Here is a 102439-nt window from a genome sequence, read left to right as displayed (position 1 = left end):
CTCGCACTCCATGCGAGCGGCGTACCGTGGCGCGGGGTGGAGCAGCCCGGTAGCTCGTCAGGCTCATAACCTGAAGGTCACAGGTTCAAATCCTGTCCCCGCAACCATCGGTATCCCGCTAGTCCAAAGACTTAGCGGGATTTTTTGCGTCTCCCGTAGACGACCTCAATTTCGCTGTAAGCACTGCGGAAGCAGGAGAGCGCGTGTTTATGCGTAGGCTGGCGCCTCCCCTAATAACCAATCGGAGCTGACCCGAGCACCAGGTCCATAGATTGCTCCCACTCGAGCGGTCGTCAACGGCACTCGGGGGTGCAGTATTTCCGCCCTTAGAAGCACACTAACTACCTCGGAATGTTTATTGCGGGTGGAAACTAGCCAGGCCGCTTTCGGGTGGCGTGCGCCGTAACCGGCCCTTCGTTCATACGGTTCGGCACGGGGCATGGTGCTCAGCAAGGATGGAGTGCGGTCTGGCCGCTTTCGGCGACCGGGGGCGGTAACCTGCCCTTCATTTAGCCTGGCAGGATCAGCGCGATGCGGTGCAGACAGCGCGAACCCTATGCAACGTTTCCAGCGCTCACAGCACTCAGGGATAGACCTGCGATATGCGAAGGGCCTTATTAACCCACTGTTATCCGATCGGGATTTACGTTCGCCGTAGGAGAACGAAACTGCATCTCGGTCGGACATCGTTAGCGTATACCCGGCAAACCGAGCTGATGCTGGCGGCGATCGCCGCTGTGTTGCTGACGGTGCTTTGCGTTTTTTCCGATGCGTTCGCGCGGATCGTGGCTTTCGGCGCTACCCATGAAGCTTGGCGGATCGACGAGGCGATCGTGCTTCTGCTGTTCTCGGGGATGGCGGCTGGCGCCCTGTTGCGCCGGCGCGCGCAGGCGCGTGGCCGCGAAATGGCGGCTTGCGGCGTTGCCGGACAAGCGAGCGCGGCGCTGGCGCACGACGCCGCGACCGACGGGCTGGCCGAACGCGAGCGGCTCGCAGAGGCGGCCCGCGCTAACGAGCAGCGGCTGGCGAGCATCCTTGCGACAGCGCACCAATCGATCGTCACGATCGACCGGCATGGCATCGTCACCGAATGGAACCGGCATGCCGAACTTACCTTCGGATGGTCGGCGCAGGAAGTGATCGGGCGGGTGCTGTGCGAGGTCATCGTGCCGCACGACGCGCGTGCCGCGCACGATGCGGGGCTCGCTCGCTTCATGGCCAGCAAGGCCGCGCGGATGATCGGCCGTCAAGTCGAAGTGCAGGCGCTTCGCCGCAACGGCACGCTTTTCCCGATCGAGATCGCGCTCAGCGCGACCAATGTCGGCGAGAACTGGCAGTTCACCGCGCTGATCCAGGACATATCCCAGCGGCGTGCGCAGACCGCGTTGTTCGAAAATGCTTTCGATCACGCGCCGATCGGCATGGCGCTCGTCGGGCTCGACGGGCGCTTCCTGAAGCTGAACACCGCCTTTTGCGATTTGATCGGCTATGCGCCCGCCGAAGCCGAGCAGCTCGATTTCCAGGCGATCACCCATCTCGATGATCGCGCACGCGGCGCCGAGGCGATGGCCGCCTTGCTCGCTGGCGAGATCACCCGCTTCCAGATGGAGAAGCGCTACGTCCGCAAGAGCGGGCGTATCGTCTGGGTGCGGCTGTCGGTGTCGGCGGTGCTGGGCGAAGACGGCGCCCCCAGGCATTTCATTTCGCAGTTCCAGGATCTGTCGGGCGAACGCGAGTCCGAGGATCGGTATCGGCTGCTCGCCGACAGCGCCAACGACATGGTCGGGCTGTATTCGATTGCCGGGCACTGCATCTATATGTCGCCGTCGAGCCATCGGATATTGGGCTATCAGCCGCACGAGCTGGTGGGGCAGCATGTGCTCGCCTTCGTGCCGCCCGAGGCACGTTTCGCGCTGCTCGAAGCGGTCGAGCGGCTGAAGGGCGCGCCCGACGACACCAGCGTAACGCATCTCACCCAGCTGCGGCACAGCGACGGCCATCTGGTGCATATCGAATTCGTCGGTCGTCTGGTGGCGAGCGACGACGATGAGTGGCGTATCGTCGCCGCGTGCCGCGACGTCACGACGCGGATCGAGGCGCAGAACGCGCTCGAGGAGCGCTCGCACGAACTCGTTCGCGCCAACGAAGCCGCCGAGCGCCTCGCCGCGATCGCGCGGCAGGCGCAGGCGCTGTTCGAGGGAATTTTCGACAATGCGTCGGATCTGAATTTCGTCCATGACGTCGTCGACGGCGCGTTTCCCGTCAATTTCATGAACGCCGCCGCCGAAGCTGCGGTCGCGACCTCTGTTGCCGATGCCCGGGGCAAGGACCTCTGCGACTTATTTCCCCAGGCACTGGCAGCCGCCACGCGGCTGGAAATGGAAGCAGTGGTCGCCACTGGCCAGGTTCGCCACATGATCGAGCAGGATCGAAGCGCCGGGGACGACACGACGTTCGATGTCCGGCTGGTACCGCTGCGCGACGATGCCGGACGCGTGGTGCGCATCTTCGTCAGCAAGCGCGACATCAGCGAACTCAAGCGCGCCGAGGAGGCCGCGGTGCAGGCCAATGACCTGATGCGCTCGGCCGAGAAGATCGCGCATATGGGTTATGTCGTGACCGACTTCGTGGCGAAGACCATGTCCTGGTCGGCCGAGGTATGGGCGATCCTCGACGTCGATCCCGCCAGCACCGCCGCGTCGACCGATATGTTGATGGCGCGCTGCCACCCCGACGATCGCGCACGCGTCATGGCGACGTTGGAGGCTGCAGTCACCGGCGCGTTCGACGAATATGACAATGACTATCGCCTGCTGCTGCCGAGCGGCGAAATCCGCTATGTGATGACCCGCGGGACCATCCGCTGCGAGGGCGGCGTGCCGGTGAGCGTGTTCAGCGTGCTGGTGGATATCTCCGAACTCAAGCGCGCCGAGGAAAAGGCGCGCGAGAGCGACCAGCGCTATCGCCTGATGGCCGAGAACGCGACCGACGTGATCGTCACCAGCGATCTGGAGGGGCGGACCACCTTCGTTTCGCCCGCGTCGGCGCTGGTGACTGGGCATGTGAGCGAGGACCGGATTGGTTGCCGCGCCGACGATATCGTCCATCCCGACGATATCGACGATCTGCGCGCGACCTTCCATGCGCTGAAGGACGGTGCGGTCGGCAAGCATGTGCGCTGGCGGGCATGGCACAAGACCGGGCATTGCTGGGTCTGGCTCGAATCGAGCCCTGCGCTGCTGCGCGATCCGGCGACGCAGGCGGTGACCGGCTATCTCGACGTGATACGCGATGTCACCGCGCAAAAGGCGCAGGAGGACGCGCTGGCGGCGGCGCAGCTCGAAGCCGAATATGCGATGCATTCGAAGGAGCGGTTCCTGGCGAACATGAGCCACGAACTCCGCACCCCGCTCAACAGCATCATCGGCTTTTCGCGCCTGTTGAACGAGCGCAACCGGCTCGACCCCGAAGACCAGCGCCGCGTCCGGCTGGTCCACAACGCCGGCCTCGCGCTCCACGCGGTGGTCGACAATGTGCTCGACTTCTCCAAGCTGCAGGCCGACAAGCTGGCGCTGCATTGCGGCCCGTTCGACGTGCGGGGTTTCTTCACCAGCACCGTCGCCTTGCTTGAGCCGCAAGCCGCGACGCGCGACGTCCGGCTGCTGGTCGATATCGCCCCCGATGTGCCCAAGCGGCTGGTGGGCGATGTCGGGCGGCTCCGCCAGGTCATGCTGAACCTGCTCTCCAACGCGGTGAAGTTCACGCAGGAGGGCTCGGTCGAAACGAACGTCGTGCTGATCTGCGAGGAGAATTGTGAAGCGCGGCTGCGGATCGAAGTCGTCGATACCGGCGGCGGCATTCCCGCCGATCGCATCTCCACGCTCTTCAACCGCTTTGCGCAGGCGAGCGCTTCGACCGCGGTGCAATATGGCGGAACCGGGCTGGGCCTTGCGATCTCGCGGCAATTGCTGACGCTGATGGGGGGCGAGATCGGCGTGGTCAGCGATCTGGGGAACGGATCGACCTTCTGGGTTGAACTCGCGCTGCCGGTCACCAACGATATCGAATGCGCCGAATATGAAACGCTGACCCCCGGCGTCCTGTCGCTTCCGGGCAAGCGCATTTTGGTGGTCGACGACGTCGACCTCAACCGCGAGCTGATGCTGGCGATGCTGTCGAAATATGGCTGCGCGGTCGAGTTGGCCGAGGACGGTGCGCAGGCGCTCGCCGCGCTCGATCGGACCCCCTTCGACCTCATTCTGATGGACTGCCAGATGCCAGTGATGGACGGGTTTGCCGCCACCCGCGCTATCCGCGCGCGCAGCGGATCGGCGGCGACGATGCCGATCGTGGCGCTGACCGCCAGCGCGCAGCCCGAACATCGCGCGCGCTGCCGCGAGGCGGGGATGGACGAGCATCTGACCAAGCCGCTCGATCCCGGCGCGCTTGAATCGGTACTCAGCCGCTGTCTGATCGGCGCCGACATCCCGACCATCTCGGTCGCGCTGCCGCTGCCCGCGGCGGGCTTGCCCGAACCCGGATGCGAGCCGCCGATTGCGGTGATCGTCCGCCCGGTGGACCCCACCGAGCCGGAAAAACCACCGCACAAATTGGCGCCGCCGCCCAAGCTTCAGGAACGCTACGCCGCGCGCAAGGTCCAGACGCTCGCCGCGCTCGACGCCATGATCCGCGCGGGGCGCTTTACCGAGCAGGAGATCGGCGAGGTCGCCGCAATGGCGCATAATCTGGCAGGGACTGCCGGCATGTTCGGCGAGGCCGATCTTGGCGACGCCGCCGCTGCGCTCGACGCCGGGCTCGAGCAATGGCGCCCCGATGAGCGGATCGCGCAGATCCGCGAATCGGCGGCGACGATACGACGGATAGCGATTCGTCATGTGTAGCGCGCTGCCGTGGCTGCGGGTTGCAGGGGTGGCCGTGCTGTTTCTGGTGCTTGCGCTGGCGGGGGTCGCACTGACGCGCGGGACCGGCCCGGTAGCTGCGCTGTGGTTGCCCAACGCCTTTCTGGTCGTCGCCTTGTTCAGCACCGACCTGCGCCGCTGCGCGACGCTCGCTGCCTGCTTCGTCGCCAGCTTGGCTGCCAATCTGCTGTCGGGCTATGCTTGGCCGCTGGCAACCGCGCTCGCGGGCTGCAACATCGTCGAGGTCGTGGCGATCGTCTGGGGTATGCGTCGCCTGGCGCCGGGCGCCGACCTCACCGAGCTTAAGCCCCTGCTCATCTTCACCGGCCTGGCGGGGGCGATCGTCCCCGCGGGGGTCGCATCGCTGGCGTCGGCGGCGTTCCAACTGGGCGGGGAAGCGACGGGTGGGGCGGTTTGGCTGACATACGCCAAGGCGCATGCGCTGGGGCCGATCGTGATCGTGCCGATCCTGCTTATCCTCATACGGACGCCGATCGCACCGGCGCGCTGGAGCCCGCGCAACGTTATCGAAGCGCTCGCCATCTTGGGGGCGGTGATCCTGGTTTGCTATGGCGTGTTCACTCAGGACCAGTACCCGTTGCTGTTCGTGGTCACGCCCTTCGTGCTGCTGGCGGCCTTCCGGCTCGGCGCCAAGGGCGCCGCCTGTGCGGTGATTGTCGTCGCGGTCGCCAGCGGGCTCGCGACCTTTCTCCACACCGGGCCGATGGCGCTGGTCGACGGGGTCGGCGCCAAGCTGACGATCCTGCAGCTGTTCGTCGCCGCCAGCTTCATGTCGGCGTTGCCCGTGGCGGCGGCGCTAAGCGAGCGCGAGCGGCTGGCCGCGGCGCTGGGGGATAGCGAAGCGCAGCTAGCGTCGATCACAGACAATATGCGTGAAGTGGTGTTCCGCGCCGACGGCCAGGGCCGCTGGTCGTTCCTAAATCCTGCCTGGGGGGAACTCACCGGCTACACCGTCGCCGAAAGCATCGGCCGCCCTGTGATCGAGCTGGTGCCGGAGGCGGACGCGCAGAAGATCCGCGAGCGCTGGACCGACCTGCTGAGCGGGGTGCGGAGCGAACTCGAAATTCGAACCCAGTTGCGGCGCTCCAATGGCGAGCTTCGATGGGTCGAGGCGACGATCCGCCGCCAGGGCGATCAAAAGGACGGGCGCCGCGATAGCGTCGGCAGCATTCGCGACATCACCGACCGGCACAAGCAGGCGATGGCGCTGGCGGCGCGCGAACGCGAGCTGCGACTGGTGACGACCCATTCGGCCGACATGATCGTGCGCACTGGCGTCGACCGAGTTCGCCGCTATGTTTCGCCGCGCAGCCTGTCGTTGCTTGGATATCATCCCGAAGAGATCACCAACCAGGCGCCGTTCTACGGTATCCACCCCGATGATCTCGCCGATGTCGAGGCGCGTTGTCTCGAGGCGATCGAGTCGAGCGGCCCGGCGCATTCGGTCTATCGCCAGCGTCATCGTGACGGCCATTATGTGTGGGTCGAGGCGAATTACAGCGTCGTGCGCGACGAGGCGACCGGCGAGGCGCTCGAGTTCATAGCCAGCGTTCGCGATTTCGGCGCGCGCGCGCAGTTGGAAGAGGAACTGCACGGCGCGCGCATTCGCGCCGAAGATGCCGCACGGCTGAAGGCTGCGTTCCTAGCGAATATGAGCCACGAGATCCGCACCCCAATGAACGGGGTGATCGGCTTCACGGAATTGCTCCTCGCCGGCGATCTCGATGCCGAACAGCGGCGCTATGCCAGCCTGATTCGCGATTCGGGCCGCACGATGATGGCGTTGCTCAACGATATTCTTGACCTGTCGAAGATCGACGCCGACCAGATCGAAATCGCCGACGAGCCGTTCGATCTGCTGCATACCATCAGCAGCAGCGTGCGCATGCTCGCGGCCGGCGCCGAGGCGAAGCACATATCGATCGAGCTGGCGCTCGATGGCGATCTGCCAAAATATGTGATGGGCGACGGCCACCGCATCCGCCAGATCCTGCTGAACCTGCTGTCAAACGCGATCAAGTTCACCGATGCCGGCCTTATACGCGTCGGCGGCGGCCGCCACGGCAACACGCTCGAGATACTGGTCGACGATAGCGGCAGCGGCATTCCGATCGATCGCCAGGCGTTGATCTTCGACCAGTTCGTCCAGGGCGATGCGTCGATCGCGCGGCGCTATGGCGGCACCGGGCTCGGCCTCGCGATCAGCCAGCGGCTGGCTCGATTGATGGGCGGTGATCTTTGTCTCGCGCGATCCGATGCCGCGGGAACGCGGATGCAGCTGAGCTTGCCGATGCGCATTGCCGATCCGGCGTCGGTGCCGCCGCCCAAGGTATCGATGATGCGACCCGCCAAGCTGAGTTCTGGCGCGCGGATTTTGGTGGCCGAGGACGCCGAGATCAACCAGCTGCTGATCGAGGCATTGCTAACGCGCCACGGCCATGCGGTCTGCATCGTCGCCGACGGCGCGCAGGCGATCGCGGCCTTCGGGACCGATCCGCAGGCTTACGACCTGATCCTGATGGATATGCAGATGCCCGTGGTCGACGGGGTCGAGGCGACGCGGCAAATCCGCGCGATGGGCGGGGCGGGGGCGACGGTGCCGATCGTCGCGTTCACAGCCAACGCCTTTGCCTCGGATGCCGAGCTGTGCCGCGCGGCGGGCATGAACGCGCATTTGTCCAAGCCGATCGACGTCGACGCCGTCATCGCGACGATTGCGCGGCTGCTCGGCGATCGCGTCCCCGCTGCTACACCGCCGCCGCAGCCGTCGGCTGCAGCCGAGAACCCTGCAGTGGCCGGGTTGCGCGGGCGCTACGAAGCCGCCAAGCGCGGCTACTCGGCCCAATTGCTGACGCTCGAGGGGACGCTGCGCGGCGCCAATGCCCACCACCAGCGCGAAGCGCGCGCCACTATTGCCGGCATCTGCCACAAGTTGTCGGGATCGGCGGGGATGTTCGGCGAAGCCGATCTGGGAGCGGTCGCGCGCACGCTCGAGGAAGCGGCAATGGCCGATGGCGACGCCGCTCCGCTTGCTGATCATACCCGCCACTTGGCCGAGGCGCTGGCCCATGCCGCGTGACATCGGCGCCTTCATCCATCCGCCGCCCCCCGCGGCATCTAAACCCGACCGCAAATAGGAGCGCTTCCCCGTGTCCCTGACTGCCGATGACGACGAACTCCGGACGCCAATTGACGTTCTCTTAGAGTCGCGGCAGCGCCCCGGTCAGCAGCGTGCTAAGACATAATTCTCCTCCCGAGTGGTGCTTTGCGGCTACTCGAAGGGGGCCGAATGGAAGTTGTTAAGGCTTTCCTGCTCACTTGCTCGGGGGCCTTTATCCTTTGCGCGCCTCGCAACCGACGTCAGGTCGAAAATTGTGTTAGAACTACAGAATACTATTTTAGAGATGATCGCGACCGGCAACACATTAGAGAGCACCGTCGCACGCATGTGCGTGGAAGCGGAAAAGCTCGCACCTGGCGCCCTGTGCTCGGTCCTCGCTGTTGACCGCAAGGGCTTTATCCACCCGCTTGCGGGACCAAGCCTCCCCCCTGGCTATTCGGCCGCGCTAGACGGATTACCCGTGGGCCCAAATACGGGGTCGTGCGGAACCGCCGCATACCTGCGTGAAGAGGTGACGGTCACCGACATTGCAAACGACCCGAAGTGGTCAGCCTTTAAGCATTTGGCTCTCCCGTTGGGATTGCGCGCATGCTGGTCCAAACCAATTCTTGATGCGGCCGGTTATGCCATCGGCACCTTTGCCTTTTACTACCGTGAATGCAGAGGCCCCACGCAGCTTGAGCGTCAAATCGTGGACCGCTGCGTACATTTGTCCATCATCGCGTTGGAGCGGCACCAGCGGGTGTCAGAACAGGAGCAGCGCGCGTTCACTGACGCACTCACGGGGCTCGCGAACCGGGCGGCTTTTGATGTCGCATTGGCAGCGCTGCATTGTGACAGTCCAGGGCGTTGGGGGCTGTTCATTCTTGATCTCGATAACCTCAAGGTCGTGAACGATACCTTTGGTCACCAGGCGGGTGATTGCCTGCTCCGTACGGTTGGCAGCAGACTCGCAGCGGCTTCATCTACCGGGCAGGCGTTCCGCGTCGGCGGCGACGAGTTCGCGATCATCTTACGCAACCGGGAGGAGTTGTATGATTTAAAGCGCCCTGCGGAACATATCTTGAACTTGCTGGTAGAGCCTGCGGATTGCGGCGGTCACGTCGTCATCCCGCGTGGCACAATCGGCGGCGCGGTGCTGTCGCCGGACGATCACTCACCAGAACGGGTCCGGCAACATGCAGATTTCGCCCTCTATCATGCAAAGGAAACCGAGCGCGGTGGCTTCGTACAGTATTGGCCAGAGCTCGGGACGAACATTACCCGCCGCCTAAACAATATCCGTGAGGTCGATACAGCGCTGCGCGAGGACCGGATTGAGGCCTTCTACCAGCCCGTCGTTCGATTAGACACTCGCGAAATCGTCGGCCTTGAGGCGTTGTGCCGGATGCGTGTCGGCGACCGAATTATATCCGCTTGGCATTTCCAGGAAGCGATGAAAGATGTCCATGTTGCAAAGGCGCTGACTGAGCGGATGATGATGCTCGTTGCAGCCGACGTTCGTACTTGGCTCGATTTGGGCATCCCCTTCCAGCATGTGGGCGTTAATGTATCTTCCGCCGATATGCATAGTGGTACCCTCGTCACCATGCTTGCGGATGCGTTCGGTCGTGAAGGAGTTCCTCTCAAGCATGTTATCATCGAAGTGACAGAGACCGTGTATATGGACGACCGTCGGCGCTTGGTGAGTGATGCGGTCGAGGCGTTGCGGGCTCAGGGGCTTCGCGTTGCGCTCGATGACTTCGGCACGGGGTACGCCTCGCTGACGCATTTGCTGACCGTGCCGGTCGACATCATCAAAATTGATAAGTGCTTCATCGAGCGACTTGCACCTGGCACCGCTAATATGGCCATAGTCGAGGGGTTACTTGACATTGCAAAAAAGCTAAAAATTCGGGTGATAGCGGAAGGGGTAGAGACGGAAGATCAGGCCGATCTTCTGCGGTCCGCAGGGTGCATCCTGGGGCAAGGATATTTATTTTCGCGTCCAGTTGATCGAACAGTGACCACGCGGCTGTTAGTCAAGCACGCACAGCGTGATGTGAGTTCTTCGGTTTTACAGCCCGCCCTGCTCCCGTCCTCGAGCTGACGCGCCGTCAAATCTTGATTTTCTCCAAAACTTGATACCGGTCATGGCGTGATAATTAAGATCCTAGGTCTTTGCTTTTACAGGGCTATTTGGCTCTGAGCATTCAACCATCCGGCGGCATGCTTGCGGGTCAGCAAACGCTGCTGCTTAAGGCTGGCAGCCGCGCAACCTTCAATCCGGCTGATCGGCCTACAGGTCGATCCCTTGAAACCCGCCGATCGGCCTACCAGGGAACGCGCCGCCTCAAGTCGCGCCGATTGATGCATTCCCGGAGCTTCGGATAGTCGATTGAAGACGCCCCCGAAATCGAGTTCATCGACTTGTTATTGCCCGGTTACCGTGCTTTCAATTCGGCTCGAAACCTGTAAGCAGATGTTTGATAGCCGCCGGGCGACTTTTTTCGAGAGGCGCCGTATGATCTCAGAGCAGCAAGCCGACACTCCGCACTGGGGACTTGTCGATCTACGCCGGGCCCATGAGGCGGCCGGCGTCGCGCTGTGGTCGTGGAACGTAGACAACGATCGCATCACAATGGACGAGCACGGCTTTCGTTTGTGGGATGTCGGCGTCCAGAGAGAAATAACGTTCGAGGACCTCTCGGAGAAAATTCATCCAGCCGACCGCGAGCGGGTGCGAAATGCGTTTTCGGCAACCCGAGCCGTGGATGGCGCTTATGACATAGACTTTCGCATCATGTGCAACGAATCCGTCCGCTGGATTTCCGCTCGTGGGCAGGGCGGTGATGCCGACATCGTCGGATTCGTCATGTTCGGAATCTTTCTGGACATCACGGCCCGCACGCAAGCCGAAGAAGCGCATGAGCTATTGGCTGGTGAAATGAGCCATCGCGTGAAAAACCTGCTCGCGATCGCGTCAAGCCTGACCACGATGGCGTCGAGATCTGCAGTGAACGCAGAAGATATGGCACACGACCTAACAACACGCTTGGCGGCGTTAGGGCGTGCGCACGACCTCGTCCGCCCGAAACCGAACGAGCGAAATGCGGCGCTCGTCGGCGATTTGATTTCTGTTGTCTTGGCGCCTACGACGAGATGGGCGCTTTCTCGGGCCGGGTGCGCGTATCTGTACCGAGGATTGCCACTGGCGACGGTGCAGCTACCCATCTTGCGCTAATTCTTCATGAATTGGCGACTAACTCGGTTAAATACGGAGCGCTCTCCGTTTGCGCCGGTACAATCGATGTTACCGCCACCGTTCATGAGAATGACGTGGCGTTGGTTTGGACAGAGCACGGCGGACCAACTGTGTCAGCGCCCGCCGAGGTGGGGTTCGGCAGCAAACTCGTCACCCGTATGGTCGCGCAGCTTGGCGGCTCCTTTACTTCGGACTGGTCGCCCTGCGGTCTCATCGTGACGTTGGACATTAAGATGGACCGCTTAGCGGCGTAATCAGGAGGGGATTGCTCGCACGAACAACGCAACGGTGGCGCACGATGGCCATTGGTTTGCCCCGTAAACCGCCGGCCGACCTGGACCGGACAGCGTTCTGGTTCGGATGACCTCCCCGCATGACGATGGAGCATATCTTGCGAAAGCCAGCTCCCAATCGCCAAATTATAGACAGCGCGACAGAGTTCGCCATCATCACCGAGAGTGAAGGAAGAGACACCGCCTAGGATGGGGGCGCCACGCCGTCCTCGGACGGCGGTAATATTCATTCCCGACGATAACGCGGTAGCCGTCTGTCAACCGAAATGCTCGCGGCGCTTGTTATCGGCTAGATAACGTCGAGCCTTGGCACCTACGCAAGAACGACAGACGATTTTTTGGACTGACGGACAAACGACGGTGCGTTGCAGTGATCCGGGCGGCCCCATCGGCTTGGTGGAGGTTCTTCGTAAGAGGGCAGAGCAAGAAATGGCGTCCGGGCTCGCGCGGAGATCAAGGCACATCCGGCTGCTCCTCGCTTCTATGATCGAGTGGTTCTACGCTGCCGGGGCCCGGGAGCCATCATTCAGATATCCCCGCTACCGTAGCATTACGGACAGCCCGCGAGGTTTTGTTAATCTTCAGCGTCCACGACGGAAGCTGCTGCAATCGCAATAATATCCGACACCGGTGTTACAGCTTACACCACTATCACGAGTATCTGTATGCGATCTTCCGGCAATATCGACGACTTGCACGCGCTGATCGATGTTATGTCCAACCCGGTTGTCGTTAAAACCCGGTCCCACCGTATGGTGCTGGCCAACCGCGCGGCCTGTACTTTTTTCGGGCGGTCGAGAGAGGCGTTACTCGGCCAAATACCTGCGCAGTTCAGGACCGAGCAAGCGCAAGAGCACGAGGCAGAGGCCGCTGTATTTGCAAGCGGCAAAGTCGATGAGCGCGAGGAGCAGGTGACGGATGCCGGCGGTACGACCCGGCACATTGCTACGCGGAAGCAGCTCGTAAATCTTAGTGGAACCCAATACCTAGTCGTTATCATGTCAGACTTAACTGCTCATCGTGAAGCCGAAGCGCAAATGCGCAATCTGGCGACCCATGACCAGCTCACCGGACTACCTAACGCAACCCTTATGCACGATAACATCGCTCAGAGCTTTCCGCATAGGAGCGGCAGCGGTGCGTTGCTAGTTATTGATCTCGACCATTTTGGACTAGTCAATGACAATTTTGGATTTTACGTCGGCAATGAAGTCCTAATCCAGTTTGGGCGGCGTCTCACCGACATTGTGCGCAACGATGGCACGGTCGCGCGCTTGGGAGGCGATGCGTTTGCAATTCTCCTGACGACCATTGGCATGGGGCTTACTAGCGAAGAGATTTGCCGACGGGTGCTCGCCGCCGCTTCGCAAATCTTTCACCTATCCGATGCCCGCGCAGTGATCGGTGCCTCTATTGGAGTCGTTGTTGCAGATCACCACCCCGTCGAGCCCACCGAAATGATGCGCCGTGCCGGCGTGGCGCTTCAAAAAGCCAAGGACGAGGGGCGCGGTCAGTGGCAGCTCTACTCGGATGAGCTCGATCGACAAAGCAAACACCGGCATTCAACCGAAACGGATTTGCGGAGGGCGCTGTCAAAAGGAGGGGAGCTCGAAATTCATTATCAGCCGCTCACCGCCGTTACTTCGGGTAACGTTGTGGCCTTCGAGGCACTGGTCCGCTGGAATCATCCGGAGCGCGGCATGGTGATGCCTGACGAATTCATAGCAGTTGCGGAGGCCAGTGGTCTCATCGTGGCACTCGGGGAATTGGTTCTCGCTCGGGCGTGCCAGGATGCTATGCTGTGGACCCGCCCCCTGCGACTTTCAATCAACGTATCGCCGGTCCAGTTCGTGCGGGGAGATTTGGTCGGTGCAATTCAAACGGCGCTTTCCGAAAGCGGTCTCGACCCGCATCGCCTCGAGATCGAAATTACTGAGGGTGTGCTGATCAACAATCCCACCAGCGCGCTCGACCAACTATCGCGCATTCAGTCGCTCGGCGTGCACATCGTGCTAGATGACTTTGGCTCTGGATTTTCCAGCCTCGCCTATTTGCGTTATTTTCCGTTCGACAAGGTCAAGATCGACAAGACGTTCATCGCCGACATGATCGACAACGGTGAATCGGCCGCGATCGTCGAGTCGATCCTGTTGCTGGCAAAGAACCTTAAGATCACGGTAGTTGCGGAAGGGGTGGAGAACGTTGATCAGCTCGATCTGCTTCGTAGCCTCGGGTGTGACCAAGCGCAGGGCTATCTCATAAGCCGACCAATGCCGATTGCCAATTTTGAAAAGACTGTATTTGGGGCCGACATTTAACCCTGAGCCAAACGCTGGATACTCACCTGCGACCTGGATGAGAAACCCGGGGCCCCTCAAACAATTGCCGGGACTAAACACCCAGATGAAAGGCGGGTGTTACGTCGCAATGGTCACCATTTGCATGAAAGATTCTGGTGAAATAGCAGGCAGAAACTTCTGCAGCACTCACATCTTTGTATAGCTCTCTCGCGCAATGCGATTGAGCCGCCCAAAAAGTATGAGTGACGACCAAGCTGGTCAAAAAGATCGGCTCGAATAATTAACCTAGGTTTATATTGCGCCTCTTCAACAGCGTATAATGGATCAATCGGAGGTCCTGGTGATCGAGCTCATCTTGAACATCATCCTCCGGATGGAGACCGGTTATGATCAACGTATGCCATCCGGATGAATATGAAGCGCGTGCAGCCAAGGCACGGCAATCAGCCGAGTCGGTCTTGGATGCCGAATGCTGCGAAATCTATCGCCGCACCGCGGCCAGTTATACCGAACTAGCTAAAATGACGGCGCGCATGGACCCAAGCATGCTCAAGACCAGCATGATCAGCCAATCGGAGATGTCTACGTCTGCCTCGACGTTCGACTTGCGCCGATAAACAGCAACTCATCGCCAGGGCTGTTACGCTGCACAGGCGCCGCGCCCGCGGCGCCGCGGCGCCCTGTTTGGCAATTTTGGCCCTCGTCGCTGCCCAGTAGTCGCACCGCCACACGGCCAGGCGCAGGTGCAGGCGCTGACGTCTAACCAAGGTCGCCTAATATCGTTGTCTGAAGAATGACGGCCGCAGCGGCACGCGCGAGCTGTGAACCTAACACAAATGGCTACGTCGGGAGTGCACGCTCCTCCTCCTGTCGAAAGCAGTGGATCGTCTTTAACAGTCGTGCGTTGATGGTAAGCATAATTCGTTTCAACAAAGCTATAGAGATTCAGCACTCATAGAACCAAGGAACTTGGTTTCATGCCCGATGACCTTCTTAAATCATTAATGTATGCGAGCACGAGCCAGCTTGTCTATTATGAAGGTGGAAATCATGTTCGTGACATTGTAGAATACTCAAGAGCTTGGAATGCCTCGGTCGGAATAACCGGAGCGTTGGTGTCTTCGGAGCAGCGTTTCGTCCAGTTCGTAGAGGGCCCGAGCAACGCGATAGACGAATTGCTTTCAAAATTGAGGGCAGACCGGCGGCACTCCGGCGTAACGGTAATCGAGGAAAGGATTGTTACTAAACGCAGGTTCGCGCAATGGAACCTCGCCTATTCGGGCCCCGACATTTTCATGGATCGAGACCTCGCCGAACTCCTGCATTCCGGCAGGAATGCGTCAAATCTCGCTATCGCAGCGCGGCTCAAACCCTTGCTGTCGACTGTCGCCAGCTGCAGTTGGCCCTGACCTACCATTCCGCCCCGGGAAGGCCGGCGGCGACGCACGGCTTGTCCGCGTGTCTTGCGGGAGGCTCGCCGAGCCAGAGACAGCCGGCGGAACGCTGAACCGTACCACCCCGTTGTCGCTGTCTACGGTATCCCTTGCGCCGAACAACCATTGCGCCTTGCCGCGTCGGCAATTTGAAGCATGTTGGCCGAACAAAGCATTTCGTGATCGCACCATCGTCGGCCAGCCCTTGCCACGCTGAGCTTTGCACGCGCCAGTGGGTCGTCTGGAGGGCAGTCCGATCAAGATGTGATGCCTTGGCGCCATCTACGTCAGACCCAATCGCACAGCTTTCCCATCGCGTTTCTAGGCAAACCGTTTCCGAACCGGAAGCTCTTCGGTCGCTCGTGGCCGGGCAATAGTGTAGCGATGTGCTCGAGCCGGGCGGTGAGCTTGGCAGGGTCCCCGTCCGGGCCTGGCACGATGAATGCCTAGCGATGCGCGCCATCACTCCGTAGTCCTCCTTGAGGCGGAGTCGTTCGCGGTAAGGACGGAACGGCAGTTTCGGCTTCCGCTCGACGTCTCGGCAGACAGGCGCTCGCCCAAGCGCGGCCTTGTGGACTTGTTGGCTTTTGCCCGCCAGGTGCAAGCAATCGTCTACCAGGAGCGGCAATTGGTAGAGGAGATAGCGCGGCGATTCTCCCGCCGCCCGAAGTTCATCACCCTCGCGCTGCGGCTGAACTATCTGGCACCCGACATCCTCTCCGCGATCGTGGACGGCCGACTGCCGTCAGATCCCACTCGGCGAAAGTTGCTGAACTCGAGCATTCCCATGGATTGCGCTCTGCAGCGGGCGCTTTTCGGTTTTGCGACAACACGATCCGCGACCGAACGACGAACATTTCTAACGGTTCGCTCTTAGTTTTGTATGAACCGATGTCTGCTCTTGGGTCACGAGAAATCAGCGGCGAACTTCCGGATGTGGGTCATTGCTGCCTCTAGCTGACGATTAGGCCCGCCGAGAGCGCCTGCGATGGGCTCCAATAGCCTTGCACGTACTGCGCGGCGAGCCGCATCAGGCAACCGCCGACAACTCATTTTCCAAAAATCATTCTACCATCCTTACCGCCGGATTGCGCAGACCTGCGTCCCGACGCTATGTTCCTTATATGTTCCGGTCCATTCAGCTATACGAGGCCTTCGCGCTGGTGGCGGTTCACGATGAGTGGACCACTTTTTCGGTGATGGAGACGCCCTACAATTCTGACCTCCCGCAATGCGATGAAGCAGGCTGGCCCACGATCTCTGTGGAAGAGGACCAGTGCTACCGGGCGCTGTGGGCGAGGTTCGCCTGCCGGGTCGAACGTAGGCTCTGGGCAGGAGATTGGACGGCAGAAGGAATGAATACGACACTTGGTCCGCGCTACGTTGAGATTGACACCCGATTGTGGGAATTTTTGCGACTTGAGCCGATGACAGATGTGGCAAGCGGCGAAGGTGTTCGCTTCACCCATCTGCGACTTTCTGCGACAGCGCCCGTCCTGGTCCCGAAATCGGTCGTACCACAAAGCCAAACGGCATCACTACGGGCACAACTGACCGCGTGGATTCGTAACGATGCCCGGGCCGCGAGCGGTCCGGTTCGGCGTGATGATCAAAAAGCGGCTGCCCGAGCTGCGTTTGTGGGCTGCGTCATCACTGACAACATGTTTCGAGATTGTCGGCGTGACGCCAACTTGGGCGAGGTATCCGTCCAGAGGGGCAGGCCAAAAGTGAAAGGGTTAGGGAAATGAACCGGGCGGCCGGTTTCCCCCCAATATAATTACGCGGCCGACACCTTCATCTTCGCTCCATCGCCAACTGGTTCGAGGAGCTACGTCATGACCATTACCCATTTGCACCAGGTTGAGCTTGCTCGCCGCTGGAAACTGAGCCCGCGTACGCTGGAGCGTTGGCGCTGGTTGGGGCAGGGGCCGCGCCATCTCAAAATCGGCGGCCGCGTTGTCTATACGCTGGAGGACGTTGAGGCGTTTGAAGCTGACAGCGTGCGTTCGAGCACCAGCTCGGGGCATCGCGCGTGATGCCGTTGGCTGCGATTGAACGGCCTGGCAACATTCGTAAGGCGCTGCGCTGTTTGGCGCTCAACCCGGCCGCAGTTTGGCCGGCAACGAGCAGTGCATGAGCCTGCAGCTGATGCGCGCAGCCTGGTCTTCCGGTCTGCCGCCGATCGACCGGCTGGTGCTGGTGGCATTGGCGGATTGGGCGAACGAGCGCGGCAGCTGCTGGCCGTCGATGCCAACGATCGCGAATAAGACCGGGGTCGACGTTCGTACTGCTCGCCGGGTGATGAAGCGGCTCGAAGAGGGCGGACACATCACCACCAACCGCCGCACTGGGAAGGTCATCCTTTATACCATCCACCCCGGACACAGTGACCCCGGACATACTGTCCCCGGACAGCGTGACCCCGGACAGCCTGCCCCCCGGACAGAGAATGCCCTGACCCCGGACACGGTGTCCCCCAATACATCAAGAACCACCATTAAGAGGAAGAAGACTTCGTCTTCTCCCTCTGGCGAGAGCTCGGTTTACCCGATGCCTGAGGGCGTCGATCGGCAAGCCTGGACGGACTTTCTCGCCAACCGAAAGCGCAAGCGGCTCTCGAATACCGTCAGCGCTCACAAAACCTTGATGGACGATCTGGCTCGCCATGCTTCCGCGGCATGGCCGGTGGCGCGCTTGATCGCGCACGCCGCCGGCAAAGGCTGGGCCAGCGTCCGTAACCCGGATGGAGACAATCGTGACAGCTTCATGGAACGCACTGGCCCGTCGGGCACTGGATTACGAGGAGCGCGGCCAGACCCCGCCCTCGACCTATACCTCGCAGGCGAAGCCGAACTCGCCGCAGAACGTGCCTGCCTCGATCAAGAGGCTGACAGGCGAGCTTGGCCTGCGTTATCGGCCCTCGGCGGCAGCTGACCTGGTCGCGCACAGCGCGATGCTTGCGCTGCTGGCGCGTGATTTGGCCGACGTTCCGGCGGACAGGCTCGAACGGGCGATCACCGAGTGGGTCCGCACCGAGCGCTGGATGCCGAAGGCGGCGGATCTGGTTGACATCTGCCAGCGCCACCAACGCGACGACCTTAACCTGCAACCAGAGGTGCGCGGCGTAACTGACGAGGTCGCAGCCTTTGTCGACGCGCGTAACGCCCTATTGGCTCACGCGCCGAAAGGGCGAAAAGACATCGAATGGTTCGTTGACGCGTCGGGTCAGGCAAAGTTGCGGTACAAGGGCTTTGAGTCCATCTCGCCCGACAGGGTGCCGGTCGAAGATGTTGACCGGTACAACAGCGCGCTGAGCAAGTTCGGCGCCGATTTTCGCTGGGACTGCGACGGCAGGATGAGGTTGCTCAAAGAAGACCCCGAGCCTGACGGGCGCGATAACGCCGGTCCTGCGTCCTAGCTCCAGAAGGCCAACGCCGCGGGGGACCGGGGGGGAGGGTGAAAGCTAGGATCGCTTCCCCGGGACACCGATGCCGATCTGAAAATTCCGCACCCGCGAAATTGCATAGGGGGTGGTCAACCCTCCAGCCTCGTGTCGAAAGGTGCCACAGCGCAGTCCCACGCAGAGCGGTGTCGACCGCAACGCGCTACTTCAGACCTGATCTGGAGGAAGTAATGACGGCACAAAACTGGCCCGCGGACAGCGTTGAGCGGTGGTCTCTCGAACGGCTGGTGCCATTTGCGCGCAACGCGCGGACGCATAGTCCGCAGCAGGTCGAGCAGATCGCCGCATCAATGCGCGAATGGGGCTGGACCAACCCGGTACTGGTCGATGACGCTGGCATGATCATCGCCGGCCACGGCCGGGTCGAGGCGGCAAGGAAGCTGGGGCTGACCGAAGCCCCGGTGATGGTCGCGCGCGGCTGGTCCGAGCCGAAGAAGCGCGCGTACGTCATCGCCGACAACAAGCTCGCGCTCAACGCTGGCTGGGACGAGGCCATGCTCGCGGCCGAGCTTTCCGAACTCGAAGCGGCATCGTTCGATCTCGACCTGCTTGGGTTCGATGACGGCGAGCTCGGTAAGCTGCTCGGTAGCGAAGACGGCGTCGATGGCGAGGACGATGTGCCCGACGTCCCAGACCTGCCAGTGAGCCGCGTAGGGGACCTTTGGGTGCTCGGCGCCCACCGCCTGCTTTGCGGAGACGCGACAGCGGCGGCCGATGTTGAGCGGTTACTAGCGGGCGTGAAGCCGCACCTGATGGTCACTGACCCGCCTTACGGCGTCGAGTACGATCCCAGCTGGCGCAACGACGCTGGCGTGTCGCAGAGCCGCCGTACCGGCAAGGTCTTGAACGACGACCGTGCCGACTGGAGCGGGGCATGGGCGCTGTTCCCTGGGGATGTGGCCTATGTCTGGCACGGCGCGCTCCATGCCGGCACGGTGGCCGACAGCCTTGCCGCGTCCGGGTTCGATATCCGCAGCCAGATCATTTGGACCAAGGAACGCCTGGTGCTCAGCCGCGGGCATTATCACTGGCAGCACGAACCCTGCTGGTACGCGGTAAGGAAAGGCGGCCGCGGCGAGTGGGCTGGCGGCCGCAAGCAGACCACAGTTTGGGCGATCGCCAGCAAGGATCAGGACGCCGCGACCGTGCATGGGACTCAGAAGCCCGTCGAATGTATGCGCCGCCCGATTCTCAACAACAGCAGTATTGGCCAAGCGGTCTACGAGCCGTTCATGGGGTCAGGCACCACGCTCATCGCCGCACAGACCAGCGGCAGGGCCTGCTACGGGATGGAGCTGAACCCGGCCTATGTCGATGTTGCAGTCAGCCGCTGGCAGCAACTGACCGGCGAAACTGCTACCCTTGATGTCGGAGGCGGCAGCTTCGTCGAGACAGCGGCGACAAGGCTCGGATCGTGCTGAGCCTAGCCCGTGATGCGGTAGACGCGACCGCGCACGTCATCCTTCGCGCTCGCTACCGTGTAACCCAGTTTCTTTGCGATTACGCCCGAGATCGCTCCGCGCACGCTGTGAGGCAGCCAGCCGGTTGCGTCCGTCATCTCGGCGATGCTGGCGCCGTCTGCCCGATGCAGCAGTTTGATGAGCAAGTCGCGCGCGCGCCCATTCTCTCGCGCCGGCAACTGTTCGACGAGCGGCTCGACGTTGCGCTCGTATCGCTTAGCCGAGTGTACGACATCGCCGCTGAGAGCCTGCGCGCCGGCATCAGTGATCCGCAAAGTGAGCGGCTCACCGTCATCGTCGCACCGCCACACTGTTGCATGGTCGTCAGCACGCCCTTCCTCGAGCAGCCCGCGTTTCAGCAGGCTCTTGGCGATGTTACCGACGGCGCCCCCTTTGAGCGGGGCGGTGATCGGGTAGATGGAGCGGTCGGCGCGGGGCAGAGCAGGGGCCAGCACTGCGCGTTGGGCGTCGGTCAGGTCGGGCATCGGTCAATCTCCTCGATAGAGCCGGTAGCGGCTCACGAGGACGAGCCCCGACAAAGGGGCCGCCGCGCTACTGCGCACTGCATCGAAACTCTGCGCGCGCGTACGAACCCATGCTCGGATCGTGGGGCGTATCAACTCCTATCTGCATCCATCCACCGTGCAGGGCCGTAAGCCCAAGCCATCCGCGTTGAAGGCAGTGACCGGCAATGCGGGAAAGCGGCGCATCAATAAGGCGGAACCACAGCCCGGGGGAGACCTGTTTGCGGCGCCGGACTGGTTGAGCGACAGCCAGCGCGAGGGCTGGGCATATGCGATCACCCATGCGCCCTACGGCCTCCTCAAGCAGCTCGACCGCTCGGTGCTGGCCATCTGGGTCGTGGCTGAGGACCTGCACCGCGAGGCCGCCATGAAGATCGCGCAATACGGACTGCTGACGAAGTCGCCGAATGCGGGCCTGCCCTTACAGTCGCCGTATCTAGCGATCCTCAACAAACAGGCGCAGATCATGTTGAAGGCCGGCGCCGAGCTCGGCTTTTCGCCATCAAGCCGCTCGCGGGTTCAGGTTGGCAGCAGCATCGATGGTGCCGCACGCCGCGGGGGCGGTTCCGAAAGCGTCAGGCACCCTAACTCCCATTGGGACTTTGATCGGTGGTGAACAGGTCGGTAGGGAGGACACAGTTCGCCGTTTGCAGACCTGCCACTTGCGGAGGCCGCGGGGGAAGGGGGCATCGTTCATTTGGCTTCGGCGGCCTTAAAGACCAAACCCGGCCGCTCACGGCGTGATTGCGCCGCTCGAAGCGGACCTCGGTTCGTGTGCGACGTGCTCGCCTTCTGCGGCCCAGCGCTATCGCCATCAAGGACGAGGTTTGGGACGTTGCTGTCGTTTCCAGGTGGAGCTTTAAACGGCAGGCTTTGTCAGGAGCAGACACACGACGTTTGTCCATCTGGCACAGCAGATCGACAGAGTGTGAGCCGTCAGCGGAATGACGGGATTGATGTTTAAGGACTCCGAGGGCTGCCCGCCAGCCGCCTTCCGCGCGGCAAGGAGCGTTATGTTGCTTGCCGGGCCTCACCACCCGCCAGCGGCCTTGACTTCGAGAGGGTCGTCCCGCCATGAACGATAAACCGAACTGTGCCTTTCTACGGATCGAAAATGACGCTGGACATCCGTGGAAGCCTAAAGAACACGAAGATAAGTTCAGATGGATACGTCGTCCTCGAAGAACTCATCTCGAACTCCATCGACGCCTTCCTAATTAGACAGCACGCCGATCCGCAGTCGCGCAGCCTTACAGTTTCTGTTGAGGTCGATTTCACTTCGACTGGACTCCTCGGAGACGGCACGGACATATCGATAACCTGCACCGACAACGGCTGTGGCTTCGGTGACGACCAGGCCGATGCATTCGTAACGAAGGACACTTCGTACAAGGATGACCTGTCGATCGCCGGCATTGGGAAGTGCAGGGGCTCAGGCCGAATCCAGTACTTCCACCACTTCGAACGCGTCGGGGTCCGGAGCACCTTCCGCACCGATGATGGGGCCGTCACCCGCACCCTCCTGCCCGACGCTGGGCGCAGGAAGATCGACGTCGCCGACTTCGGCATTTCCGACGGCGACGAGCGCGCGATCGGCACCTCGATCAGGCTCGAGGCCATGAGGGAGGCGACCCGCGCCAAGCTCTACAAGGCTGAATCCCTCGCCGACGTCTTCTCGGCGGCGAACATGCGCCGCAACATGCTCATCGCCTTCCTTCAGCGACTGGTAAGCCTCACGGCGCAGCTCGGCGAATTCGTCATCGCGTTTGAGACGCGCAATTCTAAAGGCGGCATCGAAAGCAGCAGCCTGACCGCATCCGACCTGCCCGAGGTCACAGTGGTGCGGTCGACCGAAGTCGTCGAGCGGGATGCCCGCTCCGGCGACCCGCTCGGCAGTACGGAGACATTCACCCTCTCCCACTACCGGCTCGACGCCCAGACGTACGACCTGCCGCGTAACGCCATCTCGTTCTGCGCGCGCTCGTCGCCGGTCGAGGACATCACCCGGCGCTACCTGAAGACGGTCGCCGAGCAGAACCGTCCGGTCGAGGGTTTCCATCACATCGTGCTGATCGAGGCCGATCTGCTCGACCGCCGCGTCAACGAGCAGCGGGACGGCTTCGACGGAATCCCGGAGGAGATGCCGGTCTACGACCTGTTCACCGACGCGACGATCGCCTACTCAGACGTTTACGACCGGATCGACCCGATCATCGCGGAGATGGTCACACCGTCCGGTTGGAGCAAGGACGACGTCATCAGGGACGTCGCCGACAGGTTCGGCGTCATCCAGGCGATGCTCACCGACACCGACACGCGCGTCATCTACGGCGACAGCGCCAAGTCCGTCGCCGAGCGCGTACTGAAGAAGTACCAAGAGCGCATCGTCGCCGACACCGCCGAGATCTTCGATCTGCGCGCCGAGATTGAGACGGCTGAGCCTCACACCGCCGACTTCCGGCACAAAATCAACGAGCTTTCCTGGAAGTATACGTCGTCGCTCAAGACATTTGACATGGCCAACCTCTCCCAGCTCGTCGTCCGCCGGGCCGCCATCGTCGAGATTCTGAAGCTCGCCTGTGGCTGGGGTCTTGCCGTGCAGGCAATCGACGACGGCCAGCGCCGCAAGGACGAGCAGATCATCCACAGCATCTTCTTTCCGATGCGCAAGGATAGCCACGAGACGTCCGACCACGACATCTGGCTCCTGAGTGAGGAGTACCAGTACTACGACTACATCGCGTCGGATAAGCCGCTCTCCCAGATCGAGTGGGACGATGGCGGCAAACTGTTCGACCCAGCCATCGACGAGGAACTGGCAGCCACTCTGCGCCGGCGGTCCCAGGACCACGCGGCAAAGCGGCCCGACATCGCGATCTTCGGCAAGGAGGGGGCCGCGATAATCATTGAGTTCAAGGCGCCCGGCGTGCCCATGGACGAACATATCGGCGACCTGTCGCGATACGCGCACCTGCTAGCCGCCAAGTCCAACGGCCGCCTGAAGAAGTTCTACGGCTATCTCGTTGGCGACACCCTCGATCCGCTGGGGATGATCGGCTGGAAGAAGTTCGCATCTGGACGCAGCTACTTCCACACCAGCGATCTGCAGGATCCGGACACCGGGCGCATGCTGGGCGAGCTTTACGCGGAGACCCTGCTTTACGAGGACATCGTGAACCGGGCGAGCAAGCGCATTGGGGTGTACCGGGAGAAGCTGCAGATCGACTTCTCGAAGAAGTCGTAGACGTCCATCGGGGCCCCGGCCCTGGACCCTCCGTCAACGCAGGTCAGCCGTAGAGAGCCGCTGCTATCTGATCCTCACCCCAGTACGGATCGACGAAGGGACATTCGTAGCTCGGCCCGATGTTCTCGATCTTCGCCGAATGGAAGAAGTCCCCCGCGGCCTCGTGAAGGCTCTCCGGAATAATCAGGAAAGCAGGGTCGGTCACCGAGAAGTCGAGGTCGCCGACATGCCGCCATTCCCTCTCCCATTCGTACAGGTACGTCGACGAGCCGTAGGTGCCCGACAGATCCACGAACGGCGCCACGCGCCAGACGGGCGAGTTCGGGTCGTGTGCCGCCGCCTGCACCATCGCGTTGACGGCCTGCGCCTGCGGTGTGTCCTTGTAGGCGTAGAGGATGGGCCCACCACCGCGCTCAACGATAAACTCCTTCCGGAAGCCGATGCCATGGAGGCCTCGAACGTCCGCCAGCCGCTTCAGGTGATGGAGCGGCACCTCGCTGAAGCAGACCGACCTGCGCGCCGGAGCCAGCTTGCGTCCGGCGCCGAAGGCGTTCGCCGCGACGATCCGTCGCTGAGCGAGGATGGAGATCGCGTTGTCATAGGCGGTCTCCGGCGGATGCTCCTTCGCGAAGTGCACCACGAACTTCGACATGTCCTTCCACGATGGGTCGATGCTGCCGATCAGCATCGCTCCGCTCCTGCCGGACGGGACGGACATTTGGGGAGTATGCGCATAGGTCTTCACCACGCTCCACGGGCGAACGTGTTCGGCAGCCGCAGCTCGCGTACAATCCCGTCGTTACTTCCGATGGTCATCGACGGCCTCTGCCTTCCGCGTCGCGATCCAAACCACTGATCGGCGATCTGGATGATGTCCGTGTTCAACGGACGGTTCAGGATGCTGTCGACCAGCCTCTCGCTCAGGCCGGGATCAGCCATGGCATAAAAGTCGCCCGAATTCTTGAGATCGTCCAGGCTCGCGGCTTCTCGGTCCAGCCGCTTTTGAAACATCCGCCGAGGGATCGTCACCTCCTGCTGCGCGTCCCTGAATGCCTCTTCATATAACGGCGACATGAAGTCGATGACGTGCGTCTTCGTCTGCACCCACATGTGGAAGCCGTCCTCGTCGATCTCGACCGTACCGCCGCCGTCACGACCGAAGAGCATATTCTGCTCGGGCGCAACGCACATCGCGAAGCCCCCCGCCACCGCGCTTGCCTTGATCCCGTAGTGCTTGTTCAAGATCAAGGCGCCGATGCATGCGAAAAGGGTGCACGCCTTCCCCGAGTTTCCTTCGGCCTCGATGGTGCCGTGGATGACCTGGTGGATGCGGTTGAACTCGGACATCGGGAAGAGAAAGTTGCTCATGGCGCTCGCACTGTGGCTCGGTCAGTTTACCGCAGTCGATATGATCGGGCGCGAATCCGAAAAGCAACGCTTACATCGGTCCGGGCCAAACCATACATTGCTGACATGACGACGATATACATAGATGAATCGGGTTACACAGGTGACGACCTTTACAATTCCGACCAGCCGTACTTCACCATCGCCTCGTCCCTGATCGGTGACGACGAGGCGGCCGAGATCCTGCGGCGCTGCTTCCCGCGGTATCAGGGCGCAGAGTACAAGTTCGGCAACATCTGGAAGCGGGATACCCACCGTGCCGGTCTACGCACCCTCGCTGCCGACATCCCGCCGCTCGCCGACCGCCTCTTCTTCTACGTGATCGACAAGCGCTTCTCGCTGATCGTCAAAATGTTCGAGTATCTCCTCGAACCGACCTTCACCGCCAACGGCTACGACTACTATGGCAACGGATACGCTCGCCGCTACATGAACACTATTCATCGGGATCTTCTTCGGTTCGGCGGCGAGGCGCTGTACGAGGAGACCGCGAAGCGGTGGGACGCCTTCGCCCGCACGCCCAGCCGCGAGACCATGGACGCGTTACGCGAGCATCTTGTCACCACCGCGGCCGCTTCCGACCATCCGATCTCGACGATTTTCGCCATGCTAGCGCACGGTGCCAGGCGCTTCGAAATCGACAACCCGAACCTGGAGTCGTTCACCGACAGCAGCGAGATCCAACTCACCGCAGTGTTCGCAACCGTCGTCCACTGGCGTCAGCGCCGGTCTGAGGACCTCGATGTCGTCCACGACGAGTCCAGCAACTTCCTGCGGCAGCGCGACGTCTGGGACACGATCCTGCGCGACGACTGCGAACCCGGTCCGGCCGAGATGGGCGACGGTACCACTGTCGACTTCCCGCTGCGCGTCCGCAGCACGACCGCCGTCCGCTCCCATGAGTCCGCCGCCGTGCAGCTCTGCGACGTCATCGCCGGCCTTGGCGCCAAGGCGTCCCTCTTCTTCGACGGACGCGAGAGGGATCCCTTCATGGTCGAACTGATCGCCCTAGGGGCAGGCGAACTCACGTTCAACGGCGTCAGGCCGCACGAGGACTATGCCGACGAGCAGATGCCTCGCAAGACTGGGCCGGACATGCTCGACCACATGGTCGGCGTGCTCGAACCGCACTTCAGTCGCCGGCCGAAGTGACCGCCGCAGGCAATAAAGCAGCGCACGGCCGTCTTCGGCGTTAGCTGACGTTCCCAGCGCATTATCGCAATGGCGTATGTTGGTCGACATCGGTTGAACTTGTTTTCAACGTCAATGCTCGCTCGTCTGATGCTTGAGCCTGTGAACTAATACCGAAATATCGCCCGTTCTGAGCTGGTTTGCGGATATGCATCCGCGCTCCCCATTCGATCGATGGGCTGTAAGCAATCACTGCTGAGATGTAAGCACCACTTGAGGTTCGTATTTTGCCCAATCGAGATTTTCAGCGACTTTCGCGCCGTAACGAATCAAGCAACGCATGTAACGGGGATGGAACTCGTGGGGTCTTGGCTTCTCCAGTTTCTCGTCTTCGCGGGACCAATCAGCGCAAGTCCGGGCAACGTCCTCGAACGGCCGGTCGGAATCAATCGGTGTTCGCAGCCCGTTCACCCTGAACATGCCGCCATCCATCTCGTCCGGCAAAATACGCACAAAATGCACGTTCATCGCGTCCAAAGCATCGTCTTTCACACAGTCCTGTCCATCGCCCGCCAGTGGCTCACGCTGGCACCATGCGGCGTCCCGCCGAGCAAGCTCGACCGACGAGACATAGGACTGGTTGATGAGGATCGACAGGGACCTAAATGCAAGGGCCGGGAAGCTCCAGTCGCCATGTGCGCGACTTTTCAGTGCGGTCGGCGGAATTGGGTCTCCCGCAATCCCACCCTTGCAGTCGGCCAAGTCACATTTGGCGGTTGTCTGTAATGTGCCGTTGACCACGACGAACAAATTGGGCCGCTCCCCGGCCGCAATGCGCTGCTTCATCATGCGTCGACCCAGCTCAAGCATCTGGGCAGGCAGCACACCAAACCGCGCACCGCCATCTATGAACATCTTGCCTTCGATGAAGCTGGGCTGTGCCGCAATGGGCACCGAGGATGAGGCTACCAATGCTTCGGCATAGCACTTGCGGAGGGTTTCTTGCCGCAACGGACTCCTCTCTGCCACATAGTCTTCGGCCATCTTGGTGAGATCGAAGGCAACCGCCAACCCGGTATCGAGCTCAACCGCGCCGGCGAACAGCTTGCGGCCGTCGCCAGCCTCCTGCGCAACGCGGCCCAGCCTTTGGGCGGTCAGAATGCCTCGCGGGTCGTCAGGCCCTGTGCCAAGGAGTTGGCCGCGCAAAGGGACCAGCTCGGCAAGCGCACCCTTCTTCACGATTGTCACTGCGGCCTTGATAGCCTCGACCCCGCCGCCGTCTATCTGAGCGGCCGTGTTGGCCTGAAGCAGTTCGCCTTCCGCAACCACGGCGTAGCGGTTCACGATCTCCCCGGGTTCGCCGATGAAGACTAGAGTGGACTGGAGCGCGCCGGTGCTGATTCCGGTGACGACGCGAAAGCGCGGCAGGCTTCCCCCGCGCATCTCGGACCAGCGCTGCATGAACCCGGCACCGAACGCGCCATGCTGGCTGCCACCGGATAGAAAGAGCATGGAGTCGCTGACGGGTTCAGTCTTCGAAGCGGCCCGCTCGGTTCGGGCCGCGGCCGTGACGCGATCAAGAAAAGGGTCACCAACCAGCCCGTTCGGCGGCGGAGAAATGCCCACAGCGATGGCGTAGTTCAAGCAGGTGTAGGGCTGGCCCGGCACGCCGGCGTACTGTTTAGGCTTCACAGAAAGCGAGCAAGCCGAAACGGCGATAGCCACAACAATCGCTGCAAAAGATCGAAATAGCATCCTGCCCCCTTACTTTCTGAACAAATAGTGACACAGTAGATGTTGGGGCTCAAGACCGTATCCGCAGTGTTTACTGCGGGAGTGCGGTGCGGCCTGGCAGGGGAATATGTCATGGCAGATCAGCTGGGGCTTCATGTATGGACCAGAAGAACCCTGCTTCACGTGCTGTCACTACTCCCCTTTGTCGGCACATCAGCCTGTCGGGCCGGCGAGGACGGTGGACTGCCAGGTCCTAGCGCTCCTGCCCTGAAACCACTCATCGACGTGCATTGCCACCTGTTCAATGTCACTGACCTTCCGGCAGCACGTTTCACGCAGACCGTAATGCTGAAAAATTATGCCCATCGCGGGCCACTGCGGCCGTGGGAATTAGCGCTAACTAAGGCGCTCAATACCATTGAACGTCTTCTGCAGACCGGTGTGGTCCGCGCCCAGGCCGAAGCCGCGGCGGCCCCCGGTCTCGCAGATCAGACCATGGAACTTACGCCGACGGAGGAAACCAGCCTCGCGAAGGCCCAGGCCGACGCACAACAGGCTCTTGCTGAGGGCCACGCGGAAGGGCTGGGCACCGTCACCAGGTCCGACTGTGAACGGTCGAGCGGCCTGTCCCCCAACCTGAAGAGTGTCGTCGGCTGGCTGCGAAGCCTTCGCTCGTCGCGAAGAGCGCTGGCCCGGGAGCTTGTCGCGGCGAACCATGCCAGCGGGTTTGAAGCAAAGCTGCTTTGTCCGGCCCTGGTCGACTACTCTCATTGGCTAGACGCGCCGCTTACCTCACCGATTCCGGACCAGATGGTTGCCGCGGCGCGCCTGTCGAGAGACCCCGTCCTGCCCGCCGTCCACGGCTACATGGCCTATGATCCCCTGCGCCGGGCGCTCTTTCGGGCTGGCAAGTTGCGCCCGGGGGACGACTGGGATCCGCTTGCAATCGTGAAAGATGCCTTGGTTGATCACGGCTTCCTCGGCGTAAAGGTCTATCCTCCGATGGGTTTTCGGGCGAGCGGCAACGCCGGGGCGGGACAAACCTACCCCCCCAAGGTCGAGGACGCGTTCGGCGGCTCGGACCCGACCGGGCGCGCTATCGACGAAGCGCTGGACGAACTCTGGCAGCTATGCGTGGACCTTGATGCGCCGGTCCTCGCCCATGCGGCCAACTCCAACATGGCCGGGTTCAACTTTGGTCGCCGTGCCGATCCTTCCTATTGGTTGCCTGTCGCTGATCATCATCCTCATTTGCGGATCGTGCTCGGTCACTTCGGCCGGTTTGGCACTTATGCGGACGGTCAAGCCCCGGGCGGCAGCTGCTCGGGCGATGTCCCCTTTGCAAAGACCTGGGAAGCAGCCTTTGGTCGGTACATCCGGGCTCGCCCCGAGTGCCGGCTCTATGCCGATATCAGCTTTCTCTCGGATATCTTTCGCCCCCAAGAAAGGAAGCGGGCCCAAGGTGGGCTTCGCGCCTATCTGGCGGCATTCGACCCCGCTGGCCGGCATCTGGTTTATGGAAGCGATTGGGTAATGCTCGGGATCGAAAAGGAATATCCCCGCCGTGGCGGCTATCCGCACCGCGTCGCTGACTTCCTCACAGAATGCGGTCTTAATGACGAAGCCGTCGCCGGCGTGATGCAAAACAATGCTCTTCGTTGCCTAGGACTGGATGGTCCAACCGGGTTACGTCGACGGCTCGAAGCCTTTCTGTCGAGAAACGGGCTGCCGGCATCGCGCCTGCCTGGATAAGCAAAAAAAGGGGAAGAGTTATGCGTGCATTTGCCGTAGCAGCCGCCTGCAGCCTGGTGCTGGCTACCGCCAATCCGGTCGCTGCCTACTACGTTCGGATCAAGGGGAAACCCCATGAGCGGATGACAGCGGCAGCAATCGACTGTTTGGCCCGCGGTCAGGTCTATCCGATCAAGTGCACCCTGCCGACCGCAGCGACGCCCTTGCGCAAGCAGCCTCTGCACGGGCGCAAATACCTGCGTGAGACACGCTGGCCCGACGATCCCACTCGCCAGTCTTCGACCACAGGTCTTCTCAAGTTTCTCGCGAATGTCGGTGCCGACCGGTGCCTGAACTATGTTGGACGCGAGTTTTTCGCCGGGCTGATGTGCAACAGCCACTACGGGACCCTGCAGTTCTTCCACGCAATGTCGCCCAGCGCGGGATCGGAAGCCTTTGAGCCGACGCGCACCATGATGCTGGAATGGACCGCCTTGGCGTTCAGGGTGTCAACAGGCGAGGTAAAGAGCAGCGCGCCCTTCTGTACCACGGCGCGTCAGTACGGTGCAGCCGGAGACGCTCTGGCCCCCGCAGCCTTCCCCTTCTGCGATCGGTGGACCGTCGCTTCGCTATTTGGGCAGACATGCAGTTTTATCTTCAACTCCACGAGCTGCACACAAAACAATAGCGAGGACAGGATCCGCCGGGCGGCGCTGGGCGCCCTGCTGCACATGATACAGGACAGCTTTTCCCGCTCCCATGTTGGTCGCGGCGAGTCCATGCCCAACGGGCCGTTCGATCAGGCAGTCGTACGCTGTCAGCCGGTCAAGGTATTCTATCACTATTCACTGGAACAGAAAACAAATCACCCCAACGCGGACCTCGAACCCGCATTTGATCAGAGCTGCGATTCAGAGGGCTCGGTTGATCCGATCACGGCGTCCGCTCGCATGATCTGGCTGGCGGAACATCGCTGTGACGCATATTGGGCTGTTGATCTGATGAGTGTCGGGGTAGTCGATAGCCGGCCGACCAGGGCGCCTGATGTTAGACAGTGCCGAACACCGATCACGTCCTAGCTTTGTCACGCTAGAGACGTAGCTGGCGCGTTCAGTCGGCCTGATGTGAAGCCAGTATAGCACGGACTCAGGTCGCCGAACTAAGGTATCCATCAACTTCAGGGCGACCGGCAACCTCCGCGCCGCTCCCATCCGCTTAGGCATCGGCCGGAGATGTCGGCTTTGACCACTGAAGCTGCCGTTCCGGCGCGAGCATAGAAGGGCGTGAGTTGGTCGAGAGCTGCCGACCGCCTCGCCGCCGCGTTGACCCAGAAACGGCCACGCAGCAGCCTGTTTACAATTCCTTGAACCAGACACTCGTTCATTCTCATAATACGACCACGCTCGAGCTTTTGGGTTGACGGATGACCAAGGCGGCGTTGAAAAATCCACCTATCTATGGGCGCCACGGCGATATCATTAACCCAATAGTCCCTGACACTTTGCCAAATACTGGTGACCGGATGGGCTCCTGCTACCTCTGCTATAATGGGCAATATCGCCATTTGACCCGGGACCGCCTTTGACAAGCGCGCCTATGTAATGCGGCGGTCCACCCGCCCAGCAGGTTTCAGCGTCGACCAAATCGGTCCTCTTGACTATTACTTCGGAGGCCTCGGCGACCAATGGTACGTGTTGCTACGGTGGTATCCTTCCGGCTTGTCATGTTGAAATAATGCCCAAGATCAACCGCCCACAGAGCCTCAAAGCCCCATTTACAATTACCAACGGAGGAGCGACAGCCGATATAATGTCATGTCCAGAAATTTGGATTCTTATGCAAAAATATAACAAGGACGTAAAATATGTCATCACCTTCACCAAGTAATGCTATTCTGATATGCGTCATACATAGCTTGCGTAAATAGGCCTTTGATTGGGAAGTCATATGCAAGAAGACGCAAAGCCCCCACCTGCTAAGTCTCTGGAAACAACAACCCATTTCGTTGTCGAAATTGTAGCAGGGGACGCGACTCATTATGCTGTCTGCGAACGCATCCTGCTGGTTGGTCCCGGTACCGACACCGGCTTGACACCCCAAATTCTCAACGGCCTCTTCGGTGCTCGGCCTCTGCGCGCGCTGCCGCTGCCGACCAGCGGCGAGCACGGCCTTGGCGCTTTCGGCGGCTTGCTGGCGCGTGGGCAATCTTCGCGGGGCGCTTTGGTGTCCGTCACGATCAACAATAACTCCGGCAGCGACGACAATATTCACTGAACAATCCGAACACTGGACCGCTCCTGCCGGCCAGTATCGGACGCGACCGCTATCGCAGACCCTTGCGGATGCGCGGATAGCCGCAGTGCGTGCTGGCGTAACCCGGCTGGCCGATCTGACCGGGCTGACCCCACTGGGTATTCCAGTATTTCAAGCAGTTCGTCCCCAGTCGCGATCGCTGTCAGTGTCGCAGGGCAAGGGCCTCACTCCTATGGCAGCACAAGTTTCGGCGCTACTCGAAGCGGTCGAGCACGACTTGGCCGAACGGCTCGTTCCCGAAGGCCCGTTTCAGCCGCTCAAAAAGCTGGCCGGCGAAGATATCTGCATCTGGCGCACCGCGCCGCGCGAAGCCGGCGCAATCCTTCTCGATCCTGACGTCGATCGTCACTGGATAACGGCCACCGGGCTGTGCAACGGCCGCCGGTATCTGGCGCCGTGGGATCTAGTTTCGCTCGATTTTATGCGTTCGTCCGCGACCGACGTGGTGCCCGTGTCGAGCGGGCTGGCGACGGGCAACACCCGCGCTGAAGCAGTAGCCAACGCGGTCGCTGAACTAGTCGAACGCGACATGAGCGTGCTGTTCAACCGAAGCTCGCCGCAAGAACGCCGCCGGTTGGAGCTGGATCTCGACAGCGTCGACGAACCCGTCGTGTGCGCGATCCTCCGCCGCTTTCGCGCTGCGAGTTGCGACCTGCGCGTCTGGAGTACCGGCCAATTACACAGCATCGCGGCGTTCGAATGCGCATTGGTGTGGCGGGCCAACGCTTCGCTGGCACCGGTCGGGGGCTCGGGCTGCCATACCGATCGCACGACCGCGTTGCTGCGCGCGCTGTTAGAGGCGGCGCAAGCACTAGCGACAGCGGTGGCCGGGGCGCGCGACGATCTCAGCGCGGCCGATTATGGCAATACCGATGCACGGTGGTTCGGCATCGTGTTCGGCAGCCTCAGTTTTGGGCCGGGACCGGTAGCTTGGTGTGACGTCCAGCACCACGGCGAAACCGATGCAACCGCCCAGATCGACATTCTGCTTAGCGTTGCAGGAAGGCGTTCGTCATTACCGTTAATGGTGATTGACCACGAGCCGCCGATGCCGACGATCGCGGTCGTACGGGTGCTTGCTCCGGGACTGCTGGATTGTGCGCGGGCCGAGACGTCCTTGTCACCGCCGCGCTCCGTACCTCCGCCCACCGTTGTCCGAAAGACCGCTGGTAACCGTCCAGTCATATTCATCGGCCCCAGCCTTCCCGCCGATCAGGTGCCGACGGCGTTCGAAGTGCTGCCGCCCGCAATCTGCGGCGATCTGGCGCGGCTATTGTGCAAACCGCCACCTGCCGTCGCGCTGGTCGATGGGTGTTTTGCCGCCGCGCCCAGCGTGTGGCATCACGAGATACTGGATCTTATCGCGCAAGGAGTGACCGTATACGGCGCTGCCAGCCTGGGAGCACTCCGTGCCGCCGAACTCTGGGCCCATGGCATGATCGGTGTAGGCGTCATTTTCGAACTTTATCGTCATGGACTGGTCACGCGCGACGATGCGGTCATGCTTTCGCATGCGCCGGCTGCGTTGGGAAACCGTCCGCTCACGATCGCGCTGGTGGATGCCGAAGCGGCCTTATTGCAGGCCGGACTGCCCGCGCACGAACGCCGGATGCTGCAACGGATCGCTCGGACAATGCCTTATGATTGCCGTACGTGGCGCGCATGCTTGGCCGAATACCGCAAGCGAACAGCCACGCTCGCATCAGTCGATCCCGCAAAACTTGCCGACATTCCCTCGTTCAAGGCCGCCGACGTGCACATGCTGTTGGAAACGATGGCAGCGGCAAAGCCCATTCTCGCGCCATTATCCTAAGCGCGATAGGTACCCCCAAGCGCCGTCTGGACCCCATCGCGCAGGAACGCCGCATGCTCAGGCAGCTTCATTGGCAAAGTGTAAGAGAGCCATTCGACTATATCGCCCAGGCGCGCCACGCGCGCGGGTTGCCAGGCCGCATCGAAGGCCGTGGAGAACGCCGTCGCCAGCGTACGGCGGCGATTGTCCTCGCCCTTCAGCCGCGTGATATTGGCAAGGCGGATCGCGAGATATTGTGAGCCTTGTTCGCCCGACACTTCGAAATGATCCTCAGCCTCTAACGCCTCGCCGCGTAGAGCGAGGATTGCGGCGAAATCGGCGTGATAGTCCGTCGGTGGAAACGGGTTGAGTAGGAAGGCACGCTGCATCAGTTGTTCGGCAAGCGCCAGCTTGCCCAAATGGAAGAATCCGAACGCGCATTCGTTAATGCCGTCGGCGTCATATGGCAGGCCTTCGACCGCTGCGTGAAGCCCCCGCTCGGCGAGCCTCCACTCTCCAGCGCGGAGGTGGCACCAAGCCAGCTTGATGCCGATTTGGGCGTCGCCGGGCTGGATTGCCGCCGCCTCCCGCACCAGCCGAAATGCCTCAGCGCGATGCCCGCGGACGTCGTGGCCGGCCATGCGCTGCCAGAAATCAGTGTTGTAGAGTTGCGCCAGTAGCATCCGCGCGCCAATGTGTCGCGCGTCGCATGAGATAATTTCCTGTAGCACCATTGCGCCCGCCTGCGCATTGGCTAGCGTGCGAGCTGTTTTAACCTGTCCGCGCGCCTTTGCATAACGCCGTACCAGGTCGCCTGCGTCGACGTCGGCGTCGACCATCCGTTCCGCCAAGTCGCGATCGACTGATGGCAAGACCGCGCCCACTGCTTTCGCCACGATATGATCAATCGCCTCGGCGATGGTATCGGCCGGTAGGCGAAGCTGCTGCGACCAGATAATGACATTGCTGCCAATATTGCCAATTTGTAAGTTGATGCGCAGCTCGTCGTCAAGGCGCGATATGCGGCCGGACAGCATGTACGCGGCGAGGGCATTAGCGCACACGCTGACGACCCGATCCGCCTCCAATGCCTCGAGCGCGACGACGCGGATCGACGGATACCGGCTGAGCGCCGCGCGGACATCGTCGGTACACATGCCTGCTACATCGCGACAAACGTCGTCGTCAGCGCGGTATCCCAGTGAACTCACCAAAATCATGGGCGGCATCGTCGGCGCCCTCCGCGTTGGCAAGCCAGCGATTTGCGGCGACGGCACCTGCGCTGCGATCGAAGTTAGCTCGTGGAACAAGTCGCGCGTTTCGGTCGACGGCTGCGTTCCAAACTCGGCAGCTAGGCCCTCGATCAATCGCCGGTATTGGCGATGCAATGACGCAGAATCGCCTGATGCATGCGCAGCGCGAAGGCCCAACCGCGCTACCGCTTCGTTGAGCGGATCGAACCGATCAAGTACGCGAAGGATCTTGAGCAGGTCTGCCGTATTGCGCGCGCCGTTCATGCCCGCCGCTTCGAGCGTGACTGACACCAGCCTGTCATACTGACGCACGCGCTCAAGGGCGCGCCAGTCATCAAATGCTGGCGCGACGCCCGACAAGTCATCCAGGAAGCCCCCAGCCAAATATTCCAAACGGCTTGCCAGCCGCGGAATGTCTCGAACGGCGGCCAAATGAAGAATTTCCTCGATATCGGTTGTAATGGCGGCAGGCTCGAGCCCCACGGAATCGCGTGATACGACAATCGTCGAGTTATCTCCGAAACTAGACCGAATTTCCGCGACGGCTTGGCGGAGGCTGCCGCGCGCCTGCTCCTCGCCGCGATCTCCCCAAAACAACTCGGCGATGCATTCACGCGTCGCGCTCCGCGACTGCGCGGCCGCCAGATAAGCAAGGATTCCTCGCGCCTTTCGGCCACGCGGACAAACATCGCGCCCCCCGCTGACGATCGCGAACTTGCCGAGCAACTGTATCTCAATCTTCGAGCCGATTTCGGACATCGAACGACACCGCAATGCGAGGGGTGTGCAATATCGGTGATACTGATGACTTGCGTCATGCTAACCTTACTTCGTCAATAGCAGACCGTAACAACGAATGGGAGCGGGACGTGGCCGTCCCGCTCCTATCCCCGCCTACTCCCCAGCGGCAGACCTCGATCATCGCATCGACCGCCAGCTCAGCGGCGGCTGCCAATCGACGCGACAGCAACATTAGACACGCGTGCCGCCAGCTTCGCGTTGGCGGCTTTGGCGCTGGCTACCATCTTTGCATTCTCGCGCTCGAAGTCGTACTGGTTCGTTGCGTCGCCAACCAGCAAGTGCATGGTGATCCGCTGGTCGGGCGTAAAGCCTGAGGGTAACGGCGGCAGATTACGCATCCGCGACACGCTCCGCCGCGCCGCCGACGCTATATGACCGCCACGGGTCAGTACAACGATATCGGTTGGCCGCCCATCGGCACCTCGGCGGAAGGTAACGGTGCTCTTGCCGCCGCTTCCGTCGCGCGGAGGCACCATCGATCGCTTCAATTCTTTATTGGCATGCTGAACCCATTCGTCGAGCGTATCGACCTGATGGGCCGAAGATGCGACCGCCTGTGTGGCGGACAATGTCAGCGCCAGTGCGGCGCAATTGAGAAAGCAGCGGCTCATCGCGGTATTCCTTCTGCCGTCGGCCCGATTGCCGACGCCCCGCTTGTGCACTGGCCCGCGTCAAGCCATCAGCGATCGGGCGTGAAACTTTCGTGAAAACCGCAGGAAAAGGAATCGCCCGTTAAGTGGTAAGCCTCGCTCGGGACGAACGACGTCTCTCGTAATTGCCATCCGGCGGATCGAGCAACCGCGACTAAGCGCGATGCTGCTAGAACCAACTCCTGAACAAACGTCCGCTATTGCCATTTGAGCGCCTAATCCGTCGGTTCTCAATCCCGCCTTGTTGAGCACTACGCCCACGCCCACCCGCATGAACGAAGGGCCGGTTACGGCGAAAGGCGCCCGGAAGCGGCCGGCCGGTTTCCACCCAAAAAAAACAGCCTCGTGCTCAGTGAGCCGGACACATTCGCGCTCGCATCGAGCAAGAGCTGGAGGGACCCGCATCAACTTTGGTTAGCCGAAGCTTGCAGCGATCGCGCTGCTAACATCATTTGCTGCGGCTTGGACCGGATCGCCGGCCAGATGAGCATAACGGGCGGTGGTTTGCACCTGCGTATGCCCAAGAAGCTTGCCGATCATCGGCAGGCTCTGTCCGGCAGCCACGGCAATCGATGCATAAGTATGGCGCAGGTCATGGATGCGCACATCCTTGAGACCAGCACGAGCGCGAACACGTCGCCAGAACGGCTGCAGATCCGACAGCGGCTTGCCGGGGAGGGTGCCCGGGATCACGTGGGGATTGAAGGGGTCGCGGCTGAGTGCGGCAAGAGCATCAACTGCGGCCTGTCCGAGATGTACGGCTTTCGCGCCGGTCTTGGAATCCGGTAATCTCAGCATGCCAGCAGGCAGATCGACGTATTCCCAACGTAACTTCATGATCTCGTTCAGGCGGCAGCCCGTCAGCACCAGCAGGCGAACCGCCGCAATGGCCGAGGCCGATTCGACGCGCTCGGCTCCCATCTCGCCGAGAACTTCGCCCAGCCGTTGCAGCTCTGCGCCGCCCAAGAACCGTTCGCGCTTGTGCTCGACGTACTTGCGGATGTGGCGCCGGGGATTGCTACCATCCGGCCGCAGTCCCCACATCTCGGCCAGACTGAACATTTTGGAGATGATCTCAATGTTCCGGTTCGCCTGGTAGGGGATGTGCCGCAGATCGTGATGGAACTTGGCGATATCAGCACGGGTGACCTCCTCGACGCGCAGCCGGCCAAGGGCGGGGAGAATGAAGCGTTGCAGGTTGCGCCGATACTCCTTTGCGGTGCTTTCCTTCACTCGTACCGATATGTGCTCGCGATCGAAGCGTTCGGACAGTTCGCGCACGGTAATCGCCTCCCGCCGGTGCTTGCGGTCTTCAGCAGGGTCATTGCCCGCTCTCACGGCGGCGAGCGCCTGGACCGCAAGATTGCGCGCCTGTTCAGGGGTCAGGATGCCGTGTGCGCCGAGCGTCACCCGACGAGATCGCGTGCCGACGCGGTATTGTATTAGGTAACTTCGCCGCCCTGACGGCAGGATTCTGATGCCGAACCCAGCTATATCGCCATCCCAGATCATGTACTCGGTCGCACGAACGTCCGCGCTCTCCACCAGCCGCTTCGACAATTTAGCCATCGTGATCTCCTGCTACCGTGCATCGCAGCCCCCCCGCTGCGGCAGCATGGCGGAAGCAAGAGGGCGCGCGTGGCAGCGAAATGCTGCGCGGATCAGTCAGGCCCTGATCGCGCCGACAGTCAACTAAGTCCCTGAAAACGCGAGAAACAAGGAACGTCTGCGTAGTTGAGCGTACGCGCCGCAACAGCACTCATAACCTGAAGGTCACAGGTTCAAATCCTGTCCCCGCAACCATCGGATACCATATACCAAACCGTCTCAGGATCCCCTGCGGCGGCTTTTTTGTGCCCTTTTTACAAGCAGCGCACGGCAGGTGACGTGACCCCCGTTTTTTCCTCCAGTTGGAGCTAGAGTCCGACCCCGGAAGAAGGGACGGACAGATGAAGCGGAAGCAGTTTTCGGAAGAGCAGATCATCGGCATCCTGAAGGAGGCCGAGGCGGGTGCGGTGGTGACGGATCTGTGCCGACGGCACGGCATGTCGAGCGCGACCTATTATGCGTGGAAGGCCAAGTTCGGCGGCCTGGAGGTGTCCGATGCGAAGCGGCTGCGGGCGCTCGAGGAGGAGAACGCGCGGCTCAAGCGGCTGTTGGCGGACACGATGCTCGACAACGCAGGTCTGAAGGACCTGCTGTCAAAAAAATGGTGACGCCTGCCGCGAAGCGGGAAGCGGTCGCGCATCTCCAGACGACGCTGGGGATGAGCGAGCGGCGGGCGTGTGCTGTCGTCGGGGCAGATCGCAAGAGCATGCGGTATCGGTCGTGCCGGGGAGATGATGGCGACCTGCGGTCGCGGCTGCGCGAGTTGGCGCAGCAGCGTCGGCGGTTCGGCTATCGACGGCTGCACATCCTGCTGCGCCGGGACGGCATCACGATCAACCGCAAGAAGACCCAGCGGCTCTACCGCGAGGAAGGTCTGATGGTGCGTCGCCGGAAGGGACGCAAGCGCGCCGTCGGCGCGCGAGCACCCGCACCGGTGCTGGCGCTGCCCAACCAGCGCTGGAGCCTGGACTTCGTGCATGACCAGATGGCCACCGGCCGGCGGTTCCGCATCCTCAACATCGTCGATGATGTGACGCGCGAGTGTTTGCGAGCGCTGGTCGACACGTCGATCTCGGGCAAGCGGGTGGTGCGCGAACCGGCCGATTTGATTGCCGAGCGCGGTGCGCCAAAGATGATCGTTAGCGACAACTGGACCGAGCTGACCTCGAACGCGGTGCTGGTTTGGTCGGGCGAGACGCGCGTCGAGTGGCACTATATCGCGCCGGGCAAGCCGACGCAGAACGGGTTCGTCGAGAGCTTCAATGGTCGCATGCGCGACGAGCTGCTCAACGAGACGCTGTTCTTTACCGTTCGCCAGGCGCGCTCGATCCTCGCGCGCTGGGTCGATGACTACAACACCGAGCGGCCGCATTCCTCGCTCGGCTACGCCCCACCGGCGGCCTTCGTCGCCGAACTCGAAAAGCAACGGGCGGGTTTAAACCCGCCCGTTGTTTCGCCTGCGTTCCTGCGCGACAACAGCAGTCGGTCTCTGGTTGCCTGGATGAAAGACGGCGGTCACGTCATATCATTGTGCTTCGTTCAAATATACTGAAGGAGGCTTCTAAGGTCGAGCTTCTCGGCTTGATAGTCGATGCCTCTCGCCTTGACAATTACAACGGTCAACGCAGTGCCTAATGACTGCAATGCCGAAGAAATGATTCTGGTAAGTGAGTACGGTATTGAAGTCTAAGTATGTCTCGCCGGCACTGATAGATATCTGTCAGCGTATCAGGCCGCCCATTAGGTCAGCGGCTGAAAGCCGTTCGCCGAATCACCCAGGCCTGCCTGGCCGGCGAGGAACAGAATGCGGAGACGGGAGGAAATCAAGGCTCCAGCATGGCATGCCATATGGTGCTGTCCGTTTTCTTCGGAAACGAAAGAGCCGCAACCAATACCATGTCGCCTAAAGCCTGCCGTGATGGCACCTACGTAATTGCCCAGGTTACGGAATGCATTTGCATGCAGACGCATGCACGCCCCCAAGGTCAGCAGCCCCTTCTGATTTATAGATCTAGGACGGATGTCTCATTACATCATAACTCTAACCGATAAATGTTGAGCGCCGGATCGCTATCGAGCAGAAAGGCTACCCGGCCAAGCATTTGCGAGCGGTTGGAACAGCCGAGCGTCTCAGCGCAGTTGATCAAATGCGCGACGATGGTGCGCTCTGTGATGCCGAGAATAACTGAGGTTTCCCATGCGGTCTTGCCTGCGGACGCCCAGAACAACACCTGTCTCTCGCGTAGCGTGAGTTTGTCATAGTCGAGCCGTTCATCTTCCACGAGCAAAAGCCGGGTGAGCATGTCCGACAGGCCTGCAGCAAAAATAATCGCAGAATGTCTGACCGTCTGGTGTGATGGTGCCGTGTCGGCTGTATGTAAGTTGAGAAAGCCGGCGAGATGCGCGGTCCGCAGCGGCACGGTGATGCCTTGGATGAGTTTGGCGGTGCGGATGTCATCAGAGAATTGCTTCAGTTTGCGTGATCGCGAAGGTTTGTCGAGCAAGCCCTGCAAGCAGGCGGCACCCGCCTGGTCTCGCGCGTGGCTGACTGCAGGATCGACCATCGCATACCCTGCCTCCTGATAGTGTGAAAGCCAGCCCGGCGCATAGTTCGTCACGCGTAGCTTCCGGCTTGGCCCGCCGCGTGAGCGCATACTGATACGTAATAGATAGCGGTCGAAGCCGAAGCTGCTGCCGAATTGATCCAGCACGGTTGGGATCGCTGCGGGCGACGCCGCACCGGTACATAATTCAACCGAATGGCTGATATTGTCGAGTACGATGCTCATCGCTCTCCTCGTTCACAATGGATACGGTGGCCGATAGTACTCATACTTCTATTTTACCGTCAATGACTCGATGTCCGCGATGCGGGTCGCAGTATTACACGTCACCAGAGAATCAATAGTCACGATAAAGCTATAAAGTCGTTAGATTCAGTGGAAAGTTATGGATCGCTACGGCTAAACGACGCCGATTATGCTAATATATGGCCCGCGTTGCGAGCCCGGCAAGCCGGTACCGGCACTGTAAAAACTAGCAATAACCCTCCGCCCCACTTCCGTTCAAAATTCCTGCATCAGTCGCTGTTGACTGCATTGAGGAACGAATCGGCATGACACAATATGATCAGGTCGTTGCGGCGACCAGCGAAGAATTCGGACATTACATCGGCACCCACCCGATGCTTCTCCACCTTACGGGGGGTAGCCTGACTCGCGGCGAATATATCGCCTACCTGCGCGAGACCTATCACATGGTGCGTCACACGCCGCGGATGCTAGCCTTGGCTGGCGCCCGTTGCGAGGATGATCGACGCGGCCTGCGCAACTGGTTCATCGAGCAGACTGAAGAGGAGAACAATCACGACTTGTTCTGCATTAAGGATCTGCGCAATTTCGGCGAGAACCCAGAGACCGTGCTCGCGGGGCAGCCGCTACCAGGCGCTTGGGCGTTGGTATGCCAAAATTACTTTATGGCCACCTACGGCAATCCTGCTGGCATCCTAGGCGTCGCGTCGATCACCGAAGGACTGGGCGCGTCCACCGCGGGCAGCATGGCCGATCTCCTTACTTCGCATTACGGCTACGGATCGGACGCGGTCACATTTCTGCGCAGCCATAGCGGTTTCGACGCCAAGCATCTCGACGAGACGCGCCGCGCGATCAATGAGCTAGTCCATAGCCGTGAAGATCTCAACGCGGTGATTCAGGGCCGTCATATGACGATCTATTATTACGCGCAGATGTTCAACGACTGTTTGGCCCATCCGTATCCTGCCGCAGCCAAGGACGACGACACCGCAGAGATGATTCTAGCGGTCGCCGCAGAATAGACCATCGGCAAGCGAGCGGAGGTAGAACGATGTTTCAGGAAAAGTCGGCTCCGCCGAGCCATATGGTGATTGGCGGCGCGCTCGTCGCAGAAAATTACAGCTTCACGGCGGCGAACGCGCCGCAACTGCGCGCCTATCACGATCTCATCCGGACGACCTACGAGCCGCTCGGCTTCCTAAACGATCACGCTGACGCCTTCATGCCACGCGATGGCACACAGTGCTACGTCCTTTGCTACCTCGACGAGGTCGTCGGCTCCTGCTCGCTTACCCCGGTGCAGGACGAGCAGTCGGTGTTCAACCGGTTTATCCCTGGCCAAACAGGAGAACAACGCGCACGGATGATAGAGCTCAACAACATCATCTTGGTGCCTGAACTGCGCGGCGGTATCGGCCTGTCACTGATCCTCTATCACGCAACGTTGCGCGCAATGGAGGACGGCGCCGAACTCGTCGTCGGCATCACGCGATACCAGACGTTGCGCCATTTCGTCGAGGCAGGCGCGATTCCTGTCAATCATGAGCCTCTACACCTACTTGGCCGGGAGGATCTGCACGATTTCGTCATCTATTACGACGTCCGTTCGCCCGATGCGCTGACCTATCTGCGCGAACGGGCGCGCCGGCTGTTTGGCCAGGCTCTGACGCTCAAGGACATCAAGGTGCAGGTCGCTGCAAGGGAGCGTGGTGTTCGGGTGCAGCAGCATCCGAGCGCAAATGCGCAGGCGGCGTGAGGGCCGGGTGATGCGATCGTCCGATCTTCGTCTTGGCGCCTGGTTACTTTACGTCCTGATCGTCGCCGTCGGCGCTTGGTGGGGCGGGCTCGCTGCTTGGGCAAGCTTCTTGCTCGGGGGAACTGTATACCCAGTGCTCGATGCGCTGCCGCTAGGGCCAGTCGGGCATAGCGCGCGCGGCGACGCGCCGACGTCGAACCGGCTGCTGGTCCTGTACGCGGCGGCGCAGACTGCGGTGGTCGGTTGGGTGTTGTTTCTAGTGTTCACGCGGCATTACGGAGTCGGCGAACTGATCGGGATTGCGCTGTCGCTCGGCACGCTAACGGGCGGAATCGGCATCCCTGCGGCGCATGAGCTGATCCACAGCCGCAACCAGCGGCTGCGGGGCGTGGGCCTCTATCTGCTCGCCTTTGTGCTCTACATGCACTTTCGTATCGAACATATTCATGGTCATCACCACGCGGTCGCGACGCCCGACGATCCAGCTACCGCGCACCGCGGCGAAGGATTATGGCGCTTCGTCGCCCGCTCTGTGCCGCAGCAGTTCGCCAGCGCGTGGCGTATAGAGCAACGGCTGCGGACCGGGCCGAAGGGCGAGGTCAAGCGGACCAATCGCTTGATCGCCTACGTTGCAATCCAGGTGTCGCTGTTACTGGCGGTCGGGCTAGCCCTCGGCGTTAGCGCGTTGCTGGTTTTGATTGGCCAAGCTGCGATGGCGATCCTGTTCCTTGAAGCGACCAATTACATCGAGCATTATGGGCTAGAGCGCCTTCGCACAACGCGCGGTTACGAACCAGTCGCGCCGCAGCATTCGTGGAACACCACCAGTCTGCTAACCAACTCGCTGGCGTTCAACCTCGGGCTTCACGCCGACCATCACGCTCACCCGCAACGCGGCTTCCTAACCCTGCGGCATCGCGAAGAGGCGCCGCAACTGCCCGCCGGCTACCTGGCAATGCTTGCGGTCGCGGCAGTGCCACCGCTGTGGCGCCGGATTATGCATCCCCGGCTCGATGCATTCCACCGTCAGGCCGTCAACCTCTCCGCCCTCGACCCACTACAGGAGGAACATGATGTCCATCATGCTTAACCAAGCCGATCGTCTCGCCGTCGATGACGACATCTGCTACACCGCCGTATCGCCTAACCGTGCAACGCTGATCGATATTGCATGCCAGCTCGCCAGGCAATTCGCGACTCGGGCGGAAACACTCGACGCGAGCGGTGAATTCCCCACCGAGAACGTCGCGGAGTTTCGGGCCAGCGATCTGCTTCTGATGGCGCTGCCGCCCGAACTTGGCGGGCGCAACGCATCGATGCTCGACATGGCGCAGGTGCTGCATGCACTGTCCAAAGGCTGCCCATCGACAGCGTTGATCTTCAATATGCATTTTGCGTTGTCGGGGCAACTGGCGCACATGGCACAGGTCGAGCCGGAGGGCGTGTGGCGCGACTGGCTGCAGCGGATCGCCGCACGGCGGATGCTGCTTGGCGGTGCGCTGTCCGAATCAGGCAGCTGGAACGCGGTGATGTTTCCGCTCGCCACCGCCGAGCGCGTCGAGGGGGGCTACCGCGTCAACGCTAATCGCAGCTTCTGCACCGGCAGCGCCGGTCTTGACCTGATTCAGGGCACAGCTGCAGAAACTCTACCTGACGGAAGTCGGCGGTCGATCTATTTCCTTTTCACGCCCGATCAGCCCGGCGTCCGCTTCAAGGACGACTGGCAGACACTTGGCATGCGCGGCAGTCATTCGCAGGGAGTGATGCTGCAGGACGTGTTGGTGCCCGACGATGCATTGCTGTTCCACTATGGCTACGGCCAACTCGACTTCTCGCAGGTCTGGCTGTCTTTCCTCGCCTGGAGTTTCGCCGGCTTTGCTTCGGTCTATGCCGGCATCGCCGAGGCGGCACGGGATGTCACCGTACAGACCTTGGTCGGCCGCAGCCGCCTGCCTGGCACGCACGCGATGGCACACAAGCCGACCAACCAGTTGAATATCGCGAAGATGGACGTCCTCAACGCGACAATGACTGCGATCCGCGAGGATACCGCGCGACGCTATCCGCAAGGCGCGTTCGTCACCCCGCAAGCGATCCTGGACACTGCGATCGCGAAATACGTCTGCGTGACCAGCGCGCCGGAAGTGGTCAACCATGCAATGTCGGTGATCGGCGGCCAATCTTATTTCCGCAAACTGCCGCTGGAGCGTATGCTGCGTGACGTGCGTGCCGGACCGTTCCATCCGTTTAGCGCCGACGACACACTTGAGATGCTGGGAAAGTTCGCGTTCGGCCTTCCCTTTCTGGAAGCTGGCGGCTGGGCGCTCTGAAGGAAGTCGTGGTGATGACGGTTTACTATCAATCAGGCAGAATCCCCCCGGCAGCCGCGCTGCTCGGCTGGCGCTACCTTGGGACAGTCAACGATCCGAGCCGGGTCCGGATCGCGCTTACCGGCAGCGACGCGTTTTGCGATCTGGCCGGCAACGTGCATGGCGGGCTGCTCGCAGCGATGTTGGAAGAGGTCATTACCACAACCATCGCCATCGCAACCGGCGGCTTGTCACTCGGCGTCACGATCTCGATCAACGTGCAGATCTTGCGCAGCGTGGCGCCGGGGCCGCTGGTCGGAGAAGGCTCGATCACGCTGATGGGGCGCAATATCAGCTTCTCGGAGGCGCAATTGCTGGCCGATGGCAGCCCCGTCGCGCGCGCCAACGGTTGCTGCCGCCTGGTTCCCGTCGACCCTAAGTGGGGCAGTGCGACAGTAGACTAACCATTTGCATCAACTGTAAGTTCGCGACCAGAGGTCCGGGTTAACGGACGTGTTCGTGAAAAACTTCGGGGTCTATGGCGTTCGCAAGCTCTGGCAGCAGCTCCGGGGTGATTAGCGCTGGGTTGCCCGTTCCACTTTGAGCGGCTGCTGCGCGAGTTTGGCTTGGCGTCTATCCCCTTCGCATACGTGATTGACGTAACAGGTTGCAACTGCGACCTTTGCCCCTTCACGATAAGAGGGGGGATGTGAACAAGGTCTTCGAGCATTTTCATCTAAATCTCGTGCAGAAGCCGCAACAAGATTTGCTGTCGAAGCCGCAGAACCGAGAGACTTCCATACGCTTCATATTCTCGGAGCGTTTCCAATTTCAGCACCTGAATAAAGCCTTCCACTGGGTTCCGCATGGCGACCAGTCTGGGATGATTTTGGGGACGGTCGAGCGGGAAAAGGCCCGCACTCAGCGTCGCGCACCGGAGGAAGGCGCAGGAGAGTTTCAGGGAGTTGAGTGGCAAGGGTCGATCGTTATCATAGACCCCGTCCATCAACCGGATGGCCAGAAACTGGCATTCGAGCGCGATCGCGACGTTGGCCAGCCAAATGCGATACTCGATTCCTTGGTGTCGCATTTCAACGAGCAGCAGGAGCCGCCCTATACAATCGTCATCCGGTCTCTGTTTGACGCAGAGACTTTTAGGGCATTTGCCAAAAGACACGGAGAACTTGTTGAGTATGTAAATTTTAGCTTTGTCGTTCCGAACATGTTCTTCGGAACAACTACTGGAGTTGATCAGGGGCTTAGACGAATTGGAGATAGCACCGGGGCGCAAACCGTAGACCTAAGGCTTCAGAGCGAGGAGGGTGTTAAAACTAATTCTGAAGACGTTCAGGACACTATACTTTACGCAGAGTCGGGAAATGCTTCCGTCACTTCAAAAGCGATGAATTGAGACCTTTATTCCTCGACAAGTCGAATATTAACTGTTAAGGTTGAGAGTATTTTAAATCTTGCGAAAGATAGCAAAGGCGCGGTTCAAGATTGGCTAAGTCAGGCGCTGGGACGTGAAACAGACAAGAGCTTGGGGGATATTGATAGCTCTGACGGCGATGCTGGCAGCGGCTAGCGCTTATCAACCATATTACATCACAGACAAGGGTAACACGTTCTTTGCGGGGTTCGTCACCTGGGAATTGCTATCGTTCTTGGGCGTAATCGTCACGATCACGCTAGCATCGGCAGCAAGCCTTCACTTGGAACTAAATAAGCTCCAGGAGGCTACCCGGGAGTCTTTCGGGGAAGCCCGGGCTGCTGTCCGAATGTGCGCGTACTCACTGCTGATACTTTTCGCGATCGCCTTTGTTGTCGTGATGGTAAAGCCGACTGTCGAGGGGCCCCACTGGAACGCCGCGTTAAACTCGGTGGCGGTCTTGATCGTGATTTTCAATCTCGCGATATTAGCCGATCTCACGATGGCAGTGTTTTGCATTCCAGCACTGGAGAAACCTATGACCAACCTCAAAAAGGCCCGTGACGAGGGTAAGCTCGAGGAGTTTATCGCTGAGCGCGAAGCCTCGCCACAACCAAGCGATGGCGACGAAGCCGCGTTCAATCGCGCTTTGTCGTCAATGGCTGGAAAGTCGAAAGAAGCTCCGGCGGCATAGAAGCCGCCTCCGTCCGACGATTGAAGCGGTACTCGAACTCCTTTGCGTAGCGCTCAAGGTACTTGGGGCTCACGCTGATATGCGTCCCGGCGATCGACGCCTTCAGGTGCCGCCAGAAGCCTTCGATGCCGTTCACGGTCGTGCCGATAGCCGAGACGTACTGGCCTTGAGCGTGGTTCACCGTCTTGCGCCATTAACCCATGGTGCCAAGGCCGCCGTAGCCGTTGTGCTCATCGGTATGGATTTCGGTGTGCGGCTTCACATGATCGCGGATCACCGGAAGCAATGTGCCGCTGCGACGGTTAGGCAGGACTTCGACCACGATATCGCCACCGCGCTCTAGCATACCGAACACCACGCTCTTGCCCTTGCCGCCCTGTCCGCCAGCGCGGTAGCCCCCGACGAACGTCTCATCGGCCTCTACGCGCTTTGAAAAGCCGCCGATCGGCGCATCGCCGTCAACGTCTGCCATGTGCCGGCGGATCAAGCCGGCCATGCGCCATGCAGTCTTGTAGGTAACGCCAAGCTGGCGCTCCAATTCCTTGGCGCTGACACCGTGGCGCGTCGTGGTGAACAGGTGGATCGCATAAAACCAAAGCTGCAGCGGAGTCCGGGTCTGCTCAAAGGGGGTCCCCACGGTCGGGTGCAGGTGATGGCCGCACCACTGGCACGAATAGGCGCGCTCAGCCTTGATCCGATACCAGTTCGACGGACGCTCGCACGATGGGCAGGCGAAGCCCTGTCCGAAACGGACATTGAACAGGTGAGACAGGCAGGTTTCGTCATCCGGAAACTGCTTGAAAAACTGCGTGGTGGTGAGCTGCTTTGCCATGCCCCATTCTATAGAACAAAACGCTTACGTATGCAAGGGGGATAGATGCTCAAATAACGGCGTTCCACTCTTGTTCTGTAAGAACAAATGCGATACGAAACGCATCACGCATTGAACGCACTTGGCGTTCGGTCTAGCGATGGAGGCTCCAGTGGCGGCATCTCTCAAGGTTATCGACAGCAAAATGGCAGCAGCATCAGACAAGGCCGGCGAGAAGGCCGCAGGCGAACGCGCCAAGGCGCTCGAAGCCGCGCTCGCGCAGATCGATCGCGCGTTCGGCAAGGGCAGCGCGATGAAACTGGGCGCCAAGGAAACCATGCAGGTCGAGGTGATTTCGACCGGCTCGCTCGGGCTCGATATCGCGCTTGGCGTCGGCGGCTTGCCGCGTGGCCGCGTGATCGAGATTTATGGTCCGGAAAGCTCGGGCAAGACGACGCTCGCACTGCATGTCATTGCCGAAGCGCAGAAGACCGGTGGCACCGCCGCGTTCGTCGATGCCGAGCATGCGCTCGATCCGGTCTATGCCAAGAAACTGGGCGTCAATATCGATGAACTGATCGTGTCGCAGCCCGATACCGGCGAGCAGGCGCTTGAGATCGTCGATACTTTGGTGCGCTCCAACGCGATCGATGTGCTGGTGGTCGATTCGGTCGCCGCGCTCGTGCCGCGTGCGGAAATCGAGGGCGAGATGGGCGATAGCCATGTCGGTCTGCAGGCGCGTCTGATGTCGCAGTCGCTGCGCAAATTGACCGGTTCGATCAGCCGGTCGCGCTGCATGGTGATCTTCATCAATCAGCTGCGCATGAAGATCGGCGTGATGTACGGCAATCCGGAAACCACGACGGGCGGCAACGCGCTCAAATTCTACGCGAGCGTGCGGCTCGACATCCGTCGCACCGGGCAGATCAAGGATCGCGACGAGATCATCGGCAACGCCACCCGCGTGAAGGTGGTCAAGAACAAGGTTGCGCCGCCGTTCAAGCAGGTCGAATTCGATATCATGTACGGGCAGGGCGTGTCCAAGATCGGCGAAATCCTCGATCTCGGCGTCAAGGCCGGTTTGGTCGAGAAATCGGGCGCGTGGTTCAGCTATGATAGCGTGCGCATCGGCCAGGGGCGCGAGAATTCGAAGACCTTTCTCAAGGAACATCCGGAAATTTGCGATCGCCTCGAATTGGCGATTCGCACGCGCACCGACAAGGTCGCCGAGGAAATGATGGTCGGCTCCGAGCCTGACGAGGATGGCGACGACGAGATGTAGGATTGTCGCGATGTCGCAAGCCGTCGCACGACTGGAAAGGCCCGCCCGCAACGGCGGGCCTTTCGCGTTGTTGGAGACTCAAAGGTGGCGATGAGGCGGGCCCGCGTGCCGCAACGGTGACCTTAGTCTCCAACCTTGCTAGTACGGGTAACGGGAGAGAATAATGACCATCATCGTCCACCATCTGGAAAACTCGCGGTCGCAGCGCATCCTGTGGATGCTCGAGGAACTCGGCCTGCCGTACGAGATCAAACGCTACGAGCGGAACAAGCAGACGATGCTCGCCCCGCCCGAGCTCAAGCAGGTTCATCCGCTGGGCAAATCGCCGATGATCGAGGATGCCGGCAAGGTCATCGTCGAAACCGGCGCGATCGTCGAATATCTGGTCGAAAAGGCCGATGGAAAATTGGGCCCGCTCGCGCACCGTGATTCGGTGCTGCGCTATCGCCAGTTCCTGCATTACGCCGAAGGCTCGATGATGCCGCCGCTGCTGCTGATGCTCGTCGTCGCGCGCATCCCGCTGTTTGGCAAAAAGGCACTGAAGCGGATTCAGCCGATGATCGATGTGCATCTCGATTTCGTCGAATCCGAACTCGCCAGCCGCCCGTGGTTCGCGGGCGACGCGATCACCGCGGCGGATATTATGATGAGCTTCCCGCTCGAAGCCGCGCGCGGCCGCGCCGGGCTTGATGCGTCGCGGCCAGCGACGATCGCCTGGCTGGCCAAGATCCATGCCCGCCCGGCCTATCAAGCCGCGCTCGCGAAGGGCGGGCCGTACGCCTACGCGTAACCGCCGTGTCCCGGTTTTGGCTGGGGCCGGGCGGTTACGTGCACCGCGTCACCCCAGAAAGTGATCGCGATCCACCGCCGGGCCGTGTCCCGAAGGCGCCGGCAACGGATCGATCTCGGCGGGTTCCAGCACGTCGAGCTGGCCTTCCCATTTGGCGATCACCACGCTCGCCACGGCGTTGCCGACCACATTGGTCGCGCTGCGCCCCATGTCGAGGAAGTGATCCACCGCCAGTATCAGCAGCAACCCCGCCTCCGGAATATCGAAGAAGGCGAGCGTTGCCGCGATCACGACCAGGCTCGCGCGCGGCACACCGGCCACGCCTTTCGACGTCACCATCAACACGAGCAGCATGATGAGCTGTTGCCCGACCGTCATGTCGATGCCGTAAGCCTGCGCGATGAACACCGTCGCGAAGGTCATGTAGATCATCGAGCCATCGAGATTGAACGAATAGCCCAGCGGCAGCACGAAGCTGGCGATGCGCGGCGGCACGCCGAAGCGGTCGAGTGCTTCCAAGGTGCGCGGATAGGCGGCTTCGGACGAGGCGGTCGAGAAAGCGAGCAGCAACGGCTCACGGATATAGCGCACCAACAAGCGCGTGCGCGAGCCGACGATCAGGAAGCATGCACCGATCAACAGGCACCACAACACCGCCATGCCAAGATAGAAGGTGCCCATGAAATAGGCCAGGCTGCCGATGATCGACGGCCCCCGTTCGGCCAGCGTTCCCGCCACCGCAGCGAACACCGCAAACGGCGCGAAGCGCATGACGTAATTGGTCACCTGCAGCATGACCTGCGCCAGCGCGTCGATCCCGCGCACCAGCGGCGCAGCAGTTTCCCCCACCGCGGTAATGCCAACGCCGACGAAGATCGAGAACACCACGATCTGCAGGATCTCGTTCTTGGCCATCGCGTCGATCATCGATGATGGCACGATATGCGAGATGAAGTCCTTGATGTTGAAGGCCGCCTTGTCGACGCCGCTCGCCGCATCAACCGGTGGAATCGGGATGGCGAGTCCCACGCCCGGCTGGAAGAAATTGACCAGCAACAGACCCAGCACGAGCGAGACCAGGCTGCAGCACAGGAACCAGGCGACCGAGCGAAAGCCGATCCGCCCCAGCGCCTGCGTATCGCCCATATGCGCGATGCCGACGACCAAAGTCGAGAAGACCAGCGGCGCGATGATCATCTTGATCAGCCGCAGGAAAAGCGCCGTGACGATCGAGAAATAGCCGGCAATGTCCGCCGCCGTCTTGGTGCCGGCGCCGCCATTGTCGTCGAAATAGGCGTTGACGGCGAGGCCGACGACGCCGCCCAGCACGAGGCCGATCAGGATATAGTAGGTGAGGCGCTTGCCCATGAATGCTCCGACATTGATCTTTGCCGGCCAGCGAAGGGGATTGCGGCGCTCGGGTCAAGCGCCGTATCGATCGCGACCATGTCGATGCTCTTTTCCAGCCGCCGCCAATTGCTCGGCGTCGCCACCGCGCTCCCGCTGCTCTCGCTGCCAACGGTGTTGCGTGCCGCCGAACCCGATCTGTCCGCGCTGAGCGATCTGACCGAGCATACCGTGCCGATCGGCGCACCCGAACGGCGCGCGCGTCTGGCGCGTGCGAAAGCGCTGATGCGGGCGCAGGGCATCGGCGCGGTGCTGATCGAGCCCGGCTCGTCGCTGATCTATTTCACCGGCGTACGCTGGAGCCGCAGCGAACGGCTGACCTGCGCCATCCTCCCCGTGGAGGGCGATCCGTGCATCGTCACGCCATTCTTCGAAGAGCCTTCGGTTCGCGAATCGCTCGGCATCGCCGCCGAGGTCCGCGTGTGGCAGGAGGATCAGGATCCGCTGGCCATCGTCGCCGGCTTTCTGCGCGGGCGCAACCTGTCCGCGCGCGCGATCGGCATCGAAGAAACCTTGCGCTATTTCGCGGTCGATGGGCTCGCCCGCGCGTTACCAGCGGCCAAGATCGTGTCCGCCAACCCGGTGGTGCGCGGCTGCCGCATGATCAAGACCGCGCCCGAGATCGCCCTGATGCAGGCCGCCACGGAGGTGACGCTCGCCGCCTATCGCTGGACGTTGCCGCGGATCGAGCAGGGCATGAGCAACCGCGAGATCGGTGCGCTGATGAACGCCGCCACGCGCAAGCTCGGCGGCGAACCCGAATTCTCGCTGGTGCTGATCGGTGAAGCCGCCGCCTATCCGCACGGCAGCCGCAAGCCGCAGATCGTGTCCGACGGGCAAATCGTGCTGATGGATTGCGGTTGCACCGTGCAGGGCTATCAATCGGACGTCTCGCGCACCTTCGTGCACGGCCGCGCGAGCGCCGAACAGCGCAAGGTGTGGGATCAGGTCGCACGCGGGCAGCAGATCGCCTTCGCCGCCGCCAAACTCGGCGCCGCGGCTGGCAGCGTCGATGATGCGGTCCGCCGCTATTACGCCACGCTTGGCTACGGCCCGGATTACAGACTGCCCGGCCTGTCGCATCGCACCGGCCACGGCATCGGCATGGACGGCCACGAGCCGGTCAACCTCGTCCGCGGCGAGGCGACCAAGCTTGCCCCGGGCATGTGCTTTTCCAACGAACCGGGCATTTACATCCCCGGCAGCTTCGGCGTGCGGCAGGAGGATTGCTTTTACATGACCGACGCCGGCCCCCGGTGGTTTTCCCAGCCGCCGATCTCGATCGATGCACCGCTCGGATAAAGGCGTTCGCCAGTCGATGCCAGCGCTTGGCAGTTCGGTCCAGGCGCGGCACAGTAGCGCCATGCTCTCGATGCTCCTGATGCTGGCCGCGCAAGCCGCCGCCGCTCCCGCCCAGCAACCGCCGCTCGCTGCGGCCACGCCCCAACCCGCGGCAGAACAGCGTTGGCCGACCAGAGATGGCGATTTCACGATCAAGGATTTTCGCTTCGCCTCTGGCGAAACGCTGGCGGCGTTGCGGTTGCACTACACCACGTTGGGTGAGCCGCACCGCAATGCGCGCGGCGAGATCGACAATGCAGTGATGGTGTTGCACGGCACCGGTGGCAGCGGCCGCCAATTCCTCGTGCCGCAATTCGCCGATGAACTATATGGCCCCGGTCAGCCGCTCGATATCCGCCGGTATTGGATCATCCTGCCGGACGGGATCGGACACGGCAAATCGTCGAAACCGTCGGATGGCCTGCGCATGCGCTTTCCGCGGTACGATTATGCCGACATGGTCGAGGCGCAATATCGCTTGGTGCGCGAGGGGCTTGGCATCCGTCGCATGCGGCTGATCATGGGCACATCGATGGGCTGCATGCACGGCCTGATGTGGGGCGGGACGCATCCCGATTTTGCCCGCGCGCTGATGCCGCTGGGCTGCGAGCCGGTGCCGATCGCTGGGCTCAACCGGATGTGGCGGCAATTGCTGATCGACGGGATCAAGGCCGATCCGGCCTGGGCAGGGGGCGCGTATAAGACGCAGCCGTTGCAAGGTTTGCGCACCGCGCAGACCGCGTTGTTCATCGCCGGCGCCGCGCCGCTAAATTTGCAGGCGCAGTTCCCCGATCGCGACCGCGCGGCGGCCTTTGCGCGGGATCGCGTGGCCAGGGCATTGCCGCAGCTCGACGCCAATGATCTGATCTACCAGGTCGATGCTTCGCGCACCTACGATCCATGGCCCAGGATCGGCGCGATCACCGCACCGCTCGTGTGGATCAATTCCGCCGATGATTTCATCAATCCGCGCAATTTCGATTATCCCGTCAAAGCAGTGCAGCAGATGAAGAATGCGCGTTTCCGCCTGATCCCCGAGACGGCCGACACGCATGGCCACGGCACGCATACCTGGGCGGTGAACTGGAAAGCGGATCTCGCCGACCTGCTGACACGCACCGCTACGCAGGCGGAATAGGCGTCCGCGCGCGGCGGACGCCTATTGTGGTCATTGTGGGTTGCCGGGCGGGTAGGGGAAGGTCTGAGCCTTGTACCAGGCGAGGTCGTGCGCCGGCGGGGCGCTACCCCCAGGCAAAGCTAGGCCGTTGATCGACATCCAATAGGCCAGGCTGGCGTCACGCCACCAGCGTGCCTCGCGTTCCTGCACCGCAAGCTGACTGGCGGCTTTCTCCCAGCGCTTGGCATCGATGCGCGGCTTCAGCGCTTCCCACTGGCGGCGCATGTCAACTACCGTAGCGATCCCGCGATCATACCGGTGGACCAGCTCCCCCCACACGGTCCGTCCGGTCGACAATTGGTGATCCCATGGCAGGTGATGGAACCAGAGCAATTCCTCGAGCGGCGTCTTGGCCGGATCGGCATATACCTTCGCGACGCGCGGGGCATATTGCGCGACCGCATTGCTGCCCGTCCTGGTGCGATCGAACCCGATCCCGCCGCGATCGGCGCGATGATAGTAAACCGGGTTCCATTCCGGGCGGGCGAGCTCCGACACCCATGGGCCCGGGCCGTAATGATGTCCCGTCGCCATCAGATGTGCGAGCCCCAGCGGGCCGGTATAATCGACTGCCGCCTCGCGCGATCCCGCCATGATCGCAACCACGGCGTCGATCACCGCAGGATCTTGGCCAAACGTTTGCGCCGCCCATTCGCGCGCGATGGTCTGCGACGACAAGGTCGGATCCCAGGCGAGCCGGCCGAAGGCGTACCAATTGGCCTGGTTGAAGGTCGATCCGGACCAGTCGCGCGAGTCGCCGATATTGGCCACGCCGGCCATGCCGCTGATGCCGTGCCGGTCGTCCGCACCATCGACCACGCTGGCCACCGTCTCTCCACGTCGCACGCCGGTGTCGGCATCCAGCACTTCCTCGAACAGCGGCCCGAGGTAAGCGAGGTGGCTGGCGAAACCGAGATATTCCTTGGTGATCTGGAATTCGATCATCAGCGGCGTCTTGGGCATTGCCCCGAACAAGGGATGAAAGGGCTCGCGCGGCTGGAAATCGATCGCGCCATTCTTGACCTGCACGATGACATTGTCGGCGAACTTGCCGTCGAGCGGTTTGAATTCGGTATAGGCCTGCTTGGCGCGATCATCGGGATCGGTTTCGGCATAGACGAAGGCACGCCACATGATGATGCCGTGATGCGGCTTGACCGCCGCGGCGAGCATATTGGCGCCGTCGGCATGGCTCGCGCCGTAATCGCGAGGCCCCGGCTGGCCTTCGCTATTGGCCTTGACCAGGAAGCCACCGAAATCGGGGATGGCGCGGTAGATCTCGTCTGCCTTGGCCTTCCACCACGCGGCGACGGCCGGATCACGCGGGTCTGCGGTCTTTATTCCGCCGAGCTCGATAGGCGCCGAAAAGCGCGCCGAGAGATAGACCCTGATCCCGTAAGGGCGGAAAACGTCCGCCAGGGCGGCAGCCTTGGCGATGTAGGGGGCGGTGAGGCTGACGGCCTTGGCATTGACATTGTTGAGCACCGTGCCGTTGATCCCGAGCGAGGCATTGGCGCGGGCATAATCGGTATAGCGCGGATCCTTCACATCGGGCAGCGACCACCAATCCCAGAGCGAACGGCCGGCATAGCCCCGCTCGACCACGCCATCCAGATTGTCCCAATGATTGAGCACGCGCAGCGTGACTGCGGGCGCCGCGGTGAGCGCGACAGTATCGATCGCGCCACCGGTGTCGAGATGCCGCAGCAGAGCAAATGCACCGTACAGCAGCCCGCGATCGCTGTTGCCGGTGATCAGCGTCACGGTGCGGCCGTCGATCGTGATGCGCTGGACGCTATAGCCCTCGTCGCCGAGCTTCGCGGTGGCCAAGCGCAGCCCCTGAAGCCGCGGATCGCGGGCCAAAGCCAACAGCACGGGGCCGGCGCCGGTCGGCAGACCGCGGCGCACTTCGGCGGCCGCTGCGCGCGTCATCGGCGTGTCCCGTGCAACCTCGATGGCGGGCTGCGAGGCGCTGGCCGGATAGCGCATCCATAGCTGATAGCCGTCCTCGGCAGCAGCGGGGCCGGTCGCGGCAAGGCTTGCGATCATCGCCACAAGCAGAGGCATCGCCCCAAGTTTCGACAGCGTTTTCGGTCGCATCCTCATCCTCTCCATCGCCACGCTGGGCATTGACAAGCCTTTCCCGGCTTGTGCATGTTATCGCTATCACAACGACGGCATCGCAAGCAATGTCGCGTCTTGGCCAGAGGATGACGATATGAGCCGCCACCAAATCAGCCTCTCGCGGCGTAACCTGCTGCGGTGGAGCGGAGCCGCGTCGGTGCTTGCCTTTACCCCGGCGGCGGTGCGCGCTGCCGCACCGGCCATCTATAAAGATCCTCGTGCGCCGGTCGATCTGCGCGTCCGCGATCTGATGGCGCGGATGACGCTGGACGAGAAAGTCGCGCAGTTGATCACCTTGTCGCGCCGCAAGGCGGATGTGATGAACACCACGCTTGCCTTTGATCCCGCCAAGGCCAGCGTCGCCTATCCCGACGGCATTGGCCAGGTCGCGCGCCCATCGGATCGCGGTGGCGCAGCGACCGCTGCCAATACCGGCACCGACGTCACCGGGCGCTGGCGCAAGCCCGCCGATACGATCGCCTTCGTCAATGCCGGTCAGGCCTGGGCGCGGTCCACCCGGTTGGGCATCCCGATCCTGTTCCACGAGGAAGCGCTGCACGGCTATATGGCGCCCGAGGCGACGAGCTTCCCGCAAGCGATCGCGATGGCCGGATCGTTCGATCGCGATCTGATCGAGCGCGTCAATGCGGTGATCGGGCGTGAGGTGCGCGCACACGGCACCGTGCTGGCATTGTCGCCGGTGGTGGATATCGCGCGCGATCCGCGCTGGGGCCGGATTGAGGAAACATTTGGCGAGGATAGCTATCTGTGCGGCGAGATGGGCGTCGCCGCGGTGCGCGGGCTGCAGGGCGAGGGCAACACGCTGGCGCCGGGCAAGGTACTCGCCACGCTGAAGCATATGACCGGGCACGGCCAGCCCGAGAGCGGCGAGAATGTCGCGCCCGCCCCGATCGCCGAGCGCGAATTGCGCGAGCGCTTCTTCCCGCCGTTCCGCAAGGTCGTGGCGCAGACCGGGATCGGCGCGGTGATGCCGTCGTATAACGAGATCGACGGCGTGCCCAGCCATGCCAATCGTTGGCTGCTGGGCGATGTGTTGCGCGGGGAATGGGGCTTCGATGGCGCGATCGTCAGCGATTATGCCGCAATCGGCGAACTCGCCTCGCTGCATCACATCGCCGCCGATCTCGACGGTGCCGCGCGGCTCGCGCTCCACGCGGGGGTGGATAGCGATCTGCCCGATGGCGAGGCCTATCGCGGGCTCGCCGATCAGGTCCGCGCGGGCAAGGTGGCGCAAGCCGCAGTGGATGCGGCCTGCCGCCGTATGCTGACGATGAAGTTCCGCGCCGGACTGTTCGAGGAAAAGCCGATCGATCCGCGTGCGGCGGCGCGGCTCACCGCCAATGCCGAGGCGCTGGCCCTGGCGCGCGAGGCGGCGCACAAGTCGATCGCTTTGCTCACCAATGACGGCATCTTGCCGCTGACCCCGGGCGCGCATAAGCGCGTGGCGGTGATCGGCCCCAATGCGGCGGTGGCGCGGCTTGGTGGCTATTCGTCGCTGCCGCGCAATCCCGTCTCGCTGCTGGACGGTGTGCGCGCGCAGCTCGCGGGCAAGGCTGAAGTGCTCCACGCGCAGGGCGTGTTCATCACGCAAAGCGAGGATCGATCCGCCAACGAGGTGTTGCTCGCCGACCCTGCGAAGAACCGGGCGCTGATCGCCGAAGCGGTGGCGCTGGCCAACACGGCCGACGTCATCCTGCTGGCAATTGGCGACACCGAGCAGACCAGCCGCGAAGGCTATGCCAAAACACATCTCGGCGACCGTACGGGTCTCGATCTATTGGGCGAGCAGAACGAGCTGTTTCTGGCCATGAAGGCGACCGGCAAGCCCGTCGTGGTGGTGGCGATCAACGGCCGTCCGCCTTCCTGGCCGACCGTAGCGGCCGGCGCCAATGCCCTGCTCGAATGCTGGTATGCGGGGCAGGAGGGCGGCCATGCCATCGCCGACGTGGTGTTCGGCGCGGTCAATCCGGGGGCCAAGCTGCCCGTGACGGTGGCGCGGCATGTCGGGCAATTGCCGGTATTCTACGATGCCAAGCCATCGGCACGGCGCGGCTATCTGTTCGACACGACCGATCCGTTATTCCCGTTCGGCTTCGGGCTGAGTTATACGAGCTTCACACTGTCTCCACCACGGTTATCGGCACCGCGGATCGGCGTCGGCGGCTCGGTGACGGTCGAGGTCGATGTCACCAACACCGGCAATCGCCCCGGTGACGAGGTCGTGCAGCTCTACGTTCATGATAAAGTTGCGTCGGTCACACAGCCGGTCAAGGCGCTAAAGGGCTTCCAGCGGGTAACGCTGCAGCCGGGCGAACGACGCACCGTGCGGCTAAAGCTCGGTCCCGATGCCTTTGCCCTGTGGAATCTCGAGATGAAGGAAGTGGTTGAGCCCGGCCAGTTCGATATCATGACCGGCCCCAACAGCCGCGACCTGCAGACGGTGCCCCTCGAAATCGCCTGACCGTCCTATGGAACGAGCCCCGCCCGCGCCGGCCGTAGCGCGGGGCGCCCCCGCCGTCACGCGGCCGGCGCGATGGCGTTCAATTCCCCGCTTTCGCGCGCCTTCTTGCCATAAAATGCTTCGAACAGCGGCCCTGCCATCATCGTCGTAACGATCGCCATCAGCACCAGCATCGAAAACAGCGTCGGGCCAATAATGCCCTTTTGGAGCCCGATATTGATGATGATCAGCTCCATCAGTCCGCGCGAATTCATCAGTGCGCCAACGCCCAGTGCAGTGCGGTTATCTTCGCCGGCTAATCGCGCTGCGAGATAGCAGGCGCCGCCCTTGGCCAGGATCGAGGCAATCAGGATGCCCAGCGCGATGAGCAACAGCGCGGGCGAATTGACCATGTCCATGCGCGTATTGAGCCCCGAATAGGTAAAGAACATCGGCAGCAGCAGCACAACGGCGAGCGGCTCGATCTGTCGCTTGATCTCGTCGGTAAACAAACCCCGCGGCATGACCGCGCCGAGAATGAACCCGCCGAAAATGGCGTGGATGCCGATTGTGTCCATCAGAAACGCAGAGACGCAGAAGGCGGTAAGCGTGATGGCGAGCACGCCGTGACTCATGCGGCCCTCGCGCTCGACGCGCGCGGCCAACGGCGCGAACAACCGCGGGCCGATCAGGATCACGATCGCGATCCAGATCATCCCGCCGCCGATCGCCAGGATCGCCACACCGGCGCCGCCCCCGAAGGTCGCCAGTACGATCGCCAGCACGCACCACGAACACACGTCATCGAACGCGCCGGCCGCGAGCGACAGCGTGCCTACCGCCGATCCGGCCAGCCCCCGTTCGTTGATGATCCGCGCCAGCATCGGAAAGGCAGTCAACGCGATACAGGCGCCCATGAACAATGTCGCATTCAGCGTCGAAATTTGCGGTGCGAACAAGCCCGGCACGTTCAGCAGCAAGGGCGTAATCAGCATTGCGACCGCAAAGGGGGCGGCGATACCTGCGAGCGACACGCCGGCGGCGCTTTTGACCTTGGTCTTGACCTGGTCGATCCGCAGCGTCGTGCCGACCAGGAACATGTACAAACCGACGCCAAGCTGCGCGCCGGCATAAAGCACGTTCTTGGTTTCGGCGGGGAAGATCGCGGCCTGCGCATCGGGCCAGAACAAGCCCAGCAACGACGGACCAAGCACGACGCCGGCGATCATTTCCCCCACGACTTGCGGCTGCGCGAGCAACTTCTGGCCGAGCCAGCCGACAACGCGGCATGCCACCAGGATAACGGCTAGTTGCAGAAAAAAATGGATGGAGAAATCGCCGGGCGTGTAGCTTTTTGCCGTCGTTACTGCTGGCCCATGCGGCGAAAGCGCCGTTGCGATCGTCGACCACAAGCTATTCATTACAATGGTTCCCCGGACGCCTCGCCCTTCCCGGGAGTGACCGTCTTGCGTCACGTAAAACCGAAAGTGCGCGGATGGCGCAACCATAAACTAACGATGCACTCAGGTGGGCACGATCCCGGCTGTAAAGGCGACGCGAAGCATTTCGGAAAGGTTGCGGACGTGAAGCTTGACCATCAAGTTAGCGCGATATATCTCCACCGTCCGTGGGCTGATCGTCAGATGATGCGCGATAACCTTGTTGCTATGGCCTTCGATCAGATCGCTGAGCACGGCATATTCACGCGGCGACAATGCCGCGATGCGATCTTGCGCATCCCGTACATGTGCCGCCGCAGCGTTATCCTCGATGATTTCGCAGAACGCATCGTCCACAATGCTCAGCAGTGTGGCGATCGGGCAGGGCTTTTCGATAAAGTCCAACGCGCCAGCCTTGATGGCCTGAACAGCCAAGGGAATGTTGCCGCCGCTGGCCATGATGATTGGCGCAAAGCGAGCCTCGGCCAAGGAACGAATATGGTGGAGTATATTTGGGTCTTCAGCGCCAAACATTGCGCACCCGATCAAAACCACGCCAAGCGGAACATCGCGCGCCGTGGCGAGAAAGGCTTCGCCACTTGGAAAGGCGCGCACTGCAAAGCTGCTTCGCTTCGACAACGAGCTGGCCAGCCTGACGCGCGTGCTGTCATCCTTATCAATCAGATAGACGTGCTTCAGGCCAAGTTGGGCGCGGGGCGCAAGAGACGGCTCAATAGCCGCAGGCCTGCGGTGCGGGCGAATATCTAGGGCAGAGCGCGAACTGCGATGGGCTGAGGGTGGATCAAGCATTGCCGCCATGTCCCTTGAGAACCCCTCGACGGTCGACCAAACGCAGAGCGAACTTTGGACGACGCAACAGCAAGGGATATACCCGCGGCCAGTTATCGCCGCAGTACAGGATAGCTTTAACTAACGCGGGACCGCAAGCAGCATTGCTATTCTCAGCTTCACGCTCGCCCCGGCACGAGCGGCGGAGCAGCTAGTGGCCGCAAGTGTCACCGATCGGATCATGTCGCGGTTGCAGCGCCGGCATTGACTGAACATGGGTTCCCAGCCCCGCACCGAGGCCCAAGTCGCGTCGCGATCGGTATGGCGACAGCGCCGAAACTTGAAGCACCTCGTTGGCAATATGGGTTAGCCGGTGGTGGGTTGCGAGTTGCACCAGTTCGGTCGGTCCGTCGCGCAGCACGGCTTCAAAATCCCAGATTTCGAAGCGCTCGCCGATGGCGACAAGTAGTGCCGTGCTGCCAATGCCCCCGCGGTCTCGCATCAAAGGAGGCAGCACGATCATGCCGTCGGGGGCCACGATAGTCTGTTCGACAAAGCCGTAGCTGCGACGCAATCGCTGTGGATCGTCGTTCAACGGGTCCGCGGTGTCGTAGTGACGCTGCGTTGCATAATGCCGATCATAAACGACGAGGCACGGCGACGTTTCATGCAATCCGATAAACAGTCGGCCAGCGGCGGACCGACGCTGAACAGTTTCGTGAAAGTATCGTGGAAGCAGCAAATCTCCTCCACTTGTCACCTCCGATAACGCGCTACCAAGAAATATTTCGTCCATCTATCGTTTCCTCAAGGTCGAGGAAATAGTTAACGTAAATTGACATGATCGTAAAATCAGGTCTAATACCTACACATAATCATTATATTTTTGAGATGAATGTTAAATATCAAAACCGTTATAGTTGATATATCAAAATCAAGAGGAGGAATAATATACAGGAAGTAGGACTACTAAAACTGATGTTTTATGCATTATTTCAAAAATAATATCTATTCGTGCGGCATTAAATCTGCTATTTTACTGTAATATTGTAAGAGGTTGTAAGGATCATTCTTCCGTTCAGGATCCATAGTGATGGCTAAAAAGCGGTATCTGACGGCAATGTTGCCGGATGGTTATGTTAAAACGATTGGACCCACTACGGCGCCGTTTACGCATTACTGGCGCATCGTGGCGGTGCTCCAGAATGGGAAAAGCGAAGTCTTTTGGGGGCACGTCAAATCGCTCGTCGAAGCAAAAAAGAAGCGCAACGCGCTTGGCGAAGCCGCGATGCAACGCGGATGGCGCCGCCATACCTTCGAGATCGTCGAACTCGTTGCGACGGATGCCCCGGGTTAGGGGCAGCAATTGGGCATCGCCGTGCTCCGCGTGTACAGCGCTGCAATGTTGAACACCCCGCCCACGCCGCCCGCCGCACAGCTCGATTTCGTGGTGATCGATGTCGAGACGGCGTGCGCGCGATCCAGCAGCATCTGCCAGATCGGTATTGTCGGCTTTGCCGGCGGCCGGGAGGTGTTCGCATACGAAACACTTGTCGATCCGCGCGACGACTTCCACGCTTTCAACACGCAGATACACGGGATTGCCGCGCATCACGTGGTCGGGCAGCCATGTTTCGGCGAGGTGCACGCATTGGTCGATCGCCATCTCGCCGGGCAGACGACCGTGGCGCACTCGTATTTTGACAAGGGCGCGCTGGCGGCCGCGTGTCGTGTGTACGATCGGCCCGCCATTGCCACGACCTGGCTGGATAGCGTGCGCGTGGCCAAGCGCGCCTGGCCTGATCTACCCAATCACAAGCTTGGCAATCTCGCGCGCTATCTCGGCATCTCGCATCAGCATCACGATGCATTGAGCGATGCGCGCGCCGCCGGCTGGGTGGTGGTAAAAGCGATCGATCATACCGGCCTGTCGCTGCAGGAGTGGCTGGCGCCACCGCGCAAGGCCGGCGTTGCGCCACGCGCCGCTGGGCATGGGGCGCTATCCGGCGAGCGCGTGGTGATAGTCGGTGAGCCGCGCGATGGGCCACTCGCCCACCGTCTTGCTGCGATCGGGGCGCGCATCATGACCGCGGTGGGCAGCACCACGACGCTATTAGTGATCGCGGGCGATCCCGATCCGCGCGCGCTGGCGCGCGACCCGCAATGGCAGAAGGCACAGGCGGGCAGGGCGGTGCGGATCGTTTCCGCCGCCGCCCTGCTCGCTGCGTCGCCGATTTAGACTGTGCCGGTGCCCCCGGTGGAGCCAAACACGCTGCCGCTGGTGAAGCTGGTGCCGGGATCGGCCAGCGTAACGTAAAGCGAGGCCAGTTCGGCCGGCTGACCGGCACGGCCCAGCGGCGTGTCCTGCCCGAATTCACCCAGCTTGCCGGGCAATTGCCCGCCGGCGACCTGCAGCGGCGTCCATACCGGCCCAGGGGCCACGGCGTTGACACGGATGCCCTTCTTGGCCAGCTGCTTGGCGAGCCCTTTGGTGAAGATCTCGATGGCGCCCTTGGTGGTGGCGTAATCGAGCAACTCCTCGCCCGGATCGAACGAGTTGACCGAGGCGGTGTTGATGATCGACGAGCCGGGCTTCATCAGTGGCGCGGCAGCTTTGCTTAGCCAGAACGTGGCATAGACATTGGTCTTCATCGTGCGATCGAACTGTTCCGAACTGATCTCGGCGATCGACGCCTTGGATTGCTGATAGGCGGCATTGTTGACGAGGATATCGAGCCCGCCCAACTCCTTGTTAGCCTTGGCGATTAACTGCGTGCAGAATTTCTCGTCCGTCAGATCGCCGGGGATCAGCACAACCTTGCGACCTTCGCCGCGCAGCAGCTTGGCGACATCCTGCGCATCGGGCTCCTCGGTCGGATAGTAATTGATCGCCACATCGGCGCCCTCGCGCGAGAAGGCGATCACCGCGGCGCGGCCGATGCCCGAATCACCGCCGGTGACAAGCGCCTTCATGCCCTGCAATTTGCCCGAGCCGCGATAGCTCGCCTCGCCCGAATCGGGCACCGGCTTCATCTCGCGTTGCAGCGCCGGCCATTTCTGCGGCTGTTCCTTGAATGGTTCTGTCGTATATTTGGTTTGCGGGTCGGTCATCATCGGGCGTGTTCCTTGAGCGAGGACGGGGGCGGCGGCGAGGCCGGCGCCGGCGATGGCGCTGCCCTTGAGGACATCGCGGCGGCTGGTGGAATCGGTCATGTCGTTTCTCCTGAGGATGGGCGACGCCGCGCGACGGCGACCGCCGCGAGCGTGGTGATGGCGAGCAGGGCAACCCCGACGCCCGGCTTCCGCGCCACGGCGTACAGGCTGAAGCGCCGGCCAAGCTGGTTGTCCGACCGCTCGACGCCGTCGTTGAGGGGATGATCGAGATTCGAGCCCGGCGTCTTGGCCTGTTGCGGATCCGACAGCATCGGCATCATCAACCCGCCGAACCTCGCCAGCAGCCCGGGAAAATGCGTGCCGAGTAACACCTGCGCGCGGCCGGTCCCCCCCACGGTGATCGACAGCCGAGGCGTCACCGCCGCCTCCAGGATCGCATCGGCCACCAGATCGGGGGCATAAAGCGGCGCCGGGATCAGCGCCTCGCCTTCCACGTGATTGGCGGCATGGCCCGCGATCGGCGTATCGATCCCGGCCGGCTTGATCAGCGTGACCGAGATGGGCAGCTGATCGGCGTTGATTTCGATCCGCAGCGATTCTGTATAGCCCTTCACTGCATGTTTCGAGGCGGCATAAGCGCCCATGATCGGCGCGGGGATGTCGCCCGCGATCGAGCCGATGGTGATCAGCGCCCCGCCGGCATTCCGCAGATGCTCGACGGCAACGAGCGAGCCATGCACCATGCCGAAATAATTGGTCTGGAACAGCTGCTGATGCTCGTCCTCCGGCGTATCGGCGAGCGTGGCGTACAGCGCGACACCCGCGCAATTGATCCAGCTATCGATCCGCCCGAAGCGCGCGACCGCCGCCGCCGCAGCGTCGCGCAGCTGATCGATCGAGCGCACATCGGCCACGGCAAAAGCGGCTTCATGTCCTTCGTTCACGATCCCCGCCGTTGCTTCCAGCAACGCGGCTTCGTTACGCGCCACCAGCATGACGCGCGCGCCTTTGCGCGCCGCCGCGCGCGCCGTGACCAGGCCGATGCCGGAGCTGGCGCCGGTGATCAGCATGACCTGGCTGGCCAGCGGCTTCAAGGTCAACGCCATCAGGCGACCGTGACCGGTGGGATCGAGTTCATGATATGCTCCGAGAATGGTTCGGCAGTGCAACGCGCCGGCCGCCGGAAACGGCTTGGTTGCTCAGGCATTTAATTGTTTGATCTATGATAGCGTCGCTACTCGGTCAGCCAGCCTTTCAGGAAATATCGCGCAAGTCTTGATATTGCGCGTTAGATTGCCAGCATGATCGCTGCTCGCATTGCTCCGCTTTTCGTTATCGCCCTGGGCGTTTCTGCGTGTAACCGGGACAAGGGCAGTGTCGCACCGCCACGGATCGACACTGCGGCGGAACTGCCCTCGCAATCGTCCACCATCGTCGTACCCGTCTCCGTCTCGCTCAGTGCGCTCGAACAGCAGCTCGACGCACGCACGCCGACCGAATTGTGGCGCATCGACAAGGCCGAGCCGCGCTGCGTACCCGGCAAGCAGGTCAAACTGTTCGGCAAAGCGGTGAAAGTCACCCCGACGCTGGCCTGCCGCATCGTGGGGCACGTGCGGCGCGGGCGGATACGGCTCGGCGGCAGCGGCGATACGCTGACCATCGCCATGCCGATCACGGCCGAGATCAGCGCGCGCGATGTCGGTGGTATCATCAAGCAGGAAACCGCCACTGGTGCAGCGATCGTGCGCGCGACGGCAAAGCTATCGCTCGATGGCAATTGGTCGCCGGTGGCCAAGGTCGATCTCGCCTATGACTGGACCGAGCCGCCGGGCATCGACTTTCTCGGGCAGCGCATCCGCTTCGCAGAAAAGGCCGATGCCAAGCTCAAGGGTGTAATCGCGGGGCTGGAGCGTGATCTGCCGCGTGAACTGGCCAAGCTGCGCGCGCGCGATCATCTCGCGCAGGCATGGCGTCAGGGCTTTACCGCGATCCAGCTCAACCGCGAACGCCCGCCGGCCTGGATGCGCATCACGCCGCGCCGGCTGGGCTTTGGCGGTTATCGTATCGCCGGCGACCGCATCGAGCTGCAACTCGCCGCCGAGGCATTGACCGAGACGTTCGTCGGCAATCGCCCGACCGATCCCGTGCCCACGCCATTGCCGCCGCCCGCGCCGCAGATCGGCCCTCGCGCGCTGCGCTTCTTCATCCCGGTGCTGGCCGATTATGCGCAGCTCGAACCGGTCGTGCAGCGCGCGCTGCGCAAGCTTGCCGCCAAGGGCATCGATCTGGCGGGGATCGGCCCGGTCGATGCGCAGTTCGGCAAGGTCACGATCTATGCCACGGAGAATGGCTATATCGCTGTCGGCGTGCAGACCAAGGTCAAGGCGCGGAGCGGCGTGCTGCCGGCGACCAGCGGCGAAATCTGGCTCTCCGCCTTGCCGTATAATGCCGAAAATTCTCAGATCGTGCGCGCGCGCGACGTGCGCATCGCCGGGCGTAGCGACAGCCAGGCGGTCAATCTGCTGATCTCGCTGTTCGACGATGTCGGCGTGCAGGCCAATATCCGCGATGCGCTGACGCACGATTTCGCGCGCGATTACAACAAGGTGCTGATCGCCGCGCGGCGCGCCATCGCCGGGCATCGCGAAGGCGATTTCGTGCTGTCCGCCGATATCACCGATGTCCGCAACGGCCCGATCAGGGTCACCGGGCAGGGCTTGTTCCTGCCCGTCCAGGTGGCCGGCACCGCCAATATCCGCTTCGCGCCGAAACGCTGAGCCCGCCGCTCAGGTTGCCAGCGGCCCCGGCGTGCCCAGCGCAGGGGCATGCCGGTCGACCAGCACCGCGCTGGCCGCGTTGAGCCCGATCAGGTCGACCGCGATGCCGTGGCGGCGCATGCGCGACACGACATCCTCCAGCGCGCCGACCGCGGTCACGTCCCACAAATGCGCCGCCGTGAGATCGATGCGCACGTTGGCGGCGCTGTCGCGCAGGTCGAAGCGGTCGGCGAAGATCTCCGCGCTGGCGAAGAAGATCTGCCCGCTGACCGTGTAGATGCGGGTATCCGTCGCCGCCTCATAAGCGTCGCGCACATCCATCAGGCGCGTGACCTTGAAGGCGAAGAACACGCCGCTGAGCAGCACGCCGACGCAGACGCCGGCGGAAAGATCATGCGTTGCCACGGTGACGGCGACCGTCGCAAGCATCACCGCGCCCGAAACTTTGGGATGGCGCGCAAGATCCCCGAGCGACGACCAGGAGAAGGTGCTGATCGACACCATGATCATCACCGCGACCAACGCCGCGACGGGAATTTGCGCAACCCATGGCCTGAGCGGCACCATCACCACCAGCAGGAACACGCCGGCGACCAGGGTCGAGAGGCGACCACGCCCGCCATAGCGCACATTGCCCACCGTCTGGCCGACCATGCCGCAGCCGGCGATCCCGCCGAACAGCCCGGCGGCGATGTTGGCGAGGCCCAGCCCGGTGCATTCGCGCGCCTGGGAACTGGTCGTTTCGGTCAGATCGTCGACGACGCGCGCGGTCATCATCGATTCGAGCAGCCCGACCGCCGCCATGGCCAGCGCATAGGGCGCGATGATGCGCAGCGTCTCCCACGCCAGCGCGACGCCGGGCAGCGCAAAGCTGGGCAGGCTGGCAGGGAGGCGGCCGAGATCGGCAATCGTGTGAACCGGCATGGGGAAGGCGATGCTCACCGCGGTCAGCACCAGGATGCAGATCAGGGGTGAGGGGATTGCCGTCGTCAGTCTCGGCAGCAGATAGATGATCGCCAGTCCGCCGGCGATCATGGCGTAGGTGTGCCACGTCACGCCGATCATTTGCGGCACCTGCGCCGAGAAGATCAGGATGGCCAGCGCATTGACGAAGCCGGTGCGCACCGAGCGGGAGACAAAGCGCATCAATATATCGAGCTTGAGCAACCCGAAGATGATCTGGAACACCCCTGCGAGGATCGTGGCCGCGAGCAGATAGGACAGGCCATGGCTGTGGACCAAAGCGGCGGCGACCAAAGCGACCGATCCGGCCGCGCCTGAAATCATCGCCGGGCGACCACCGGCAAAGGCGATGACGATGCCGATGACGAACGAGGCGAACAGGCCGACCTCGGGGTCGATCCCGGCAACCACCGAAAAGGCGATGACTTCGGGGATGAGAGCGAACGTGCCGACCATGCCGGCGAGAATGTCGCGGCGCGCGGCGCCGACGCTGCTGAACCATTCGTGCGTGTAGCGCGAGAGTGTGGGAGTCATGATGATGATGGTATCCGCAGATGTCGCTGCAATGCCGGCGCCAGGGCATGGCGGTAGTAGGGCAAGGCGACGTGCGTTGTCCGGCGGATCGGCGGCCGGAAGAGCCACCCGGAATTGCACCGGGTCCAGGCGAATGCGGGCCCCCTAACGCGTCGCGCGCCAGCGCACAAGGGCGTGGCGGCGCGACCGCTGGCGCTATCGAGCGATCATGGGTCCGCCGGTCGCAAACGTTCGGTCAGTCCGGGCGCACGACGAGCCGGGTGTACAAATGCCATGTCGCATATCCGAGCCATGGCAGCACCACGGCCAAGCCGATCGCCAGCGGCAGAAGGCCGAGAAAGAGCAGCCCGGCGACGCGCAAACCCCAGCCGAATACCTCGCGCGGATTTTTTCGCGCTGCCGCCAGCGAGGTTCGCACCGCGAGTCCGGCATCGACCGGTCGATCGACCACCATCGGAAATGAGACGAGCGCAAAGACCAAAGTCGCGATTGCGAATGGCGCACCGGCGAGATTGCCGAGGATGATCAGCGTCCAGCCGGCTTCGGTGGTAAACAAGCGACCGAACACGTCGCCGATGCGCAGTGGCTGGTCCGCCCCGAACGTCAGATCATAGATGGCATAAGCGGTGACCAGCCAGCCGACCATTAACGCGGCCAACCCAGCGGTCAGCATCGCCAGCGGCAGGCGGCTGCGGCCGTTGAGCGGATCGAGGAAATGCCACCAACTCGAGTCGCGGTTCTCTTCACGGCGGCGCGCCAGTTCGTAGAAACCGGAAGCAGCGGCGGGGCCGAGGATCGACAGCCCGGCGACCAAGGGAAAGAATAGCGGCAGCAGGGGATCGTTGAACGTAACGACGGCGGCAACCAGGCAGATGACGGGATAGAGCAAGCCAATAACAATCAGATCGCCGCGCTTGGCCAGGAAATCCTTCCATCCTTCCGCGAGCGCCCAGTTCAGGTCGCTGACCGTGATCTTGCGGACTTCCGTAAGCTCGCTCGCTGGAAAGGCGGCGGTGTGCTGCAGCGTGGCCATGATTACTCTCCGATTATTGTCTCGCCATGTTTCTTGTGATGTCGCCGCATCATACGCCGATCTTGCCGTGCGGCCAAATGATCTTAGGTAAACGGACGATTGAGCCGCACGATCGCACTATTGAGCCACGCGGCAAAGCTGACCCATAACAGGTAGGGCAGGATCAACAGGCTGGCGCTGTGCGAGATCGGCCATAAGCCAAGCACCAGCGCGACCAGCGAGGCCCACAGAAACACCACCTCGATCAGCGCCCAATCGGGCCGCCGCGCGCGGAAGAACAGCGGGCTCCACAACAGATGGAATAATGCGTTGACCGCGAACAGGATGATCACGCGCGTGCGCGTCGCATCATCAGTGGCGGCGTTCCACGCGATCACCGCGGACCAGGCGGCAAGCCCCAGGATGATTGTCCAGGCCGGGCCGAACAGCCAGTTGGGCGGCTGCAGCCGCGGCTTGCGGAGATCGCGATACCACGGCCCGATCGGCGTCATCAGCCCGCCGACCACGCCCAGCAGCACGGCCCCGCCTGCGGCAACGGCAATCGGTATCCACATTGCATTGTCCATCTTGCCCAGTGTCCAGTGCGTGTTACACATTGGTGGTGCGTGTGTCCTTCCCCTTTTCCGCGATCGTCGGCCAGGACGACATGAAACGCGCGTTGCTGATCGCCGCAGTTGATGCGCGGATCGGCGGGGTGATGGTGTTCGGCGATCGCGGCACAGGCAAATCGACCGCCGTGCGCGCGCTTGCCGCGTTGTTGCCGAGCATCTCCGCAACAGACGCGGGCTATCAGGACGGCACGCCGCGCAAAGGCAAAGTGCCCGTGCCGTTCGTGGATCTGCCGTTGGGCGCGACGGAAGACCGCGTCGTTGGCGCGCTTGATCTGGAGCGCGCCTTGGGGGCAGGGGTCAAGGCGTTCGAACCGGGGCTTCTCGCGCGCGCCAATGGCGGTTTCCTCTATATCGACGAGGTCAATCTGCTCGAGGACCATATCGTCGATTTGCTCCTTGATGTCGCCGCATCGGGCGAGAATGTGGTCGAACGCGAAGGGCTTAGCGTGCGTCATCCGGCGCGCTTCGTGCTCATCGGCAGCGGCAATCCGGAAGAAGGCGAACTGCGCCCGCAATTGCTCGATCGCTTCGGCCTGTCGGTCGAGGTGCGCACGCCCCAGGAGCTTGCGCAGCGGGTGGAAATCCTCAAGCGGTGTGATGCGTTCGAACGTGAGCCGGACGCGTTTGGCGCGGTTTGGGCACGACATGAGCGCCGCACGCTCAAGACAATCGCGCGCGGCCGCGCGGCCTTGGCGGATGTCGAGTTGCCGGAGGCGGTACTGATCTTCGCCTCGCGGTTGTGCATCGCGGTCGGCGCGGACGGGCTCCGCGGCGAATTGACGCTGATGCGCGCCGCGCGCGCGCTGGCCGCACTCGACGGGGCGGCGGTGGTGACACAGCAGCATATCGCGACGGTGGCGCCGATGGCGCTGCGCCACCGCCTGCGCCGCAACGTGCTCGACGAGACGGGCTCGACCGTCCGTATCGAGCGGGCGCTGGAAGAGCTGGCGGCATGACACCGGCGGGCGACGAGCCGCCCGATCCCTTGGGCGACGCGCTGACCGCGGCGCGCCTCTGCGCCGTCGACCCGGCCCTGGGCGGGATGATCCTGCGCGGCGGCGGCGAACTGCGTGACTCCGTCATCGCGGCGCTGCGGGGCGCAATGCGTGGCGCCGCGCCGCTGCGCCGCATGCCGGCGCATATCGATGACGAGCGGCTACTCGGTGGGATCGATCTGACCGCCACGCTGGCGCGCGGCAGCGCCGTGTCCCGCACGGGACTGCTGGCCGAGGCGAATGCCGGCGTCGTGGTGGTGCCGATGGCCGAGCGCTTGTCCGATGCCGTCGCGGGGCGGCTGGCGGCGGTAATCGATAGCGGCGCGGTTTTGGTCGAGCGGGATGGGATGACGCTGCGGAGTGAGGCGCGCTTCGTCACCGTGGCGTTGGACGACGGGATCGAGCCCGACGAGCGCGCGCCCGCCGCGCTGGCGGAGCGACTGGCCTTCTGGCTTGATCTTACCGACTGCCATCATTCCGGACTCGATCCGCAATCACACGCTCCCCAAGCGCCAACGGGGACGGAAGAAGGGGCGCACGCGGACCCTATCCCGGATGACGCGGCGGTGGCGCGTGCCTTGGTCGCTACTGCGGCGGTGCTGGGCGTCGGTTCGGCGCGGGCATCGCTGTTTGCCCTGCGCGCGGCGCGGGCGGCGGCGCGGCTGGCGGGGCGCGACGTGGTGATCGATGCGGATATCGTGCTGGCGGCACGGCTGGTGCTGGCCCCGCGCGCGACGCGCGTGCCCGCCACCGAGGAAGCGCCCGCCGAGCAGCAGCCGCCGCCGCCGCCGCCCGAGGGCGACGCTGGTGAGGAAGAACGCGGCGAGCCCGGGCCGATCGACGATATCGTATTGGCGGCGGCGTTGGCGGCCTTGCCCAGGGATCTGCTCGCCAAGATCGCCTCCGGGGGTGCCGGACGCCGCCGCGCCAGCAACACGCAGGGCGCGGGCGAGCGGCGCAAATCCGGCGCGCGCGGTCGGCCGCAGGGCGCGCGCGCAGGGCTGCCGGGCGGGGGGCGGCGGCTGAGCCTGATCGATACGCTGCGCGCCGCGGCGCCGTGGCAGCGGCTGCGCAACGTCGGGGATCTGGGCGCGGCCGGGCGTGTGGCGGTGCGGCGCGACGATCTGCGCATCCGCCGGTTCGAAACGCGCGCGGAAGCGGTGACGATCTTCGCCGTCGATGCCTCGGGCTCGTCGGCTTTGGCACGGCTGGCCGAGGCGAAAGGTGCGGTCGAGCTGTTGCTCGGCGAGGCCTACGTAAAGCGCGCGCAAGTGGCCCTGATCGCGTTTCGCGGCACCACCGCCGAGGTGCTGCTGCCCCCGACGCGCTCGCTGGTGCGTGCACGGCGATCGCTCGCCGAACTGCCCGGCGGCGGCGGCACGCCGCTCGCGGCGGGCCTGCGCGCGGCGTATGATCTGGCGGAGGCGGCACGATCGCGGGGGCGCACGCCGTTTCTCGTCGTGCTGACTGATGGCCGCGCCAATATCGCCGCCGATGGCAGCGCGGTGCGCGCTACGGCAACCGCCGATGCCACCGCTGCGGCCAAGGTGATCGGCGCGGCGGGGATCGCCGCCGCGTTCCTCGATATTTCCGCGCGGCCGGGGCCCGAAGGCGCCGCGCTGGCCGCGGCGATGCGCGCACGCTATCTGCCGCTGCCGCGCGCCGATGCCGCCAGGATGCACGCCGCGGTGCGCGCGGTGCAGCCGGCATGAGCGCGCCGCACTGGTCGGTCGAGGGGCGTGATTGGCCGCATCGCGCCGCCAGCCGCTTCGTCGCCGCCGGGCGGCTGCGCTGGCATGTCCAGCTGTTCGGCGCGGCAGACGCGCCCGTTTTGTTGCTGCTCCACGGCACCGGCGCGGCGACGCACAGCTGGCGCGCGCTGGCGCCACTGCTCGCCACGCAGTTTCGCGTCGTGGCGCTCGATCTGCCCGGCCATGGCTTTACTGGCGGTCGCCCGGTGGGCGGCCTGTCAATGCCGGCCATGGCGCGGGCGGTGGCCGATCTGCTGCGCACGCTTGAGCTTGCGCCGGCGGTGATCGTCGGCCATTCCGCCGGCGCGGCGATTGCCGCGCGCATGGCGATCGACGGGCTGGCCAATCCACGCGCGCTGGTCGGGCTGAGCGCCGCGCTGCTCCCTTTCCCGGGGCTGGCTGCTAAGCTGTTCCCCACGCTGGCGCGCGCCTTGTTCGTCAACCCGCTGGCGCCGCATCTGTTCGCACGGATGGCGCGCACCCCCGGCGAAACCGCGCGCTTCCTGCAGCGCAGCACGGGGTCGCGGATCGATGCCGCAGGCGTGCGCTGCTACGAACGGCTGTTCGCCACCGCTGGGCATTGCGCCGGCGCGATCGGAATGATGGCGGCTTGGGACCTTTCCGCCCTGCGGCGCGATCTCTCGCGGCTGCAGACGCCGATGCTGCTGGTGCATGGCGCGGCGGATGCGGCGATCCCGCTGGCCAGCGCGCGTGCCGCGGCGGCACTCGTTGGCAACGGCCGGCTGGAGACGATCGCCGCGCTGGGGCATCTGGCGCATGAGGAACGCCCCGCGCCGATCGCCACGATGATCCACGACTTTGTGAGGGAACGCTGATGCGCGATTATTTCAGCCTGTTCGATCTGGCCATTGCCGGCGTGCCGGTCGTCCTGTTCTGCCTGTGGCAGTTGGTGTCGGTCAATCGCGAGATCGCGAAGGACAAGAAAGCGGCCAAGACAGCAGAAAGCGCGTCACCACAACGCGCGCGGCATCCGGTAGGGGAGCATCGACTGGACGATCGGTGAGCGGAAACGCCCCAGCGCTAGGCTTTCGTGCACCGCGCGGACGTCCTCGCCGAACAGGCGCGTCGACAGCGCCGAGCGCGCGTAGAACGGCGCGTCGATCCATGTCTTGATCACGCGGGGATCGTATCCCGCATCGGCACGGGTCGCGCGCTTGACCAGCCAGCCGGTGCGCGGCAACGCCGCGGCGGCGGGCTGGACGACATCGTGCCAGCGCCCCTGCGCATCGAACTTGAGCGCGAGATCGAACGGCGTGCCATCGCGCCGTCGCCCCTCATACAGCACCGCGACATCGTTTTTCAGATGCGCGCGCGACCAATGCCAATCATCGAACCCGTCCTCCAGCGGCTCATCGCCGAAGTTGGAATCGAAATAGCCCGGCCCCGACCAGCGCAGGTCCGGATGCGTCATCTCGACCTCGACCAGCGCGCGCGGCGCCACCGGATGCCAGCGGTGCCGCCCCAGGGGATCGAGCGCGAACGCGGTGGTGCCGATCATCCCGGGCCGCACGCGCACTGTGCCGCGCACTCTATAGGGCAGGGGTGCGGAGATCTCCGCAATATCGATCACCATCGTATCGCCGTCCCAGCGCATCGCGCTGGGGCCGACGGCGAAATAATCCGCATCGCGGTGCACGCGGTGCGCGGGGCGCTCGGTCATCGCCCAGGCGCTGCCGCGCGGGCCGGTCAGCGCTATGTTGATCGCGCAATGGTTGTCGGGGCGCCTGCGCCCGCTGAGCTTGTAATAAGGCGAGAACACGCTGCCGACAAAGGCGATGATGGTCAGGCCGTGGGCGCCGTCTTCGCTGGTCGCGTCGATATACCACCAGGCATAGCCGCCGGGATCGACACGGACATCGAAGCGCGGTCCTTGAGCAGGCATTCGACGGCTAGTTGGCCGGAAAGCGCCGCCATCGGGACGCCCGCGCCGGGGTGCGTGCTCCCGCCCGCGCAATAAAGCCCAGCGATCCGTGTCCGGCTGCCCTGCCGGCGGAAGGAGGCCGCCCACCCGTGCGAGGCCGGTCCATAAAGGGCTCCACCCGTCGACGGACACAGGGTGTCGAAGTCGCTCGGTGTCGTCAGCACCGTCGAGGGCGCCAGATCGAGCGAAAGCCCCGCCCGCGAAACGCCGTCCAGCATCCGTTCCGTGCATGTCTCGATCTCCTGTGGCGTGAATGCGGCGCTGTCGCCGGTGGCGGGGGCGTTGACGATGACTTGGATGCGCTCTGCGCCCGGCGGGGGCGCGGCTGCATCGGCGCGGTCCTGCGCGCAGACATAGATGCTGGGCGCGTCCGCGAGCCGCCCGGCGGCGAGCGCGGCAAATTCCGCCGGGTAATCGTCGGAGAAAAACACGTTGTGCCGTGCGAGCGGGAAGCCGGATATGGTGGCCTGCCCGGTCCACACCATCGCGCTGAGCGAGCGGCGGGCGCGGGGCGTCGCGGTGACCGCGTGGCGCACCGCGGCGCCGAAGCGGCCAGCGGCGAGCGCGGCGGGGTCGGCGTTGCAGATGATCGTGCTTGCGGGGATGTGCTCGCCGCTGGCCAGCATCACGCCAGCGGCGCGGCCGCGTGCCACCAGGATCTCGTGCACTGGCGAGGCGTAACGATAGCGTGCGCCTTGTTGCCGGCCCAGCGCCTCGAGTGCGCCGGCCAGTCGATGCATCCCGCCTTCAATCAGCCACACGCCGCGTGCCTCGACATGCGCGATCAGCATCAGCGTAGCCGGGCAGGCGAAGGGCGATGAGCCGGCATAAGTGGCATAACGGCCGAATAACTGACGCAGCCGGGGGTCGGCGAAATAGTCGCCCAACGTGCGCCACAGCGCGGTGTAAGGCCGGAGCGTACAATAATCGGCGAAGCCGCGCGCGCCCATGCGCCAGCCAAGCGTGAGCGGATCAGGCTTGGATTGGCGTAGCAACGGCGCGTCGAGCGCGTCGTATAATCGCTGCGCTTCGGCGCAGAACGCGCGGTAGCCCTGCGCCGCGCGCGCGCCGGCAAAGTCGCCGATCGCGGCCTCGCTGGCCACACGATCGGCGAACAGATCGAGCCGCGCATCGCCCCAGGCGTGACGCGCCAGCGTGCGCGCAGGGCGCATCGTCAGATGGCGATCGAGGCTGTCACCGCAGGCCGCAAAGATGTCTTCGAATATGTGGCGCAGCGTGAAGACGGTGGGGCCGGCGTCGATTGCGGCGCCCTCGGCGGTGAGCGTGCGCAGCTTGCCGCCGGGCGTCGCTTGCGCCTCGACCACCGTCACCGCGTGGCCACGCGCAGCCAGCAGCGCGGCGCTGACCAGTCCGCCGACCCCCGCTCCGATCACCACCACGTTCTCGCTCGCCATCGGCATTCCTCCGATTGACGCGATGCTAACACGTGTCCACAAATGTGGACACATGAATCCGGCTATTTTGAAATATTGGGGATTGCGGGGTCGATGGATCGGCTGGCGCAACCATGTGCTGGCGTCACCACGGTTCCAGCGTTTCGCGCAGCGCTGCTGGTTGACGCGCCCGATCGCGCGCCGTCGGGCGACGGCGCTGTTCGATCTGGTGGCCGGTTTTAGCTATTCGCAGATCCTGGCGGCATGCGTGGAAAGCGGCGTGTTGCGGTTGCTGGCCGAGCGGCCACACGCCAGCGCCGAGCTTGCCGTGCGGATCGATGTGCCGCTGGCGGGTGCCGAGCGGCTGTTGCGCGCGGCTGCGGCGCTCGGGCTGGTCGAGCCGCTGGGGGCGGGCTGGGCGCTGGGCAGCGCGGGTGCGGCGCTGCTCGGCAATGGCGGGATCAGTGAGATGATCGCGCATCATCATCTGCTCTATGCCGATCTCGCCGATCCGCTTGGCCTGTTGCGGCGCGGCGGGGGTGGAGGCGCGCTGTCAGGGCTGTGGCATTATGCCGAGTCGGCGGGGCAAAGCGGGTCGGATGTCGCTGCTTATTCGGCGCTGATGGCGGCGTCGCAACCGCTGGTCGCGGGGCAGGCGATCGATGCGTATCGCTTTGATCGGCATCGGCGGCTGCTCGATGTCGGAGGAGGCGAAGGGGCGTTTCTGCGAGCAGTGGCCGCGCGCGTGCCGTGTTTGCAACTGGGGTTGTTCGATCTGCCCCCGGTCATCGCGCGCGCGCGCGCGCGCTTCGAGTCGATGGGGCTGGCGGACCGCACCACGTTTGTGGGCGGCGATTTTCTGCGAGATCCGTTGCCTGAGGGGTATGACATCGTCTCGTTGGTGCGCGTGCTGCATGATCATGATGACACGCTGGCGCTGGCGTTGCTACGCGCCATCCACGCGGCGCTCCCGTCCGGCGGCGTGCTGATCATCATCGAACCGATGGCGCAGGCGCCGGGCGCGGTGCGCGTCGGCGATGCCTATTTCGGCTTCTATCTGCTTGCCATGGGGTCAGGACGGCCGCGCAGCGCGAGCGAGATCCGCGCCATGCTGATAGCGGCGGGCTTCCGCTCAGCGCGGCAGCGCCGGACCGCGATGCCGATCACCACCAGTCTGGTTGTCGCAATTAAATGAACTGTCCAATCTAGTTGACAATAGGTAATGTCTAGATCACTCTACAGCTTATGAGGTTCATATAGAACCCGCGAGGAGACGATCTTATGGACGCAGTGGCGGTCATTCTGGAAGCACCGGAACGGCTGGCATTGCGCGCCTTGGCGCTCACTGCGATGGCCCCGGCGGACGTCTGCGTTGAGATCGACTGGAGCGGGATCAGCTCGGGCACCGAGAAATTGCTGTGGACCGGGCGCATGCCCGATTTCCCCGGCATGGGCTATCCGCTCGTCCCCGGATACGAATCGGTCGGGCGCATCGTGGACGCCGGCGTCGGTGCGCGCGGGCGGATTGGCGAGTGGGTGTTCGTGCCGGGGGCCAATTGTTACGAACAGGCGCGCGGGCTGTTCGGTGGCACCGCGCGGCGGGTCGTGCTGCCCGCGGCACGCGCTATTCCGATCCGCGAGTCGCTCGGTGCTGACGGGATCCTGCTGGCGCTGGCGGCGACGGCGCACCACGCCATTGCCGTAGGCGGCGTGCCGGAACTGGTGATCGGGCATGGTATTCTCGGCAGCCTGATCGCGCGCATCGCCGTGGCGTGTGGCGGCGATGCGCCGTTGGTTTGGGAAACCAACCCGCAGCGTCGCGCGGCGCTTGGTTATGACGTGGTCGATCCAACCGATGACAGCCGGCGCGATTATGCTTCGATATGCGATGCCAGCGGCGCGACGGACGTGCTCGATCTGGCCATCGGCCGGCTCGCTAAGGGCGGCGAGATCGTGCTGGCCGGGTTTTACGATCGCCTGTCGTTCGCCTTTCCGGCGGCGTTCATGCGGGAAGCAAAGCTGCGCATCGCTGCCGAATTCACCTCGGCCGATATTGCCGCGACGCTGGCGCTGATCGATACCGGGCTGCTCGAGCTCGACGGGCTGATCAGCCATGCCCGCCCCGCGTCGCAGGCGCTGGACGCATATCCGCAGGCCTTTACCGACCCCGAATGCCGCAAGATGGTGCTCGATTGGAGAGCGATATGAGCATGTTCGATCCGGCGCGGCTGCGCGACGAGGCGGCGCACGAGCCCGATCCGGTGCATACCGGCCCGATCACCAAGGAAACCCAGATCATCGCGATCTATGGCAAAGGTGGCTCGGGCAAGTCGTTCGCGCTGGCCAATCTCAGCTACATGATGGCGCAGCAGGGCAAGCGCGTGCTGCTGATCGGCTGCGACCCCAAGAGCGATACGACCAGCCTGCTGTTCGGCGGCAAATCGACCCCCACGATCATCGAGACAAGCTCGCGCAAGAAGCTGGCGGGCGAAGAGATTGGCATCGAGGATGTGTGCTTCCAGCGGGACGGCGTGTTCGCGATGGAACTGGGCGGGCCCGAGGTCGGGCGCGGTTGCGGCGGGCGCGGCATCATCCACGGGTTCGAGACGCTCGAGAAATTGGGCTTCCACGAATGGGGCTTCGATTACGTTCTGCTTGATTTCCTGGGCGATGTGGTGTGCGGCGGCTTTGGTCTGCCGATCGCGCGCGACATGTGCCAGAAGGTCATCGTCGTCGCCTCGAACGATCTGCAATCGCTCTACGTTGCGAACAACGTGTGCAAGGCGGTCGAATATTTCCGCAAGATGGGCGGCAATGTCGGCGTCGCCGGCATGATCCTCAACAAGGACGACGGCACCGGCGAGGCGAACGCGTTTGCCGCGGCGGTCGGCATCCCGGTGCTCACCGCAATCCCGGCCAACGAGGATATTCGCAAGAAGAGCGCCAATTACCAGATTATCGGCAAGCCTGGCGGGCAATGGGCATCGCTGTTCGAGCAACTCGCCGAGAATGTCGCGAGTGCGCCGCCGCTGCGGCCGACGCCGCTGGATCAGGATGGGCTGCTCGGGCTGTTCTCGGCGGATGTGACGGGCGCCGATTATACGCTGAAGCCGGCGAACCAGGCGGATATGCGCGGCGTGGCCTATGTGCCCAAGCCGACGCTCGAAGTCGTGTACGACGCGGTCTGATCGTGGCGACGGACACCCCCACCCGCGATCGCGACCGGATCGATCTGACGCCGTCCGGCGCCGCAGCCGGGACAGGCGGTTGCTCGAATGGCGGAGTGCTCCGCGACGCCGCTGAACTGGCCGGTAAGTCCGATGTCCTCGCTCGCTATGACGCCGATTACCCGGTCGATCGCGCCCGGGGCCCGCACGATCAGCCGCAATCGATGTGCCCCGCCTTCGGATCCTTGCGCGTCGGGCTGCGCATGCGGCGCACCGCGACGATCCTGTCCGGTTCCGCCTGCTGCGTGTACGGCCTGACCTTCACGTCGCATTTCTACGGCGCCAAGCGCAGCGTCGGCTATGTGCCCTTCTCGTCCGAGACGCTCGTCACCGGCAAACTGTTCGAAGATATTCGCGATGCGGTGCATCAGCTCGCCGACCCCGCTTTGTACGACACGATCATCGTCACCAACCTGTGCGTGCCGACCGCGTCGGGCGTGCCGCTGCAATTGCTGCCCGACCAGATCAACGGCGTTCGCGTGATCGGCATCGACGTGCCCGGTTTCGGCGTGCCGACGCATGCCGAGGCGAAGGACGTGCTTGCCGGCGCGATGCTGAGCTATGCGCGCAAGGAGGCGGAGCAGGGGCCCGTCGCCGCGCCCAAGCAGCGCCCGGATCGCCCGACGATCACGCTGCTCGGCGAGATGTTCCCGGCCGACCCGCCGGGCATCGGGCTGTTGCTCGAGCCGCTGGGGCTCGCCGCCGGCCCGGTTGTTCCGACGCGCGAATGGCGCGAGCTGTACGGCGCGCTCGATTGCGCCGCAGTCGCGGCGATCCATCCGTTCTATACTGCCAGCGTCCGCGAATTCGAAGCGGCGGGGCGCACGGTGGTGGGTTCGGCGCCGGTCGGCGCGGAGGGGACGGCGGCGTGGCTCGACGCGATCGGCGCGGCATGCGGTATCGCTCAGGGGAAGGTCGATGCGGCCAAGGACCGCTTCGTCCCTGCCATTCGTGGTGCGCTCGCCGCCAGACCCATAGCGGGCCGCATCACCGTTTCGGGCTATGAGGGCTCCGAACTGCTCGTCGCACGGCTGCTGATCGAGAGCGGTGCGGACGTGCCCTATGTCGGCACCGCCTGTCCGCGGACAATCTGGTCCGAGCCGGACCGCGACTGGCTCGCGGCACGCGGCGTGCGCATCCAGTACCGCGCGAGCCTCGAACAGGATCTGGCGGCGGTCGACGAATTCGGCCCCGATCTGGCGATCGGCACCACGCCGGTGGTGCAGCATGCCAAGCAGCGCGCGATCCCGGCGCTGTATTTCACCAACCTCATCTCGGCGCGGCCGCTGATGGGGCCGGCGGGGGCGGGGAGCCTGGCGCTGGTGGTCAATGCCGCGCTCGCCAATCAGGCGCGGTTCGATCGGATGAGCGCCTTTTTCGAGGGCGTCGGATCCGGCGCGGCGGCCGGCGTGTGGGATCACACGCCCGTCGAGCGGCCCGAATTCAAGGCCAAATACGCCGCCAAACGCATCGCCGCCGCCAAGGCGGAAGAGAGCGTGGGGTCATGAGCGGCCTCCTTCTCCCCCGTCACCCTGAACTTGTTTCAGGGTCCACCGCGCAACACGGGCGGACTGCCGTTGTTGCGCGGTGGATGCTGAAACGAGTTCAGCATGACGGCGTGTTCGGGCGGGAGGGCAGGGTATGACGCTGATCCTCGATCATGATCGCGCCGGCGGCTATTGGGGCGCGGTCTACGCGTTCACCGCGATCAAGGGGCTGCAGGTCATCATCGACGGCCCCGTCGGCTGCGAGAACCTGCCGGTCACCTCGGTGCTGCATTATACCGACGCGCTACCACCGCACGAACTTCCGATCGTCGTCACGGGTCTCGGCGAACAGGAGCTCGGCCGCGACGGCACCGAAGGCGCGATGAAGCGCGCCTGGGCGACGCTCGACCCCGATCTGCCCGCGGTGGTCGTCACCGGCTCGATCGCCGAGATGATCGGTGGCGGCGTGACCCCCGAGGGCACCAATATCCAGCGCTTCCTGCCGCGGACGATCGACGAGGATCAATGGCAGTCGGGCGACCGTGCGTTGACCTGGCTGTGGACCCAGTTCGGCCCGAAAAAGGTCCCTGCGCTGCGCCCGCTCAAGGACGGCGAGCGGCCGAAAGTCAACATCATCGGCCCGATGTACGGCAGCTTCAACATGCCGTCCGACCTCGCCGAGATCCGCCGGCTGATCGAGGGCATCGGCGCCGAAATCGGCATGGTCTTTCCGCTCGGCAGTCACCTCGCCGATGTCCGAAAACTCGCTGATGCGCGCGTCAACGTCTGCCTGTACCGCGAGTTCGGGCGCGGGCTGTGCGAGGCGCTGGAGCGGCCGTATTTGCAGGCGCCGATCGGGCTGGAATCGACCACCCTGTTCCTGCGCAAGCTCGGCGAACTGCTCGATCTCGACCCCGAACCGTTCATCGCGCGCGAGAAGCACACGACGATCAAGCCGCTCTGGGATCTGTGGCGCTCGGTCACGCAGGATTTCTTCGGCACGGCAAGCTTCGGCATCGTCGCCACCGACACGTACGCGCGGGGCATCCGCAATTTCCTCGAAACCGACATGGGCCTGCCCTGTCATTTCGCGTTCAGCCGATCGGCGGGGGTCAAGCCCGACAACCATGCGGTGATCGAGGCGATCCGGACCAACCCGCCCTTGATCGTGTTCGGCAGCTTCAACGAGCGCATGTACATGGCCGAAGCCGGCGCGCGCGGCGTGTACATCCCGGCGAGCTTCCCGGGCGCGATCATCCGCCGCCACACCGGCACGCCGTTCATGGGCTATGCCGGCGCGACCTATCTGATCCAGGAAGTGTGCAACGCGCTGTTCGATGCGCTCTTCCACATCCTGCCGCTCGCCGGGCAGCTCGACCAGGCCGAGGCGACGCCCGCACGGATCGAGCGCGAGGTTGCGTGGGACGATGCCGCCAAGAGCGACTTCGACGCCGAGGTCGAGCGTGCGCCCGTGCTGGTGCGCATCTCGATGGCCAAGCGCATCCGCGACGCCGCCGAGCGCGCCGCGCGCCGCGCCGGCGAGCCTAGCGTCACGCCCGAGCGGCTCGCGCGCGCCATCCTCGAAAGCCGCGCATCATGAGCGCGATCCGCCATTCCCGCCTGATCCACCACGGATCGCTGCGGGCCATCCAATCCCTGCGGGCATCCGGCCCGCGCGGATGCAGGGAGCGCAGTTTCACGCTCCTGTCCTCGTCAAGAGTAACGGAGACGTAACATGAGCGATCTGAGAGAAAGAGACGAAAGGATGGGGCCGGGAACCTACCTGACCCAGGAAGAGGCCAAGGAATTTCACAAGCTTTTCATCATGAGCTTCCTGATCTTCACGGTGGTGGCGATCATCGCGCACGTGCTGGTGTGGAACTGGCGGCCGTGGCTGTGATCCAGCCCTGACCCCTTCAACTTAACGAGAGGAACCACATCATGTGGAGAATCTGGCTGATCTTCGATCCGCGGCGTTCGCTCGTCGCCTTGTTTGTCTTCCTGTTGGTGCTGGCGCTGCTGATCCACTTCATCTTGCTTAGCACTGATCGCTTCAACTGGCTGGACGGTCCGCAGCGGGCCGGGGCGAATAGCGCGGTCACGTCCACCACGGGCGGCGCCGCGATGGGTACGTCCACGACCCCCTGACCGGGGCGTCCGCGGATTTGGGTGGGCGGGGCTGATCGCCTCGCCGCCCAAGGAAGACCTAACACGAACGATCTCGCGGCATCTGCGGCGAGGCGGAGAGATGTCATGGCGCTGCTGAGCTTCGAGCGGAAATATCGGGTGCGGGGGGGCACGCTGCTGGGCGGCGACCTGTTCGATTTCTGGGTCGGCCCCTTTTACGTCGGCTTTTTCGGGGTCATCACCGCGATCTGCGCGTCGCTTGGCACCTTGCTGATCTTTTATGCGGCATCGCTCGGGCCAACGTGGAATCCGTGGCTGATCAACATCGCCCCGCCGGACATTTCCTATGGCCTCTCGCTCGCGCCGCTGCGCGAAGGCGGTTTTTGGCAGATCATCACGCTCTTCGCGATCGGCGCGTTCGTATCCTGGGCGCTGCGCCAGGCCGAGATCTGCCGCAAGCTCGGCATGGGCTATCATGTGCCGATCGCTTACGGCTTTGCGATCTTTGCCTATGTTTCGCTAGTGGTCATCCGGCCGTGGATGCTGGGCGCCTGGGGCTTTGGCTTCCCTTACGGCATCTTCAGTCATCTCGATTGGGTGTCCAACACCGGCTACCAATATCTCCACTTCCACTACAATCCGGCGCACATGCTCGCGGTGAGCTTCTTCTTCGTCACAGGCGGGGCGCTCGCCTTTCACGGGGCGCTGGTGTTGTCGGCCGTCAATGTAGGGCCTGGGGAAACGATCAAGTCGCCCGAATATGAGGACGCATTCTTCCGCGATACTATCGGCTATTCGATCGGCACGCTCGGCATCCACCGGCTGGGCCTGTTCCTCGCGCTGAGCGCGGGTTTCTGGAGTGCGATCTGCATCATCATCTCGGGGCCGTTGTGGACACGCGGCTGGCCCGAATGGTGGACGTGGTGGCTCAATCTGCCGATCTGGTCCTGAGGGGGGTATGATGGCGCGCTATCAGAATATTTTTACGCAGGTGCAGCTGCGCGGTCCGCTTGAGGCGGGGCCGCTGCTGCCGCCAGGCAGCTTCCGACGATTGGGGCAGGGCAGCTACAATTATTGGGCCGGCAAATTGGGCGCGGCGCAGATCGGGCCGATCTATCTCGGCAAGCTCGGCATCGCCTCGCTGGTCTGCGCCTTTACCGCGTTCGAAATCATCGGGCTCAATATGTTTGCCAGCGTCGGCTGGGATCCGATCCAGTTCGCCCGCCAATTGCCTTGGTTGGCGCTGGAGCCACCGGGGCCGCAATGGGGGTTTCAGATGATGGTGCCGCTGGCCGAAGGCGGCTGGTGGCAGATGGCGGGCTTTTTCATGAGCGCTGCACTGATCCTGTGGTGGGTGCGCACGTTTGCGCGCGCGCGCGCGCTGGGCATGGGCACGCATGTCGCCTGGGCCTTTGGCGCCGGTATACTGCTGATCCTGACGCTGGGGTTCATCCGCCCGCTGCTCATGCAAAGCTGGGCGGAGGCGGTTCCGTTCGGCATCTTCCCGCATCTCGACTGGACCGCGGCGTTCTCGATCCGCTACGGCAATCTGTTCTACAATCCGTTCCACTGCCTCTCGATCGTGTTTCTCTACGGGTCGACCATGTTGTTCGCGATGCATGGCGGCACGGTGCTGGCCACCGGCCGCTATGGCAGCGAGCGCGAGATCGAGCAGATCGTCGATCGCGGGACGGCGTTCGAACGCGGCGCGCTGTTCTGGCGCTGGACGATGGGCTTCAACGCGACCGCTGAATCGATCCACCGCTGGGCTTGGTGGTTTGCCGTGCTCACCCCGTTAACCGGAGCAATCGGCATTTTGCTGACCGGCACGGTGGTCGACAATTGGTATCTATGGGCAGTGCTGCACGGTTATGCGCCCGGCTATCCAAGCACCGGTGTACTTGATCCTGCAACTCTGCCGGGAGCGCCGCAATGACCCGCATGATCGCGCCGATCGCGGCGGGCGCCGCGCTTGTGCTGCTTGGTGGCTGCGAGTTAGGCGCCAAGCAAGCGACGCAGACCGGGTTTCGCGGCACCGGACTGGAGCAGATCGTCGATGTCAGCCAGATCAAGGAACAGGCGGCTATTCCGCCGGCGCCTTATCCGTTGCCGCCCGATGGCGGGCCGACCGCGGGGCAAAGCTACCAGAACGTCAAGGTGCTGAGCGGGTTGAGCAAGGAACGGTTCGACCATCTGATGGCGGAGATGAACCAGTGGATCGCCCCGCCGGAGCAGGGCTGCAGCTATTGCCATAATCCTGAAAACATGGCGTCGGACGAGAAATACACCAAGATCGTGGCGCGGCGCATGGTGCAGATGACGCAGACGATCAACGCGCGCTGGGCCAATCATGTCAAGCAGACCGGCGTGACCTGTTATACCTGCCACGGCGGCAATGCCGTCCCACAGAATATGTGGGCGCTGGCTGAGGGGACTCCGGAGCCAGGCAAGATTCTCCGCAACAAGCATGGGCAAAACTCGCCCAACGGCAATGTCGGCTATTCTTCGCTGCCTTATGATCCGTTCGCGCAATATTTGCTGGGGCGCAGCCAGATACGGGTGGCGAGCAGCAGCGCGTTTCCCAGCGCCAAGCATATCGTGTCGATCAAGGAGGCCGAAAAATCCTACGGCATAATGATGCATGTCAGCTCCGCGCTGGGCGTCAACTGCACCTACTGCCACAATAGCCAGTCCTTCCGCTCATGGAACCTGAGCAGCGCGCAGCGTGGCACGGCCTATTATGGCATTCGCATGGTGCGCGACATCAACACGAATTATATCGCCTCGTTGCAATCGGTCTTCCCCGCTTATCGCAAGGGGCCGCATGGCGACGTCTACAAGGTCAATTGCACGACGTGCCACCAGGGTTTGCCCAAACCGTTGGGCGGGGTGAGCATGATGGCGCAAGCACCGATCCTGTGGGGGACGGCCAAGCCGAGCGCGACGCCCGAAGGCGGGCCGGGCGCCGCGACGGCGGTGCCGGCTGCGTTCGCGCAGCCGGCGGCAATGACCGGGCAGCGGTGAGCAGCGCCGCGCCGAGCAGTGGCGTGGCGACGATGATCGGGGGCTGAGCGGATGGTGCGCGACCACCAATTGCGCGCTGCGCTCTCCGAGGAAATGCACCTCCGGCGATTGCCGCGCTTTGCCGCGCCGTGCCGTTTGATCCAGATCGTAACCGTGCTGGACGAGGCCACGGCAGATGCGGCGCGAGAGCATATCGAGGCGCTCAGTGCGAGCGCACGAACCATCGTGCCGCTGGCGAGCAAATATGGCGTCGTATTCATCGCCGGGCTGATCCTGGTGTGGGAACGCCACACCGAGTTCGCGACTTACACGTTGATCCGGTCCGGATCATTCGACGCGCCATTCGATCCCGCGCAGTTCGAGCCTGCCTTGTCCACCGTGTCGGCCAGCATGCCGGGCGCGGTCATTCGCGCTACGCAGATCGCGCTGACCCACGGCGCGGCAGCCGATCCGCAAGCGGGCGATCTTGACACATGGTTTGCGCCCGAAGCGACGATAGTGTGCGATGTAGCGGACGGCACCGCGCGGATCGTATCGGATTTCCGCCTTAACGATGATGGCTATGGCCGCCTGTTGGTGCTCGATCGCGGGCTCGAGCGGGACGAACCGGCACAGCTCGTCATGCGCATGCAGGAACTGGGCAATTATCGCAACATGGCGCTGCTTGGCCTGCCGTTGGCGCAGCGCCTGACGCCCAGCGTGTCCCAGCTCGAGGCCCGGCTCGCCGAGCTTACCCAGGCGGTCTCCGAGCGTACGTCGCAGGACGATCAGCTGCTCGACGAGTTGACCTATCTCTCGGCCGAGCTCGCCAGGCTGGTGGCGGAAACGCGCTACCGCATGAGCGCGACCCGCGCCTATGCTCAACTCAGCACGGATCGCCTGGCCAGTCTGCGTATCGGCGCGGTGCGCGGCTTCCAAACCTTGGCCGATTTTACCGAGCGGCGATTGGTGCCGGCGGTTCGCACCTGCGCGTCCTTCTCCGCCCGGCTCGAGGATCTGTCGCAGCGCGCGGCCTGGACGAGCGAGTTGCTGCGCACGCGAATCGACATCGCGCTGAGCAAGCAAAATCGCGATCTGCTTTTGTCGATGGATCGCCGGGCCAAATTGCAATTGCGGCTGCAACAGACGGTCGAGGGGCTGTCGGTGGTGGCGATCAGCTATTATCTCGTCGCCCTGGTCGGGTATCTGCTGTCCGCCGTACCCGGTTTACGGCACGATGTTGCGTTGGCGGTCACCGTCCCGCTGGTGATGATGGCGGTCGCGCTGGGGCGCTGGCGGCTCCATCGCCAACTGGGCGAAGAGCCGCCCCGCTGAGGCGGTCAGGCGGCCAGCGCGCGCCGCGCCAGTTCGCATTGTGACCAGATTTCGCTGAGCGCACTGACCAATATATCGATATCGCTGTCCGTGTGAACCGGCGACGGCGTCAGCCGCAGCCGCTCGGTGCCGACGGGGACGGTGGGGTAGTTGATCGGCTGCACATAGATGCCGTGATGTTCGAGCAGCCAATCGCTGATCCGTTTGCACTTGTGCGCGTCGCCGACCATCACCGGGATGATATGGCTAGGATTGTCGAGCGTCGGGATGCCGATCGCGTCGAGCCGGCGGCGCACCCTGGCGACACGATCGCGATGCTTGGTGCGTTCGATCTCGCTGCTCTTGAGATGTCGGATGCTGGCGGCGGCGCCGGCGGCGAGCGCGGGGGGCAGCGCCGTCGTGAAGATGAAGCCGCTGGCGAAGCTGCGCACAAAATCGCACAAAGCGGCCGACGCCGCGATATAGCCGCCCATCACGCCGAATGCCTTGCCCAACGTCCCCTCGATCACGGTGACGCGGTCCATCAGCCCCTCGCGCTCGGCAATGCCGCCGCCGCGCGCGCCGTATAGCCCGACGCCGTGCACTTCATCGAGATACGACATCGCGCCGTGCGCGTCGCAAACGTCGAGGATTTCGGCGATCGGCGCGATGTCGCCATCCATCGAATAGACGCTTTCGAACGCGACGAGCTTGGGCCGCGACGGATCAAGCGCTGCCAACCGCCGATCGAGATCGTCCGGAGAATTATGAACAAACTTCTGCACCTCGGCGCGGCTGTGCCGGATGCCCTCGATCATCGAAGCATGGTTGAGCGCGTCCGACAGGATCACGCAGCCGGGCAGTCGTGCCCCCAGCGTACCCAATGCCGCCCAGTTCGAGACATAGCCGCTCGTGAACAACAGCGCCGCTTCCTTGCCATGAAGATCGGCGAGCTCCGCCTCGAGCAGCACATGGCTGTGCGTGGTTCCGGAGATATTGCGCGTGCCGCCCGCGCCGGCGCCGCAGCGATCGAGCGTTTCGTGCATCGCCGCCAGCACCTTCGGATGCTGGCCCATGCCGAGATAATCGTTGGAACACCACACCGTCACGGGGCGCCGCAGGTCATCAACGAACTGTTCGGCCGCGGGGAACGCCCCTGCCTGGCGCTCGAGCTCGGCGAAGATGCGATAATTGCCATCGTCCTTGAGCGTGGCCAGCTCGGCCTCGAAAAATGCTTCGTAATTCATGCGATCCCCCCTCGGTCGGTAATGGCGGCTTCCGCCGCTCGGGTGTTCGAGGCCCAGCGCCACATTTTCGCGTCGCGCAGCGGCAGTACCAGAAAAAGATGCTCGACCACGCCGAGCACGGCGAGCCCGGCCAGCAAGGTCGCGCTGGCCGAGGCGCCGCTCCCCGCGGGCGCCGCTTCCGCACTGATCCACGCCCACCCGGCGGTGCCGCTGCCGAACAGGATCGACAACGGAAACAGCGCATTCAACCGGCGCTTGCGGAAATAGCTTTTGAGATAGGCAAGATGGGCCGGAAACACTTCGTCGCTGAGATTGGGCACGCCGAGGTACAAATTGAACTTGGCCGACAACCTGAGCGCGAAGAGCAGCAGGAAGGTGAGCGGTGCGGCCTGATTGGGTGCGCCCCAGGTCAGCGCGACGAGCAGGATCGCGGTGGCCGCGATGGCCAGTTCGTGATGGATCACGGTCATCGTCGCGGCGCTGAACCGCGCCCAGCCGGTCGCGCCCGGCGGACATTCGGCGCGGTTCGGGCCGGCGATATGCCCCATCAGGAAGCTCATTTCGTGCCAGCCCCAGATCACGATCGCTGCGCCGAACCCGATATAGGCGCCGCTCGTGCTGGCATCATCGGCCTTGGCCCAGACCAGAGCGAGCGCGGCGATCGCCACCAGCCCGGCAAGCGTCAGGCTGGTGCGGAAGGTGTGCGCCGGGCGGCTGTCGAGCCACACCACCGCGCCGGTGCCGATAAACCACATGAGCAGCGCAAAGAGGAGTGGCGGGATGCTCACCACGCCGGGACCAGCCGCACCACGGCGGGCGCCACATTGCGCTTGACCGGCGTGAGATACAGCCAGGCGAAGCTGGCCGCGGCGGCGCCGATCAGGCCGAAGCGCTTGATCCCGCCGATCACGCCGCCCTGCGCCTTGGCGGCATCGATCGCGCCGGCGATGCGGCGCATCCGCTCCAGCCCGCCGCGGAACCGCGGGCCGTCACTATCCAGCACGACGGGGAAGACCTGGCGGGTGATCTCCGAGCAGATCGTGTACACCCGCAAGTCATAGTCGGTCGGATCGATGCCAAGCGCCTTGTGAAACGCCGGGCGGTTGTGATCGCGCACATACATCGTGGCATAGACCGCGACGAGGAAGAAGCGGATCCACCATTTGTTGATGCCACCAAGCAAGGTGGGATCGGTACGCATCAGGATGGCAAACGCGTCGCCGTGGCGGAACTCGTCATTGCACCACAATTCGAACCAGTCGAAGATCGGGTGGAAACGCAATTCCGGGTGCGCGGCCAGATGGCGGTAAATGGTGATGTAGCGCGCGTAACCGATCTTTTCGCTCAGATAGGTGGCGTAGAAAATGAATTTCGGGCGGAAATAGGTGTATTTCTTTACTCGCGTGAGGAAGCCGAGATCGACGCCAATACCGGCATCCTTCAACGTATCGTTGATGAAGCCGGCATGGCGGCTTTCGTCGCGGCTCATCAGCCTGAACAGCTGCTTGATATCGGGGTTGGTCACGCGCTTGGCGATTTCGGCATAGAGGATGCAGCCGGAGAATTCGGCGGTGAGCGAGCTGACGAGGAAATCGGTGAATTCGGCGCGCAGCGCTTCGGGCAGGCTCTCGATCACCCCGTCGAATTGGTCGGTGCGTTTGAAATGTAGCCGGTTGGGATCCGCGACCATCTCGGCGATCAACGCATCCCACTCGGCGCGCACCGGGGAAATGTCGATCCGGTCCATCGCGGCGAAATCGGTGGTGTAAAAACGCGGCGACAACATCGTATCGCGGCGCGCGATGGCCAGCGTATCGGTGTCCAGGGAGGCAATGGCGTTCATCATATGCTCCGATCGGAAAAGCTGACCTCGTACAATTCGGTCATCTCGAAATGGCCGGCAAATTTGGTCCACCAGCGCTCGATCGTGCTGGCGCGCTCGACCGTCGCGATGCGCTCGATGCTGCAGCGCTCGCCAAAGCCGATGCTGATCGGCGCGCCATGCACGCGGACGCGATCCCCCGGACCGATCGGGATATTGTCCGCTAGCTCGACATGCGCGCAGAGGAATTCATCGCTATGCTCCAGCTGGATGCGGCACGGCGTGTCGAACTGGATACGGCGCAGCGCGCTCATGTGGTTGGCCCTTTTGCATCGAGTAGCGCGGCGAAGGTCGCGCGATTGGTCGAGCCAAATGCGGTCAGTTCGATCGCGCGGCCGGTGGCGGTGTCAGTCAGCGACAATTCGCCATTGCGCCACAGCGTCAGCGTGAAGGGCGGTCGATCACCGATGCCGTGTGCGCGCCGCTCGCGTGCGAGCCCGCGCATCACGCCGCGGATGAAGCCGGTTTTTTCGCCGGGCGCGATCACCGCCGCAGTGCCGCCCCGCACATCGGCAATGACCACCGCGCCATCCGCGCGATCGGTAAAGCGCAGCGTGCGGGTCTTGACCGGCATGATGTGCGCCTGTTCGCGCAGCAGCACGGGCGAGGCGGCGGGGGCAATATGCGCGAGGCGCACGATGCCCGTGGCGGCGAGTGTGAACAACACGAGCACACCGGCGGCGATCAACGTGCTGCGCGGGAGCATGCTGGAGGTGAGCGTCTGGCTCATGCCGCCTGCGCCTCGGCGAAGGCGGGCGCCTGCTGCGTGGCGCTTTCCGGAACGGCGAGCTGCCCGTCGGGATGGGCGGCGAGGCAGTGGCGCCCGATCAGAGCGGCGACGGTGGCGGCCTCCGGCAGCGCGCGCAGCATCGGTTGCGGAGCGACGATCTTCCATGGCCGGGCATGCGGCCATAAGGCGACGAAACCAAGGCTTTGCGTGCCCGTCAGCGTCAGCGGCACGTCGCCAAAGCCATCGCGCCGCTGGGCGAGATCGACCGCGCCGATCAGCTTCAGCGGTAGATTGATACATTTGGGCAGCGCCATGCCGATGCGCAGCACGACGCGGCGATTGGTCAACGTATACAGGGTCGTGCGGGCTGTGCCCCAGGCAAGCAGGTGCAGCAAGGCGACCCCGACAATCCCCGCAATCACTGTCATCGCCGCGCCAATCAGGTCGCCCGGTGATCGGATGCCCTGCAAGCCGGCACTGGCCACTGCCCATAGCGCCAGCAGCGCGAAATAGCCGGCGACCAAGCGCGTGTGGAATGCCGTGCGCGCCAGCACGCGCCAGTCGGGCGCGCCTTGCCACAGGATGCGTTCGCCCGGCGGCGGCACGCCGGGCAGGCCGGGGATCGGCTCGTTGTCATACTCGATCATATCAGCGGCTCCTGCCGGTCTGCCGACGCATAGAGATAGCCGCCGCCGAAATAAGCCTGCACGCGCTCCTCCTCGTACAGCGTGATCTGGTCGGTTGCGTCGATCCGCGGCGCATCAGCGAACTGATCGGCGCGGATCGCATCGATCACCACGCGCCCGCGGCGACGATCCACGCTGGCCATCATCATCGGCGCGAGTACCGATCGCTCGCCGATGTCGACCTGGAGATAGCGGATCAGGCGATCCGCACGATCGACCCACAGTTCTGCGATCGTACCGGCGATCGCGCCATCGGCGCCGACCACCGGCCAGCCCAGCATCGTCGGATCCTGATAAGCGATCGAATAGCCCGTTGCGGCACTGAGCGGCACGATGCGGGGGTGGCCGTCCATGTCGATATCGGGGCGTTTGGCGCGGTTGGCCCAAGCGGCGGGACCGATGCCGTCGACGAGGGGATTGCCGGTCGGAGCGTAAGGCGCGCCGGCGAAGCGATCGGTGCGCCGCGCCGCGATATTGACCGGTTCGCGCGCGCTTGCGTCGGTAAAGACGCGGCCGTGGCCGAACGGCAGCAGAAACGATTTGGCGCTGGCAGTGTGCAGCGGCCCGCCGACCGTATCGAGCCGGCCGGTCATCTCGTCCTCGAGCGGATAGCCTTCGCGGCGATCCTCGCGGCGCAGATAAAAGACCAGGCAAAGGAAGAACAACAGGAACGCCCAGAAGACCAGCAGGGCGACATCGAGGCCGGAAGTAAGATGCGGATTCATGTCTTGCCCTTTCAGATCGGAAATTCGCTAAGACCAAAGCGTGGAACAGTGGGGAAGGCGGGCGCTGCATTGCCCCGCACCAGCGGGCCGAGCGCGACCAGCGTGCCCAGCAGCAGCACGATCTCGATGCAGTACACCGCGGCATAGCCGCTGACCGGACTGGCCAGCGTCGAGCCGAGCTCGCCTGCCACCGCCGCCGCGCCAACGAGGTCGCGCAGCGCCGCGCCGAGCACGATGGCCAGGCCCGCGCAGGTCGCCTGCACTGCGCCCCAGGCGCCCAGCGCTAGACCGGTGCGGCCACTCAATGAATCTTCGTCGGATATGGCCATCGCCGCGGTCAGCGTGCCGACCGAGAACAGCCCGCCGCCCAATCCGATCAAGGTCGCGCCGATGCCGAGCAGCGCCACCGCGCCGAGCGCACCGGCAAAGATCACGCAGAAAAAGGCGGCGATGCCGACCACGCCGCCATATCCCGCCAATCGGTGCGGATCGTCGCCCTCGCCGAGCCGCTTGGCGGCAAGCGCGAAGCCGGCGAGCATGCCGAGCGCCCACAAGGCGGTGAGTGCGGTGGTGGCGCCGACCGAGAGGCCGAGGATCTGCCCGCCATAAGGCTCGAGCAGCACATCCTGCATGCTGAATGCGGCGGCGCCCAAGCCCACCGCGACCAGCAGCCGCAGCGTTCGGGGGCGGGCGATGAATTGCGTCCAGGCGGTGCCGAAGGCCGGGCGGTCACGCCGCACGAGATGGGCGCTGCGGTTGCGCGCCTCCTGCTTCCACAAGGCGGTGAGGTTTAGCACCATGGTCAGCGCCGCGGCACCCTGCACGATCTGCACCAGCTTGGTCGGGGTGAAATCGGCGAGCAGCCGGCCGATGACGATCGCGCTGACCATCATGCCCGCCAGCAGCATCACGTACAGCAAGGCGACGACGCGCGGCCGGGCATGTTCGGGGGCGAGATCGGTGGCGAGCGCCAGGCCGGCGGTCTGCGTGGTGTGCATCCCGGCGCCGACCAGCAGGAAGCCGACCGCGGCGCAGATCTGACCGACCCAGGCAGGGCCGGTGCCGGTGCCGGTCATCACCAGCAGCGCGAAGGGCAGGACGGCCAGCCCGCCGAACTGCAGCAAGGTGCCGAACCAGATATAGGGAACGCGCTTCCAGCCTAGCACCGAACCGTGATGATCCGATCGGAAGCCGATCAGCGCGCGCAGCGGCGCAAACAGCAGCGGTAGCGAGACCATCGCCGCGACCAGGCTGGCGGACATGCCGAGTTCGACGATCATCACGCGGTTGAGCGTGCCCGTGAGCAACACCGCCGCCATGCCGACCGAGACCTGGAAGAGTGACAGCCGGAGGATGCGGCGGAGCGGCAGATCGTCCGTCGCCGCATCGGCAAAGGGCAGAAAACGGCTGCCAAGCCGGTTCCAGAACGTGCCCTGGGTCAAGGCGGCGAGGCGGCTCATGCAGCGCGCAACTCCAGCGCATGGCTGGTGTAGAAACCACTGGCGATGCGTGTGTCGCGCGCGATCCGCGCGTGCGGGACGGCGTGGCTGAGCAAGGTGCGCAGCAGCCGCTCGCGCACCGGCTCGATCGCCGGCGCGCGGTCGGCGCGCGGAAAAAGCTTGCCCGCCGCGTGCATCACCACCAGCGGGCGCGTGGCGGGAGCGAAGGTGAACAGCAGCGAGCCGCTGGTGCGCTCGATCAGTCCCTGCACCACGGTGACGATATCGCTGCTGGCGTAATGGATCAGCGAATCCATCGCGACGACGTGATCGAAGTGGCCGAGGGCGGGATCGAGCATGTCGCCGACGCGCCAGTCGATCGCCAGGCCGGCGGGCGCACGATCGCGCGCCACGCTGACAAGGCTACCGGCGACATCGATCGCCACCACGCAAGCGCCGCGTCGCGCCGCTTCCACCGCCAGCGCGCCCGTGCCGCAACCCGCGTCCAGCAACCGCAACCCGGTCATGTCAGTGGGGAGCCAGGACAGCAATGTATCGCGCATGCGGTTGCGCCCCGCGCGGACGGTGGCGCGGATGCCGCTGACCGGAGCGTCGGAGGTCAGCCGCTCCCACGTCTTCGACGCCGTGCGATCGAAATAGTCTTCCAGCCGCCCGCGGCGGTCGGCGTAACTGGAGGGGCAATTGCTGGCCATCATTCGAACCCCAGAAACTCGAAAATGTCGCGATCCTTCATCGGCTCGGCGTCGAGTGCGGGGCAGCCGGCCCACATCGTCGCGGCGAGGCGCTTATATTCGTCGCAGGCCGCAGCCACCTCGGGCGTCTGCTCCATTTCGAACAGGGTGCATTTCTTGAGCCGGCTGCGGCGGATGGCGTCGAGATCGGGGAAATGCGCCAGCGTCTTCAGCCCGGTCGCGGCGTTGAAGCGATCGATCTCGTCGGTCGCAGCGGAGCGATTGGCGATCACCCCGGCCATGCGCACGTCGTAATTCTTCGCTTTGGCCTTGATCGCCGCGACGATGCGATTCATCGCGAAGATGCTGTCGAAATCGTTCGACGCCACCACCACGGCGCGCTCGGCATGCTGCAGCGGCGCGGCGAACCCGCCACACACTACATCTCCCAGCACGTCGAACAACACGACATCGGTTTCTTCTAGCAAATGATGTTGCTTAAGTAGTTTAACCGTCTGCCCAACGACATAACCGCCGCACCCGGTACCGGCGGGTGGCCCGCCGGCCTCCACGCACATCACGCCATTATACCCCTCGAACATATAATCCTCGGGGCGCAGCTCCTCGGCGTGGAACTCGACGGTTTCGAGCATGTCGATTACGGTGGGCATCAACTTCTTCGTCAACGTAAACGTGCTATCATGCTTGGGATCGCAGCCGATCTGCAGCACGCGCTTGCCGAGCAGCGAGAAGGCGGCGGAGAGATTGGACGAGGTGGTCGACTTGCCGATCCCGCCCTTGCCATAGACCGCAAAGACCTTGGCGGTGCCGATGCGATCGGCGGGATCGAGCTGCACCTGCACGCTGCCATCGCCATCAAGGCCGATCGTGTCACGAATGCGGGTAGGGGGATCGAGCAGGGCCATCATCTGTTCCTTATGCCGCCACCGCAGTGACGCCTTCGAGGCGGTCTTCGAGTTCGTCACTGGCGGCGTGGAGTGCCGCCAGGGTTGCGGCGTCGGGCGCCCAGAACTGGCGGTCGCTGGCCTCGATCAAACGATTGGCGACGCGCGCCGACGCCTTGGGATTGAGCGCGGCCAGCCGCTCGCGCATTTCGGCATCGAGCATGTAGGTTTCGCTGATGCGCTGATAGATCCACGGGCTGACCTCGCCCGTCGTGGCCGACCAGCCGACGGTGTTGGTGACATGCGCCTCGATGTTGCGGACGCCTTCGAAGCCGTGCTTGAGCATACCTTCATACCAGAGCGGATTGAGCATCCGTGTGCGCGTTTCGAGATCGACCTGTTCGGTGAGCGTGCGCACCTTGGAGGCGCCCTGCGTGGCATCGACGATATAGATCGGCGCCGCCTTGCCCCTGGCGCGCGTGATCGAGCGGCTGATCCCGCCCAGCGCATCGACATAATGATCGATATCGGTGACGCCCAATTCGACCGAATCGAGATTCTGATAGGCCAGATCGACGCCTTTGAGCGCGCTCTTGAACAGATCGGCCTGGCGCGCGGGCGTGCCGCTGCGGCCGTAAGCATAGCCCTTTTGCCGCTCGAACACTTCGGCGATCTCGTCGGGGTCGCTCCATGCGCCGTCGTCGATCAGCAGATTGACGTTGGCGCCATACGCGCCCTCGGCATTGGAAAAGACGCGCAATGCCGCGGTTTCCAGATCGCAATTGTGCTGCGCTGCGTGCATCAGGCTGTGTTTGCGGACGAAATTCCGGTCGAGCGGTTCATCGGCAGTGGCAGCGAGCCAGGCCGCCTCGGCGATCATCCTGGTCTGGAGCGGCAGCAGGTCGCGGAAGATCCCCGACAGCGTCACAACCACGTCGATCCGCGGCCGCCCCAGTTCGTCAAGCGCGATCAATTCGGCACCCGATAGCCGGCCATAGCCATCGAAGCGCGGGCGCGCGCCAATCAGCGCCAGCGCCTGGGCGATCTGCGTGCCTTCGGATTTGAGATTGTCGGTGCCCCACAACACCATCGCCAGCGTTTCCGGGAAGGCCGCGCCGCTCGCCATGTGACGCGCGATGACCTGATCGGCCTGTGCGTTGCCTTGCGCCAACGCGAAGCTGCCGGGAATGCGGAAGGGATCGAAGCCGTGGATGTTGCGCCCGGTGGGCAGCACCTTGGGGTTGCGCGACACATCGCCGCCGGGAGCGGGGCGGACATAGCGCGCGTCGAGCGCATGGATGAGCGCGTCGAGCTCGGCATTGGTGGACGACAGATTCGCGTCGGCGCCGGCCGCGATCATCTGCGCGCGGGTCTGATCCGTCAGCGGCGTGCCAAGAACGTGGAGCCCGTGCGGGATGAGTTCGCGCTCGACTTCGTAGAGGCGGGCGGAGAGCGTTTTCAGATCCCAGACTTCGTCGCCCTGCACCGGTGCGGGGGGCGCTGGCGGCACGGCCAATGCCGGAACGGCCCCGACCAGGCGAACAGGGGCGGGCGCCAGATCGAGCGCATCAGCCTGAGCGCGGATCATCGGCTCCAGCGCGGTACGCTCATCGTCCGACGACGATGAACGCCAGCGCTCCAGCAGCGCCTTGAGCTCGTTGAGCCCCTTGTACAGACCGGCTTCGGCGAGCGGCGGGGTGAGATAACTGATCAAGGTCGCGCCCGAGCGGCGCTTGGCGATCAGCCCTTCAGAAGGGTTGTTCGCGGCGTAGAGATAGAAATTGGGCAAATCACCGATCAGCCGCTCGGGCCAGCAGGCGCCGCTCAGCCCGGCCTGTTTGCCGGGCATGAATTCGAGCGCGCCGTGCGTGCCGAAATGCAGCACCGCATCGGCGCGGAAATCCTCGCGCAGCCAGCGATAGAAGGCGCTGAACGCGTGCGTCGGCGTGAAGCGGCCTTCGAACAACAGCCGCATGGGATCGCCTTCATACCCAAAGGCGGGCTGGATGCCGACGAACACCTCGCCGAATTGCGCGCCCAGCACATGGATCGAGCCGCCATCGCTTTGTTGCTTGCCGGGCGCCGGCCCCCATTGCGCTTCGATCGCTGCCAGATGGGGCTCGCGGCGGACGTGATCGTCGGCGGGGATACGGGCATGGACATTGGCATCCGCGCCGTAGCGCGCGGCATTGCCGTGCAGCACCGCGTCGCGCAGTGCATCGACATCGGTTGGGACATCGACGGCATAGCCTTCCGCCGCGAGGGTGGTGAGCGTGGCGTGGAGCGACTCCCACACCGCGAGATGCGCGGCGGTGCCGGTGGCGCCGGCATTGGGCGGGAAATTGAACAGGATGATGGCCAATTTGCGCGCCGCGCGCGCGGAGCGGCGCAGATCGACGAGCTTGGCGATCTTGCCGGCGAGCGCCTCGGCGCGTTCCGGGCACGAGCGCATTTCGCGCGTGAGGCTGGAGGCGGGGAACGTGCAGTGCCGGGCGCAACCGCTGCACGCGCCCGACCCGTCGGCACGGCCACCGAACACGCTGGGCAGCACAGCGCCGTCCAATTCAGGGATCGCCACCATCATCGTCGCCTCGATCGGCAACAACCCCTGGCGGCTGGCGCCCCATTGCTGGAGCGACTGGAATTCGAGCGGATGCGCGGCGATATACGGCACGTCCAGCGTCGCCAGCATCGTCTCGGCCGCGTCGGCGTCGTTATAGGCGGGGCCGCCGACCAGGCTGAAGCCGGTGAGCGAGACGACCGCATCGACCACGGCCACACCATCGGCGATGAAGAACCGCTCGATTGCCGGACGGGAATCGAGCCCGCTGGCAAAGGCGGGGATGACGCGCAGCCCCTGCGCCTCGAGTGCGGCGATCACGCCGTCATAATGGCCCGTATCGCGGCCGAGCAGATAAGAACGCAGCATCAGGACGCCGACCGTGCCGCGCGTGGCCGTGGTTTTGGGCAGCGCCTCGACGCGATCGGCCATGCGGCCGGCGAGCGCGGGATGGTAGACCCCGATTTCGGGATACTCATGCGGCGCCTCGGCGCGCGTGGCGTGGCCGGCATAGCGGCCGGCAAGCGCCTGGATCATGCCGACGACATTGTCGTCGCTGCCCGCCAGCCAATATTGCAGCGTGAGGAAATAGGCGCGCACGTCCTGCGCGGTGCCGGGAATGAAGCGCAGCATCTTGGGCAGCCGGCGCAACATCTTCATCTGGCCGGCACCGGACGAGGCGCCCGGTTTGGCGGACCCGCGCAGCCGCTTGAGCAGGGCGAGCGGGCCACGCGCCGGTTTGTCCATGCGATATTCGCCAAGCCGGGTGAGCTTGACCACCTCGCTGCCCGACATCATCCCGACCATCGCCGCGCACTCCTCGCGACGCGCGGTGAGCGCGGGGAGGACGGCGCGGATATGATCGTCGAGGAACAGCATGGTGGCGATGACGATGTCGCCGCGCGCGATATCGGCGCGGCAGCGATCAAGCGATCCCGCGTCGCGATCCCAATCCGCGGCGGCGTGGAAGCCGATGGTGATGCCGGAACCATCCTGCGCGAAGCGCGCAGCGGCCCGCTCGGCGGCGCCCGACAGGTGATTGTCCAGCGTAACGATGACGACGTGGAGCGGGGCGGGAATAGGGGGAGCGCTAGCGGGCATGATGCGCCTTTGCGTCATAGAGCGTGTCAAGCGTGATCGTGGCGAGATGGCGATCGGCGGCGAATTTCTCGGTGTTGCGGCGTGCCTTGCCGCGCACGAAGAAGGGGATTTTGAGCAGCTCGCGTTCTGCCTCGGGGGACCATTTCCCTAATTCCTCCCCGAACCCTGCTCGGGGAGGGGGACCATCGCCTAGCGATGGTGGAGGGGGTTCGTTCTCGGCCAACCCCTCCACCCCGCCCTGCGGGCGCGGTCCCCCTCCCCGAGCAAGCTCGGGGAGGAATGGAGCGGCGCCAGCCCCTAAATGACTTGCCCCCGCAGCATCGCTGAATTCGAAATCGTCGCGGAACATCGTCAGCAGATGTTCCTCCAGCCCCATGACGAGCGGGTGGACCCAGCTATCGAACAACACGTTGGCGCCTTCGAAGCCCATTTGTGGGGAATAGCGCGCGGGAAAATCCTGCACGTGGACGGGGGCGGAGATCACCGCGCAGGGGATGCGCAGCCGCTTGGCGATGTGGCGCTCCATCTGCGTGCCGAGCACCAGCTCGGGCTGCAGCGCCTGAATCGCGTCCTCGACCGCGAGATAATCATCGGTGATCAGCGGCTCGACGCCGTACAGTTTGGCGGCGTCGCGCAGGTCGCGGGCGAATTCGCGATTGTAGCAGCCAAGCCCGACGATTTCGAAACCAAGCTCGTCCTGCGCGACGCGCGCGGCGGCGATGGCGTGCGTCGCGTCGCCGAAGATGAACACGCGTTTGCCGGTAAGATAGGTCGAATCGACCGAGCGGCTCCACCATGGCAGGTTGGAGGTGTCGAGCGCGGGCGCGGGATCGACCCCGGCGAGCGCGGCGACCTCGGCAATGAAGTCGCGCGTCGCGGCGTGGCCGATCGGCACGGTGCGAACGGCCTTTTGGCCGAAGGTCTTCTCGAGCCAGCGGCACGCGGTATCGGCGATTTCGGGATAGAGGCAGATGTTGAAATCGGCCTCGGGCAGGCGCGCGAGATCGGCGGGCGTGGCGCCGAGCGGGGCGACGACATTGATGCCGATGCCGAGCGTCTCGAGCAGGCGGCGGATTTCGATCACATCGTCGCGGTGGCGGAAGCCGAGCGCGGTGGGGCCAAGGATGTTGGCCTTTTTCATTCCTTCCCCAACGGGGGCGGAATTTGAAGCAGAACACATCCGCCGCACCAGCTGGTAAAAGGTCTCCGCCGCGCCCCAATTTTCCTTGCGCTGGTAGCTGGGCAGTTCGAGCGCGATGACCGGGCAGGGGAGCCGCATCGCTTCGGCCAGCCCGGCGGGATCGTCCTGGATCAGCTCGGCGGTGCATGATGCGCCGACCAGCATCGCCTGCGGCTGGAAGCGCGCAAAGGCATCGCGCGCCGCCTGCTGGAACAATTCGGCCGTGTCCTTGCCGAGATCGCGCGCCTGGAAGGTGGTGTAGGTGACCGGCGGGCGTTTTGCGCGGCGCTCGATCATCGTGAACAGCAGATCGGCATATGTGTCGCCCTGCGGCGCGTGGAGCACGTAATGCACACCTTCCATCGCGGTGGCGATGCGCATCGCGCCAACATGCGGCGGGCCTTCATAGGTCCAGACGGTCAACTGCATGATGGTGTTCCGACCCAGCCGACCCTCGTCACCCCAGCGGAGGCTGGGGCCTCGCGCGGCACGCGCGCCGCGCCGCTGCGAGAGATCCCAGCCTTCGCTGGGATGACGGGAAGGGATCGGCTCATACTCGCAACACATCCCGCCGCCGCAGCGGCCGCGCGAAGAGTTCGGCCAGATCGCCGGCCTGGTCGAAGCCGTGGATCGGCGAGAAGACCAGTTCGATCGCCCATTTCGTGGTCAATCCCTCGGCCTCGAGCGGGTTGGCGAGGCCAAGCCCGCAGACGGTGAGATCGGGGCGCGCGGCGCGCACGCGGTCGAGCTGCTTGTCGACATCCTGGCCTTCGCTGAGCAGCGTTTCCGCCGGGAGTAGCGCCAGTTCGTGCGCGAGATGACGGCGGTGAAGATAGGGCGTGCCGACCTCGACCGGGCGCATGCCGAGCTCGGTGGCGAGGAACCGGGCCAGCGGGATTTCGAGCTGCGAATCGGGCAGGAAGGTGATGCTTTTGCCCTCCAGCCGGGCGTGGCTGTGCGCGATCGCGCGCTTGGCGCGTTCGCGGCCCGGCGCGATGGTGCGGCGGAAATGCATCTCGTCGACGCCGAAGGACTGGGCGGCGGCATGCAGCCAGTGCGTCGTGCCCTCCGCGCCAAACGGAAACAGCGCATCGAGCCGCGTCGCGCCGCGATCCTCCAGCGCGCGCGCGGTTTCGCCGAGAAACGGCTGCGCGAGCAGGAAGCGCGTGTGCGGGCCGACCGGCGGCATCGCGGCGGCGCGGCGCGCGGGCAATGTGTGCACCGGGCCGATGCCAAGCTCGGCGAACAGCCGCAGGAACTGATCCTCGACGACATCGGGGAGCGCGCCGACGATCATCAGGCTGGTGGCGCCGGTCGTATCGGCCGCGGCGTCGGCCACGAGCGCGGCGAGGCAGGCATCCTCGCCCTCGGTAAACGTCGTCTCGATGCCGCTGCCGGAATAATTGAGGATCCTGGTGGTGCCGGCATGCTTGACCGACAGGCGGGCAGCGGCGCGCGACAGATCGAGCTTGATCACTTCTGACGGGCACGAACCGACCAGGAACAGCAATTTGATCTCCGGCCGGCGCGCGAGCAGCCGATCGACCACGCGATCGAGCTCCTCGTTGCAATCGGCCATGCCGGCGAGATCACGCTCCTCGATGATCGCGGTGGCGAAGCGCGGCTCGGCGAACACCATCACGCCGGCGGCGGATTGCAGCAGATGCGCGCAGGTGCGCGAGCCGACGACGAGGAAGAAGGCGTCCTGCACTTTGCGGTGCAGCCAGATGATCCCGGTGAGCCCGCAGAACACCTCGCGCTGCCCGCGCTCGCGCAGCACCGGGGCATCGCACCCGAGCGCGGCGGGCCGCGGCGGGGTCACCCTGCCACCGCCAGGCCGGGCGCCGCCGCCTGCAGCCGCGCTGCGCGCAGCTTGAGCAGGAATTGCGTCGCGTTGATGGCGTAACTGGCATAGGCGGCCAGCGCGAGCAGCATGCGCCCGCGCTCGCTGCCGAG

General features: G+C 63.5%; 86 protein-coding genes, 1 tRNA gene, 1 pseudogene and 1 other annotated feature (1 of these 89 cut by a window edge). Of the genes and pseudogenes, 52 read left to right on the top strand and 36 right to left on the bottom strand.

The annotated features are described in order from the left end of the window. The first annotated feature begins 30 nt into the window (after window positions 1-30). From ABC969_RS16360 to ABC969_RS16295, 14 genes are all read left to right on the top strand, one after another. Window positions 31-107: transfer RNA gene (locus tag ABC969_RS16360), tRNA-Met, on the top strand. Between the two features lie 609 nt (window positions 108-716). Next, window positions 717-4901: a PAS domain S-box protein gene (locus ABC969_RS16355; RefSeq protein WP_345866230.1), complete on the top strand. Its 4185-nt coding sequence runs from the start codon at window positions 717-719 to the stop codon at window positions 4899-4901. After that, window positions 4894-8019: a PAS domain S-box protein gene (locus tag ABC969_RS16350; protein ID WP_345866229.1), complete on the top strand. Its 3126-nt coding sequence runs from the start codon at window positions 4894-4896 to the stop codon at window positions 8017-8019. The genes ABC969_RS16355 and ABC969_RS16350 overlap by 8 nt, the downstream gene beginning before the upstream one ends. Before the next feature lie 325 nt (window positions 8020-8344). Beyond that, complete coding sequence (locus tag ABC969_RS16345) at window positions 8345-10150, top strand: sensor domain-containing phosphodiesterase (RefSeq protein ID WP_345866228.1); 1806 nt, start codon at window positions 8345-8347, stop codon at window positions 10148-10150. A gap of 288 nt (window positions 10151-10438) precedes the next feature. Then, complete coding sequence (locus tag ABC969_RS16340) at window positions 10439-11284, top strand: HWE histidine kinase domain-containing protein (protein WP_345866227.1); 846 nt, start codon at window positions 10439-10441, stop codon at window positions 11282-11284. 979 nt (window positions 11285-12263) lie between these two features. Further along, entirely contained in the window at window positions 12264-13916 is a 1653-nt protein-coding gene (locus ABC969_RS16335) for a putative bifunctional diguanylate cyclase/phosphodiesterase (protein WP_345866226.1), read from the top strand. A 368-nt stretch (window positions 13917-14284) separates the two neighbouring features. Continuing rightward, window positions 14285-14515: a hypothetical protein gene (locus ABC969_RS16330; protein WP_345866225.1), complete on the top strand. Its 231-nt coding sequence runs from the start codon at window positions 14285-14287 to the stop codon at window positions 14513-14515. Window positions 14516-14875: 360 nt separating this feature from the next. Next, entirely contained in the window at window positions 14876-15307 is a 432-nt protein-coding gene (locus ABC969_RS16325; protein ID WP_345866224.1) for a BLUF domain-containing protein, read from the top strand. 466 nt (window positions 15308-15773) lie between these two features. Continuing rightward, the gene (locus ABC969_RS16320; protein WP_345866223.1) at window positions 15774-16208 is read left to right on the top strand and encodes a hypothetical protein; all 435 of its coding nucleotides are present in this window, start codon (window positions 15774-15776) and stop codon (window positions 16206-16208) included. Between the two features lie 127 nt (window positions 16209-16335). Next, the gene (locus tag ABC969_RS16315; RefSeq protein WP_345866222.1) at window positions 16336-17079 is read left to right on the top strand and encodes a hypothetical protein; all 744 of its coding nucleotides are present in this window, start codon (window positions 16336-16338) and stop codon (window positions 17077-17079) included. 87 nt (window positions 17080-17166) lie between these two features. Continuing rightward, window positions 17167-17367, top strand: a complete 201-nt coding sequence (locus ABC969_RS16310) for a helix-turn-helix transcriptional regulator (protein WP_345866221.1) — start codon at window positions 17167-17169, stop codon at window positions 17365-17367. A gap of 97 nt (window positions 17368-17464) precedes the next feature. After that, window positions 17465-18265, top strand: coding sequence for a helix-turn-helix domain-containing protein (locus ABC969_RS16305; protein ID WP_345866220.1), 801 nt, complete (start codon window positions 17465-17467; stop codon window positions 18263-18265). A gap of 19 nt (window positions 18266-18284) precedes the next feature. After that, window positions 18285-18749 (top strand): hypothetical protein, encoded by a 465-nt coding sequence (locus tag ABC969_RS16300; protein WP_345866219.1) that lies wholly within the window; start codon window positions 18285-18287, stop codon window positions 18747-18749. Window positions 18750-18964: 215 nt separating this feature from the next. Beyond that, a complete protein-coding gene (locus tag ABC969_RS16295) occupies window positions 18965-20215 on the top strand; it encodes a site-specific DNA-methyltransferase (RefSeq protein WP_345866218.1) in 1251 nt (416 codons plus the stop codon). A gap of 2 nt (window positions 20216-20217) precedes the next feature. Here ABC969_RS16295 and ABC969_RS16290 read toward each other — a convergent pair whose 3' ends face one another. After that, window positions 20218-20739 carry a DUF3489 domain-containing protein gene (locus tag ABC969_RS16290; RefSeq protein ID WP_345866217.1) on the bottom strand — a complete coding sequence of 174 codons (522 nt, stop codon included), beginning with the start codon at window positions 20737-20739 and terminating at the stop codon, window positions 20218-20220. A 121-nt stretch (window positions 20740-20860) separates the two neighbouring features. On the opposite strand from ABC969_RS16290, the gene ABC969_RS16285 reads away from it, so the two are divergent. Both ABC969_RS16285 and ABC969_RS16280 read left to right on the top strand, forming a co-directional pair. Continuing rightward, a complete protein-coding gene (locus tag ABC969_RS16285) occupies window positions 20861-21394 on the top strand; it encodes a phage terminase small subunit P27 family (RefSeq protein ID WP_345866216.1) in 534 nt (177 codons plus the stop codon). 498 nt (window positions 21395-21892) lie between these two features. Continuing rightward, window positions 21893-24022, top strand: a complete 2130-nt coding sequence (locus ABC969_RS16280; protein ID WP_345866215.1) for a hypothetical protein — start codon at window positions 21893-21895, stop codon at window positions 24020-24022. A 43-nt stretch (window positions 24023-24065) separates the two neighbouring features. Here the strand turns inward: ABC969_RS16280 and ABC969_RS16275 are convergent, their stop codons facing one another. Together ABC969_RS16275 and ABC969_RS16270 are read right to left on the bottom strand one after the other, a co-directional pair. Then, window positions 24066-24710 (bottom strand): abortive infection system antitoxin AbiGi family protein, encoded by a 645-nt coding sequence (locus tag ABC969_RS16275; protein ID WP_345866214.1) that lies wholly within the window; start codon window positions 24708-24710, stop codon window positions 24066-24068. 53 nt (window positions 24711-24763) lie between these two features. Continuing rightward, window positions 24764-25390 (bottom strand): DUF2026 family protein, encoded by a 627-nt coding sequence (locus tag ABC969_RS16270; RefSeq protein ID WP_345866213.1) that lies wholly within the window; start codon window positions 25388-25390, stop codon window positions 24764-24766. Between the two features lie 105 nt (window positions 25391-25495). On the opposite strand from ABC969_RS16270, the gene ABC969_RS16265 reads away from it, so the two are divergent. Next, on the top strand, window positions 25496-26581 hold the full coding sequence (locus ABC969_RS16265) for a DUF3800 domain-containing protein (RefSeq protein WP_345866212.1): 1086 nt from the start codon (window positions 25496-25498) through the stop codon (window positions 26579-26581). Window positions 26582-26809: 228 nt separating this feature from the next. Here ABC969_RS16265 and ABC969_RS16260 read toward each other — a convergent pair whose 3' ends face one another. Next, on the bottom strand, window positions 26810-28285 hold the full coding sequence (locus ABC969_RS16260) for a patatin-like phospholipase family protein (protein WP_345866211.1): 1476 nt from the start codon (window positions 28283-28285) through the stop codon (window positions 26810-26812). Window positions 28286-28426: 141 nt separating this feature from the next. Here ABC969_RS16260 and ABC969_RS16255 point away from each other — a divergent pair, with 141 nt between their 5' ends. The 4 genes from ABC969_RS16255 to ABC969_RS16240 all read left to right on the top strand — a co-directional run bounded on the left by ABC969_RS16255 (window position 28427) and on the right by ABC969_RS16240 (window position 34151). Beyond that, window positions 28427-30046, top strand: a complete 1620-nt coding sequence (locus ABC969_RS16255) for an amidohydrolase family protein (protein ID WP_345866210.1) — start codon at window positions 28427-28429, stop codon at window positions 30044-30046. A 20-nt stretch (window positions 30047-30066) separates the two neighbouring features. Continuing rightward, window positions 30067-31104, top strand: coding sequence for a hypothetical protein (locus ABC969_RS16250; protein WP_345866209.1), 1038 nt, complete (start codon window positions 30067-30069; stop codon window positions 31102-31104). 868 nt (window positions 31105-31972) lie between these two features. Next, a complete protein-coding gene (locus ABC969_RS16245; RefSeq protein ID WP_345866208.1) occupies window positions 31973-32299 on the top strand; it encodes a hypothetical protein in 327 nt (108 codons plus the stop codon). 85 nt (window positions 32300-32384) lie between these two features. Next, window positions 32385-34151: a YcaO-like family protein gene (locus ABC969_RS16240; RefSeq protein WP_345866207.1), complete on the top strand. Its 1767-nt coding sequence runs from the start codon at window positions 32385-32387 to the stop codon at window positions 34149-34151. On the opposite strand, the gene ABC969_RS16235 is transcribed toward ABC969_RS16240, so the two are convergent. From ABC969_RS16235 to ABC969_RS16225, 3 genes are all read right to left on the bottom strand, one after another. Further along, window positions 34148-36142, bottom strand: coding sequence for an AfsR/SARP family transcriptional regulator (locus ABC969_RS16235; RefSeq protein ID WP_345866206.1), 1995 nt, complete (start codon window positions 36140-36142; stop codon window positions 34148-34150). The two genes, ABC969_RS16240 and ABC969_RS16235, sit on opposite strands and share 4 nt — an antisense overlap. A gap of 179 nt (window positions 36143-36321) precedes the next feature. Continuing rightward, window positions 36322-36795 carry an energy transducer TonB family protein gene (locus ABC969_RS16230; RefSeq protein ID WP_345866205.1) on the bottom strand — a complete coding sequence of 158 codons (474 nt, stop codon included), beginning with the start codon at window positions 36793-36795 and terminating at the stop codon, window positions 36322-36324. 453 nt (window positions 36796-37248) lie between these two features. Then, window positions 37249-38403, bottom strand: a complete 1155-nt coding sequence (locus tag ABC969_RS16225) for a tyrosine-type recombinase/integrase (protein ID WP_345866204.1) — start codon at window positions 38401-38403, stop codon at window positions 37249-37251. Window positions 38404-38783: 380 nt separating this feature from the next. On the opposite strand from ABC969_RS16225, the gene ABC969_RS16220 reads away from it, so the two are divergent. Continuing rightward, window positions 38784-39994 (top strand): IS3 family transposase gene (locus tag ABC969_RS16220; RefSeq protein WP_345866203.1). Its coding sequence is split into 2 segments (ribosomal slippage): window positions 38784-39045 and window positions 39045-39994, totalling 1212 coding nucleotides; the frame shifts between segments, so codons are not numbered across the junction. Between the two features lie 188 nt (window positions 39995-40182). On the opposite strand, the gene ABC969_RS16215 is transcribed toward ABC969_RS16220, so the two are convergent. Both ABC969_RS16215 and ABC969_RS16210 read right to left on the bottom strand, forming a co-directional pair. Further along, the gene (locus tag ABC969_RS16215) at window positions 40183-40413 is read right to left on the bottom strand and encodes a hypothetical protein (protein ID WP_345866202.1); all 231 of its coding nucleotides are present in this window, start codon (window positions 40411-40413) and stop codon (window positions 40183-40185) included. 62 nt (window positions 40414-40475) lie between these two features. Then, a complete protein-coding gene (locus ABC969_RS16210; RefSeq protein ID WP_345866201.1) occupies window positions 40476-41231 on the bottom strand; it encodes a helix-turn-helix transcriptional regulator in 756 nt (251 codons plus the stop codon). Window positions 41232-41557: 326 nt separating this feature from the next. Between ABC969_RS16210 and ABC969_RS16205 the strand changes: the two genes are divergently transcribed. The 7 genes from ABC969_RS16205 to ABC969_RS16175 all read left to right on the top strand — a co-directional run bounded on the left by ABC969_RS16205 (window position 41558) and on the right by ABC969_RS16175 (window position 47443). Next, complete coding sequence (locus tag ABC969_RS16205) at window positions 41558-42277, top strand: iron-containing redox enzyme family protein (RefSeq protein ID WP_345866200.1); 720 nt, start codon at window positions 41558-41560, stop codon at window positions 42275-42277. A 29-nt stretch (window positions 42278-42306) separates the two neighbouring features. Continuing rightward, on the top strand, window positions 42307-43011 hold the full coding sequence (locus ABC969_RS16200; protein WP_345866199.1) for a hypothetical protein: 705 nt from the start codon (window positions 42307-42309) through the stop codon (window positions 43009-43011). A gap of 133 nt (window positions 43012-43144) precedes the next feature. Continuing rightward, entirely contained in the window at window positions 43145-44101 is a 957-nt protein-coding gene (locus tag ABC969_RS16195) for an alkane 1-monooxygenase (RefSeq protein ID WP_345866198.1), read from the top strand. Further along, the gene (locus tag ABC969_RS16190) at window positions 44085-45341 is read left to right on the top strand and encodes an acyl-CoA dehydrogenase family protein (protein WP_345866197.1); all 1257 of its coding nucleotides are present in this window, start codon (window positions 44085-44087) and stop codon (window positions 45339-45341) included. The genes ABC969_RS16195 and ABC969_RS16190 overlap by 17 nt, the downstream gene beginning before the upstream one ends. A 14-nt stretch (window positions 45342-45355) precedes the next feature. Further along, on the top strand, window positions 45356-45784 hold the full coding sequence (locus ABC969_RS16185; protein WP_345866195.1) for a PaaI family thioesterase: 429 nt from the start codon (window positions 45356-45358) through the stop codon (window positions 45782-45784). A 245-nt stretch (window positions 45785-46029) separates the two neighbouring features. Then, window positions 46030-46731 carry a hypothetical protein gene (locus tag ABC969_RS16180; RefSeq protein WP_345866194.1) on the top strand — a complete coding sequence of 234 codons (702 nt, stop codon included), beginning with the start codon at window positions 46030-46032 and terminating at the stop codon, window positions 46729-46731. Between the two features lie 112 nt (window positions 46732-46843). Beyond that, window positions 46844-47443: a hypothetical protein gene (locus ABC969_RS16175; RefSeq protein WP_345866193.1), complete on the top strand. Its 600-nt coding sequence runs from the start codon at window positions 46844-46846 to the stop codon at window positions 47441-47443. Here ABC969_RS16175 and ABC969_RS16170 read toward each other — a convergent pair. After that, window positions 47388-48275, bottom strand: a pseudogene (locus ABC969_RS16170) (IS1595 family transposase). The gene ABC969_RS16175 and the pseudogene ABC969_RS16170 sit on opposite strands and share 56 nt — an antisense overlap. Window positions 48276-48459: 184 nt before the next feature. Between ABC969_RS16170 and recA the strand changes: the two are divergent. Then, window positions 48460-49536, top strand: coding sequence for a recombinase RecA (gene recA, locus ABC969_RS16165; RefSeq protein WP_345866192.1), 1077 nt, complete (start codon window positions 48460-48462; stop codon window positions 49534-49536). 163 nt (window positions 49537-49699) lie between these two features. Then, on the top strand, window positions 49700-50326 hold the full coding sequence (locus ABC969_RS16160) for a glutathione S-transferase family protein (protein WP_345866191.1): 627 nt from the start codon (window positions 49700-49702) through the stop codon (window positions 50324-50326). Window positions 50327-50374: 48 nt separating this feature from the next. Here ABC969_RS16160 and ABC969_RS16155 read toward each other — a convergent pair whose 3' ends face one another. After that, on the bottom strand, window positions 50375-51694 hold the full coding sequence (locus ABC969_RS16155) for a dicarboxylate/amino acid:cation symporter (RefSeq protein WP_345866190.1): 1320 nt from the start codon (window positions 51692-51694) through the stop codon (window positions 50375-50377). 78 nt (window positions 51695-51772) lie between these two features. Between ABC969_RS16155 and ABC969_RS16150 the strand changes: the two genes are divergently transcribed. Next, entirely contained in the window at window positions 51773-53035 is a 1263-nt protein-coding gene (locus ABC969_RS16150; protein WP_345866189.1) for a M24 family metallopeptidase, read from the top strand. Window positions 53036-53096: 61 nt separating this feature from the next. Then, the gene (locus ABC969_RS16145) at window positions 53097-54212 is read left to right on the top strand and encodes an alpha/beta fold hydrolase (RefSeq protein ID WP_345866188.1); all 1116 of its coding nucleotides are present in this window, start codon (window positions 53097-53099) and stop codon (window positions 54210-54212) included. Window positions 54213-54242: 30 nt separating this feature from the next. Here the strand turns inward: ABC969_RS16145 and ABC969_RS16140 are convergent, their stop codons facing one another. Further along, a complete protein-coding gene (locus ABC969_RS16140) occupies window positions 54243-56318 on the bottom strand; it encodes an alpha-glucuronidase family glycosyl hydrolase (protein ID WP_345866187.1) in 2076 nt (691 codons plus the stop codon). A 151-nt stretch (window positions 56319-56469) separates the two neighbouring features. Between ABC969_RS16140 and ABC969_RS16135 the strand changes: the two genes are divergently transcribed. Continuing rightward, a complete protein-coding gene (locus ABC969_RS16135) occupies window positions 56470-58857 on the top strand; it encodes a glycoside hydrolase family 3 N-terminal domain-containing protein (RefSeq protein ID WP_345866186.1) in 2388 nt (795 codons plus the stop codon). A 56-nt stretch (window positions 58858-58913) separates the two neighbouring features. Here the strand turns inward: ABC969_RS16135 and ABC969_RS16130 are convergent, their stop codons facing one another. The 3 genes from ABC969_RS16130 to ABC969_RS16120 all read right to left on the bottom strand — a co-directional run bounded on the left by ABC969_RS16130 (window position 58914) and on the right by ABC969_RS16120 (window position 61860). Then, window positions 58914-60257 carry a cation:proton antiporter gene (locus ABC969_RS16130; protein ID WP_345866185.1) on the bottom strand — a complete coding sequence of 448 codons (1344 nt, stop codon included), beginning with the start codon at window positions 60255-60257 and terminating at the stop codon, window positions 58914-58916. A 102-nt stretch (window positions 60258-60359) separates the two neighbouring features. Continuing rightward, on the bottom strand, window positions 60360-61085 hold the full coding sequence (locus ABC969_RS16125; RefSeq protein ID WP_345866184.1) for a response regulator transcription factor: 726 nt from the start codon (window positions 61083-61085) through the stop codon (window positions 60360-60362). Between the two features lie 190 nt (window positions 61086-61275). Then, a complete protein-coding gene (locus tag ABC969_RS16120; RefSeq protein WP_345866183.1) occupies window positions 61276-61860 on the bottom strand; it encodes a division/cell wall cluster transcriptional repressor MraZ in 585 nt (194 codons plus the stop codon). A gap of 297 nt (window positions 61861-62157) precedes the next feature. Between ABC969_RS16120 and ABC969_RS16115 the strand changes: the two genes are divergently transcribed. Both ABC969_RS16115 and ABC969_RS16110 read left to right on the top strand, forming a co-directional pair. Further along, window positions 62158-62421, top strand: coding sequence for a hypothetical protein (locus ABC969_RS16115; RefSeq protein WP_380808924.1), 264 nt, complete (start codon window positions 62158-62160; stop codon window positions 62419-62421). Between the two features lie 45 nt (window positions 62422-62466). Next, window positions 62467-63303 (top strand): exonuclease domain-containing protein, encoded by an 837-nt coding sequence (locus ABC969_RS16110; RefSeq protein WP_345866181.1) that lies wholly within the window; start codon window positions 62467-62469, stop codon window positions 63301-63303. Here the strand turns inward: ABC969_RS16110 and ABC969_RS16105 are convergent. Next, on the bottom strand, window positions 63300-64277 hold the full coding sequence (locus ABC969_RS16105) for an SDR family oxidoreductase (protein WP_345866180.1): 978 nt from the start codon (window positions 64275-64277) through the stop codon (window positions 63300-63302). The genes ABC969_RS16110 and ABC969_RS16105 overlap by 4 nt on opposite strands. Beyond that, window positions 64274-65284, bottom strand: a complete 1011-nt coding sequence (locus ABC969_RS16100) for an SDR family oxidoreductase (protein WP_345866179.1) — start codon at window positions 65282-65284, stop codon at window positions 64274-64276. Before ABC969_RS16100 ends, ABC969_RS16105 begins: the two co-directional genes overlap by 4 nt. A 195-nt stretch (window positions 65285-65479) precedes the next feature. On the opposite strand from ABC969_RS16100, the gene ABC969_RS16095 reads away from it, so the two are divergent. Beyond that, entirely contained in the window at window positions 65480-66955 is a 1476-nt protein-coding gene (locus ABC969_RS16095; protein WP_345866178.1) for a DUF4403 family protein, read from the top strand. 9 nt (window positions 66956-66964) lie between these two features. On the opposite strand, the gene ABC969_RS16090 is transcribed toward ABC969_RS16095, so the two are convergent. The 3 genes from ABC969_RS16090 to ABC969_RS16080 all read right to left on the bottom strand — a co-directional run bounded on the left by ABC969_RS16090 (window position 66965) and on the right by ABC969_RS16080 (window position 70039). Then, window positions 66965-68452: a SulP family inorganic anion transporter gene (locus tag ABC969_RS16090; RefSeq protein ID WP_345866177.1), complete on the bottom strand. Its 1488-nt coding sequence runs from the start codon at window positions 68450-68452 to the stop codon at window positions 66965-66967. Between the two features lie 74 nt (window positions 68453-68526). Beyond that, window positions 68527-68582 (bottom strand) — a sequence feature (sul1 is cis-regulatory element that is thought to sense ions involved in sulfur or methionine metabolism; They are found in Alphaproteobacteria). Between the two features lie 105 nt (window positions 68583-68687). Continuing rightward, window positions 68688-69485 carry a DUF2189 domain-containing protein gene (locus tag ABC969_RS16085; RefSeq protein ID WP_345866176.1) on the bottom strand — a complete coding sequence of 266 codons (798 nt, stop codon included), beginning with the start codon at window positions 69483-69485 and terminating at the stop codon, window positions 68688-68690. A gap of 83 nt (window positions 69486-69568) precedes the next feature. Beyond that, a complete protein-coding gene (locus ABC969_RS16080) occupies window positions 69569-70039 on the bottom strand; it encodes a TspO/MBR family protein (protein ID WP_345866175.1) in 471 nt (156 codons plus the stop codon). Window positions 70040-70086: 47 nt separating this feature from the next. Between ABC969_RS16080 and ABC969_RS16075 the strand changes: the two genes are divergently transcribed. The 4 genes from ABC969_RS16075 to ABC969_RS16060 are packed head-to-tail and all read left to right on the top strand — an operon-like array spanning window position 70087 to window position 73866. After that, on the top strand, window positions 70087-71052 hold the full coding sequence (locus ABC969_RS16075) for a magnesium chelatase ATPase subunit I (protein ID WP_345866174.1): 966 nt from the start codon (window positions 70087-70089) through the stop codon (window positions 71050-71052). Continuing rightward, window positions 71049-72803, top strand: a complete 1755-nt coding sequence (locus ABC969_RS16070; protein WP_345866173.1) for a magnesium chelatase subunit D — start codon at window positions 71049-71051, stop codon at window positions 72801-72803. The genes ABC969_RS16075 and ABC969_RS16070 overlap by 4 nt, the downstream gene beginning before the upstream one ends. Further along, the gene (gene bchO / locus ABC969_RS16065) at window positions 72800-73678 is read left to right on the top strand and encodes an alpha/beta fold hydrolase BchO (protein WP_345866172.1); all 879 of its coding nucleotides are present in this window, start codon (window positions 72800-72802) and stop codon (window positions 73676-73678) included. Before ABC969_RS16070 ends, bchO begins: the two co-directional genes overlap by 4 nt. Continuing rightward, a complete protein-coding gene (locus ABC969_RS16060; protein WP_345866171.1) occupies window positions 73678-73866 on the top strand; it encodes a hypothetical protein in 189 nt (62 codons plus the stop codon). The genes bchO and ABC969_RS16060 overlap by 1 nt, the downstream gene beginning before the upstream one ends. Here the strand turns inward: ABC969_RS16060 and ABC969_RS16055 are convergent. Beyond that, window positions 73813-74745: a hydratase gene (locus tag ABC969_RS16055; RefSeq protein ID WP_345866170.1), complete on the bottom strand. Its 933-nt coding sequence runs from the start codon at window positions 74743-74745 to the stop codon at window positions 73813-73815. The two genes, ABC969_RS16060 and ABC969_RS16055, sit on opposite strands and share 54 nt — an antisense overlap. Then, window positions 74646-76199 carry a 1-hydroxycarotenoid 3,4-desaturase CrtD gene (crtD, locus tag ABC969_RS16050; RefSeq protein ID WP_345866169.1) on the bottom strand — a complete coding sequence of 518 codons (1554 nt, stop codon included), beginning with the start codon at window positions 76197-76199 and terminating at the stop codon, window positions 74646-74648. The genes ABC969_RS16055 and crtD overlap by 100 nt, the downstream gene beginning before the upstream one ends. 52 nt (window positions 76200-76251) lie before the next feature. Here crtD and ABC969_RS16045 point away from each other — a divergent pair, with 52 nt between their 5' ends. The 11 genes from ABC969_RS16045 to ABC969_RS15995 all read left to right on the top strand — a co-directional run bounded on the left by ABC969_RS16045 (window position 76252) and on the right by ABC969_RS15995 (window position 87357). Then, window positions 76252-77373 (top strand): methyltransferase, encoded by a 1122-nt coding sequence (locus ABC969_RS16045; RefSeq protein ID WP_345866168.1) that lies wholly within the window; start codon window positions 76252-76254, stop codon window positions 77371-77373. Between the two features lie 86 nt (window positions 77374-77459). Beyond that, complete coding sequence (gene bchC, locus ABC969_RS16040; RefSeq protein ID WP_345866167.1) at window positions 77460-78386, top strand: chlorophyll synthesis pathway protein BchC; 927 nt, start codon at window positions 77460-77462, stop codon at window positions 78384-78386. After that, a complete protein-coding gene (locus tag ABC969_RS16035) occupies window positions 78383-79366 on the top strand; it encodes a chlorophyllide a reductase iron protein subunit X (protein ID WP_345866166.1) in 984 nt (327 codons plus the stop codon). Before bchC ends, ABC969_RS16035 begins: the two co-directional genes overlap by 4 nt. A gap of 2 nt (window positions 79367-79368) precedes the next feature. Next, entirely contained in the window at window positions 79369-80913 is a 1545-nt protein-coding gene (gene bchY / locus ABC969_RS16030) for a chlorophyllide a reductase subunit Y (RefSeq protein WP_380808918.1), read from the top strand. Window positions 80914-81046: 133 nt separating this feature from the next. After that, window positions 81047-82492: a chlorophyllide a reductase subunit Z gene (bchZ, locus tag ABC969_RS16025; protein ID WP_345866165.1), complete on the top strand. Its 1446-nt coding sequence runs from the start codon at window positions 81047-81049 to the stop codon at window positions 82490-82492. Window positions 82493-82627: 135 nt separating this feature from the next. Beyond that, complete coding sequence (pufB, locus tag ABC969_RS16020) at window positions 82628-82792, top strand: light-harvesting antenna LH1, beta subunit (protein WP_345866164.1); 165 nt, start codon at window positions 82628-82630, stop codon at window positions 82790-82792. 41 nt (window positions 82793-82833) lie between these two features. Continuing rightward, a complete protein-coding gene (gene pufA, locus ABC969_RS16015; RefSeq protein ID WP_345866163.1) occupies window positions 82834-83040 on the top strand; it encodes a light-harvesting antenna LH1, alpha subunit in 207 nt (68 codons plus the stop codon). Window positions 83041-83145: 105 nt separating this feature from the next. Then, on the top strand, window positions 83146-83970 hold the full coding sequence (pufL, locus tag ABC969_RS16010; protein ID WP_345866162.1) for a photosynthetic reaction center subunit L: 825 nt from the start codon (window positions 83146-83148) through the stop codon (window positions 83968-83970). Window positions 83971-83980: 10 nt separating this feature from the next. After that, a complete protein-coding gene (gene pufM, locus ABC969_RS16005; RefSeq protein ID WP_345866160.1) occupies window positions 83981-84955 on the top strand; it encodes a photosynthetic reaction center subunit M in 975 nt (324 codons plus the stop codon). Next, window positions 84952-86043: a photosynthetic reaction center cytochrome PufC gene (pufC, locus tag ABC969_RS16000; protein ID WP_345866159.1), complete on the top strand. Its 1092-nt coding sequence runs from the start codon at window positions 84952-84954 to the stop codon at window positions 86041-86043. Before pufM ends, pufC begins: the two co-directional genes overlap by 4 nt. A 51-nt stretch (window positions 86044-86094) precedes the next feature. Further along, entirely contained in the window at window positions 86095-87357 is a 1263-nt protein-coding gene (locus ABC969_RS15995) for a DUF3422 domain-containing protein (protein ID WP_345866158.1), read from the top strand. A gap of 5 nt (window positions 87358-87362) precedes the next feature. Here the strand turns inward: ABC969_RS15995 and hemA are convergent, their stop codons facing one another. From hemA to bchF, 14 genes are all read right to left on the bottom strand, one after another. Then, complete coding sequence (hemA, locus tag ABC969_RS15990; protein ID WP_345866157.1) at window positions 87363-88583, bottom strand: 5-aminolevulinate synthase; 1221 nt, start codon at window positions 88581-88583, stop codon at window positions 87363-87365. Further along, on the bottom strand, window positions 88580-89371 hold the full coding sequence (gene puhE, locus ABC969_RS15985) for a putative photosynthetic complex assembly protein PuhE (RefSeq protein ID WP_345866156.1): 792 nt from the start codon (window positions 89369-89371) through the stop codon (window positions 88580-88582). Before puhE ends, hemA begins: the two co-directional genes overlap by 4 nt. Continuing rightward, entirely contained in the window at window positions 89368-90426 is a 1059-nt protein-coding gene (gene acsF / locus ABC969_RS15980) for a magnesium-protoporphyrin IX monomethyl ester (oxidative) cyclase (protein WP_345866155.1), read from the bottom strand. The genes puhE and acsF overlap by 4 nt, the downstream gene beginning before the upstream one ends. Further along, window positions 90426-90719: a hypothetical protein gene (locus ABC969_RS15975; RefSeq protein WP_345866154.1), complete on the bottom strand. Its 294-nt coding sequence runs from the start codon at window positions 90717-90719 to the stop codon at window positions 90426-90428. Before ABC969_RS15975 ends, acsF begins: the two co-directional genes overlap by 1 nt. Then, window positions 90716-91195 (bottom strand): photosynthetic complex assembly protein PuhC, encoded by a 480-nt coding sequence (gene puhC / locus ABC969_RS15970; RefSeq protein ID WP_345866153.1) that lies wholly within the window; start codon window positions 91193-91195, stop codon window positions 90716-90718. Before puhC ends, ABC969_RS15975 begins: the two co-directional genes overlap by 4 nt. Next, on the bottom strand, window positions 91192-91842 hold the full coding sequence (gene puhB / locus ABC969_RS15965; RefSeq protein ID WP_345866152.1) for a photosynthetic complex putative assembly protein PuhB: 651 nt from the start codon (window positions 91840-91842) through the stop codon (window positions 91192-91194). Before puhB ends, puhC begins: the two co-directional genes overlap by 4 nt. Further along, window positions 91839-92606, bottom strand: a complete 768-nt coding sequence (gene puhA / locus ABC969_RS15960; protein WP_345866151.1) for a photosynthetic reaction center subunit H — start codon at window positions 92604-92606, stop codon at window positions 91839-91841. The genes puhB and puhA overlap by 4 nt, the downstream gene beginning before the upstream one ends. Before the next feature lie 11 nt (window positions 92607-92617). Beyond that, window positions 92618-94066 (bottom strand): BCD family MFS transporter, encoded by a 1449-nt coding sequence (locus ABC969_RS15955; protein WP_345866150.1) that lies wholly within the window; start codon window positions 94064-94066, stop codon window positions 92618-92620. Continuing rightward, window positions 94063-94758 carry a magnesium protoporphyrin IX methyltransferase gene (gene bchM, locus ABC969_RS15950; protein ID WP_345866239.1) on the bottom strand — a complete coding sequence of 232 codons (696 nt, stop codon included), beginning with the start codon at window positions 94756-94758 and terminating at the stop codon, window positions 94063-94065. Before bchM ends, ABC969_RS15955 begins: the two co-directional genes overlap by 4 nt. Next, window positions 94758-95663: a ferredoxin:protochlorophyllide reductase (ATP-dependent) iron-sulfur ATP-binding protein gene (bchL, locus tag ABC969_RS15945; protein ID WP_345866149.1), complete on the bottom strand. Its 906-nt coding sequence runs from the start codon at window positions 95661-95663 to the stop codon at window positions 94758-94760. Before bchL ends, bchM begins: the two co-directional genes overlap by 1 nt. 10 nt (window positions 95664-95673) lie before the next feature. Next, window positions 95674-99303, bottom strand: coding sequence for a magnesium chelatase subunit H (locus ABC969_RS15940; protein ID WP_345866148.1), 3630 nt, complete (start codon window positions 99301-99303; stop codon window positions 95674-95676). Then, window positions 99293-100912, bottom strand: coding sequence for a ferredoxin:protochlorophyllide reductase (ATP-dependent) subunit B (bchB, locus tag ABC969_RS15935; RefSeq protein ID WP_345866146.1), 1620 nt, complete (start codon window positions 100910-100912; stop codon window positions 99293-99295). The genes ABC969_RS15940 and bchB overlap by 11 nt, the downstream gene beginning before the upstream one ends. Before the next feature lie 121 nt (window positions 100913-101033). Further along, entirely contained in the window at window positions 101034-102305 is a 1272-nt protein-coding gene (locus tag ABC969_RS15930; RefSeq protein WP_345866145.1) for a ferredoxin:protochlorophyllide reductase (ATP-dependent) subunit N, read from the bottom strand. Further along, window positions 102302-102439 carry the end of a 2-vinyl bacteriochlorophyllide hydratase gene (gene bchF, locus ABC969_RS15925; RefSeq protein ID WP_345866144.1) on the bottom strand. The gene runs 381 nt beyond the window's last position, so the window shows 138 of its 519 coding nt (coding positions 382-519); its start codon lies off the right edge, out of view — the gene reads right to left on this strand; it ends in the stop codon at window positions 102302-102304. Before bchF ends, ABC969_RS15930 begins: the two co-directional genes overlap by 4 nt.

Source organism: Sphingomonas qilianensis (genome assembly GCF_039614825.1).
Classification (GTDB): domain Bacteria; phylum Pseudomonadota; class Alphaproteobacteria; order Sphingomonadales; family Sphingomonadaceae; genus Sphingomonas; species Sphingomonas qilianensis.
This window is presented reverse-complemented; position numbering and strand designations above follow the sequence as displayed.

Coding starts and splice junctions, on each gene's coding strand:
- ABC969_RS16355 (WP_345866230.1), top strand. CDS start 717: ATGCTGGCGGCGATCGCCGCTGTGTTGCTGACGGTGCTTTGCGTTTTT.
- ABC969_RS16350 (WP_345866229.1), top strand. CDS start 4,894: ATGTGTAGCGCGCTGCCGTGGCTGCGGGTTGCAGGGGTGGCCGTGCTG.
- ABC969_RS16345 (WP_345866228.1), top strand. CDS start 8,345: ATGATCGCGACCGGCAACACATTAGAGAGCACCGTCGCACGCATGTGC.
- ABC969_RS16335 (WP_345866226.1), top strand. CDS start 12,264: ATGCGATCTTCCGGCAATATCGACGACTTGCACGCGCTGATCGATGTT.
- ABC969_RS16330 (WP_345866225.1), top strand. CDS start 14,285: ATGATCAACGTATGCCATCCGGATGAATATGAAGCGCGTGCAGCCAAG.
- ABC969_RS16325 (WP_345866224.1), top strand. CDS start 14,876: ATGCCCGATGACCTTCTTAAATCATTAATGTATGCGAGCACGAGCCAG.
- ABC969_RS16320 (WP_345866223.1), top strand. CDS start 15,774: ATGCCTAGCGATGCGCGCCATCACTCCGTAGTCCTCCTTGAGGCGGAG.
- ABC969_RS16310 (WP_345866221.1), top strand. CDS start 17,167: ATGACCATTACCCATTTGCACCAGGTTGAGCTTGCTCGCCGCTGGAAA.
- ABC969_RS16305 (WP_345866220.1), top strand. CDS start 17,465: ATGAGCCTGCAGCTGATGCGCGCAGCCTGGTCTTCCGGTCTGCCGCCG.
- ABC969_RS16300 (WP_345866219.1), top strand. CDS start 18,285: ATGCTTGCGCTGCTGGCGCGTGATTTGGCCGACGTTCCGGCGGACAGG.
- ABC969_RS16295 (WP_345866218.1), top strand. CDS start 18,965: ATGACGGCACAAAACTGGCCCGCGGACAGCGTTGAGCGGTGGTCTCTC.
- ABC969_RS16290 (WP_345866217.1), bottom strand. CDS start 20,739: ATGCCCGACCTGACCGACGCCCAACGCGCAGTGCTGGCCCCTGCTCTG.
- ABC969_RS16280 (WP_345866215.1), top strand. CDS start 21,893: ATGACGCTGGACATCCGTGGAAGCCTAAAGAACACGAAGATAAGTTCA.
- ABC969_RS16275 (WP_345866214.1), bottom strand. CDS start 24,710: ATGCTGATCGGCAGCATCGACCCATCGTGGAAGGACATGTCGAAGTTC.
- ABC969_RS16270 (WP_345866213.1), bottom strand. CDS start 25,390: ATGAGCAACTTTCTCTTCCCGATGTCCGAGTTCAACCGCATCCACCAG.
- ABC969_RS16265 (WP_345866212.1), top strand. CDS start 25,496: ATGACGACGATATACATAGATGAATCGGGTTACACAGGTGACGACCTT.
- ABC969_RS16255 (WP_345866210.1), top strand. CDS start 28,427: ATGGCAGATCAGCTGGGGCTTCATGTATGGACCAGAAGAACCCTGCTT.
- ABC969_RS16250 (WP_345866209.1), top strand. CDS start 30,067: ATGCGTGCATTTGCCGTAGCAGCCGCCTGCAGCCTGGTGCTGGCTACC.
- ABC969_RS16245 (WP_345866208.1), top strand. CDS start 31,973: ATGCAAGAAGACGCAAAGCCCCCACCTGCTAAGTCTCTGGAAACAACA.
- ABC969_RS16235 (WP_345866206.1), bottom strand. CDS start 36,142: ATGTCCGAAATCGGCTCGAAGATTGAGATACAGTTGCTCGGCAAGTTC.
- ABC969_RS16230 (WP_345866205.1), bottom strand. CDS start 36,795: ATGAGCCGCTGCTTTCTCAATTGCGCCGCACTGGCGCTGACATTGTCC.
- ABC969_RS16225 (WP_345866204.1), bottom strand. CDS start 38,403: ATGGCTAAATTGTCGAAGCGGCTGGTGGAGAGCGCGGACGTTCGTGCG.
- ABC969_RS16215 (WP_345866202.1), bottom strand. CDS start 40,413: ATGCGTCTGCATGCAAATGCATTCCGTAACCTGGGCAATTACGTAGGT.
- ABC969_RS16210 (WP_345866201.1), bottom strand. CDS start 41,231: ATGAGCATCGTACTCGACAATATCAGCCATTCGGTTGAATTATGTACC.
- ABC969_RS16205 (WP_345866200.1), top strand. CDS start 41,558: ATGACACAATATGATCAGGTCGTTGCGGCGACCAGCGAAGAATTCGGA.
- ABC969_RS16200 (WP_345866199.1), top strand. CDS start 42,307: ATGTTTCAGGAAAAGTCGGCTCCGCCGAGCCATATGGTGATTGGCGGC.
- ABC969_RS16190 (WP_345866197.1), top strand. CDS start 44,085: ATGTCCATCATGCTTAACCAAGCCGATCGTCTCGCCGTCGATGACGAC.
- ABC969_RS16185 (WP_345866195.1), top strand. CDS start 45,356: ATGACGGTTTACTATCAATCAGGCAGAATCCCCCCGGCAGCCGCGCTG.
- recA (WP_345866192.1), top strand. CDS start 48,460: ATGGCAGCAGCATCAGACAAGGCCGGCGAGAAGGCCGCAGGCGAACGC.
- ABC969_RS16160 (WP_345866191.1), top strand. CDS start 49,700: ATGACCATCATCGTCCACCATCTGGAAAACTCGCGGTCGCAGCGCATC.
- ABC969_RS16155 (WP_345866190.1), bottom strand. CDS start 51,694: ATGGGCAAGCGCCTCACCTACTATATCCTGATCGGCCTCGTGCTGGGC.
- ABC969_RS16150 (WP_345866189.1), top strand. CDS start 51,773: ATGTCGATGCTCTTTTCCAGCCGCCGCCAATTGCTCGGCGTCGCCACC.
- ABC969_RS16145 (WP_345866188.1), top strand. CDS start 53,097: ATGCTCTCGATGCTCCTGATGCTGGCCGCGCAAGCCGCCGCCGCTCCC.
- ABC969_RS16140 (WP_345866187.1), bottom strand. CDS start 56,318: ATGCCTCTGCTTGTGGCGATGATCGCAAGCCTTGCCGCGACCGGCCCC.
- ABC969_RS16135 (WP_345866186.1), top strand. CDS start 56,470: ATGAGCCGCCACCAAATCAGCCTCTCGCGGCGTAACCTGCTGCGGTGG.
- ABC969_RS16130 (WP_345866185.1), bottom strand. CDS start 60,257: ATGAATAGCTTGTGGTCGACGATCGCAACGGCGCTTTCGCCGCATGGG.
- ABC969_RS16125 (WP_345866184.1), bottom strand. CDS start 61,085: ATGCTTGATCCACCCTCAGCCCATCGCAGTTCGCGCTCTGCCCTAGAT.
- ABC969_RS16120 (WP_345866183.1), bottom strand. CDS start 61,860: ATGGACGAAATATTTCTTGGTAGCGCGTTATCGGAGGTGACAAGTGGA.
- ABC969_RS16115 (WP_380808924.1), top strand. CDS start 62,158: ATGGCTAAAAAGCGGTATCTGACGGCAATGTTGCCGGATGGTTATGTT.
- ABC969_RS16110 (WP_345866181.1), top strand. CDS start 62,467: ATGTTGAACACCCCGCCCACGCCGCCCGCCGCACAGCTCGATTTCGTG.
- ABC969_RS16105 (WP_345866180.1), bottom strand. CDS start 64,277: ATGACCGATTCCACCAGCCGCCGCGATGTCCTCAAGGGCAGCGCCATC.
- ABC969_RS16100 (WP_345866179.1), bottom strand. CDS start 65,284: ATGGCGTTGACCTTGAAGCCGCTGGCCAGCCAGGTCATGCTGATCACC.
- ABC969_RS16095 (WP_345866178.1), top strand. CDS start 65,480: ATGATCGCTGCTCGCATTGCTCCGCTTTTCGTTATCGCCCTGGGCGTT.
- ABC969_RS16090 (WP_345866177.1), bottom strand. CDS start 68,452: ATGACTCCCACACTCTCGCGCTACACGCACGAATGGTTCAGCAGCGTC.
- ABC969_RS16085 (WP_345866176.1), bottom strand. CDS start 69,485: ATGGCCACGCTGCAGCACACCGCCGCCTTTCCAGCGAGCGAGCTTACG.
- ABC969_RS16080 (WP_345866175.1), bottom strand. CDS start 70,039: ATGTGGATACCGATTGCCGTTGCCGCAGGCGGGGCCGTGCTGCTGGGC.
- ABC969_RS16070 (WP_345866173.1), top strand. CDS start 71,049: ATGACACCGGCGGGCGACGAGCCGCCCGATCCCTTGGGCGACGCGCTG.
- bchO (WP_345866172.1), top strand. CDS start 72,800: ATGAGCGCGCCGCACTGGTCGGTCGAGGGGCGTGATTGGCCGCATCGC.
- ABC969_RS16060 (WP_345866171.1), top strand. CDS start 73,678: ATGCGCGATTATTTCAGCCTGTTCGATCTGGCCATTGCCGGCGTGCCG.
- ABC969_RS16055 (WP_345866170.1), bottom strand. CDS start 74,745: ATGCCTGCTCAAGGACCGCGCTTCGATGTCCGTGTCGATCCCGGCGGC.
- crtD (WP_345866169.1), bottom strand. CDS start 76,199: ATGGCGAGCGAGAACGTGGTGGTGATCGGAGCGGGGGTCGGCGGACTG.
- ABC969_RS16045 (WP_345866168.1), top strand. CDS start 76,252: ATGAATCCGGCTATTTTGAAATATTGGGGATTGCGGGGTCGATGGATC.
- bchC (WP_345866167.1), top strand. CDS start 77,460: ATGGACGCAGTGGCGGTCATTCTGGAAGCACCGGAACGGCTGGCATTG.
- ABC969_RS16035 (WP_345866166.1), top strand. CDS start 78,383: ATGAGCATGTTCGATCCGGCGCGGCTGCGCGACGAGGCGGCGCACGAG.
- bchZ (WP_345866165.1), top strand. CDS start 81,047: ATGACGCTGATCCTCGATCATGATCGCGCCGGCGGCTATTGGGGCGCG.
- pufB (WP_345866164.1), top strand. CDS start 82,628: ATGAGCGATCTGAGAGAAAGAGACGAAAGGATGGGGCCGGGAACCTAC.
- pufA (WP_345866163.1), top strand. CDS start 82,834: ATGTGGAGAATCTGGCTGATCTTCGATCCGCGGCGTTCGCTCGTCGCC.
- pufL (WP_345866162.1), top strand. CDS start 83,146: ATGGCGCTGCTGAGCTTCGAGCGGAAATATCGGGTGCGGGGGGGCACG.
- pufM (WP_345866160.1), top strand. CDS start 83,981: ATGGCGCGCTATCAGAATATTTTTACGCAGGTGCAGCTGCGCGGTCCG.
- pufC (WP_345866159.1), top strand. CDS start 84,952: ATGACCCGCATGATCGCGCCGATCGCGGCGGGCGCCGCGCTTGTGCTG.
- ABC969_RS15995 (WP_345866158.1), top strand. CDS start 86,095: ATGGTGCGCGACCACCAATTGCGCGCTGCGCTCTCCGAGGAAATGCAC.
- hemA (WP_345866157.1), bottom strand. CDS start 88,583: ATGAATTACGAAGCATTTTTCGAGGCCGAGCTGGCCACGCTCAAGGAC.
- acsF (WP_345866155.1), bottom strand. CDS start 90,426: ATGAACGCCATTGCCTCCCTGGACACCGATACGCTGGCCATCGCGCGC.
- ABC969_RS15975 (WP_345866154.1), bottom strand. CDS start 90,719: ATGAGCGCGCTGCGCCGTATCCAGTTCGACACGCCGTGCCGCATCCAG.
- puhC (WP_345866153.1), bottom strand. CDS start 91,195: ATGAGCCAGACGCTCACCTCCAGCATGCTCCCGCGCAGCACGTTGATC.
- puhB (WP_345866152.1), bottom strand. CDS start 91,842: ATGATCGAGTATGACAACGAGCCGATCCCCGGCCTGCCCGGCGTGCCG.
- puhA (WP_345866151.1), bottom strand. CDS start 92,606: ATGAATCCGCATCTTACTTCCGGCCTCGATGTCGCCCTGCTGGTCTTC.
- ABC969_RS15955 (WP_345866150.1), bottom strand. CDS start 94,066: ATGAGCCGCCTCGCCGCCTTGACCCAGGGCACGTTCTGGAACCGGCTT.
- bchM (WP_345866239.1), bottom strand. CDS start 94,758: ATGGCCAGCAATTGCCCCTCCAGTTACGCCGACCGCCGCGGGCGGCTG.
- bchL (WP_345866149.1), bottom strand. CDS start 95,663: ATGGCCCTGCTCGATCCCCCTACCCGCATTCGTGACACGATCGGCCTT.
- ABC969_RS15940 (WP_345866148.1), bottom strand. CDS start 99,303: ATGCCCGCTAGCGCTCCCCCTATTCCCGCCCCGCTCCACGTCGTCATC.
- bchB (WP_345866146.1), bottom strand. CDS start 100,912: ATGCAGTTGACCGTCTGGACCTATGAAGGCCCGCCGCATGTTGGCGCG.